General features: G+C 71.8%; 110 protein-coding genes and 1 tRNA gene (2 of these 111 running past the window's edge). 49 read left to right on the forward strand and 62 right to left on the reverse strand.

All coding sequences use genetic code 11. The features are described from left to right. Positions 1–563 precede the first annotated feature (563 nt). Both AC3RJ6_RS00005 and AC3RJ6_RS00010 read right to left on the reverse strand, forming a co-directional pair. A complete protein-coding gene (locus AC3RJ6_RS00005) occupies positions 564–1,937 on the reverse strand; it encodes an APC family permease (RefSeq protein ID WP_491426193.1) in 1,374 nt (457 codons plus the stop codon). Between the two features lie 122 nt (positions 1,938–2,059). Continuing rightward, complete coding sequence (locus AC3RJ6_RS00010) at positions 2,060–3,157, reverse strand: alcohol dehydrogenase catalytic domain-containing protein (RefSeq protein WP_491424777.1); 1,098 nt, start codon at positions 3,155–3,157, stop codon at positions 2,060–2,062. A 136-nt stretch (positions 3,158–3,293) separates the two neighbouring features. Between AC3RJ6_RS00010 and AC3RJ6_RS00015 the strand changes: the two genes are divergently transcribed. After that, on the forward strand, positions 3,294–4,730 hold the full coding sequence (locus AC3RJ6_RS00015) for a PucR family transcriptional regulator (protein WP_491424778.1): 1,437 nt from the start codon (positions 3,294–3,296) through the stop codon (positions 4,728–4,730). Between the two features lie 27 nt (positions 4,731–4,757). Here AC3RJ6_RS00015 and AC3RJ6_RS00020 read toward each other — a convergent pair whose 3' ends face one another. Continuing rightward, positions 4,758–5,684, reverse strand: a complete 927-nt coding sequence (locus tag AC3RJ6_RS00020; RefSeq protein ID WP_491424780.1) for an alpha/beta fold hydrolase — start codon at positions 5,682–5,684, stop codon at positions 4,758–4,760. Positions 5,685–5,817: 133 nt separating this feature from the next. On the opposite strand from AC3RJ6_RS00020, the gene AC3RJ6_RS00025 reads away from it, so the two are divergent. Beyond that, positions 5,818–6,540, forward strand: a complete 723-nt coding sequence (locus AC3RJ6_RS00025) for a type 1 glutamine amidotransferase domain-containing protein (RefSeq protein WP_491424781.1) — start codon at positions 5,818–5,820, stop codon at positions 6,538–6,540. Between the two features lie 25 nt (positions 6,541–6,565). Here AC3RJ6_RS00025 and AC3RJ6_RS00030 read toward each other — a convergent pair whose 3' ends face one another. Next, on the reverse strand, positions 6,566–7,459 hold the full coding sequence (locus AC3RJ6_RS00030) for a LysR family transcriptional regulator (RefSeq protein WP_491424782.1): 894 nt from the start codon (positions 7,457–7,459) through the stop codon (positions 6,566–6,568). A 77-nt stretch (positions 7,460–7,536) separates the two neighbouring features. On the opposite strand from AC3RJ6_RS00030, the gene AC3RJ6_RS00035 reads away from it, so the two are divergent. Next, positions 7,537–7,977, forward strand: coding sequence for a nitroreductase family deazaflavin-dependent oxidoreductase (locus AC3RJ6_RS00035; protein WP_491424783.1), 441 nt, complete (start codon positions 7,537–7,539; stop codon positions 7,975–7,977). Positions 7,978–7,989: 12 nt separating this feature from the next. On the opposite strand, the gene AC3RJ6_RS00040 is transcribed toward AC3RJ6_RS00035, so the two are convergent. Genes AC3RJ6_RS00040 through AC3RJ6_RS00050 form a run of 3 tightly spaced genes read right to left on the reverse strand, consistent with a single transcriptional unit; the run spans position 7,990 to position 11,093 of the window. Beyond that, entirely contained in the window at positions 7,990–9,132 is a 1,143-nt protein-coding gene (locus tag AC3RJ6_RS00040) for an FAD-dependent oxidoreductase (RefSeq protein ID WP_491424784.1), read from the reverse strand. 22 nt (positions 9,133–9,154) lie between these two features. Beyond that, positions 9,155–9,916 carry a methyltransferase domain-containing protein gene (locus tag AC3RJ6_RS00045; protein WP_491424785.1) on the reverse strand — a complete coding sequence of 254 codons (762 nt, stop codon included), beginning with the start codon at positions 9,914–9,916 and terminating at the stop codon, positions 9,155–9,157. Positions 9,917–9,950: 34 nt separating this feature from the next. After that, positions 9,951–11,093, reverse strand: a complete 1,143-nt coding sequence (locus AC3RJ6_RS00050) for a type III polyketide synthase (protein ID WP_491424786.1) — start codon at positions 11,091–11,093, stop codon at positions 9,951–9,953. A gap of 176 nt (positions 11,094–11,269) precedes the next feature. Between AC3RJ6_RS00050 and AC3RJ6_RS00055 the strand changes: the two genes are divergently transcribed. Beyond that, the gene (locus tag AC3RJ6_RS00055) at positions 11,270–12,892 is read left to right on the forward strand and encodes an MFS transporter (protein ID WP_491424787.1); all 1,623 of its coding nucleotides are present in this window, start codon (positions 11,270–11,272) and stop codon (positions 12,890–12,892) included. Positions 12,893–12,974: 82 nt separating this feature from the next. Here the strand turns inward: AC3RJ6_RS00055 and AC3RJ6_RS00060 are convergent, their stop codons facing one another. Together AC3RJ6_RS00060 and AC3RJ6_RS00065 are read right to left on the reverse strand one after the other, a co-directional pair. Next, positions 12,975–13,343 (reverse strand): SHOCT domain-containing protein, encoded by a 369-nt coding sequence (locus AC3RJ6_RS00060; RefSeq protein ID WP_491424788.1) that lies wholly within the window; start codon positions 13,341–13,343, stop codon positions 12,975–12,977. A gap of 2 nt (positions 13,344–13,345) precedes the next feature. Further along, positions 13,346–13,780: a DUF6325 family protein gene (locus tag AC3RJ6_RS00065; RefSeq protein WP_491424789.1), complete on the reverse strand. Its 435-nt coding sequence runs from the start codon at positions 13,778–13,780 to the stop codon at positions 13,346–13,348. A 229-nt stretch (positions 13,781–14,009) separates the two neighbouring features. Between AC3RJ6_RS00065 and AC3RJ6_RS00070 the strand changes: the two genes are divergently transcribed. After that, positions 14,010–16,334 (forward strand): arylsulfatase, encoded by a 2,325-nt coding sequence (locus AC3RJ6_RS00070; RefSeq protein ID WP_491424790.1) that lies wholly within the window; start codon positions 14,010–14,012, stop codon positions 16,332–16,334. 97 nt (positions 16,335–16,431) lie between these two features. Here the strand turns inward: AC3RJ6_RS00070 and AC3RJ6_RS00075 are convergent, their stop codons facing one another. The 7 genes from AC3RJ6_RS00075 to AC3RJ6_RS00105 all read right to left on the reverse strand — a co-directional run bounded on the left by AC3RJ6_RS00075 (position 16,432) and on the right by AC3RJ6_RS00105 (position 24,808). After that, positions 16,432–17,682, reverse strand: a complete 1,251-nt coding sequence (locus tag AC3RJ6_RS00075; protein ID WP_491424791.1) for an AI-2E family transporter — start codon at positions 17,680–17,682, stop codon at positions 16,432–16,434. Then, a complete protein-coding gene (locus tag AC3RJ6_RS00080; protein WP_491424792.1) occupies positions 17,660–18,844 on the reverse strand; it encodes an AI-2E family transporter in 1,185 nt (394 codons plus the stop codon). The genes AC3RJ6_RS00075 and AC3RJ6_RS00080 overlap by 23 nt, the downstream gene beginning before the upstream one ends. Continuing rightward, the gene (locus AC3RJ6_RS00085; protein WP_491424793.1) at positions 18,845–19,516 is read right to left on the reverse strand and encodes a GAP family protein; all 672 of its coding nucleotides are present in this window, start codon (positions 19,514–19,516) and stop codon (positions 18,845–18,847) included. 2 nt (positions 19,517–19,518) lie between these two features. Next, the gene (locus tag AC3RJ6_RS00090) at positions 19,519–20,949 is read right to left on the reverse strand and encodes a DUF1254 domain-containing protein (RefSeq protein ID WP_491424794.1); all 1,431 of its coding nucleotides are present in this window, start codon (positions 20,947–20,949) and stop codon (positions 19,519–19,521) included. A 20-nt stretch (positions 20,950–20,969) separates the two neighbouring features. Next, positions 20,970–22,634, reverse strand: coding sequence for a SulP family inorganic anion transporter (locus AC3RJ6_RS00095; protein WP_491424795.1), 1,665 nt, complete (start codon positions 22,632–22,634; stop codon positions 20,970–20,972). Beyond that, positions 22,631–23,905, reverse strand: coding sequence for an ion channel protein (locus AC3RJ6_RS00100; RefSeq protein ID WP_491424796.1), 1,275 nt, complete (start codon positions 23,903–23,905; stop codon positions 22,631–22,633). The genes AC3RJ6_RS00095 and AC3RJ6_RS00100 overlap by 4 nt, the downstream gene beginning before the upstream one ends. A gap of 99 nt (positions 23,906–24,004) precedes the next feature. Next, positions 24,005–24,808: a mechanosensitive ion channel family protein gene (locus AC3RJ6_RS00105; RefSeq protein WP_491424797.1), complete on the reverse strand. Its 804-nt coding sequence runs from the start codon at positions 24,806–24,808 to the stop codon at positions 24,005–24,007. 202 nt (positions 24,809–25,010) lie between these two features. On the opposite strand from AC3RJ6_RS00105, the gene AC3RJ6_RS00110 reads away from it, so the two are divergent. Further along, positions 25,011–25,403 (forward strand): SHOCT domain-containing protein, encoded by a 393-nt coding sequence (locus AC3RJ6_RS00110; protein ID WP_491424799.1) that lies wholly within the window; start codon positions 25,011–25,013, stop codon positions 25,401–25,403. 63 nt (positions 25,404–25,466) lie between these two features. Here the strand turns inward: AC3RJ6_RS00110 and AC3RJ6_RS00115 are convergent, their stop codons facing one another. The 7 genes from AC3RJ6_RS00115 to AC3RJ6_RS00145 form a co-directional block, all read right to left on the reverse strand. Beyond that, positions 25,467–26,600: a DUF998 domain-containing protein gene (locus AC3RJ6_RS00115; RefSeq protein WP_491424800.1), complete on the reverse strand. Its 1,134-nt coding sequence runs from the start codon at positions 26,598–26,600 to the stop codon at positions 25,467–25,469. Between the two features lie 106 nt (positions 26,601–26,706). Further along, positions 26,707–27,240, reverse strand: coding sequence for a DUF2017 family protein (locus tag AC3RJ6_RS00120; protein WP_491424801.1), 534 nt, complete (start codon positions 27,238–27,240; stop codon positions 26,707–26,709). After that, positions 27,237–27,527, reverse strand: coding sequence for an ATP-dependent Clp protease adapter ClpS (gene clpS, locus AC3RJ6_RS00125; RefSeq protein WP_491424802.1), 291 nt, complete (start codon positions 27,525–27,527; stop codon positions 27,237–27,239). The genes AC3RJ6_RS00120 and clpS overlap by 4 nt, the downstream gene beginning before the upstream one ends. Positions 27,528–27,593: 66 nt before the next feature. Next, positions 27,594–29,117, reverse strand: a complete 1,524-nt coding sequence (locus tag AC3RJ6_RS00130) for an amino acid permease (RefSeq protein ID WP_491424803.1) — start codon at positions 29,115–29,117, stop codon at positions 27,594–27,596. Beyond that, complete coding sequence (locus AC3RJ6_RS00135) at positions 29,114–31,801, reverse strand: beta-eliminating lyase-related protein (RefSeq protein WP_491424804.1); 2,688 nt, start codon at positions 31,799–31,801, stop codon at positions 29,114–29,116. Before AC3RJ6_RS00135 ends, AC3RJ6_RS00130 begins: the two co-directional genes overlap by 4 nt. A 186-nt stretch (positions 31,802–31,987) precedes the next feature. Next, complete coding sequence (locus AC3RJ6_RS00140; RefSeq protein WP_491426195.1) at positions 31,988–32,821, reverse strand: DUF817 domain-containing protein; 834 nt, start codon at positions 32,819–32,821, stop codon at positions 31,988–31,990. Positions 32,822–32,919: 98 nt separating this feature from the next. Next, positions 32,920–34,056 carry a class I SAM-dependent methyltransferase gene (locus AC3RJ6_RS00145; RefSeq protein ID WP_491424805.1) on the reverse strand — a complete coding sequence of 379 codons (1,137 nt, stop codon included), beginning with the start codon at positions 34,054–34,056 and terminating at the stop codon, positions 32,920–32,922. Positions 34,057–34,143: 87 nt separating this feature from the next. Between AC3RJ6_RS00145 and AC3RJ6_RS00150 the strand changes: the two genes are divergently transcribed. Together AC3RJ6_RS00150 and AC3RJ6_RS00155 are read left to right on the forward strand one after the other, a co-directional pair. Then, complete coding sequence (locus AC3RJ6_RS00150) at positions 34,144–34,827, forward strand: hypothetical protein (RefSeq protein ID WP_491424806.1); 684 nt, start codon at positions 34,144–34,146, stop codon at positions 34,825–34,827. Positions 34,828–34,993: 166 nt separating this feature from the next. Next, entirely contained in the window at positions 34,994–36,076 is a 1,083-nt protein-coding gene (locus AC3RJ6_RS00155; protein WP_491424807.1) for a ScyD/ScyE family protein, read from the forward strand. A 69-nt stretch (positions 36,077–36,145) separates the two neighbouring features. On the opposite strand, the gene AC3RJ6_RS00160 is transcribed toward AC3RJ6_RS00155, so the two are convergent. The 4 genes from AC3RJ6_RS00160 to dnaK form a co-directional block, all read right to left on the reverse strand. Beyond that, the gene (locus AC3RJ6_RS00160) at positions 36,146–36,559 is read right to left on the reverse strand and encodes a heat shock protein transcriptional repressor HspR (protein ID WP_491424808.1); all 414 of its coding nucleotides are present in this window, start codon (positions 36,557–36,559) and stop codon (positions 36,146–36,148) included. Between the two features lie 2 nt (positions 36,560–36,561). Beyond that, positions 36,562–37,551, reverse strand: coding sequence for a DnaJ C-terminal domain-containing protein (locus AC3RJ6_RS00165; protein ID WP_491424810.1), 990 nt, complete (start codon positions 37,549–37,551; stop codon positions 36,562–36,564). A 128-nt stretch (positions 37,552–37,679) separates the two neighbouring features. Next, the gene (locus tag AC3RJ6_RS00170) at positions 37,680–38,300 is read right to left on the reverse strand and encodes a nucleotide exchange factor GrpE (RefSeq protein WP_491424811.1); all 621 of its coding nucleotides are present in this window, start codon (positions 38,298–38,300) and stop codon (positions 37,680–37,682) included. A gap of 2 nt (positions 38,301–38,302) precedes the next feature. Then, the gene (gene dnaK / locus AC3RJ6_RS00175) at positions 38,303–40,174 is read right to left on the reverse strand and encodes a molecular chaperone DnaK (RefSeq protein ID WP_491424812.1); all 1,872 of its coding nucleotides are present in this window, start codon (positions 40,172–40,174) and stop codon (positions 38,303–38,305) included. A 272-nt stretch (positions 40,175–40,446) separates the two neighbouring features. Between dnaK and AC3RJ6_RS00180 the strand changes: the two genes are divergently transcribed. From AC3RJ6_RS00180 to AC3RJ6_RS00195, 4 genes are all read left to right on the forward strand, one after another. Continuing rightward, a complete protein-coding gene (locus AC3RJ6_RS00180) occupies positions 40,447–41,631 on the forward strand; it encodes a GTP pyrophosphokinase (RefSeq protein ID WP_491424813.1) in 1,185 nt (394 codons plus the stop codon). A gap of 58 nt (positions 41,632–41,689) precedes the next feature. Beyond that, positions 41,690–42,121: a pyridoxamine 5'-phosphate oxidase family protein gene (locus AC3RJ6_RS00185; protein WP_491424814.1), complete on the forward strand. Its 432-nt coding sequence runs from the start codon at positions 41,690–41,692 to the stop codon at positions 42,119–42,121. Between the two features lie 94 nt (positions 42,122–42,215). Beyond that, on the forward strand, positions 42,216–42,782 hold the full coding sequence (locus AC3RJ6_RS00190) for a hypothetical protein (protein ID WP_491424815.1): 567 nt from the start codon (positions 42,216–42,218) through the stop codon (positions 42,780–42,782). Positions 42,783–42,835: 53 nt separating this feature from the next. Further along, on the forward strand, positions 42,836–43,483 hold the full coding sequence (locus AC3RJ6_RS00195) for a hypothetical protein (protein ID WP_491424816.1): 648 nt from the start codon (positions 42,836–42,838) through the stop codon (positions 43,481–43,483). A 2-nt stretch (positions 43,484–43,485) separates the two neighbouring features. On the opposite strand, the gene AC3RJ6_RS00200 is transcribed toward AC3RJ6_RS00195, so the two are convergent. The 3 genes from AC3RJ6_RS00200 to AC3RJ6_RS00210 are packed head-to-tail and all read right to left on the reverse strand — an operon-like array spanning position 43,486 to position 45,784. Next, complete coding sequence (locus AC3RJ6_RS00200; RefSeq protein ID WP_491424817.1) at positions 43,486–45,087, reverse strand: hypothetical protein; 1,602 nt, start codon at positions 45,085–45,087, stop codon at positions 43,486–43,488. A gap of 41 nt (positions 45,088–45,128) precedes the next feature. Next, positions 45,129–45,476, reverse strand: coding sequence for a hypothetical protein (locus AC3RJ6_RS00205; protein ID WP_491424818.1), 348 nt, complete (start codon positions 45,474–45,476; stop codon positions 45,129–45,131). Positions 45,477–45,478: 2 nt separating this feature from the next. Further along, positions 45,479–45,784, reverse strand: a complete 306-nt coding sequence (locus AC3RJ6_RS00210; protein ID WP_491424819.1) for a hypothetical protein — start codon at positions 45,782–45,784, stop codon at positions 45,479–45,481. A gap of 171 nt (positions 45,785–45,955) precedes the next feature. Here AC3RJ6_RS00210 and AC3RJ6_RS00215 point away from each other — a divergent pair, with 171 nt between their 5' ends. Genes AC3RJ6_RS00215 through AC3RJ6_RS00225 form a run of 3 tightly spaced genes read left to right on the forward strand, consistent with a single transcriptional unit; the run spans position 45,956 to position 49,086 of the window. Next, a complete protein-coding gene (locus tag AC3RJ6_RS00215; RefSeq protein ID WP_491424820.1) occupies positions 45,956–46,714 on the forward strand; it encodes a sulfite exporter TauE/SafE family protein in 759 nt (252 codons plus the stop codon). Positions 46,715–46,750: 36 nt separating this feature from the next. Continuing rightward, positions 46,751–48,298, forward strand: a complete 1,548-nt coding sequence (locus AC3RJ6_RS00220; protein WP_491424821.1) for a gamma-glutamyltransferase family protein — start codon at positions 46,751–46,753, stop codon at positions 48,296–48,298. Beyond that, positions 48,295–49,086, forward strand: a complete 792-nt coding sequence (locus AC3RJ6_RS00225) for a sulfite exporter TauE/SafE family protein (protein WP_491424822.1) — start codon at positions 48,295–48,297, stop codon at positions 49,084–49,086. Before AC3RJ6_RS00220 ends, AC3RJ6_RS00225 begins: the two co-directional genes overlap by 4 nt. Positions 49,087–49,134: 48 nt before the next feature. On the opposite strand, the gene AC3RJ6_RS00230 is transcribed toward AC3RJ6_RS00225, so the two are convergent. The 8 genes from AC3RJ6_RS00230 to AC3RJ6_RS00265 form a co-directional block, all read right to left on the reverse strand. Next, a complete protein-coding gene (locus AC3RJ6_RS00230; RefSeq protein ID WP_491424823.1) occupies positions 49,135–49,719 on the reverse strand; it encodes a TOPRIM nucleotidyl transferase/hydrolase domain-containing protein in 585 nt (194 codons plus the stop codon). A gap of 116 nt (positions 49,720–49,835) precedes the next feature. Then, entirely contained in the window at positions 49,836–51,482 is a 1,647-nt protein-coding gene (locus AC3RJ6_RS00235; RefSeq protein WP_491424824.1) for an ABC transporter substrate-binding protein, read from the reverse strand. A gap of 31 nt (positions 51,483–51,513) precedes the next feature. Beyond that, the gene (locus AC3RJ6_RS00240) at positions 51,514–52,311 is read right to left on the reverse strand and encodes an ABC transporter ATP-binding protein (RefSeq protein ID WP_491424825.1); all 798 of its coding nucleotides are present in this window, start codon (positions 52,309–52,311) and stop codon (positions 51,514–51,516) included. Further along, positions 52,308–53,423 (reverse strand): ABC transporter ATP-binding protein, encoded by a 1,116-nt coding sequence (locus tag AC3RJ6_RS00245; protein ID WP_491424826.1) that lies wholly within the window; start codon positions 53,421–53,423, stop codon positions 52,308–52,310. The genes AC3RJ6_RS00240 and AC3RJ6_RS00245 overlap by 4 nt, the downstream gene beginning before the upstream one ends. Continuing rightward, positions 53,420–54,301, reverse strand: a complete 882-nt coding sequence (locus tag AC3RJ6_RS00250) for an ABC transporter permease (protein WP_491424828.1) — start codon at positions 54,299–54,301, stop codon at positions 53,420–53,422. The genes AC3RJ6_RS00245 and AC3RJ6_RS00250 overlap by 4 nt, the downstream gene beginning before the upstream one ends. Next, complete coding sequence (locus tag AC3RJ6_RS00255; protein WP_491424829.1) at positions 54,298–55,308, reverse strand: ABC transporter permease; 1,011 nt, start codon at positions 55,306–55,308, stop codon at positions 54,298–54,300. The genes AC3RJ6_RS00250 and AC3RJ6_RS00255 overlap by 4 nt, the downstream gene beginning before the upstream one ends. Next, positions 55,305–56,981, reverse strand: coding sequence for an amidohydrolase (locus AC3RJ6_RS00260; RefSeq protein ID WP_491424830.1), 1,677 nt, complete (start codon positions 56,979–56,981; stop codon positions 55,305–55,307). Before AC3RJ6_RS00260 ends, AC3RJ6_RS00255 begins: the two co-directional genes overlap by 4 nt. Further along, positions 56,981–58,054, reverse strand: a complete 1,074-nt coding sequence (locus AC3RJ6_RS00265) for a C45 family autoproteolytic acyltransferase/hydrolase (RefSeq protein ID WP_491424831.1) — start codon at positions 58,052–58,054, stop codon at positions 56,981–56,983. The genes AC3RJ6_RS00260 and AC3RJ6_RS00265 overlap by 1 nt, the downstream gene beginning before the upstream one ends. Before the next feature lie 155 nt (positions 58,055–58,209). Between AC3RJ6_RS00265 and AC3RJ6_RS00270 the strand changes: the two genes are divergently transcribed. The 3 genes from AC3RJ6_RS00270 (at position 58,210) to AC3RJ6_RS00280 (ending at position 61,951) form a co-directional block, all read left to right on the forward strand. After that, positions 58,210–59,277, forward strand: a complete 1,068-nt coding sequence (locus AC3RJ6_RS00270; RefSeq protein ID WP_491424832.1) for a LacI family DNA-binding transcriptional regulator — start codon at positions 58,210–58,212, stop codon at positions 59,275–59,277. A 207-nt stretch (positions 59,278–59,484) separates the two neighbouring features. Further along, positions 59,485–60,417, forward strand: coding sequence for a serine protein kinase RIO (locus AC3RJ6_RS00275; RefSeq protein WP_491424833.1), 933 nt, complete (start codon positions 59,485–59,487; stop codon positions 60,415–60,417). 88 nt (positions 60,418–60,505) lie between these two features. After that, a complete protein-coding gene (locus AC3RJ6_RS00280; protein ID WP_491424834.1) occupies positions 60,506–61,951 on the forward strand; it encodes an MFS transporter in 1,446 nt (481 codons plus the stop codon). Between the two features lie 3 nt (positions 61,952–61,954). On the opposite strand, the gene AC3RJ6_RS00285 is transcribed toward AC3RJ6_RS00280, so the two are convergent. Then, entirely contained in the window at positions 61,955–62,554 is a 600-nt protein-coding gene (locus tag AC3RJ6_RS00285) for a MarR family winged helix-turn-helix transcriptional regulator (RefSeq protein WP_491424835.1), read from the reverse strand. Positions 62,555–62,629: 75 nt separating this feature from the next. On the opposite strand from AC3RJ6_RS00285, the gene AC3RJ6_RS00290 reads away from it, so the two are divergent. From AC3RJ6_RS00290 to AC3RJ6_RS00305, 4 genes are all read left to right on the forward strand, one after another. Continuing rightward, positions 62,630–63,364: a hypothetical protein gene (locus AC3RJ6_RS00290; protein WP_491424836.1), complete on the forward strand. Its 735-nt coding sequence runs from the start codon at positions 62,630–62,632 to the stop codon at positions 63,362–63,364. A 145-nt stretch (positions 63,365–63,509) separates the two neighbouring features. Then, on the forward strand, positions 63,510–65,414 hold the full coding sequence (locus AC3RJ6_RS00295; protein ID WP_491424837.1) for a vWA domain-containing protein: 1,905 nt from the start codon (positions 63,510–63,512) through the stop codon (positions 65,412–65,414). A 66-nt stretch (positions 65,415–65,480) separates the two neighbouring features. Further along, a complete protein-coding gene (locus AC3RJ6_RS00300) occupies positions 65,481–66,062 on the forward strand; it encodes a hypothetical protein (RefSeq protein WP_491424838.1) in 582 nt (193 codons plus the stop codon). Positions 66,063–66,286: 224 nt separating this feature from the next. Then, positions 66,287–68,191: a vWA domain-containing protein gene (locus AC3RJ6_RS00305; protein ID WP_491424839.1), complete on the forward strand. Its 1,905-nt coding sequence runs from the start codon at positions 66,287–66,289 to the stop codon at positions 68,189–68,191. A gap of 82 nt (positions 68,192–68,273) precedes the next feature. Here the strand turns inward: AC3RJ6_RS00305 and AC3RJ6_RS00310 are convergent, their stop codons facing one another. The 4 genes from AC3RJ6_RS00310 to AC3RJ6_RS00325 all read right to left on the reverse strand — a co-directional run bounded on the left by AC3RJ6_RS00310 (position 68,274) and on the right by AC3RJ6_RS00325 (position 72,361). Next, the gene (locus AC3RJ6_RS00310) at positions 68,274–69,074 is read right to left on the reverse strand and encodes an ABC transporter permease (protein WP_491424840.1); all 801 of its coding nucleotides are present in this window, start codon (positions 69,072–69,074) and stop codon (positions 68,274–68,276) included. Between the two features lie 8 nt (positions 69,075–69,082). Further along, positions 69,083–69,985 carry an ABC transporter permease gene (locus tag AC3RJ6_RS00315; protein WP_491424841.1) on the reverse strand — a complete coding sequence of 301 codons (903 nt, stop codon included), beginning with the start codon at positions 69,983–69,985 and terminating at the stop codon, positions 69,083–69,085. Beyond that, positions 69,985–71,169, reverse strand: coding sequence for an ABC transporter substrate-binding protein (locus tag AC3RJ6_RS00320; RefSeq protein ID WP_491424842.1), 1,185 nt, complete (start codon positions 71,167–71,169; stop codon positions 69,985–69,987). The genes AC3RJ6_RS00315 and AC3RJ6_RS00320 overlap by 1 nt, the downstream gene beginning before the upstream one ends. Positions 71,170–71,266: 97 nt before the next feature. Continuing rightward, on the reverse strand, positions 71,267–72,361 hold the full coding sequence (locus AC3RJ6_RS00325) for an ABC transporter ATP-binding protein (protein ID WP_491424843.1): 1,095 nt from the start codon (positions 72,359–72,361) through the stop codon (positions 71,267–71,269). Positions 72,362–72,522: 161 nt separating this feature from the next. On the opposite strand from AC3RJ6_RS00325, the gene AC3RJ6_RS00330 reads away from it, so the two are divergent. The 3 genes from AC3RJ6_RS00330 to AC3RJ6_RS00340 all read left to right on the forward strand — a co-directional run bounded on the left by AC3RJ6_RS00330 (position 72,523) and on the right by AC3RJ6_RS00340 (position 75,025). Continuing rightward, positions 72,523–73,320 carry a FadR/GntR family transcriptional regulator gene (locus AC3RJ6_RS00330; RefSeq protein WP_491424845.1) on the forward strand — a complete coding sequence of 266 codons (798 nt, stop codon included), beginning with the start codon at positions 72,523–72,525 and terminating at the stop codon, positions 73,318–73,320. Between the two features lie 40 nt (positions 73,321–73,360). Beyond that, the gene (locus AC3RJ6_RS00335; protein ID WP_491424846.1) at positions 73,361–74,161 is read left to right on the forward strand and encodes a PDC sensor domain-containing protein; all 801 of its coding nucleotides are present in this window, start codon (positions 73,361–73,363) and stop codon (positions 74,159–74,161) included. 129 nt (positions 74,162–74,290) lie between these two features. After that, complete coding sequence (locus AC3RJ6_RS00340) at positions 74,291–75,025, forward strand: sirohydrochlorin chelatase (protein WP_491424847.1); 735 nt, start codon at positions 74,291–74,293, stop codon at positions 75,023–75,025. A 206-nt stretch (positions 75,026–75,231) separates the two neighbouring features. On the opposite strand, the gene AC3RJ6_RS00345 is transcribed toward AC3RJ6_RS00340, so the two are convergent. The 5 genes from AC3RJ6_RS00345 to AC3RJ6_RS00365 form a co-directional block, all read right to left on the reverse strand. Beyond that, positions 75,232–75,771 carry a hypothetical protein gene (locus AC3RJ6_RS00345; protein ID WP_491424848.1) on the reverse strand — a complete coding sequence of 180 codons (540 nt, stop codon included), beginning with the start codon at positions 75,769–75,771 and terminating at the stop codon, positions 75,232–75,234. 97 nt (positions 75,772–75,868) lie between these two features. Next, positions 75,869–76,513, reverse strand: coding sequence for a hypothetical protein (locus AC3RJ6_RS00350; protein ID WP_491424849.1), 645 nt, complete (start codon positions 76,511–76,513; stop codon positions 75,869–75,871). Further along, a complete protein-coding gene (locus tag AC3RJ6_RS00355) occupies positions 76,497–77,303 on the reverse strand; it encodes a prolipoprotein diacylglyceryl transferase (RefSeq protein ID WP_491424850.1) in 807 nt (268 codons plus the stop codon). Before AC3RJ6_RS00355 ends, AC3RJ6_RS00350 begins: the two co-directional genes overlap by 17 nt. Positions 77,304–77,306: 3 nt before the next feature. Further along, positions 77,307–77,663 carry a hypothetical protein gene (locus tag AC3RJ6_RS00360; protein ID WP_491424851.1) on the reverse strand — a complete coding sequence of 119 codons (357 nt, stop codon included), beginning with the start codon at positions 77,661–77,663 and terminating at the stop codon, positions 77,307–77,309. A gap of 27 nt (positions 77,664–77,690) precedes the next feature. After that, positions 77,691–79,313, reverse strand: a complete 1,623-nt coding sequence (locus tag AC3RJ6_RS00365) for a radical SAM protein (protein WP_491424852.1) — start codon at positions 79,311–79,313, stop codon at positions 77,691–77,693. A gap of 124 nt (positions 79,314–79,437) precedes the next feature. Between AC3RJ6_RS00365 and AC3RJ6_RS00370 the strand changes: the two genes are divergently transcribed. The 11 genes from AC3RJ6_RS00370 to fdxA all read left to right on the forward strand — a co-directional run bounded on the left by AC3RJ6_RS00370 (position 79,438) and on the right by fdxA (position 90,403). After that, positions 79,438–79,827: a hypothetical protein gene (locus AC3RJ6_RS00370; RefSeq protein ID WP_491424853.1), complete on the forward strand. Its 390-nt coding sequence runs from the start codon at positions 79,438–79,440 to the stop codon at positions 79,825–79,827. A 140-nt stretch (positions 79,828–79,967) separates the two neighbouring features. Then, positions 79,968–81,710, forward strand: a complete 1,743-nt coding sequence (locus tag AC3RJ6_RS00375) for a nitrite/sulfite reductase (RefSeq protein WP_491424854.1) — start codon at positions 79,968–79,970, stop codon at positions 81,708–81,710. Further along, positions 81,707–82,546: a phosphoadenylyl-sulfate reductase gene (locus tag AC3RJ6_RS00380; protein WP_491424855.1), complete on the forward strand. Its 840-nt coding sequence runs from the start codon at positions 81,707–81,709 to the stop codon at positions 82,544–82,546. Before AC3RJ6_RS00375 ends, AC3RJ6_RS00380 begins: the two co-directional genes overlap by 4 nt. After that, positions 82,543–83,463, forward strand: coding sequence for a sulfate adenylyltransferase subunit CysD (gene cysD / locus AC3RJ6_RS00385; protein WP_491424856.1), 921 nt, complete (start codon positions 82,543–82,545; stop codon positions 83,461–83,463). Before AC3RJ6_RS00380 ends, cysD begins: the two co-directional genes overlap by 4 nt. Further along, a complete protein-coding gene (locus tag AC3RJ6_RS00390; protein ID WP_491424857.1) occupies positions 83,463–84,809 on the forward strand; it encodes a sulfate adenylyltransferase subunit 1 in 1,347 nt (448 codons plus the stop codon). The genes cysD and AC3RJ6_RS00390 overlap by 1 nt, the downstream gene beginning before the upstream one ends. A gap of 13 nt (positions 84,810–84,822) precedes the next feature. Further along, positions 84,823–85,920, forward strand: coding sequence for an ABC transporter substrate-binding protein (locus tag AC3RJ6_RS00395; protein WP_491424858.1), 1,098 nt, complete (start codon positions 84,823–84,825; stop codon positions 85,918–85,920). 4 nt (positions 85,921–85,924) lie between these two features. Then, positions 85,925–86,671 (forward strand): ABC transporter ATP-binding protein, encoded by a 747-nt coding sequence (locus AC3RJ6_RS00400; RefSeq protein ID WP_491424859.1) that lies wholly within the window; start codon positions 85,925–85,927, stop codon positions 86,669–86,671. A gap of 214 nt (positions 86,672–86,885) precedes the next feature. Further along, a complete protein-coding gene (locus AC3RJ6_RS00405) occupies positions 86,886–87,797 on the forward strand; it encodes an ABC transporter permease (RefSeq protein ID WP_491424860.1) in 912 nt (303 codons plus the stop codon). Then, positions 87,794–88,618, forward strand: a complete 825-nt coding sequence (gene cobA, locus AC3RJ6_RS00410; protein ID WP_491424861.1) for a uroporphyrinogen-III C-methyltransferase — start codon at positions 87,794–87,796, stop codon at positions 88,616–88,618. The genes AC3RJ6_RS00405 and cobA overlap by 4 nt, the downstream gene beginning before the upstream one ends. 4 nt (positions 88,619–88,622) lie before the next feature. Continuing rightward, a complete protein-coding gene (locus AC3RJ6_RS00415; protein WP_491424862.1) occupies positions 88,623–90,056 on the forward strand; it encodes an FAD-dependent oxidoreductase in 1,434 nt (477 codons plus the stop codon). Then, the gene (gene fdxA / locus AC3RJ6_RS00420; protein ID WP_491424863.1) at positions 90,053–90,403 is read left to right on the forward strand and encodes a ferredoxin; all 351 of its coding nucleotides are present in this window, start codon (positions 90,053–90,055) and stop codon (positions 90,401–90,403) included. Before AC3RJ6_RS00415 ends, fdxA begins: the two co-directional genes overlap by 4 nt. A gap of 20 nt (positions 90,404–90,423) precedes the next feature. Here fdxA and AC3RJ6_RS00425 read toward each other — a convergent pair whose 3' ends face one another. Next, complete coding sequence (locus tag AC3RJ6_RS00425; protein ID WP_491424865.1) at positions 90,424–90,762, reverse strand: DMT family transporter; 339 nt, start codon at positions 90,760–90,762, stop codon at positions 90,424–90,426. Positions 90,763–90,846: 84 nt separating this feature from the next. Between AC3RJ6_RS00425 and AC3RJ6_RS00430 the strand changes: the two genes are divergently transcribed. After that, on the forward strand, positions 90,847–91,428 hold the full coding sequence (locus tag AC3RJ6_RS00430) for a TetR/AcrR family transcriptional regulator (protein WP_491424866.1): 582 nt from the start codon (positions 90,847–90,849) through the stop codon (positions 91,426–91,428). Between the two features lie 3 nt (positions 91,429–91,431). Here the strand turns inward: AC3RJ6_RS00430 and AC3RJ6_RS00435 are convergent, their stop codons facing one another. Beyond that, on the reverse strand, positions 91,432–92,103 hold the full coding sequence (locus tag AC3RJ6_RS00435) for a TetR/AcrR family transcriptional regulator (RefSeq protein ID WP_491426196.1): 672 nt from the start codon (positions 92,101–92,103) through the stop codon (positions 91,432–91,434). 117 nt (positions 92,104–92,220) lie between these two features. Between AC3RJ6_RS00435 and AC3RJ6_RS00440 the strand changes: the two genes are divergently transcribed. Next, the gene (locus AC3RJ6_RS00440; protein WP_491424868.1) at positions 92,221–93,120 is read left to right on the forward strand and encodes an alpha/beta hydrolase; all 900 of its coding nucleotides are present in this window, start codon (positions 92,221–92,223) and stop codon (positions 93,118–93,120) included. Positions 93,121–93,143: 23 nt separating this feature from the next. Here AC3RJ6_RS00440 and AC3RJ6_RS00445 read toward each other — a convergent pair whose 3' ends face one another. The 5 genes from AC3RJ6_RS00445 to AC3RJ6_RS00465 form a co-directional block, all read right to left on the reverse strand. Further along, positions 93,144–94,601, reverse strand: a complete 1,458-nt coding sequence (locus tag AC3RJ6_RS00445; RefSeq protein ID WP_491424870.1) for an HNH endonuclease signature motif containing protein — start codon at positions 94,599–94,601, stop codon at positions 93,144–93,146. Between the two features lie 226 nt (positions 94,602–94,827). Then, positions 94,828–95,643 carry a hypothetical protein gene (locus AC3RJ6_RS00450; RefSeq protein WP_491424871.1) on the reverse strand — a complete coding sequence of 272 codons (816 nt, stop codon included), beginning with the start codon at positions 95,641–95,643 and terminating at the stop codon, positions 94,828–94,830. A gap of 4 nt (positions 95,644–95,647) precedes the next feature. After that, positions 95,648–96,298: an RNA polymerase sigma factor gene (locus tag AC3RJ6_RS00455; protein ID WP_491424872.1), complete on the reverse strand. Its 651-nt coding sequence runs from the start codon at positions 96,296–96,298 to the stop codon at positions 95,648–95,650. Positions 96,299–96,418: 120 nt separating this feature from the next. After that, positions 96,419–97,024, reverse strand: a complete 606-nt coding sequence (dcd, locus tag AC3RJ6_RS00460; protein WP_491424873.1) for a dCTP deaminase — start codon at positions 97,022–97,024, stop codon at positions 96,419–96,421. A gap of 9 nt (positions 97,025–97,033) precedes the next feature. Then, positions 97,034–98,212, reverse strand: coding sequence for a low temperature requirement protein A (locus AC3RJ6_RS00465; RefSeq protein WP_491424874.1), 1,179 nt, complete (start codon positions 98,210–98,212; stop codon positions 97,034–97,036). A gap of 93 nt (positions 98,213–98,305) precedes the next feature. Between AC3RJ6_RS00465 and AC3RJ6_RS00470 the strand changes: the two genes are divergently transcribed. Beyond that, positions 98,306–98,376, forward strand: a tRNA-Gly gene (locus tag AC3RJ6_RS00470). A gap of 43 nt (positions 98,377–98,419) precedes the next feature. On the opposite strand, the gene AC3RJ6_RS00475 is transcribed toward AC3RJ6_RS00470, so the two are convergent. The 4 genes from AC3RJ6_RS00475 to AC3RJ6_RS00490 all read right to left on the reverse strand — a co-directional run bounded on the left by AC3RJ6_RS00475 (position 98,420) and on the right by AC3RJ6_RS00490 (position 101,050). Further along, positions 98,420–98,815, reverse strand: coding sequence for a VOC family protein (locus tag AC3RJ6_RS00475; RefSeq protein WP_491424875.1), 396 nt, complete (start codon positions 98,813–98,815; stop codon positions 98,420–98,422). 129 nt (positions 98,816–98,944) lie between these two features. After that, entirely contained in the window at positions 98,945–99,526 is a 582-nt protein-coding gene (locus AC3RJ6_RS00480) for a dihydrofolate reductase family protein (RefSeq protein ID WP_491426198.1), read from the reverse strand. A 62-nt stretch (positions 99,527–99,588) separates the two neighbouring features. Further along, entirely contained in the window at positions 99,589–100,428 is an 840-nt protein-coding gene (locus tag AC3RJ6_RS00485; RefSeq protein ID WP_491424876.1) for a helix-turn-helix domain-containing protein, read from the reverse strand. Between the two features lie 67 nt (positions 100,429–100,495). Next, the gene (locus AC3RJ6_RS00490) at positions 100,496–101,050 is read right to left on the reverse strand and encodes a CGNR zinc finger domain-containing protein (RefSeq protein ID WP_491424877.1); all 555 of its coding nucleotides are present in this window, start codon (positions 101,048–101,050) and stop codon (positions 100,496–100,498) included. A gap of 141 nt (positions 101,051–101,191) precedes the next feature. Here AC3RJ6_RS00490 and AC3RJ6_RS00495 point away from each other — a divergent pair, with 141 nt between their 5' ends. From AC3RJ6_RS00495 to AC3RJ6_RS00525, 7 genes are all read left to right on the forward strand, one after another. Continuing rightward, positions 101,192–101,632, forward strand: coding sequence for a VOC family protein (locus AC3RJ6_RS00495; RefSeq protein WP_491424878.1), 441 nt, complete (start codon positions 101,192–101,194; stop codon positions 101,630–101,632). A gap of 29 nt (positions 101,633–101,661) precedes the next feature. Then, positions 101,662–101,898 (forward strand): hypothetical protein, encoded by a 237-nt coding sequence (locus AC3RJ6_RS00500; protein WP_491424879.1) that lies wholly within the window; start codon positions 101,662–101,664, stop codon positions 101,896–101,898. Beyond that, a complete protein-coding gene (locus tag AC3RJ6_RS00505; protein WP_491424880.1) occupies positions 101,895–103,364 on the forward strand; it encodes a dihydrolipoyl dehydrogenase family protein in 1,470 nt (489 codons plus the stop codon). The genes AC3RJ6_RS00500 and AC3RJ6_RS00505 overlap by 4 nt, the downstream gene beginning before the upstream one ends. Further along, positions 103,364–103,873 (forward strand): hypothetical protein, encoded by a 510-nt coding sequence (locus AC3RJ6_RS00510; RefSeq protein WP_491424881.1) that lies wholly within the window; start codon positions 103,364–103,366, stop codon positions 103,871–103,873. The genes AC3RJ6_RS00505 and AC3RJ6_RS00510 overlap by 1 nt, the downstream gene beginning before the upstream one ends. 156 nt (positions 103,874–104,029) lie before the next feature. Beyond that, on the forward strand, positions 104,030–104,296 hold the full coding sequence (locus tag AC3RJ6_RS00515; RefSeq protein WP_491424882.1) for a hypothetical protein: 267 nt from the start codon (positions 104,030–104,032) through the stop codon (positions 104,294–104,296). Between the two features lie 144 nt (positions 104,297–104,440). Continuing rightward, positions 104,441–104,716: a hypothetical protein gene (locus tag AC3RJ6_RS00520; RefSeq protein ID WP_491424883.1), complete on the forward strand. Its 276-nt coding sequence runs from the start codon at positions 104,441–104,443 to the stop codon at positions 104,714–104,716. A gap of 233 nt (positions 104,717–104,949) precedes the next feature. After that, positions 104,950–105,627 (forward strand): M23 family metallopeptidase, encoded by a 678-nt coding sequence (locus tag AC3RJ6_RS00525; protein ID WP_491424884.1) that lies wholly within the window; start codon positions 104,950–104,952, stop codon positions 105,625–105,627. A gap of 3 nt (positions 105,628–105,630) precedes the next feature. On the opposite strand, the gene AC3RJ6_RS00530 is transcribed toward AC3RJ6_RS00525, so the two are convergent. Continuing rightward, a complete protein-coding gene (locus tag AC3RJ6_RS00530; protein ID WP_491424885.1) occupies positions 105,631–105,993 on the reverse strand; it encodes a metalloregulator ArsR/SmtB family transcription factor in 363 nt (120 codons plus the stop codon). 97 nt (positions 105,994–106,090) lie between these two features. Here AC3RJ6_RS00530 and AC3RJ6_RS00535 point away from each other — a divergent pair, with 97 nt between their 5' ends. Further along, positions 106,091–107,434, forward strand: coding sequence for an FAD-dependent oxidoreductase (locus AC3RJ6_RS00535; protein ID WP_491424886.1), 1,344 nt, complete (start codon positions 106,091–106,093; stop codon positions 107,432–107,434). A gap of 34 nt (positions 107,435–107,468) precedes the next feature. On the opposite strand, the gene AC3RJ6_RS00540 is transcribed toward AC3RJ6_RS00535, so the two are convergent. Continuing rightward, on the reverse strand, positions 107,469–107,879 hold the full coding sequence (locus AC3RJ6_RS00540) for an arsenate reductase ArsC (protein ID WP_491424887.1): 411 nt from the start codon (positions 107,877–107,879) through the stop codon (positions 107,469–107,471). Positions 107,880–107,966: 87 nt separating this feature from the next. Further along, positions 107,967–108,863 carry a metalloregulator ArsR/SmtB family transcription factor gene (locus AC3RJ6_RS00545; protein ID WP_491424888.1) on the reverse strand — a complete coding sequence of 299 codons (897 nt, stop codon included), beginning with the start codon at positions 108,861–108,863 and terminating at the stop codon, positions 107,967–107,969. Between the two features lie 80 nt (positions 108,864–108,943). Here AC3RJ6_RS00545 and AC3RJ6_RS00550 point away from each other — a divergent pair, with 80 nt between their 5' ends. After that, a protein-coding gene (locus AC3RJ6_RS00550) for a potassium transporter TrkG (RefSeq protein WP_491424889.1) crosses the window boundary here: on the forward strand, positions 108,944–109,222 show its 5' portion. The gene runs 3 nt beyond the window's last position; 279 of the gene's 282 nt are visible here — the first part of the coding sequence; its start codon is at positions 108,944–108,946; its stop codon lies beyond the right edge, outside the window. Further along, positions 109,218–109,222 carry the beginning of a potassium channel family protein gene (locus AC3RJ6_RS00555; RefSeq protein ID WP_491424890.1) on the forward strand. 694 nt of this gene lie beyond the right edge of the window, so the window shows 5 of its 699 coding nt (coding positions 1–5); the start codon lies at positions 109,218–109,220; its stop codon lies off the right edge, out of view. Before AC3RJ6_RS00550 ends, AC3RJ6_RS00555 begins: the two co-directional genes overlap by 8 nt.

Genomic DNA, 109,222 nt, shown 5'->3' on the forward strand with positions numbered 1-109,222 from the left:
AAGAGTGAGTCGGGGTTCAAAAAATTGGCATTGAACATAGTGCACGCTGTTGAGTTCTCAAGGAACGGACGCACCCGAGTTTCAGTCTCTTCGACCTGCCCTCAGGGCAACCTGTCTAACATACCACCTCTTCGCCGGCCTCCGATACGCGATCGGATCACATGCGTGATCGACACCAGCCAGAAGCTGTGCCATCAGTTGAGGTGGAGTTTCATCTTAGGCTTGAAATCACCGAGTCGCAATACTGCGCCTTCGAGGTTATTTGGCTAAGATCATCGTCTTCGCGGCCGGTCCGCTTCTCGCTTTCCGCTCCGCCGTGGCGACAAGAAAGAATCTACGCGGCCGACCGCCCAAGCGACAAATCGGCCGTGCATCCCGGGCGTGTCGCGCTCGTTCTCGGGCCCCGCTCGCGGCATTCCGCCGCGGCATCCACCGGCCTTCGCGGCTCGATGCGCACGCGGGCGCAGGCGCCGGGCGCCTGGCGCCTGCCGAACGGTCGCGGTAGACGCCGACGGCGCCCCTCCCGGTGGGGAGGGGCGCCGTCGGTGCGAGCGGGGCGTCGTTCAGCCGACGCCCTCGAGCGCGTCGGTCTCGGTGTTGCCGATGTTCGCGATGACCTCGGGGCGGTGCTTGGCGAGGTGCAGGTACCACGCGATCGCGGCGATCATCGTGGCGAGGAACAGGTACGGGATCACGTTGAGCGGCCAGGCCGGCACCGGCCAGACGTTCGCGAAGAACACGTAGGCCATGGCGCCCACCGAGACGACCGCGCAGAACCAGACGAGGCCGTTGCGCATCTGCTCGCGGCGCGTGTAGGCGACGCAGGCGATCGCGACGAGCGCGTAGGCGACCATGTAGCCGTAGGTGCCGTAGGTGTCGACCCACACGACGATGTCCATCGGGTTCACGCCGATCGCGAGCAGCACGAGGTCGAGCGCGATCGCCGCGGGGCCGGCGACGAGCAGCACCCGGTGCGGCGTCAGGTGCGTGTCGTGGGTGCGTCCGAAGCGCTCGGCGACGACCCTCTCCTTGCCCATGACGTAGACGATGCGGCCGACGACGTTGAGCGGGGCGACGACCACCGCGAAGAACGAGGCGCCGACGCCGAAGGTGAGGATCGGGGCGAACCAGGCGGGCATGCCGATCTGCGTCGCGATCGCCTCGAGCGGGCTCGCGACCGTGGCGAGGTCCTCGCCGAGGATCGCGATCTGCGTGTAGGCGGAGAACACGTAGAGGATGCCGACGGTCACGGCGCTCCACATGATGGCGCGAGGGATGGCGGTGTACGGGTTCTTCGCCTCGCGGCCGAGCGCGTCGGCCGACGAGAAGCCCACGAAGCCGAGGATGCCGAGCACCATGCCCGCGGCGACGCCCTGGAACGGCACGCCCTCGAGCGAGAACTGCGCCGGGTCCCAGGCGGCCGGGCCCGCCCACACGAGCGCGAGGATGAGCAGGATCAGGATGATCGTGACCGAGACGAGCTCGAGCACGAGCGACACCCGGGCCGACAGGCGGATGCCGCGGATCGTGAACAGCGTCGCGAGTCCGCCGAGCACGACGGCGAGCGCGAGCGACCATCCGAGCCCCTCGGCGGGGATGCCGATGAGCACGAGGAACTGGTTCATGTACGAGACCGCGCCGCCGAGCGAACCGGCCGCGATGCCCCAGCAGCCCACGAGGAGCGCGATGCCGGCGAGGTAGGCGCCGAACGGGCCCAGGCCCTTCGCGACGTACGTGTAGAGCGAGCCGGCCGAGGCGTGCCGCCTCGCGAAGACCGCGACGCAGTAGCCGACCGCGAGGATGACGAGCGTGGCGAGCACGAACGAGAGCATCGTGCCGTTGCCCGCGCCGATGTAGATGCCGGCGGCGGTGAACGCGATGACCGCGCTCGGGGCGATGTTGGCGATGGCCTGGGCGGCGAGCTCGGGCCCGCTCATGACGCCGCGGCGGAGGCCGGCGTCGACGGGGGCCGACGCGGGTGCGCCGGTCTGGGTGGGGGCTGACATGGGGCAACTCTCCAATGAGTCGGGTGATGCGGTGGGCGGGTGGGGGTGGGCGGTTACGGGATGAGCAACGTGCGGAGCGCCTCGCCGGACTCGAGGTCGTCGAACGCCTCGGCGGCCTCTGCGAGCGGCCGGCGGGCCGAGATGAGCGGGTCGAGCTTCAGCTGGCCGTCCATGTAGCGGTCGACGAGCGCGGGGATGTCGATCGACGGTCGCACCGAGCCGTAGTTCGAGCCGAGGATGCGCTGATCGGCCTCGGCGAGCACGAGCGGCTCGAACGAGGCCTTCGCGCCCGTCGGCGGCAGCCCCACGATGACGGCGGCGCCGCCGAGGCCGAGCATGCGGATCGCCTGCTCGGTCGTGACGGTGCGGCCGATCGCGTCGAACGCGTAGTCGACGCCGTCGGGGATGAGCTCCATGAGCTGCTCGACCGCGTCGCCCTGCGAGGCGTCGATCCGGTCGGTGGCGCCGAACTGCAGGGCGAGCTGGGTCTTCTCGGGCAGCACGTCGATCGCGACGATGCGCTCGGCGCCGGCGAGCTTCGCGCCCTGCACGACGTTGAGGCCGACGCCGCCGCAGCCGATCACGGCGACGGTCGAGCCGGGTTCGACGGCGGCCGTGTTGAGCACGGCGCCGACACCGGTCGCGACCGCGCAGCCGACGACGGCGATGACGTCGAGCGGCGCGTCGTCGCGCACCTTCACGGCGCCCGACGCGGGCACGATCACCTCCTCGGCGAACGACGAGACGCCGAGGTAGTGGTGCACCTCCTCGCCCTGGAGCGCGAGCCGCGAGGTGCCGTCGAAGAGCACCCCCTTCGGGGCGACGACCGTCGCGACCTTCTGGCAGCGCGCCTCGTGACCCGAGCGGCAGTAGCGGCACTCGCCGCACGGCGGCACCCAGCTGAGCACGACGTGGTCGCCGACGGCGAGCGACGTGACGCCCTCGCCGAGCTCGACGACGACGCCCGAGCCCTCGTGGCCCATGACGAGCGGCGCCGGCGCATCCCACTCGCCGCGCTTCACGTGCAGGTCGGAGTGGCAGACCCCGGCCGCGGCGATCTTCACGCGAACCTCGCCGGCCTTCGGGGCGGCGAGGTCGACCTCGGCGACCTCGATCGGCGTCTCCGGCTGACGGAAGACGATGGCTTTCATGATGCTCCTTCGGATCGCTCGTCCGGGCGGGATCTCGTGCCCGGGCAAGCCGATGGTAGGCAGGCCACGTCATCGCCGTCACTGCGAAGAAGTGTGAACACGACTGCCGTGCTTCGACATTTCGTACACTCGAAGCGTGGCCCGCCGACTCGACTCCATCGCCGCGCACCTCGGCGCCGCGCTCGTGGGCGGGCGCGTCGACGGCTCGGTCCCGGTCGACTCCGCGGTGCCGCTCGCCGACTTCGCGGTGGTGGGACATCCGGCCTTCGCGACCCTCGTCGTCGGGGCGCCCGACGAGCTGTCGGCCGCGATCGGCGCGGGCGACGACCGCTCCGGCGAACTCGCCGCCGCCGTGCTCGTGACGAGCGGCGACACGGCCGAGCTGCGCGCCGCGCTCGACGCCGCCGGGGCCACCGGGCTCATCGGCGCCGCACCGTCGCCGGATGCGCTGCTGCCGACCCTCGTGGCCCTGCTCGCCGCCGACCAGGCGGCCGAGGACCGGCTCGTGACCACGGGCACGAAGGTGCTCACCCAGGTCGCGCGGCGGGGCGGCGCGAAGGCCGTCATCGCCGAGCTCGCGCATCGCATCGACGGCTGGGCCGTGCTCGTCGACGTGCACGGCCAGGTGATCACGACCGCGGGCGCCGGGGGCCTGCACGTGCAGGATGCGATCGCGGTCGCGTTCAACCGACCCGTGCGGGTGCGCCACCCCGGGCTGCAGGTGCACCCGGTCGGGCCGGGCGAAGACCTCACCGCCCACCTCGTGATCGCCTCGCGCGAGGGGTCGACGAGCCGGAGTCGCGACCTCGCCTCGCAGGCGGCGGCCCTCCTCGACCTCGTGCTGCGGACGCACGACCACACCGGCACCGAGCGCCTGGGTCGGGCGGTCATAGTCGACACCCTGCTCGCGGGCGGGAGCGATGCGTCGGACCTGCTCCGCCGCTGGGGCGTGCGCGAACGCAGCCTCACCGCGTTCGCCCTGTCGAGCCGGTCGAAGGCCGTCGACCTCGAGCGGCTCGTGACCCGCTGGCTCGACGAGCTCGGCGCCGTGCACGTCGTCACCGAGGCGCACGAGCGCGTGCTCGGGTTCCTGCGCGACGACCACGTCGACGCGTTCGCCCGCCGAGCCCTGGAGTTCACCATCGACGGGCGACCGGTGCTGCGGCTCGGCCTCGGCTCGTCGGCCCCGACCGATGCGCTCGCACGCAGTGCGGGCCAGGCGCGGCAGGCGCACGAGTCCGCCGTCGCCGAGGCGCGCACGGTCGTGCGGTACCGGTCGCTGCCGACCGTCGCCTACGTGCTCGAGCACCTCGATGTCGAGACGACGGCGCGCGTCGGCGAGCTGCTCGACCCGCTGCGCGGCGCCGACGGCGCGCACGGCGAACTCGTGCAGACCCTGCGCGTCTACCTCGCCGAGCACGGCGCGCTCGGCGCCACCGCGACGGCGCTGGGCGTGCACCGCCAGACCCTCGCCTCGCGACTGCTGCGCATCGAGGAGCTCACCGGGCTGTCGATGTCGAGCCCCGACGACCGCACCGCCGCCTGGCTCGCGGTGCGCGCGCTCGAGCGCTGACGCGGGGTCGCCGATGCGCCGGACCGCTCACCGCCCGTCGAGCACCCGTCTCACGAACTCCTCGGCCGCTGCCGGGTCATCGAGCCACGGCAGGTGGCCGCCGTCGATCATCTGCAGCTCGGACCCGGCGATCAGCGAGGTCAACCGCCGGGCCGAGCGCTCGCCCCCGAAGGTGTCGTCTCGCCCCCAGAAGAAGTGCATCGGGACGTCGGCGACGGCGAGCTGATCAGGTCGGAGCGCATCGCGGGGTCGGATCCGCCCGAACAGTCGCTGATCGTTCGCCCGGGTCGGCGTCGACGTCATGAGCGCCGTGTACCAGCGCAGGAACGACGCGAGGGCTGGGCGCGACATCGCCTCCCGGTCGTGGCCCATCACGGTGAAGTTGCGCAGGGTCGAGTCCGCCGTCCAGGTGCCGAACCGCCGCAGCAGCGCGCTCACCCCCGGGATCATCGACGGCACGAACGCCGTCGGCACCCGCGACCCGGGCGACGGCGCCGGACATCCGAAGTGGAGGTAGCGCGGCACGACCCCGGGATGCGCGAGTTCGTGGGCGAGCGAGAGGTAGGAGCCGAACGAGTTCGCGACGACCGCGATCGGCGGAGCGGGCAGGGCGGCGAGCGCATCGGCGAGCAGCGCCGCCCCGTGCTCGCGCACGCTCATGCGGGCCTGCGCGGGCTCGCTCAGCCCGCAGCCGGGCCGCTCGATCAGGACGCGGCGGAACCCGGTGAGCCGGCCGACGAGCGGGGCCCAGCACGACGCGGCGCTCGGTCCGCCGTGCAGGAACAGCAGCGTCGGCCCCTCGCCGAGCTCGAGCAGTCGCACCCGGGACCGGAGCGTCGGCAGCTCCATCCACTGCGCACCGGGCTCGCGCCCCGCGTGATCGAGCCAGAGGCGACGTTCCGCCTCGAGGAAGCGCTCACGCGCCTGCTGCACCGTTGCTGCCGAGGTGGTCACGTCGACTCCGTCCCGATGCGCTCGGACCGTAACCCGTGAAATCAGGGTACTGCGCAGACGATACCCGCCATCGGTTTTCCGATGCCCGAACGGGATGCCTCGGCGCGAGACTCGCGGGGTCGAAAGGAACCCCATGACCAGCATCCTCATGATCGTCACCGCCGCCGACGCGATCGAGCTCGCCGACGGCACCCCGCATCCCACGGGCTTCTGGGCCGAAGAGCTCGTCGTGGCCCACCGCGCACTCGCCGCGGCGGGCGCCGAGATCACCCTGGCGACCCCGGGCGGTGCACCCGCCCCGGTCGATCCCGGCTCGCTGACGGTCGAGATCGTCGGCGACGCCGCCAAGGTCGACGATCTCCGCGCCTACCTCGAGACGATCGAGGCGGAACTTGCGGCGCCGAGATCCGTCGCCGACCTCGACGCCACGGCGTTCGACGCCGTCGTGCTCCCGGGCGGACACGGCCCCATGGTCGACCTCGCGCACGATGCGGGGGTCGGCGCCGCCCTCATCGCAGCCGACGCGGCCGACGTGCTCATCGCACCGTTCTGCCACGGCCCGGCCGCACTGCTCAGCGCGACGCTCGACGACGGCGCCTTCGCCTTCGCCGGGCGGTCCGTCACGGTGTTCACCGACGAGGAGGAGCGCACCGGCGGCCTCGGCGCGGGCACGCCCTGGTTGGTCGCGACGACCCTCGCCGAGCGCGGCGCGCGCGTCGAGGGCGGCGACCCGTGGTCGAGCCACGTCGTGCGCGACGGCAACCTCATCACGGGCCAGAACCCGCAGTCGAGCGAGGCCGTCGCCGCCGCCCTGCTCGCGGCCCTCGGCGAGCGGGCTCGGCACTTCGCGGCCTGACGACCCGGCGCCGCGCAGGCCGCCGTCAGCGCGGCGCCGCGAGCTCGTGGAGCGCCGCGGCCACCGCCCGCAGCGGACCGCGGCGTTCGAGCTCGCCCGTTCGCGTGACGAGGTAGAGCGTGTTGAGCGGCGCGAACTCGGGCTCGTGGAGGGCGACGAGCTCGCCCGCATCCAGCTCGTGCTGCACGAGGTAGGCCGGCAGCACCGACATGCCGGCGCCGCCGACCAGGGCCGCCCGGATCGCCCGGAGGTCGGGCACGACGGCCGCGACCGCGAGCTCGTCGGGCCGGTGCCCGAAGACCGACCGCCAGTACCGGCGCACGATCGGCAGCTCGTCGCCGTAGGCGATGAGCGGCACCGCGGCGAGCGCGGCCTCGTCGAGCGGGGGCGCGCCGTCGGGCCGGAGCACCGGCGCCCCGACGAGCACGAACTCCTCGTCGACGAGCGGGGCTGCGCTGAGCCCCTTCCGCGCGGGCCGGACGGAGCTCACGACGAGGTCGAGCCCGCCCTCGCGCAGTTCGTCGAGCAACGGCTCGGCGAGCCCGAATCGCATCCGCACGCGTACCGACGAGGCATCCGTCAGCCGTTCGAGCTGCGGGGCGACCACCTCGCCGAGGAACTCGGCCGCGCCGCCGAGCACGATCGTGACGGCCTCGCCCGAGATCGCGGGGGCGAGCACGTCGTCGAGCGCGTCGAGATGCGCGGCGATCCGCCGCCCGAGCGCGAGCGCGCGCGGCGTGGCGGCGACACCGCCGGGAGAGCGCTCGAAGAGGGTCGCACCGAGCTGCTGCTCGAGGGCCTGCACGTGGGCGCTCGCCGTCGCCTGCGAGATGCCGACGAGGCGTGCGCCCTCGCTCACCGACCCCGCCCGCAGCACGGTGAGGAAGGTGCGCAGATGCTCGAGATCGTGGGCCGCCATCGGCGCGATTCTGCCACACGGGAAGATCCGCGAACCCGGCCCGGTTGTCGAGAGGAGACGATCGTGAAGGAGCATCCATGCCACTCGAGGGCGAGTACGCACCCGGCACCGCCGACTGGGCCCGCAAGCAGGCCGAGCGGTTCGAGGCGTCCGACGGGGCGTCGGCGAACACGCTGCGCGGACGACCCATCATCGTGCTGACGACCCGCGGCGCGAAGTCGGGCAAGCTGCGCAAGACGGCGCTCATGCGGGTCGAGCACGACGGCGAGTACGCGGTCGTCGCGTCGAAGGGCGGCTCGCCCGAGCAGCCCCAGTGGTACTGGAACCTCAAGGCGCACCCCGAGGTCGAGCTGCAGGACGCAGACCGCAAGCACGACTACGTCGCCCGCGAGGTCGAGGGCGCCGAGCGCGACGAGTGGTGGGCCCGCGCGAACGAGACCTGGCCCGACTACGCGAACTACCAGACGAAGACCGACCGACTCATTCCGGTCTTCGTGCTCACGCGCGTCGTGCGCTGACGCGGGAGCACCTCAGAGACCCTGCATCGTGAAGGTGCGAGCGAGCACGGCGCGCAGCGGCGGCACGGCGAGCACGCGCACGGCCGCATTCCGCAGGGCGAGGCGGATGCCTCGTGCCGGCGCGCCCATCGCCATGTTGAACGCGGCCCGGCGGCAGGCGCGGCGCGCGGCGCGCCGGCGCGTCCGGTCGTAACCCGCGAAGGGCGAAGCGACGACGGTGCCGCGGCCCTCGGCGTCGACCGCGGCGCCGAGGGCGTCGGCGAGCGCGACCGCATCGAGGAACCCGAGCGACATGCCCTGCCCCCCGATCGGGCTGACCTCGTGCGCCGCGTCGCCGGCGAGCGCGATCCGCCCCGTCGCGAACCGGGTGGCGACGTGCTGTCGCGCGTCGAACGTGCTCGGCTCGACGGCTGACGCGTCGAGTCGCACCCCGACGCGCTGCCGCACGATCGCGACGAAGCGCTCCGCGTCGATCAGCTCGCGGCCAGGCACCCGGCCGAGGTGCGCGACCCAGCGGCACCCGCCCGGCAGCGGCAGCGCCTCGACCACCCCGCCGGGCTCGAAGTGCAGTCGCGCGACCCCGTCGCTCCGTCCCGGCACGTCCGCCATCGCGTACGCCGCCGCCCCGCGCCGACGGCGCCACCCGAGCCCGAGCCCGGCCCGCATCGGACTGCGCACGCCGTCGGCGACGACCGCCCACCGCGCATCGACCTCCGCGCCGTCGGCGAGGCGCACGGTCACCGCCGTCGTCGCATCCACCGCCGACGATCCGATCGCGACGGCCTCGGCACCGCGGCGCAGCGCCGACGGCGCGAGCTCAGCGAGGCGGCGCTCGAGCGCCGCCTCCACGAGATGCTGCGGCACCGACAACACGGTCGACGCCGACGCGAACCGCATCCGTCCGAGCGTGCGCCCGGTGCAGCCGACCTCGCCGGCGGTGATGCGCGTGCCGAGCCGCTCGAGCTCGACGGCGACGCCGGCCGTGGCGAGCGCGCGCACCCCCGGCGCGTGCACGCCGATCGCCTTCGGCCTCGTCGACCGCTCGAGCCGCCGTTCGATCACGGCGACCTCGAGGCCGCGACGGGCGGCGAGGCATCCGACCAGGAGCCCCACCGCACCGCCGCCGACGATCACGACGTCGACCGCCTCCCGCATGCGCATCCTCTCCGGCGCCGGCTCAGGCGCGCGGCCGGCCAGCCGCGTCGGCCTGCCAGATGACCTCGAGCCGCGACGGCGCGGCACGGCGCACGCGCCAACCGTCCGGCAGCACCGCTGCGAGCTCGGCCGCCGTGTGGCTGCGCCGGATCGAGGCGAGCCCGTCGGCGCGGATGTACGAGCCGCGCAGCAGGTTCGCGGCGAACGGCAGGGTGCCGGCCGCGAACGCCGCGTAGGCGAACCGGCTCCGTTCGATGTCGCCGTGCACGACCGTGCCGCCGAGCTCGGCCAGCCGCTCCGAGTCGGCGAGCAGGGCGCCGAACTCGCGGCCGTCGAGGTGGTGCAGCAGGTGGTTCGACACGACGAGGTCGAAGTGGCGGTCGGCGTCGGCGAGCTCACCGGTGGTCACGCCGAGCAGTTCGAGCCCGGGCACCGGGTCGCGCTCGACGGCGGCGCGCGCTGCGGCGAGCGCACGCGGGTCGGGGTCGATCGCGGTGACCTCGAGCCGCATGCCCTCGCCGGCGGCGCAGCGCAGCCAGCGCCTCGGCAGGTCGGCGGCGCCCGTGCCGACGTCGAGCAGACGCGTCGTCCACACGGGAGACAGCCGGGGACGGATCCAGTCGCGGTACGCCGCGCCCGCGCCCGAGACGACCGTGTTCACGAGGTGGAACTGCTCGAAGGTGCGGGCGAGCATCTCGGGGTCGCAGCCGGGGTCGTCCATCACCTCGCGGACGCGCTCGTCCCTCGAGGCGAGCGACTGCCAGATCCCGCCGCCCGGAGTCACGCCCGGCACCCGATCCCGGCCGGCCCCGGAGCGCTCACCGCGACGCCACCGTCATGAGCGCCGACTCGACCGTGAGGCCGGGCCCGAACGCCATCGCCGCGACCCGCTCGCCGTCGGCGGCCCCGCCGTCGAGGATGCGCCGCAGCACGAACAGCACGGTCGCGCTCGACATGTTGCCGTAGTCGCGCAGCGTGTCGCGGGCAGGCACGAGCTGCTCCTCGCTCAGCACGAGCCGCGACTCGACCTTGTCGAGGATGCTGCGCCCGCCGGGATGGATCGCCCAGTGCTCGATCGCCTGCCCCGAGGCATCCGTCGCGAGCGCCTCGGCGAGCGACTCGTCGTGCGCGAAGAGGGGCTCCATGGCGCCCGAGATGTGCTCGTCGATGATCGCGGGGATCGCGTTCGAGAGCACCATCTCGAAGCCGTGGTCGCCGATCTTCCACGCCATGTCGCCTTCGCCGGTCGGCGTGATGCGGGTGGCGAACCGGTCGAGCACGAGGGCCGGCTCGCCGGGTTCGGGCTCCCGCGCGGTCACGATTCCGGCCCCGGCGCCGTCGGCGAAGAGCGACGACGCGACGATCGTGTCGGGGTCGTTCGACGACCGGAGATGCAGGGTGCAGAGCTCGACCGACACGACGAGCACGACCGCCGAGGCATCGGCCTCGCAGAGCTGCTTCGCCAGGCGCAGCGCCGGGATCGCGGCGTAACAGCCCATGAAGCCGAGGTGGTAGCGCTCCACGCCCGCATCGAGGCCGAGCTCGCGCGCGATCATGAAGTCGGGGCCGGGCGCGTAGAAGCCCGTGCAGCTCACCGTGATGATGTGCGTCACGTCAGCGGGCTCGATGCCGGGCGTCGCGGCGATCGCGGCCCGGCCGGCGTCGACGTAGAGCTTCGTCGCGTGCTCGGCGTAGAGCTCGTTGCGCGCCTTCGTGCCGGGGAAGAGCAGCTCGCCCGAGCCGATGTCGAAGAACACCGGATCGTCGGGTCTCGCGTCGCGACTGAGTTCGCTGAGCACGGTGTGCCGCGTCTCGATGGCCGAGACGTCGAAGCTCGTCGTGATGATGCGCTGCGCGAGCCGGTTGAGCCCCGGCTGCGCCGCGAACACGTCGCGCACCTCGGGCTGGACGAGCACGGTCGGCGGTACGACGGTCGAGAGTCCTCGCAGTGCGACGGTCATGCCCCATCGTAGGGTCGCGGGGGGATGCCTCGGCAAGGGGTTCCGGCGGGCTCACCGCTGGTTCGCAGGCTCGCCCCGGGACCCTGCATCGCGGGGTATCCACCTGCAGGGCGGGAGCCGTATCCTGCACTCACGATCATCGGCAATCGGCCGGCGAGCGCGGAGCGGGGGGATGCATGGCTACGACGGAGAACACGGCGAGGACATCCTCTCGGGCGGTCATCCCGCTCGCGGTCGCGCAGTTCATCATGGTGCTCGACAGCTCGGTCATGAGCGTGTCGATCAGCCAACTGGTCGAGGAGTTCGACACCACGGTGTCGACGATCCAGCTCGCGATCACGCTCTACGCGCTCGTGATGGCCGCGCTCATGCTCACGGGCGGCAAGATCGGCGACCTGTTCGGGCGGCTCCGGGTGTTCCGCATCGGGCTCGTGATCTACGCGATCGGCTCGCTCATGACCGCGCTCGCGCCGACGGTCGAGGTGCTCATCGTCGGCTGGTCGTTCATCGAGGGCGCGGGCGCCGCCCTCGTGCTGCCGGCTCTCGCCGCCCTCGTCGCCGGCAGCTACGAGGGCCCGGCCCGCGCACGGGCGTACGGCATCATCGGCGGGGTCGCGGGGGCCGGCATCGCGATCGGCCCGCTCCTCGGCGGCTGGCTCACGACCGAGTACTCGTGGCGGTGGGTCTTCGCGGGCGAGGTCGTGTTCGTCATCTTCGTGCTCGCGGTGGGCAAGTGGATCACCGACGACCACGTGCGCGAGAAGTTCAAGCTCGACGTCATCGGGGCGCTCCTCTCGGCACTCGGCCTCGCGCTCGTCGTCGTCGGCGTGCTGCAGAGCGGCACGTGGGGCTGGGTGCAGCCCGTGCAGTCGCCCATCACGCCCTTCGGGTTCGCCCTCACCCCCTTCGTCATCGGCGGCGGCCTCGTCGTGCTCTGGGCGTTCTTCGCCTGGGAGCGCCATGTCGCCGGGGCGGGACGCGTGCCGCTGCTCGACGTGCGCAACCTGCGCATCCCCGCGCTCCGCTCGGGCCTCGCGAGCCTCCTCGCCCAGAACCTCGTACTGCTCGGCATCTTCTTCGCGGTGCCGCTCTATCTGCAGGTCACGCAGGGCATGGACGCCTTCCAGACCGGCCTCCGCCTGCTGCCGACCTCGATCGCGATGCTCATCGCGGCGGCGCTCGGCGCCCGCGTGGGCGCGGCCTTCGGTTCGCGCGCGATCGTGCGTGCCGGGCTGCTCACGATCACGCTCGCGTGCCTCGTGATCATCGCGACGATCGAACCGCAGCTCGCGACCGTGCCGTTCGCGATCGGCATGACGCTCGTCGGCCTCGGCACCGGCCTCCTCGCCTCGCAGCTCGGCAACGTCGTGCAGTCGTCGGTGCCCGCAGAGGCCCGCAGCGAAGCGGGCGGCCTGCAGTACACCGCCCAGAACCTCGGCTCATCGCTCGGCACGGCGCTCATCGGCTCGCTCATGATCGGTGCGCTCGCCGCATCGGTGCTCGGCCTCATCGCCGAGGACCCCGACATCGAGGCGGCCGTGCGCGACCAGGCGACCGTGCAGGTCTCGCAGGGCATCGAGTACGTCGCCCCCGCCGAGGTCGAGCAGGCGCTCATCGAGCAGGGGCTGCCGGCCGACCAGGTCGACGACCTCGTCGAGAACTACTCGGCCGCGCAGCTCTGGGGCGTCAAGGTCGGCATGCTCGCGTGCGCCGCGGCAGCGCTGCTCGCCCTGCCGGCGACCAGGCGCCTGCCCGGCAAGCGCGACGCCGCCCGCGAACCCGTTGCGGCGGCCGGCTGACGTTCGCAGCGACGACGGGTGAACGGACGGATGCCCCGGGCGGAGGTTCCGCCCGGGGCATCCGGTGTGTTCGGTCTCGGCGTCAGGCGCCGAGCAGCTTGGCCTTCGCCGCGGCGAACTCGTCGGGGGTCAGGATGCCCTGCTGCTGGAGCGCCGCGAGCTTCTGCAGCTCGGCGACGACATCGGTGCCGCCGGCGGGCGCCGCGGCGGCCTGCTGGGCCGCAGCCTGCTGCGCGGCGGCCTGCTGCGCGGCGGCCTGCTGCTGCGCGTACGCCTGCTGCTGGTCGTACTGCTGCTGCTGCTCGTAGGCCTGCGCCTCGTACTTCTGCTGCGCGCGCTCGTTCTGGCGGCGGGCGACGTTGCCGGAGACCGCGGTCGCGGTGCCGGCGACGACCGCGGTGCGCGCGGCCATGCCGATGAGACCGGGACGACCCATACGACCGAGAGGCATGATCAGTTCTCCTCACCGCTCGCCTGCGCGAGCAACTCGTTCACGACCGGCGCGGGGATGCGCTCGGTCGACAGCACCACGCCGCCGCCCGCGGCGAAGCGCGATGCGAGCTTCTTCGCCCAGAGCAGCTCGAACGCCGCGAGCGCCGCCGAGGTGCCCGGCGGGATGAGCTCGGCGAAGTCGTCGACGTCCTCCGCCCCGACCAGGCCCGACTGCTCGAGCTCGAGCACGCCGAAGCCGTACGACTCGCCCTCGTCCTCGATCTCGACGATGCGCACCGAGCCGTCGGGCTCGCGCGACACGATGACGAGGTCGAGCAGGCGCACCTCGCCGTCGCCGACCAACTCCTCGAGGGCCTCCACCGTGCCGGGATCCAGCCGGTCCCCCTCGAATCCCACCAGATACAGCTCCACCGGGCCGTACTCGAACTCCGCCATGATTCCCCTTGGGTTCGACGATCAGCCACCGGCGATCACCGGTGACTCTCGAAGACTAACCCCGGAGGCGGGCAGTCGACCATGGCGGATCATTCGCTGAGCGCGAACTGCCCGGCCCCCGTTCTGGCGACACGACCCGCAGGAGCCCTTCCCCGGCATGGCCCCTCCCGATAGCGTCGACAACGGGGCGGAACCGCCCCGTGCAGTCGACGAGGGGAAGCAGCTCCACATGTCCAAGGAATTCACGGGGACCGTCAGGCTCGACGTCCGCGACTCGGTGGCCGACTGGTCGCCGTACGAGACTCCGAAAGCCCCTGAGGGCGCACCCAACATCCTGGTGATCCTGTACGACGACACCGGCCAGGCCTCGTGGTCGCCGTACGGCGGCCGCATCGACATGCCGACGATGGACCGCCTCGCGGCGAACGGCCTCACGTACACGCAGTGGCACACCACCGCCCTGTGCTCGCCGACCCGCTCGACCTTCCTCACCGGCCGCAACCACCACGCCAACGGCATGGGCAACATCATGGAGGGCACGAACGGCTTCCCCGGCCTCTCGGGTCACATCCCCGCCGAGTGCGCGACGATCGGGCAGGTGCTGCAGCAGAACGGCTATTCGACCTTCTGGGTCGGCAAGAACCACAACGTGCCCGAAGAGGATGTCTCGGCCGGAGGGTCGAAGGCGCAGTGGCCCCTCGCGATGGGCTTCGACCGCTTCTACGGGTTCCTCGGCGGCGAGACGAACAACTGGTACCCCGACCTCACCGAGGACAACCGGTTCATCGAGCAGCCGTACTCGCCCGAAGAGGGCTACCACCTCTCGAAGGACCTCGCCGACCAGGCCATCCGCATGATCCGCGACCAGAAGGCCTCGAACCCCTCGAAGCCCTGGTACACGTGGTTCTGCCCCGGTGCGAACCACGCCCCGCACCACGCGCCCGCCGAGTACATCGAGAAGTACAAGGGCAAGTTCGACGACGGCTACGACGCCTACCGCACGTGGGTGCTCGAACGCATGGTCGAGCGCGGCGTGCTGCCGGCCGACACCGACCTCACGCCCTTCAACCCGCTGCCCGAGGACCAGGCGAACCCGGCCGACTTCGTCAAGCCGTGGGACTCGCTCTCCGGCGACGAGCAGCGCCTGTTCAGCCGTATGGCCGAGGTGTTCGCCGGGTTCAGCGAGTACACCGATGCGCAGATCGGTCGCATCGTCGACTACCTCGAGGCCTCGGGCCAGCTCGAGAACACGCTCATCTTCTACTGCGCCGACAACGGCGCCTCGGGCGAGGGGTCGCCCGACGGCTCGGTCAACGAGAACAAGTTCTTCAACGGGTTCCCCGACGACCTCGCCGAGAACCTGTCGAAGATCGACGTGCTCGGCGGACCCGAGACCTACAACCACTACCCGACCGGGTGGGCGGCCGCGTTCTCGACGCCGTACCAGATGTTCAAGCGCTACTCGCAGTTCGCGGGCGGCACGTGCGACCCGATGGTCATCCACTGGCCGGCGGGCATCTCGGCGAAGGGCGAGATCCGTCACCAGTACCACCACTCGACCGACATCGTCGCCACGATCCTCGACGTCATCGGCATCGAGTTCCCCGCCGAGTTCCGCGGCGTGAAGCAGCGCCCGCTCGACGGCGTGTCGATGAAGTACAGCTTCGACGCCGCCCCCGACGGGCCCACCGAGAAGCACGTGCAGTACTACGCGATGCTCGGCACGCGCGGCATCTGGAAGGACGGCTGGAAGGCCGCCGCGATCCACGCGCCGCTCACCGGCCACGGCCGCTTCGACGAGGACCGCTGGGAGCTGTACCACGTCGACGTCGACCGCTCGGAGTCGAAGGACCTCGCGGCCGAGCACCCCGAGAAGCTCAAGGAGCTCATCGACGCCTGGTTCGAGGAGGCGGAGAAGAACCACGTGCTGCCGCTCGACGACCGCTCGGCGCGCGACCAGCTCACGATCGAGCGCCCGCAGTCGGAGCCGCCGCGCACGCGCTACGTCTACTACCCCGACACGGGCGCGGTGGCCGAGTCGGTCGCCGTCAACGTGCGCGGCCGGTCGTTCAAGATCATCGCGGACGTCGTGCTCGAGGAGGGCGCGCAGGGCGTGCTCTTCGCCCACGGCTCGCGGTTCGGCGGCCACTCGCTGTTCATCAAGGACGGCAAGCTCGAGTACGTGTACAACTTCCTCGGCATCCCGCCCGAGCAGCGGTTCACCTCGGGTGCGCTGACGCCGGGCAAGCACGCGCTCGGCATGGAGTTCATCCGCGAGGGCGCCGGCGAGCACGGCGAGTCCGTCGGCACCTGCAAGCTCTACGTCGACGACCAGGTCGTCGCCGAGGGGCCGATGCGGGCGCAGGTCGGCAAGTTCACGCTCTGCGGCGACGGGCTCTGCGTCGGCTACGACAGCGGCGACGCCGTGAGCAGCGAATACTCCGACTCGTTCCCGTTCACGGGCGGCAAGCTGCTCGGCGTGGGGGTCGACGTCAGCGAGGAGCAGTACCTCGACCTCGAGCTCGAGGCGCTCGCGGCGCTCGCCCGCGAGTAGCCGGCTCCGTCACGAACACGGATGCCTCGGCGGGAAGATTCCCGCCGAGGCATCCGTCGTTCCGGGACCGGTGCGGCGGCGCTTGTGCCCCTGCCGGTCAGCGCTCCGCGGTCTCGTCGACCTGCTCGGCCTTCTCGGCGGCGTGCTCCGCGCGCACGGCCGCGTGCTCCTGCTTCTTCTCCACGCGGCGCTGCATGCGGGCGACCTTCGCCTCGGCATCGAGCTCGCTCATCTCGCGCTTCGCATCGTCGACCTCGCCGAGCGCCGGCAGCACCCACGCGGTCGCCGGGTTCGTGTCGACGAGCAGCATCCGCATGAGCAACGTCAGCGGCACGGCGAGGATGGCGCCCATCGGGCCGAGGATGACGGCCCAGACGAGCACGGACGCGAAGGTGAGCGACTGGCTGAGCGAGACCGCGTTGCCGACGATCCGCGGCTGGATGACCGACTGGATCACCGCGTTGATGACGCCGTACACGACGATGACGGCGACGACCATCGGCCACCCGCCGACGAGGGCGCCGAACACGAGCGGCGGGATCAGGGCGATGAAGTAGCCGATGTTCGGGATGAAGCTGCAGAGGAACGAGAGCATGCCCCAGAGGGCCGCACCGGGGATGCCGAGCAGGGCGAGCGCGATCCAGTTGACGATGCCCTGCGCGACGCCGAGCCCCGTCGTCGCGACCATGTAGCGACGCACCCCGTCGGCGAAGCGCACGAGGCCGGTCGCGACCTCGGGTCGCTTGCGCCCGATGCCCGCGACGACCGTCGGCACGTACGACGAGTCGAACGTGATGAGCATGAGCATGGTCAACAGGATCACGGCGAACGAGATGAATCCGGCCGCACCCCCGAGCAGGCCGCTCACGAAGCCGCCGATCGCACTGACGATGTCAGCCGGGTTGAACGACCCCATCATCGCGTTGATCTGCTCCTGCCCGACACCGAGGCTCGAGAGCCACGACTCGATGGAGTTGGCCCACGTCTCGAACTCGGGCAGGTAGTCGGGCAGCAGCGTTGCGAACTGCGCGAACGAGATGACGAGCAGGAACACGAAGCCGCCGAGCAGCAGCACGACCGTGACGAGCACGACCAAGGTCGAGATGCCGCGCGACACCCCGCGCCGCTCGAGGCCGCGACGCACCGGGTGCACGCAGATCACGAGCACGAGCGCGAGGAAGATCGCCGAGAAGATGTCGCGCATGGCCGCGATGCCGAACAGCGTGATGACGAGCCCGGCGAACCCCATCAGCAGGAACGCGTTGCGGTGCGGGATCACCGTGGTCGCCGCAGGGCGCGCGGGTTGCTGCGCGGGCGGCGCGTCGTCATGCTTCTTCTTCCACCACATGGCGTTCCTCCTGGCTTCGCGTTCCAGTATCGGGGTTCGGCTCGTCCGCGGCATCGTGCATCCCGCGTGATGTCTGCGTTCGCAACGAGTCCTCGCCCTCGCCGCTGAGCCGGCGCAGCGTGACGGCTCCGGGGTCGTGCTCGAACAGCAGGGCGCGCACGAGCAGCGACAGCGGCACCGACAGGATCGCCCCGATCGGTCCGATCACGAACGCCCAGAAGACGACCGAGAAGAACGTCAGCGTGAGGCTCAGCCCGACGGCGTCGCTCACGAACTTCGGCTGCACGAGCACCTGCAGCACGACGTTGATGACGCAGTAGATCGCGATGACCGTGAGCATGAGCGGCCATCCGCCGACCACGAGGGCGAGGATCGCGGGCGGGATGAGCCCGATGACGAACCCGATGTTCGGGATGAAGTTGGTGACGAAGGCGAGGATGGCCCACACGATCGGGATCGGCACGCCGACGGCCCAGAGCAGCAGCCCGTCGAGCACGGCGACGATCGCACCGAACGTCGCGTTCACGACGTAGTAGCGCCGTACGCCCGTGAAGTAGCGGCGGGCGATGCCGTCGGCCGTGGGGGTGCCGAAGATGCGGGCGGATGCCCCGGCCGCCGCCGCACGGAAGCGGGCGCCGTCGACCGTCATGAAGATGACGTAGGTGAGCACGAAGAAGAACGCCGTCGCGAAGCCGAGCACCTGGTCGGCGAGTCCGAGCGCCGCCTCGCCGATCGCGGCGGGGTCGAGCCATCCCATCGCGGTCTGGGCGGAAGGGGCCGAGAAGCCGAGGCCCTTCAGCCAGTCGACGACCCCGCCGGCCGTCGACTGCAGTTCGCCCGCGAGCTCGGGCAGCATCGCCACGAACTGGCCGACCGCGTACACGAGGAGCACCGCGAGCACGCCGAGGATGAGGTAGCCGAGCGCGATGACGGCGGTCGAGGCGAGCCAGACCGGCCAACCCGCACGCTCGAGCGGGCGACGCAGCGGGTACGCGATGATCACGACGACCGCACCGAGCGCCGCGGGGGCGAGCAGGTCGCGGGCGAACCAGACCCCGGCGAAGAGCACGACCGCCGCGGCGAGCGCGAGCAGGGTCCTCGTCGCCGGGGTGAGGCGCTGCTGAGCGGCATCCGTCTCGATCGCCATGGCCTGCTCGCCCACCTAGAAGCTCCCGATGCCCTTGCCGATCATGACGACGCCGATCACGAGGAGCAGCACGGCCATGACGGTCGCGTTGTTGTGCACGAGCCAGCCGCGCAGCGACTCGAGCGGCCCCGCCATCGCCTTGGAGGCCACGAGGTAGCCGATCACGGGGATCGCGACCGAGCACGCGGCGATGAGCACGAACACGACGATGGCGACCGTCTGCTCACCGCCGGAGAGGCCGGCCGAGCCGATCGCGACGCCCGCGCCGACGCCCATGATGAGGTTCTTCGGGTTGACCGCGGAGAGCAGGAAGCCCAGTCCGAGGCCCTTGCCGAAGTTCATCTGGTCGATGGCCGACATCCACTTCGGCATCGCCGGCTCCTCGCCCGGCTTCGGGCGCGAACGCCACTGCTTGACGGCGAGCAGCAGCAGGAGCGCCCCGAGGAGCAGCTTGATGGTGCCCGCGACCGGCTTGGAGGCATCCGAGTCGGATTCGGGGATCACGGAGGCCAGCAGGGTGAACAGCACCACCGCGACGACGATGCCGAGCACCCAGCCGATGAGGAAGCCGACGCTCGTGCCCTTCGCCTTCGGCGACAGGAGCATGAGGATGGCCGCGATGATCGGGATCGGGCTGATCGCGATACCGACGGCCAGGGGGAGGATGTCTCCGATGACGCTGCCCATTGCTACTGCTCCTTCGCCTGTTGCTGCTTGACGATCTCGGGGAGGCGCCAGCTGCCGTCGAACCAGGGCTCGAGCGGGCCGTACAGACGCAGGATCGGGAACCAGCTCTTGCCGGGGATCGTGGGGATCCAGTTCGACTCCCGCCCTGCGGGGGCCTCCGGTCCGAAGTGCAGCACGCAGCTGCCGTCGGGCTCGGCCTGCACCGTGCCCTCGAGGCTCGACAGCGCCGGGTAGGGCGCCGACTGCAGCAGCGACCGGGTCTGCGTGTCGTAGAGGTCGACCGACCAGAAGTTCTTCGCCGGCGGGTCGGCGGGAATGGTGAGGGTGTAGTCGGCCGAGCCGTCGAGCACGTGGCCGTCGGCGTCTTCGGCGGTGTAGGCGTAGGCCGACCCCGCACCGACCTGCGCGTGCGCCATCGCCGGCGTGATCACCGTCGCGAAGTAGTGGAACGCCGTGCGTGCGTCGAGCAGCCGGGCGCCGTCCCGCAGGAACTCGAAGCTGCCGCCGACGAAGGCGTTCTTCCACGAGACGCCCTCCCAGAAGTAGGCGGCCGGGTCGCGCGGCTTGTAGACGAGGGCCCGCGAGATCGCGGCGCCGAGCTTCGCGCCCGCGTCGAGGATGCGGTGCCGGCGCTCGTCGGGCGCGAAGGGGGCGCCGTGCACGATGCCGAGCGCCGCGAGCTGGCCGGCCCGCTCGACGTCGAGCGCCTCGACGGGCTCCTCCTGGATGAGCTCGTCGATCTCGACGAAGAAGTCGAAGTCGTTCGAGTGCACCGTGTTGACCTCGGCCGCCGCGATGTCGACGAACACGTTCTCGCGCGGCGCCGCAGCCTCGGCGAGCGGGTAGATGCGCGTCTGCTTCATCGCGGGCACCCCGCCGAGGGCGCGCAGCACGACCCAGTTCGTGAAGGTCGGCGACTCGTACGTGAAGTAGCCCTCGGGGCGCTCGCCGTCGTAGCCCGGCGGGAGGAACAGGTACTTGCCTCCCGCACCCCGGTCGGGGCCCGCGATGCCCATGTCGGCGACGTACCGGAACCAGAAGTCGTCGACGACGCAGAGCGACTGCGGCGGCGCCTCGATGACGGTCGGACCCCACGCCGCGAGGTCGACGAACGTCGTGCCGTAGGTCGTCTCGGTGTTCGGGGTGAGGTAGAGGCTGCCCGAGTTGGCCCTCGGGTCGGTGATGCCGATGATCTCGCCGCTCGTGAGACCCGCCTCGCGCAACCCGCGGCGGAGGGCGACGAGCGACGCGCCGGGCACCGCGTTCAGGAACGCCTCGGCGGCACGCATGAGGTCGAGGGCGTCGTAGAGCGTCTCGACGGATGCCTCGCGGGGCACGCCGTCGAAGAGCTCGAGTCGCCCGAAGGGCGTTTCGACCTCGTCGGGCGTGCTCACCCGGCGGACCGCCTCCGCGAGCGCATCGGTTGCGCTCACGCTGGTTGCCTCAGGATCGGTCATTCTTCCCCCTTCGTGAGCGACGCGAGTGCGGCGCGGTTGGTGTCGTACACGCCGCGCTCGGCGAGCAGGCCGAGGTCGGCGAGGCGTGACTGCGTGCCGGGTCGCATCCGGCTGAACGACAGGTCGACGTGCTCGCGCTCGAGCCAGGTGAGCAGCGCCTCGAAGCTCTCGGCGCCCGTCACGTCGATGTCGGTGACGGCCTCCATGTCGATCACGACGTGGTGCACGGGGCCGTTGCCCGCGGAGTTCGCGCCCGTGACGGCGCGCTTGACCGCGTCGCTGAACACCGATCCGTTCGCGAAGAACAGCGGGGCCGCGAGCCGCACGACGACGATGCCGGGAGCGGTCACGTGGCCCTTCGGGGCCTCGTCGAGCAGCGAGTCGTCGGGCTCGCCGCCCGCCTTGAGCACGTCGATCGCGGGATGCGACGCCCGCTGCGCGAGGTTGATGAGGGCGAGCACGAAGGCGACGAGGATGCCGGGGATCGAGCCGACGAACAGCGTCGTCAGGAAGCACGCGGCGCCGACGCCGAACTCGAACTTGTCGACCCGCCAGAGGCCGACGAACTCCCTGAATCCGAGCAGCGGGAGGATCGCCACGCCGACGATCGCGCCGATCGCGGGCGACGGGATGTCGGCGAGCAGCGCCGTGCCGAAGAGGAGCAGCAGCAGGGTGCCGACGGCGAGCACGAGCGACGGCAGCTGGGTGCGTGAGCCCGCCTGGTCCATCGCCGCCGTGCGGGAGGTCGAGGAGCCGACCGCGAAGCTGCCCGAGGCGCCTGCGGCGATGTTGCCGAGGCCGAATGCGAGCAGGTCGCGGTTCGGGCTCGTGGAGTAGCCGCGCTGCTCGCCGTACGACCGGGAGACGAGCAGGCCCTCGGCGGTCGTCACCATGGTGAGGGCGATCGCCGAGGGGATGAGCGCGAACCACATCGACCAGTCGATGATCGGCCAGGTGATCGTCGGCGCGCCCGCGGGCACCTCGCCGAGGACGTCGACGCCCGCGTCGTCGAGGTCGAGGAGCGCGACGAGGATCGTGGCCACGACGAGCACGACGAGCGCCCAGGGCACGGCCCGCAGGTACCGCTTGCCGAGCAGCAGCACGGCGACCGAGCCCGCCGAGATCATCAGTGCGACGACGTTCGTCGTGCCGAGCCCCTCGACGAGCGCCGTGGTCTTCTCGATGAACTCGCCGCCCGACGGGATCGAGATGCCGAGCATCTTCGCGATCTGGCTGATCAGGATGTCGAGGGCGAGGCCGCCCACGAAGCCGACGAGGATCGGCTTCGAGAGGAAGTTCGCGAGGAACCCGAGCTTGAACACCGCGAGCAGCAGGAAGAGCACGCCGCTGATGATCGCCTGCGCCATGGCGAGCGTCGCGTAATCGTCGCTGCCGGCCGCGGCGAGCCCGCCGACCGAGCTCGCGACGAGTGCGGCCGCGGCGGCGTCGGGCGAGGCCACGAGCTGCCGGCTCGAGACGACGAGCGCGTAGATGACCGTCGGCACGATGAGCGCGTACAGCCCGGCGGTCGGCGGCAGGCCGGCGATCTGCGCGTAGCCGATGTTGAGCGGGATCGCGATCGCGATGAGGGTGACGCCCGCGATGAGCTCACGGGCGAGGTTGCGGCGGTTGAGGCCGACGAGCGGCCGGGCGAACGTCACGGGGTCGCCTCCTTCACGGTGCGTCGATCGTCGTGGGCGATGAACTCGGGTGCCTTCGTCACGATGAGCCAGACCGGCAGCACGATCACGCACAGGAGCGGCAGCACCGTCGTGTCGCCCACGATCGCGGCGCCGAGGAAGATGCCGATCCAGCCGTCGCGGGTCGCGACGAGCGTGATTCCGAGCACGGCGCAGGCCACGGCGAGCGACATCGGCATGCCGGGCACGACCTGGTAGGCGAGCAGGCCGAGCGCCGTGCCGATGAACACGATCGGGAACACGCGGCCGCCCCGGAAGCCCGCTCCGGCGGCGATCACGAGCGCGACGAGCTTGACGGCGGCGAACAGGGTGAGCTCTCCGGCCGTGTAGTCGCGCGGGTTGGAGAGCAGCTCACCCGTCTCGTCGAGCCCCTTGAAGAGCGTGATCGGCCCGCCGATGATGCCGAGCACCCCGAGCAGCGCGCCGCCGATCGTGGTGTAGATGAGCGGGTTGCGCATCGCGTGGAAGGCGCGGTGCACGACCGGCAGCAGGAAGACGCCGATGAGGCCGACGAGCGCGGCCCCGCAGGCGACGACGGTGCCGGTCACGAGGTCGATCGCCTCGACGCCGCCCATGGGCTCGAGCTGGAAGGCGAGCGACGACCCGCCGAGCAGGTGCATCGTGATGGCGCCGGCGCCCGCCGCGGCGAGCGGGAGGAACAGCTTGTCCCACAGCGAGCCGCCGCCCTTGATCGCGGCGACCGCCCCGGTGAGCACGAGCGCGGCCGCGACGGGCGTTCCGAAGAGGGCGCCGATCGTCGCGGCCATCGCGAGCGTCGCCGCGAGCCTCGTCGGGATCTTGGCGGCGAAGCGGGCGAGCAGCGCGATCGTGAGCGCCGTGTTGATGCCGATGATCGGGTTCTCGGGCCCGAGGCTGACGCCGCCGGCGAGGCCGAGCGTCACGACGAGCGCGAGCGAGGGCAGCGCGATGAGCTTCGGCGGTGCGGCGTCGAGCTCGCCGAGCGCCGAGTCGGGGCCGCCGTGCCCCGGCAGCAGCCAGACCGCGGCGCCGACCGCGGCGCCGGTGAGCGTCAGCACCGTGAAGATCCAGAGCGGGGAGTCGGGGCCGACGCCGATCGCCTCGGGCACCGTCTCCCAGATGACGCCGTGCAGGCTCTCGGCCGCGAGGTCGAGCAGCCACAGCATGAGCGCCGAGCCGACCCCCACGACGATCGTCGGGATCGCGAAGACCGCCAGGTCGCGGACCCTCGGTGCCGGTGGCGTCTCAGTCACGCGCTCCCCCTCATCGTGCTGCTCGCGGATCGCCGGGCGGGCCTCCGCGTAGCCATCATGCCGCACTCGGCCGCTGCGGGCCGGGATGGATCGACCACGTCAGAGCTCCGTCGGCGCGACGAGCGGCGCGGGCGGCGGCTCGCTCGTGACCACGGCCTCGACGCCGGCGTCGGCGAGCGCCGCGGCGACCGCGTCGACGACCGCAGCGGTCACCGCGACGCCGTTGGCCGGGTGGTGCCAGAACCGCACGCGGTACACGACCCGGTCGGGGCCGATCGTGATGGGGCGCAGCTGCACGTTCTCACGACGGTGCACGCCGTGCGCGCCGCTCACCGCGTCGACGATCAGGTCGCGGGCGGTGTCGCCGGCGGCGAGCCGCACCTCGACCTCGCTGCGCCGGGCGCCGTGCTCGGAGTTGTTCGAGAACGGCTCGGTCAGCAGCTGCGAGTTCGGCAGGTGCACGGTGCGACCGTCGTAGGTGCGCACGATCACGGAACGGCCGTTCAGCTCGGTGACGACGCCGACGACGTCACCGAACTCGAGCTCGTCGCCGACGGTGATCGGATGCCGCGTCTGCAGCACCACGCTCGCCGCGAAGTTGTCGGCGATGCCGCGCAGCACGAAGACGAGCACGACCGCGACGACGAGGGCGATCGCGAGCACCGGCTGGATGGACGCCCCGAGGAAGCTGAGGGCGATGCCGATGCCGAGCAGCCAGATCGCGTAGCCGACGATGCGCTCGGCGAGCAGGCGCACGCCCTCGTCGAGGTTCGGCACCCGAGCGAGCGCCGCGCGCACGCCCTTGCGGGTGAGCCGCGCGATGATCCACGTCACCACGAGGGTGATCACGATCGCCGCGATGCTCCAGCCGTTGATGTCGAGCGTCGACCACCAGTCCGCCATGTCAGGATTCTTGCGCAAGATGGCGCCGCGGCGACGAACCCCCGCGAATCCGGGCGCGTTCGCGCTATGGTCATGTTCAGGATGGTCTTCGGTCAGGGGGAGATCGGCGCCGCGAGGGCGCTGGCCGATCTGCTGAACACGGGGCGTCCCGGCATCGCATCCGGCGATGCCTTCTCACCTCGTATCGAAAGGCACGCAGCACATGAATTTCTGGAACAACTTCTGGGACCTGATCTGGTGGTTCTTCTGGGCGTTCGCGTTCATCGCCTACCTGTTCGCCCTGTTCGCGATCATCGGTGACCTCTTCCGCGACTCGAAGCTCAACGGGTGGTGGAAGGCCGTCTGGATCATCTTCCTGATCTTCGTGCCGTTCCTCACCGCGCTGATCTACCTGATCGCCCGCGGCCGCGGCATGGCCGAGCGCTCGGCGCGCGACGCGCAGGCCGCCCAGGACGCGGCCGACGCGTACATCCGCCAGACCGCCGGCACCTCGGCCAGCGCGTCCGACGAGATCGCGAAGGCCAAGTCGCTGCTCGACGCCGGCACCATCACGCAGGCCGAGTACGACGCCCTCAAGGCCAAGGCGCTCGCGTAATCCCCTGAGCGCCGAAAGGGCCGGATGCCTCATGGCATCCGGCCCTTTCGCTTGCCCCCGGCGTCAGACGACGGCGGGCTCGGACGCCTCGGCCGGGGCATCCTCGATCGTCGTGCCGGCGTGGTCGCCGGCGGCGCCCGCCGTGCGCAGGAAGACGATGATCCAGCTGAACACGGCGACACCCGCGATGAGCTCGACCGCGGTGAGGTTGTAGTACCCGCTGAAGAAGAACACCGCCGAGACCACGATCGCGAGGCTCAGCAGGTAGCCGAACCACAGGAAGGGCTTCGGGAACGACGGCACGAACCAGCGCAGGCCGACGACGATCGCGATGAACGCGACGGCCATGCCCGTCGCCACCGTGTTGTGCACGGCGAAGAACTCGTCGACCGGGAAGATGCCGACGCACGCGAGGAAGATGCCGATGAGCACGAGCAGGGCGCGGACGATGTTGCGCTTGCGCGCGAGCTCGGGCGTGCCGGCGGGAAGCACCGCGGTCGCGTAGCGCGCGATGATCGTGACGATGGCGCCGGCCACGATGAGCGTGAGGTTGAAGGCGCGCGCCGAGAAGTCGTCGGTCATGCCGAGCGCCGAGAGGTTCTCCTTCCACCACTGCGGGTCGCTCGCCGAGAGCATCGCCGTGAGCGCACCGACCACGAGGAAGACCGCGACGACGAGCGACAGCAGCATCGGGGTGAGCCGCACCGAGGAGAGGAAGGTGATGTACGCGGTCATCGCGAGGGTGACCCCGCCGAGCACCATGGCCGGCAGGGGGTAGAGCACCGCCCCCTGGAAGCTCGCGGCGAGCACGTCGCTCAGCGCGACCCAGCCGAGCAGCGCGATGACGGCGTGCGCGACCGAGATGGCGAGGATGTCGAACCAGTGCAGCTTCGCACCGGGCACCGGCATCGCGGGCCGGACCGCCGCCGCGAGCTCGCGGCTGCGATGCGACACGGCGACGCGACCGAGCGGATAGGCGATGAGGGCGACCACCGCGGATGCGATCGCGGCGAACTGGCCGATGGACCCGGGCCCGGAGATCGGCACGTCGACCGACCAGAACGCGATCAGGGCGACGAGCACCCCGGCGACGAACGCCAGGGCGCCGACGATCAGGGCGACCGATTCGAGCGACTCCGCGCTCGCACCGGGGTTGCGAATGGCTTTCGCGATCGACAGGGATTCGCTGCGACTCATGTGTGGCCTCCGTTTCGAGTGCCACTCTATGGGCGCCGCCGACCCCGGCGGGAGAGGCCGATCGAACGAGTCGCGGCCCGCTCCGAACCGCCCCCCGCAGGCGCGCTCAGCGGTCGGTCGGGTCGAGCACCTCGAGCATCGACCCCTGCACGAAGCCCGCCCACTCGTAGGCCGCACGCAGGTAGTCGTCGCGCGTCTCGGATGCCTCGCCCTCGGCCTCCTCGTCGCCGTCGCCGTCGTCGTCGAACTCGGGGTCGTCGAGCTCATCGGCGGCGCCCACCCGCTCGGCCAGGATCAGCCGCAGGTCGGTGAGGAAGGTGAGCCAACCCCACGCCTCGGACTGGTCGAGTTCGATCTGCACGACGCCGCCGCCGGTGACCGCGGTCGCGTCGCGCACCCGCTGCGCGGCCTGGCGCTTGCCGTCGACGAGGCTGTCGCGCGTGTACCGGCCGAACTCGGCCGACGCCTCGGCGTCGTCGGGATAGGCGTTCGGCAGCAGCCGCCCGAGGGCCGGGTCGCTCGGCTCGCCGAGCAGCAGCACCGAGTCGACCTGGTCGGCGAGCTCGGAGAGCAGCATCGCCTCCTCCGACTCGAGCACGAGCCGAACGCCCTCGCCGCCGCCGAGGCCCGCGACGATCACGTGTCGCCCCTCGCGACGGTGGCCTGCAGTCCGTAGCCGTGCATCGCGTGCACGTGCTGCTCCATGGCCTCGCGGTTGCCGGTCGCGACGACGGCGCGGCCCTCGGTGTGCACGCGCAGCATGAGCCGCTCGGCCTCGTCGCGCGGGTAGCCGAAGTAGCTGCGGAAGACGTAGCTCACGTAGCTCATGAGGTTGACCGGGTCGTCCCACACGATGGCCCGCCACGGCACCGCGGCGGCGCCCTGCGCGGCCAGGTCGAGGTCGAGTCGTTCGAGGGTGTCGGTCACCCCTCCAGCCTGACACGATCCGCCCGGTCTCGCAGCCCGAGTGCGAGATCCGGACGGATCGGCGGGTCAGCCCCGGTCGCCGGGCTCGTCGTACTCCACGACGCCCGGGCCGTCGCCGACGACCGGGATCGCGGCGGTCTCGTCGACGAGCTCGACCCGCCTGCGCCCGGCGCCCCGCACGAAGACGAGATAGCCGATGCCGAGCAGGGCGAGCCACACGACGCCGACCACGAGCGCCGGCCGCGACTCGGGCATGACGCCGATGAGCACGATCACGAGGCCGATGACCCCGAGCGCCGCCCACACCGTCACGGGGAAGAACGGCACGGGGAACTCCGAGGGCAGCCACCGCTCGCGGGCGATCTCCCGCTTCATGCGCAGGTGCGACACGAGGATCATGAGCCAGACCACGACCGTCGCGAAGGTCGCGAGCGCGGCGATGAGGAAGAAGATCTGGTCGTGGAACCAGATGTTCAGCAGTACGCCCACGAGGAGCGCCGAGACCATGGCGAGCACGGTCATGAACGGCACGCCGTTGCGCGTGGTGCGCTGGAACGCCTTCGGCGCGTGGCCCTGCTCGGCGAGGCCGTGCAGCATGCGCCCGGCGCCGAAGATGTCGGCGTTGATGGCGGAGAGCGCGGCGGTGACGACGACCGCGTTGAGCACGTGGGCCGCGCCGTCGAGGCCGAGGCTGCTGAAGATCGAGACGAACGGGCTCGCCTCGCCGTCGATCGTGGTCCACGGCTGCAGCATCATGATGACGGCGAGCGTGAGCACGTAGAAGAGCAGGATGCGCACGGGCACCGAGTTGATCGCCTTCGGGAGCACCTGCTTCGGGTTCTGCGCCTCACCGGCCGTGATGCCGATCACCTCGGTGCCGCCGAACGCGAACATGACGATCGTGAGCGAGGCGAGGATGCCCCACACCCCGTTCGGCGCGAAGCCGTCGACGAAGAGGTTCTGCACCCCCGACGCGCCGTCGGACCCGTTCGCGATGCCGAACACGATGATCGCGATGCCGCCGGCGATCATCGCGATGATCGCCGTGATCTTCACGAGCGAGAACCAGAACTCGAGCTCGCCGAAGACCTTGACGCTCGCGAGGTTGACGGCGGCGATGACGAAGACGATCGCGAGGATCCACACCCAGCGCTCGACGTCGGGGAACCAGAACCCCATGTAGACCCCGAACGCGGTCACGTCGGCGAGTGCGACGACGAACATCTCGAACGTGTACGTCCATCCGGTGAGGAACCCGGCGAAGGGTCCGACGTACCGCGAGGCGTACTGGCCGAACGACCCGGCGACGGGATGGCGCACCGCCATCTCGCCGAGCGCGCGCATGACGATGAAGATCACGGCGCCGCCGATCATGTACGCGAGCAGCACCGCGGGGCCCGCAGCCTGGATCGCGGCCGACGACCCGTAGAAGAGGCCGGTGCCGATCGCCGAGCCCAGGGCGATGAACCTGATGTGGCGTGCGCTCAACCCGCGGCGCAGCGCGCCCCCGGTCTCGGCGGGGCCACCGTGTCCGGCGGTCGACGCCGGCTCCGCGGGATCCGTCTTGATCGCGCTGTCTGGGTTGCTCACGATGCTCCTTCGATTCGGGCGGTGGCTGCGGGCTCGACCAGGACGCGGTACCCGAGCCGCCGGTCGAAGCCGTGGATCTCGCGGGTGTCGAGCGCGTCCATGAAGGCGAGCGTCTGCTCGGTGATGACCTGGCCGGGCACGAGCACGGGGAAGCCCGGCGGGTACGGGGTGACGAAGCCGGCCGAGATCGCCTCGACGCCGTCGGCGATGCGTCGGCGGACGTCGGCGGCGGAGAGGTACTCGCACGCGTCGTCCGAGTAGCTCATGAAGTAGGCCGTGCGGAGGTCGCCGTCGGGCAGGTCGCCGGCGACGCGGAACCGCGCGGCGAACCGGCTGAAGTCGGGCAGCGGCGGGGTCGCGGTCCGCCCGCGGCGCTCCGTGCGGGTCTCGCGCCCACGATCACCCGAGGCGCGGGAGGCGTGCTCGAGCTCGGTCGCGATCTTCACGAGCACCTCGACGAGGTACGCGACTGCGCTGCGCGAGGTGCCGATGTTCGTCATGAGCAGCACGGTGTTGCGCGAGGTCTTGTTGACCTGGATGCCGTACCGGTCCATGAGGTGCTCGTGCTTGAACGTGTCGCCGTCGATGCCCGTGAGGCCGATGTGCAGCGTCAGCCGGCTGGGGTCGACGACGAACTCGTCGCGCTCCCACGCCTCGGCCATGTCGGCGAGTCCGTCGCGCAACGGCATCGGACGGTCGGTCTCGCGGAACCGCGGCGGCACGAGGTCGAGCGTGCTGAGGATGCGGAAGTGCTTGCGCAGCAGCGGGTGCCGGGCGACCGCGTGCCCGATGTGGACGGCGAGGTCGGCCTGGCGCTGCACGAGCGCGTAGCCCTCGAGCTCGACCTGCCGGCGGCCGACGTCGAGCGAGGCGAGGATCTGGTAGTTCGGCGAGGTCGAGGTGTGCGTCATGTACGCCTCGTGGAAGTCCTCGGCGTTCGACTCGGCGAAGTCCTCGTCGAAGATGTGGATCATCGACCCCTGGCGCAGCGCCGTCAGCGTCTTGTGCGTCGACTGCGTCGCGTACACCCGCAGCCTCGCCCGCGACGGATCGGCGACGAGCCGGCGTTCGAGCGCCGCCGCATCGGCGTCGGGTGCGGCGGCGAGCTCGCGCTGCTGGTCGTCGTGGACGCGCCGCTGCGCGGGGTCGGCGAGCCGGCGACCGAGCTCGTGGGCCGCCGCCATCGCGGTGCGCCGCCGGTAGACGGGGTGGAACGCGGCGAAGGCGAACCACGCCTCGTCCCAGAGGAAGACGAGGTCGGGCTTGATGGCGAGGCACTCCTCCATCACCCGCACCGGGTCGTAGACGATGCCGTCGAAGGTGCAGTTCGTGAGCGCGACCATCTTGACCTCGTCGAGGCGGCCGGCCCTGCGGTAGGCGAGCAGCGTCGACTTGATCGTCTCGAGCGGCACCGCGCCGTAGAACGAGTACTCGTCGAGCGGGTAGGCGTCGAGGTAGGCGACGCGGGCGCCCGCGAGCATGAGCGCGTAGTGGTGCGACTTGTGGCAGTTGCGGTCGACGAGCACGACGTCGCCGGGCTTCACGATCGACTGGTGCACGATCTTGTTCGCCGTCGACGTGCCGTTCGTGACGAACACGGTCTTGCGCGCCCCGAACGCGCGCGCTGCGGCGGTCTGCGCCCGCCGCAGCGACCCGCTCGGGTCGAGCAGCGAATCGAGCCCGCCCGAGGTCGCCGAGGTCTCGGCGAGGAAGAGGTTCATGCCGTAGAAGTCGGCGAGGTCGCCGATCCACCGAGAGTCGAGCACCGAGGCCCCGCGCGAGATGGGCAGCGCGTGGAAGGCGCCCGTCGGGCGCCGGCTGTACTCCTGCAGCGCGTTGAAGAAGGGCGCCTCGTAGCGCTCGGCGACGCCGGCGAGCAGCGTCAGGTGCAGCTCCATCGCGTCCTGCGTGCGGAAGATGCGCCGGAACCGGCTCGTGAGCGAGTGCGCGAGACGCTCGATCGACACCCCGGCGACGAGGTACAGGTCGAGCTCGGGTCGCAGCTCGGCGAGCTGTTCGGCGAGCATCGTGATGCGCTCGATCGGCCCCGAGGGGCGCTCGTCGCCGAGGCGGCCGTCGATGAACCGGCGCAGGTCCCTGCTGAGCGGTCGCGCCGTGCTCCAGCCGAAGCCCGGCCGGATCACGCACGCCTGGATCTCGGGGTTGACGAGCACCGCGGCGATCGCGTCCTCGACCGTGCGCACGACCACGAGCTCGTAGGCGAGGCGATCCGACGGCCGCCGCTGCGATCGGAGCGACGCCCGCATCGCGGCCTCGGCGGCGTCGCCGTCGTTGCCGACGACGAGCACCTGGAAGACGTGCGGTGCGGCGGCCCCGTCGACCGCGGACGGCTCGGGCTCCTCACCCGCGGGCCGCGGGAACCACGACCTCGGGGCGACCTCGTCGAGGTACGCGGCGGCCGAGCCGTACTCGCCCCGCTCGATCAGGTCGTGCAGCTCGTCGACCGCCTCGACGCCGGGCACCGCCCAGTAGCCCTCGAGCGCCTGCAGCACGGGCAGCAGCCGTGCGAACTCGCCGGCGACGTCGACCACGTCGGGTTCGGCTGGATCGCCCACCTCCGCGGGGCCGCCGGCGATCGACTGCCGCACGACGTGGCCGAGGTACTCCCACACGTCGCTGCGCAGGCGCCAGGCGCTCGATGGGATCCCGGCGGGTGCCGCCACCACCGATTCCGCGCCTGCCACTCTCGAACTCCCTCGTCCTGCGTCCGCCGCGCGTTCGCGCCGCCCTTCAACGACATCCCATGCGGCGGCGCGATGACGCCGTCGCAGGACGGCTTCTGTCTGGGTTCACAGACGCGGAGTCCGGGATCGCAGACAACGGTTGGGTCTGGACGCGGCGCCGCGCGCCTACTCGGCCGACCGGACGACCGGCGGGCGCGGCGGGTACACCCAGGTCACGAGCACGACGGAGATGATCATGAGCAGGAACCACGACACGAGCTTCGACGCCGACACGAGCTGCCAGCCGTCGACCTGGTCGGGGTAGAGCCAGGCGCCGCTCGCGGTGCCGATGTTCTCGGCGAACCAGATGAACAGCGCGACGAGCGCGAACGCCGCGAGCAGCGGCATCCGCGGCGTGCGCCGCCACACCCGGAAGTGCATGACCGTCGGCCACCACAGCACCACGACCGCGGCGAGCAGCACCCAGCGGAAGTCCACGATGAAGTGGTGCCCGAAGAAGTTGAGGTAGATCAGCACGGCCACGACCGAGGTGATCCACCGCTTCGGGTAGCGCGTGAAGGCGAGGTCGAACAGCCGGTACACCCGCACGAGGTACGACCCGACGGCCGCGTACATGAACCCGGAGAAGAGCGGCACGCCGGCGATCCGGAGCACCCCGTCACCGGCGTAGCTCCACGATCCGACGTCGGTCTTGAAGATCTCCATCGCCGTGCCGGTGAGGTGGAAGAGCACGATCACCCAGAGCTCGCGCCCCGTCTCGAGGCGCGTGGCCACCATGACGACCTGGATGAGCACGGCGGCGGTCGTGAGCGCGTCGTTGCGGGCGAGCGCTGCGTCGTCGGGGTACCAGAGCCGGGCCGCCACGATCACGGCGAGCAGCGCGGCGCCGAACACGCACGCCCACGCCTGCTTCGCGCCGAACACGAGGAACTCGACGAGCCCGGCCCGGAAGCCCCGCTCGGGCGCCCCCGCGAGCAGCCGGTGCGCGGTCCGGTCGATGGCCCGCTCGACCGCCGTGAGTCCCTGCTCGTGCGCCGACCCGGCGTCGCGGTCTCCGGGCCGCGGGGCCGTCCGCTCCTCGGGCGGGCGCTCGCGCGTCACCCGGCGCGCCTCGAGGCCGTCACCGTGAACTTGGGGTTGCGCGCGATCTGCCGCGTCGGACCGACCGTGCGCTCGAGCAGCGGCCGATAGCGCAGGTGCGAGTTCCACACGCACCAGAGCTCGCCGCCGGGCGCGAGCACGCGCGCGGCGTCGGCGAACAGGTGCGCGGCGATGCCCGTCGAGAGCGCGGCGTCGCTGTGGAAGGGCGGGTTCAGCACGACGAGCCGCTCGCTCGCGTCGGCGAGCCGCTCGAGGCCGTCGGCCTGCATGACCTCGACGCGGTCGGCGACGCCGTTCGCCGCGGCGGTCGCGCGGGCGGATGCCGCGGCGGAGGCCGAACGATCGGTCGCGACGACGCGCAGCGCGGGGCGCTCGCGCGCGAGCCACGTGGCCACGATGCCCGTGCCGCACGCGAGGTCGACCGCGGTCGCGGCATCGGGCACCGCCCCGCCCAGCTGCGCGAGCAGGAACCGGGTGCCGATGTCGACGCCGGTGCCCGCGAAGACGCCGCCGTGCGCGACGACCTCGAGGCCCGGGTCGCCGTGGCGCTCCCGACGGGGCCAGGCCGTCTCGGCCTCCGGCGAGCGGGCCCCCGAGGCGATGAGCACCCGCGACTTCTGACGGGCGCGCGACACGTCGACGCGGTCGAAGTGCGCGAGCAGCACCTCGTTCATGGCGAGCGACATGTGCTTGATGCGGCCCCCTGCGACGATGACGACGTCGGATGCCGCGTGGCCGGCGACGAGCGCGGCCACCTCGTCGAGCCGGTCGAGCGAGCGGGGCAGCCGCGCGACGACGAGCCGCGCACCGGCGACGAGCCCGGCCGACAGCGGGAGCGAGACGACCGCGCCGGTTCGGCCGAGGCGGGCGGCGTTCTCGGCGAGCGCTCGCTCGCCCGTGATGAGGTCCTGGTGCACGCGGATCGGGCGCGATGCGCCGGCCCCGGCGAGCGCGGCCGCCCCGAGGGCGAGTGCGCCGTACGCGTCGTCGATCACGGCGATCTCGCCGGGCGGGGTCGACGCGAGCCGCTCGGCGGCCTCGTCGAGGACGAGGCGGTCGGCCGCATCGGAGGCTTCGAGCCCCGGTCCCTCGACGTCGGGATGGCGGCGGAGCGCGCCGAAGTCGATGGGCATGAGGCAAGGGTACGCGGGCCCGCTGCCCGGTCGCCCGACGCCAAGCTGAGTGCGGCATCCGGTTCGGTTTGCTACCCTCGGGTCCGCATGCGGCGAGAACAGCACGGGGGCGCGACTCGCGGCGGGCGATTCGTCCGCCGCTTCGCCGGCGTACTCGGAACCGCCGCCGTCTTCGGGCTGCTCGCGACCGTCGCGCTCGCGCCGCAGGTCAATCCGGCCACGATCGAGGCGGCCGTCGCCGCGAACGACGCGTCCGACTCGTTCCGAGCGGCTGCGCAGTCGGTCAGGGTCGACGGCGAGGCATCCGCGACCGCCGTGTCGAACGAGTCCTACGTTGCCTCGACCGGCCCCGAGACGCTCGTCGCGGGCGGCACCAACCTCGACTGGGCGAAGCTCGTCATCGTCGACGGCGGCTGGCCGCTCACCGACGAGAACGTGACGTTCATGATGCGCTGGATGCGGCAGGAGAACGGCGCCGACAACTGGTGGAACCGCAACAACCCGCTCAACAACGGCATGGGCTCGGGCGGCGGATCGGGTCTCGGCAGCTACACGACCCTCGTCGACGCGGCGTACTACGCGGCCGCCAACATCAGCTCGGGCCGGTACCCCGAGGTCGAGGCCGCACTCGAGCGCGGCGACTCCGCCGACGCGACCGCGCAGGCCATCTGGGCGTCGCCGTGGGCGTCGAGCCACTACGGCTACGGCACGCACTGGAGCTCGCGTCCGTACGAGGTCGTCGAGGCCCCCGCCTCCGCCTGGGGCCGCTGAGCCGCCGAGGCGCTCGGCCACGCCCCCACCCTCACGCGAACGGGGGGTGGAGGCACCCGCGCGACGGGAGTACGTTCGGTCGCGGATCCGCCCACCCGAGGCTTTCCGCGTGCGCCGACGCGCGCGTGAAGGACGGGTCCGTGAGCCGAACAGGTCGGAGTCACCGATGCGCCGTTCAATCATCCTCACCACCGCCGCCGCCGTCGCGATCGGCGCACTGGCCGTCGTCGCCGCACCGGCGAACGCCGCGCCGAAGGCGCCGATCTCCGGTCCGCCGACCGTGCTCGCCGAGCACCTCGCGGGCCCCCTGACCTTCGATCTCTCGGCGAACGGCGTGATCACCGTCGGCCAGTCGTTCCTCGGCGAGGTCACCCGCCTCTCCGGCGGCAGCAGCGAGACCCTGTCGCAGGGTCCCGACTCGACCGGCGTCTCGGTGCTCGGACCGACCGTCACCTGGAGCGAACGCGCCGGTGACGAGCAGTCGATCCAGGGCTCGTGGCTGAAGTCGAGCGGCCCCGCCGGAGACACGTCGATCGACCTGCTCGCGTGGGAGCAGGCCAACAACCCCGACGGCGACAGCTGGTACGGGTTCGAGGAGATCTCCGACGAATGCGCCGCGACGCTGCCGCCGTTCGTGAACCCGCGCTACCAGGGGCTCGTCGACACGCACGCGTACGGCACGCTCGCACTGCCCGGCGTCACGTACGTCGCCGACTCGGGCATGAACGCCGTGCTGAAGGTGGTCGGCGACGAGGTCTCGACGGTCGCCGTGCTGCCCCCGCAGCCCCTCGTCGTGACCGATGAGATGCGCGTGGTCGGCGAGGTGGAGGGCCAGCCGATCGTGCTCGACGAGTGCGTCGTCGGCCTGACGTACGACGCCGAGCCCGTGCCGACCGATGTCGAGATGGGCACCGACGGCATGCTCTACGTGTCGACGCTGCCCGGCGCGCCCGGACTCGGGTTCCCGACGGGATCGGTGTACCGGGTCGACCCGGCGAGCGGGGAGTACGCACTGGTCGCCACCGGGTTCGCGGGCGCGACGGGGCTCGCGGTCGCACCGAACGGCACGATCTACGTGAGCGAGATGTTCGGCGGCAAGGTGTCGGCGATCACGCGCGACGGGTCGGTCTCGACCTTCGCCGAGGTCGACAGCCCGGCCGGCGTCGAGTGGCAGAGCGGCAAGGTCGTCGTCTCGGCCGGTGTGTTCGGAGACGGGCAGATCCTCTCCTACCCCGTGCGGGGCCGCTGAGCGGAGCACGAACCGCGCCGCGGGGCATCCGATCGGATGTCGCGCGGCGCGGTTCGTCGACGGCCGGCGTCAGCGCTCGAGCGGTCGCCAGACCACCACGGCGTTCTCCCGGCGAACGCGCGTGCCCGCCTTGAGCGTGACGACCTCGCCGGCGGAGCCGGCCGCGAAGACGCGCCGTCCCGGACGATTCAGCATCTCGTCGGCGAGGGCGCCCTCGAGCTCGCGCACGCGGGCGCGGAGGGACTGCACCTCGTCTTCGAGCCCGAGCACCCGGCGGATGCCCTCGAGGCTCACGCCCTCGCTCGAGAGCTGCGCGATCTCGCGCAGCCGGTTGACGTCGTGCATCGAGTAGCGGCGCGACTTGCCCGCGGTGCGCCCCGGCGACACGAGCCCCAGCCGGTCGTACTGGCGCAGCGTCTGCGGGTGCATGCCCGCGAGCTCGGCGGCGACCGAGATCACGAACAGCGGGCTCGAGGCGTCCATGGTCAGCCCCGGGCCTTCGCGAGCAGCTCGTCGCGGGGGTTCTCGTCGGGCAGCGCGGCGGCGAGCGCCTCGACGGCGGCCTGCGCGTCCTTCGAGAGGTGCGAGGGCACCGCGATCTGCACGACCGCGAGCAGGTCGCCCGTGCCCTTCTTCGTCTCGACGCCGCGGCCCTTGACGCGCAGCACGCGGCCGCTCGGGGTGCCGGGCGCGACCTTGAGCTTCACGGGGTCGCCGCCGAGCGTCGGCACCTGGATCGTCGCGCCGAGCGCCGCCTCGGCGAACGTCACCGGCACGGTGACCCGCAGGTTCAGGCCGTCGCGCTCGAAGACCGGGTGCCTGCGCACGTTGACGGTGAGGATGAGGTCACCCGCCTCGCCGCCGTCGGGCGACGGGTGACCCTTGCCGCGCAGGCGGATCTTCTGGCCGTCGGCCACCCCTGCGGGGATGCGCACCGTGATCGGCCGGCCGTCGGCCGTCTGCAGGGTGATCTGGTCGCCCTTCGTCGCGGTGATGAAGTCGAGGGTCGTCGACGCCGTGACGTCCCGGCCCTTGGTCGGGCCGCCGAAGCCGCGGTACCCGCCCGACGGCTGGCCGAACCGGCCGCTGCCGAAGAGCCCGCCGAGCAGGTCGTCGTAGTCGGCACCGCCCTGCTGGAACGTGTAGCGCTGCCCGCCGGCCTGGCCGCCGAACATGCCGCCGAAGACGTCGTCGAAGCCGCCCTGGCCCCCGGCGCCCGGCGCGGTGAAGCGCGCGCCCGAGCCCATCGCCCGGATCGCGTCGTATTCCTTGCGCTGCTCGGGGTCGGAGAGCACGGCGTTCGCCTCGCTGATCTCCTTGAACTTCGCCTCGGCGGCGGTGTCGCCCGGGTTCTGGTCGGGGTGGTACTTGCGTGCGAGCTTGCGGTAGACCTTCTTGATCTCCGCGTCGCTCGCGTCCTTGGAGACGCCGAGCACCTGGTAGAAGTCCTTGTCGAACCAGTCCTGACTGGCCATCGGCACCTCCTTTCTCTGAGTCTGTCTGAATGTGGAACGCCGGTCGAGTAGCGAAGCGCATCGAGACCTGGTGACGGGTCTCGATACGCTCCTTCGTCGCTACTCGACCGGCGGACGGATGCGGCGGGCTACGCCGGCGTCTTGACGACGACCTTCGCGGCGCGCAGCTGCACGCCGCCCAGCGTGTACCCGGTCTCGACGACGTCGGCGACCGTGTCGACCTCGACCTCGTCACTGGGCTGCTGGAAGATCGCCTCGTGGCGCTGCGGGTCGAACGGCTCGCCGACCTCGCCGAACGCGGTGAGCCCGAGCTTCTCGACGGCGCCGCGCAGCTTGGCGGCGATCGTCGCGAAGGGCGAGTCGCCCTCGAGGTCGCCGTGCTTCTCGGCCCGGTCGAGGTCGTCGAGCACCGGCAGCAGCACCGACACCGCGGCGCCGACCGCGCGCTCGCGCTCGATCTCGCGGTTCGCCTCGGTGCGCTTGCGGTAGTTCGCGTACTCCGCGGTGACCCGCTTGAGGTCGGCGAGGTGCTCGTCGCTCGGCTCCTGCACCTCGGCGTTGGCCGCGTTCAGGATGTCGTCGACCGTGAGCTCGGCCTCGTCGTCGAACGAACCGGATGCCTCGGGGGCGCCCTCCTCGGGCGCCCCGTCGGCGGCCGGCTGCCGAACCTCACCGGTCTCGGGGTCGATGCGGCGCTTGTCGCGGATCACCGGCTCCTCGTCGTGGTTCTGGTTCTGCTCGTCGGTCATGGCTACTTCTTCTCGTCCTCGTCGTCGACGACCTCGGCGTCGACCACGTCCTCGTCGGAGGAGGCGTCGCCCGCCTGGCCGGTCGCCGAGGCGTCCTCGCCGGAGGCGGAGGCATCCGCAGCCTGCGACTGCGCGTAGATGGCCTCACCGAGCTTGGTCTGCGACTGCGAGAGCTTCTCGAACGCGGTCTTGACCGCATCGTCGTCGTCGCCCGCGAGCGCCGACTTCAGCGCGTCGACGTCGCCCTGCACCTCGGACTTGACGTCGGCGGGCAGCTTGTCGTCGTTGTCCTTGATGAGCTTCTCGACCGAGTAGGCGAGCTGCTCGGCGGAGTTGCGGGTCTCGGCCGACTCGCGGCGGGCCTTGTCTTCGGCGGCGTGCTCCTCGGCCTCGCGCACCATGCGGTCGATGTCGTCCTTCGGGAGGCTCGAGCCGCCCGAGATCGTCATCGACTGCTCCTTGCCGGTGCCCTTGTCCTTCGCGGACACGTGCACGATGCCGTTGGCGTCGATGTCGAAGGTGACCTCGATCTGCGGGATGCCGCGGGGTGCGGGCGCGATGCCGGTCAGCTCGAACGTGCCGAGCGCCTTGTTGTCGCGCGTGAAGTCGCGCTCGCCCTGGAAGACCTGGATCGCGACCGACGGCTGGTTGTCGTCGGCGGTCGTGAAGGTCTCCGAGCGCTTCGTCGGGATGGCCGTGTTGCGCTCGATGAGCTTCGTCATGATGCCGCCCTTGGTCTCGATGCCGAGGCTGAGGGGGGTGACGTCGATGAGCAGCACGTCCTTGCGCTCGCCCTTGAGGACGCCCGCCTGGAGGGCCGCGCCCACGGCGACGACCTCATCGGGGTTGACGCCCTTGTTGGGCTCCTGGCCGGTCTCCTTCTTGACGAGGTCGGAGACGGCCGGCATGCGGGTCGAGCCGCCGACGAGCACGACGTGCGCGACGTCGGAGAGCTTGATGCCCGCCTCGCGGATCACGTCCTCGAAGGGCTTCTTCGTGCGGTCGAGCAGGTCGCTCGTCATGTTCTCGAACTCGGCGCGCGTGAGCTTCTCGTCGAGGTTCGCCGGGCCGTTCTCGGTGAGCGAGAGGTACGGGAGCTGGATGTTCGTCGACATGCTCGACGAGAGCTCCTTCTTGGCCTGCTCGGCGGCCTCCTTGAGGCGCTGGAGGGCGATCTTGTCGTTCGAGACGTCGACGCCCGTGGTCTCCTTGAACTTCTTGATGAGCCAGTCGACGATGCGCTGGTCCCAGTCGTCGCCGCCGAGGCGGTTGTCGCCCGAGGTCGCGCGGACCTGGATGGTCGAGAAGTCGTCGTCCTTGCCCACTTCGAGGAGCGAGACGTCGAACGTGCCGCCACCGAGGTCGAAGACGAGGATGAGCTCGTCCTCCTTGCCCTTGTCGAGGCCGTACGCGAGCGCGGCCGCCGTGGGCTCGTTGATGATGCGGAGCACGTTGAGGCCCGCGATCTCACCGGCCTCCTTCGTGGCCTGGCGCTCGGCGTCGTTGAAGTACGCCGGCACGGTGATGACCGCGTCGGTGACGGTGTCGCCGAGGTACTGCTCGGCGTCGCGCTTGAGCTTCTGGAGGATGCGCGCCGAGATCTCCTGCGGCGTGTACTTCTTGCCGTCGATCTCGGCGGTCTTCCAGTCGGTGCCCATGTGGCGCTTGACCGACGCGATGGTGCGGTCGACGTTGGTGACGGCCTGGCGCTTCGCGGTCTCGCCGACGAGCACCTCGCCGTCCTTGGTGAATGCGACGACCGACGGGGTGGTGCGGAAGCCCTCGGCGTTCGCGATGACGACCGGCTCGCCGCCCTCGAGGACGCTCACCACGGAGTTCGTGGTGCCCAGGTCGATTCCAACTGCACGTGACATGTGTGTTTCTCCTTCTGCTGTACCGGTGGCCGAGCAGCGCGCGACGGAGTCGCACCCCACCCGAGACCTCGGTGTTCCAGCGGTCGGTTCGGCCTTCCTGGCCCGCAACCGAAGTCAGATGCGTCAAGACTTGAGCCTTGACGACTCAAGCCTCGCAGCGCCGGATGAACGTGTCAAGTCGACGGAGTGAAACTTGAGTGTACTTGACTCAACTCACAGCCGGCGCCCAGTATTCCCCGCGATTCTCCGCGCGACGCAGTAGCCTGCCCATCATGGATGCGCGCGAGGACGACGAGCAGCTCGTCGCCGCCGAGCTCGCCCGGTACGACCGCGAGCTGCGGCGGTACCGTCGCCTGCGCAGCCGCATCGAGGCCGACTTCGCCCGCCGGCTCGACGCGGCCGGCTTCCGCTACTTCCAGGTCACCGCGCGCGTGAAGTCGCGCGAATCGTTCGAGCGGAAGGTGCGCCGTGCGCCCGACCGCGAGGTGCGCGACATCCTCGGCGTCCGCGTCATCGCGCACTTCGAAGGCGACCTCCCCGCGATGGAGCAGGTCGTGCGCGAGGCGCTCGTCGTCGACGACGACTCGTGGGTCGACAAGTCCGAGCTGCTCCCCATCGACGCCTTCGGGTACCGGTCGGTGCAGTTCGTCGGGCAGCTCGCCGACCAGGCCGCCGCGGAGCCGTCCGGCGACGGGCCCGACGGCGGCGCAGGGGTCGACGCGCCGCTCGTCGAGGTGCAGTTGCGCACCGCGCTCTCCGACACCTGGTCGGAGCTCGAGCACGACTTCCGCTACAAGTCCGCGCGACAGCTCCCGCGCGAGGTCGACCGCCTGTTCGCCCTGTCGGCCGCGCTCCTGGAGCAGGCCGACGAGAACCTCGACCAGATCCGCCGGCAGGTCGAGGAGGCGCGCACAGCGCCCACGACGCGGGGCGACGGCGGCGGCGAGCGCGGCTACATCGGCCGGTTCATCCAGTACGACGGCGACTCCCGCACCCTCGACCAGATCGTGACCGCCGCGCTCGACGTGCCGTTCGGCGTCGTGACCGGCGCGGGCCGGGAGCTGCGCAGCGTCGTGCGCGCGGCCGGATGGCTCAGGTACGAGGCGCTCGCCGACGGATTCGCCGAGTTCTCGGAGCTCGGCCGCCGACTCGCGATCGCCTGTGCGAGCACGAGCCACGACGTGCTCCTGGCCGACGCCGAGCCCCAGCGCCCCGCGCGTGCGTTCCGCGGGATCGGCACGTACTGGACCGCGCTCGCCGCGGCGCTGCTCGGCGGCGAGCCCATTCGCGAGAGCCGCGTACCCGACGGCCGGCTCGACGAGTACCGGGTCGTCGCGACGCACCTCTACGCCAACCCCGATGCCTCCGCCCTCGCCGTGCGCAGCCGCTACGGCGCGCTCGCCGCACCCGTCGGCACGCTCGACGACGCGGGGTACCGGCCGATCGACCTCGGCTGAGTCGGCGCCCGGCGCACCCGCTCTTCCCGCCGACCGCCGAAGCGGCGAGAATCGAGACATGGACGAGACAGCAGAGGGCCGCACGCCGACGCGATCGATGCCACCCGAGGAGTGCTGGGAGCGCATCGACGCCGCGCCCTACGGACGCATCGCGCTGGCCGCAGCCGGCGAGGTCGACATCTTCCCCGTCAACCATCGCCTCGACGCGCGCGGCGACCGGCCCGTCATCGTGTTCCGCACCTCCGCGGGCACGAAGCTGCTCGAGCTCACCATCCACCACGGCGTGGCGTTCCAGGTCGACGGCTACTCGGCGACCGAGGCCTTCAGCGTCGTCGTGAAGGGCACCGCCGAGGAGTTCGACCACGAGAGCGAGATCGCCGCCGCCGAGGAGCTCGGCGTGAAGCCCTGGGCGCCCGAGACGAAGGATCGCTGGGTGCGCATCGTGCCGACCGAGGTGCACGGGCGCTCGTTCGAGCTCTCGTCCGACTGACTCGGCGCGCGACGACGGCGCGATTCCTCGCGGGTTTCGGCCTCCGTGCTCTCCCTGATGCACACGGCGTCGGCCCGCCCATAGACTCGCGCTCATGCGCGCTTCCCTGCAAAGCCTCATCATCGCCGGCACCTCGCTGCTCGTCGCGGCCGGGCTCGCCGCCTGCACCGCCGCGGGCGCACCCGACGACTCGGCGGGACCGACCGCCGCTCCCACCGCTGAGGCGACGCCGCCGGCGGGCGCGGAGCCGACCGACTCCGCCACCCCCGCCGAGGTCACGTGCGACACCGTGCTCGTCCCCGAGGCGTACGCGCAGCTCGAGAGCGACGGGCTCACGCCTCGCGAACCGATCGTGCACACCGAGTTCATGGGCACGATGGTCGACGCCGGCGCGCTCGACTGCCGGTGGGGCAAGGAGGCGACCGACGCCACGCTCGACCTCGCGCGACTGCCCGTCGACGACGCGTCCTGGCCCGAGTGGGAGGCCGCGCTCACCGCGGCCGGCTACACGCCGACCGACGACCCCGTGACCGGCGCCTACACGGGGCCGGTCGACCCGGGCACGGGAGTGAGCCCCGTCGTGGTCAAGACCGACGACGCGATCGTCTATGTGGGCACGCCCGTCTTCGCGGAATGGATCGCGTCGGCCGAGAGCGCCTGAACGGGCCCGGCGATCCGCGGCAGCGCGAACTGCCGATCCGGTAGATTCGCAGGATGCCGCGCCGTGTCCCGTCGACCATCGTGCTGCTGGTCGCCGCCGGCGCAGTCGTCGCGGGCCTGAGCGGGTGCACCGACGCCGACGCACCGAATGACGTCGATGCCGCGCGGCTCGCCGCCCTCGAGTCGGAGGAGCCGTTCGACGCGGCCTCCTACGGCGGGCGGTGGATGTCGCGGCCGGCCCGTGCCGCGCCCGCATCGGTCAACGCCGTCGCGTCGCGCGCGCAGATCGACACCGAGCTCTCGATCGCCGGCGAAGCCGAGCCCGCCGACCCGTGGTCGCTCACGTTTCCGATCGCCCGCGACCTCGCCGGCGAACTCGAGGCGAACGGTTGGCAGACCGTCGCCGTCTCGTGCGACGCCCCCGCCGACCCGCAGTCCTTCGGCTCCTTCGGCACGGTCGAGATCGCGGCGACCAAGCCCATCGAGGACTTCGTCGCCCTGACCGTCGTGCGCGTGGGCACCGGCAGCCACGGCGACGGCGTCACGGCGGAGTCGATCGCTCCCTTCCACACCGAGCCCGCCGATCCGTGGGGCGTCGCGCCCGTGGACGATCCGACCTGCCTCGACTCGACCACGCCTCCGGCGGCGACGACGGCCACCGGCACGATGCCCGACGTCGACGACCTTCGCCACGACGACTGAGTTCAGCCGGCGGGGACCGCCGCACCGTAGATCGACGACCACCCTGCGAACGCCCCGAGCGGCTCGCCACCGCCGACGGCGTCGTCGATGGCCACCGACCGCACCTCGCCGTTCCAGGGCTCGTAGAACTGGAGTTCGTCGCCGTCGTGCCCGACGAGCAGCACGTAGTGGCGGGGAACTCCCGAGTCGTCGCCCACGAGGAACGGGACGGGTGTGCCGGAGTCGACCGCGGAGATCGCCCGGTCGACGAGGCCGTGGGCATCGCCGTTCGGCCCGAGCATGCTGTACGACATGTCGACGTCGTCCCCCGTGATGCGAGCGACCTCGTCGCCGTAGCCCCAGGGTGCCGATCCGACGACCGACCCCGGCCAGAACGTGAACTGGTTCGTCTGCCTGCGGATCTCCTCCTGGAGATACCTGAGGCGCTCGGTCGTCGTCAGCCCGGCCTCGGGCATCTTGCCGATCATCGTCACGTCGGAGAGGTACTCGGGGATGTGACCGTCGACGAACTCGCCCTCCGCGAGGAACAGCGCGAGGAACGGGTCGCGCTGCGCAGCGAGCATCAGCAACGACGAGGACCCGCACGTGGTGTCGGTCTTCTGCGTGATGATCGTGCCGTCGGGCGTCGTCAGCTCGGTCCAGTCACGTGCATCGGCGGCCGATACGCCGGTCATGCCGAGCCCCGCGATCGCCTTCACCTGGTCCGGCGACATGGTGCGCAGCCTGCGTGCGAGCCCGAGGGTGAGGGCGAGGCCCGCACCGGTGGCGAGGGCGCTCATGATGACCTGGCGTTCTTCAGGCGACTTCGAGCCGTCGAGCGCGTCGTCGAGTCGCTTGCGCTCGGCCGCGCTCAACCGGTCGCGTTCGGTGACGTAGGCCGCCCACTCCGCATCGGACAGGACCGCTCGGTCGGGATCGCCGACGCCTCTCGCGAGCGCGAGCGCCGCATCGACGAGGCTCGTGCTGCTCGACGCCGGCAGCCCCGCCAAGCGCGCGTAGCCCGCTGCGTCGGAGAATGCGTAGCCGAGTCGCTGCTCGGCCTCGACGAGCGCTTCGAAGGCCGAGCCGCCACCGGCCAGCGCGTGCTGCGCGTCGACGTACACGTCATGCATCGCCGAGATCGCGGCCCGGCACTCGGCGTCGCTCCAGTCAGCGGCGAAGTCGACGGGCGCGTCGACCGCGAACGCGTCGTCACGGGCCGATCGCACCTCGGCCGCCCGGCGGTCGAAGCGACCCTGCGCGTCGTCGAGGGCGCTCGCATAGTCGGCGAGGGCGGCCGCGATGAGCGCCGCGCCGCGCTGCTCCAGCACCACGAGGTCCCGGAACGCACGCACCTGCTCGGCCGCGGCTCGGCCGGCGTCGGCGTCCAGCGCCTCCTCGACCTCGGTCGCGCGCGTGTCGAGTCCCCTCGCTCGCGCATCGAGGGCGGTGGCGATCCGCTCGTACGATTCGGCGCTCCGCTGCACGCTCGTCGGCGACCCGCCGGGCCGTTGCAGGTGCTCGCCCGTCCACATGCCCGCCATCGCCTGCAGCGACCTCGCGGCGCTGCGCACGCCGGCCTCGGTCGGGTGCGTCGGCAGCCAGCCCGAGGCGTTCTCGGCCATCCGTGCGAGCCGATGGCACTCGTCGGCCCGCTCCTGCAGATTCACGCGTCGCCCTCCGGTCGCCTCGGGATGCTGAGTCTCCGGAGCGTGTCGGCGACGCGCTCGAGCGCGTCGGCGGCACCCGCGGGCCCGGCGAGTCCGGCGAGGTCGGCGAGCACCGCCCGCACGGCACGTCGCCCGACGTCGGGCCCCTCGACCACGGCCTCGCCCAGGCCGGCGACCGCCTCGAGGCCGGCGAGCCGCACGACGACACCGAGACGGCGCACCGTCGACCAGTCGACGCCGGCGCCACCCAGGGCGACGGCCCAGCGCGCCACGTCGACGGGCGCGGCGCGACCGGTCGCCGTCACGCGCCCCGGGGATGCCTCGAGACCCGGCTGTGCGGGCACGGTCACACCGCCTCGGGGCGCCGACCGCCGCCGCGCCGCTCGCCCGGTGTCACGAGCCCCCGATCGAGCGCCGCGAAGGCGGCGACGTCGTCGTCGACCTGCTGGGCGAGCTGCCGGAGCCCCTCCCCCGCGACGCGGAACTCCTCGGCCCAGCGCGCCGCGGCGGCGGCGCCGGCCTCCGTCACGGCAGCGCCGAGCCCGTGGATGCCCGTCTCGCCGGCGTGCGCCGTCGTCGCCGTCGCCTCGCTGCGGATCGCCGCGACGGCCGCGGCGACCGCCGCCTCGTCGATCTCGACCGAATCGGCCATCGCGCCCTCCCCGCTCCCAGCATCGTCGCCTCGACTCTCGCACGACTCCTGCTGGCTCGGAATGGGCACCCCTCCCCATCGGGCGCCGAAGGCGCGGGCGCACGTCACACGGCGCAGCCGGAGGCATCCGGCCTGATTGAATCGATGGATGCGCCGAACCGTGACCGCCCGATGAACCCCGTCGAATTCCTCGTGCTCACGGGCGGCGGCATCGTCGCCGGCATGATCAACTCGGTGGTCGGGTCGGGCTCGCTCGTCACCTTCCCCATGCTGCTCGCGTTCGGCTACCCGCCGGTGCTCGCGAACGTCACGAACAACGTCGGCGTGCTGCCCGCCTCGCTGACGGCGACGATCGTCGGTCGTTCGGCATTCGCCGGCGAGTGGCGGCGGCTCGCGCTCTACCTGTGCTTCTCGGCCGCGGGCGGCGTCACCGGCGCGCTCCTGCTGCTGCAGCTGCCGACCGAGGCGTTCGACATGATCGTGCCGGTGCTCATCGTGCTCGCCCTGCTGCTCGTGGTCTTCGGGCCGTGGATCCGGCGCTGGACCGCGCGGCTGCACGGCCAGGCCGAACACCATGATCACCCCGCCGCGACGATGGCCGTCGCCGGACTCACGGCCGTCTACGGCGGCTACTTCGGCGCCGCCCAGGGGGTGCTGCTCATCGCGCTGCTCTCGATCACCATGTCGGGCACGCTCGTGCGGGCGAACGCCTACAAGAACGCGATGGCCGCGACCGCGAACCTCGCCGCCGCCATCGTGTTCGTGCTCGTGACCCAGGTCGCGTGGCTCGCCGCCCTCGCCATCGCCATCGGGGCGTTCGTCGGTGGTGCGCTGGGCGGCCGCTACGGGCGGTACATCCCGCAGACGGCGTATCGGGTCGTGATCGTCGTCATCGGCGTCGCGGCGCTCGTGTGGTTCCTGGTGCGCTGACCGGCGCCGAAGATCCATCTGACAGGCTAGGACGAGATGATCACGCAGCCCGGCGCCGTCGCCACCTCGCACCACCTCGCCACCGAGGCGGGTGCCGCCCTGCTGCGGGCGGGCGGCAACGCGATCGACGCGGCCATCGCCGCCGCGGCGGCGCTCTGCGTGGTCTACCCGAACAACGTCGCCCTCGGCGGCGACCTCGTTGCACTCGTGCGGAACCCCGACGGCGAGATCCGCTTCGTCAACGCCACCGGCCGCGCCCCGGCCGACCAGACGATCGACGCCCTCCGCGAACGGCATGGCGACGCCCTGCCGAAGCGCGGCGTCGACACGATCACGGTGCCGGGCGGCGTGCGCGGCTGGCAGGCGCTCGCCGAGCTCGGCGGCCGGCTCGACTGGGCCGACCGGCTCGAGGCCGCCCGGCGCCACGCGCGTGACGGCGTGCCGACCGCGCTCTCGGTGAGTCGCGCCATCCGCGACGATCGCGGTGCCCTCGCGGCCGACCCGGGCTGCCGCGAGCTGTTCCTGCCCGGCGGGGCACCGCTCGACGAGGGCGCGCCGCTCGTGCAACCGGCGCTCGCCGACACGCTCGATCGCCTCGCCGAGCGCGGGCCCGACGAGTTCTACGACGGCGAGGTCGCCGCGCGCTGGATCGCCGGACTCGCCGCCCTCGGCAGCCGCATCACCGCGCGGGATGCCTCGGCCTACCGCCCGGTCGTCGAAGACCCGCTCCGCCTCGAGGCGCTCGGCGTCGAGGTGGTCACCGCCCCGCCGAACACGCAGGGCTTCTCGCTGCTCCGCACGGTGAAGGGCGTCGCCGCGCGCGGCCTCCGCGACCCGCTCGGCACGGACTCGGCTGAGCTGGCCGCACTGTTCCACGAGGCGAACCGCGTGCGCGCGGCCTGGCTCTGCGACCCCGATGTCGCACCGCTCGACGGCGTCGAGCTCATCACGGTCGATGCACCGGCCGAGTCGCCCGACAGCCGGCCCGCGCTCGGCGACACGGTCGGGCTCACGGCCGTCTCGGCCGACGGCTGGGCCGTCTCGCTCGTGCAGTCGGTGTACTGGGCCTTCGGCGCGTGCGTGCTCGAACCCGCGACCGGCATCCTGTTCCAGAACCGCGGCACCTCGTTCTCGCTCGACCCCGCGCACCCCGCCGCCTTCGCGCCCGGCCTGCGACCGCCGCACACGCTGATGCCCGTGCTCGTGCTGCGCGACGGCGAACTGCTGCAGGCGCAGGCGACGATGGGCGGCCAGGCGCAGCCGCAGATCCACGCGCACCTGCTGCTCCGCACGCTCGCGGGCGCCTCCGCGATCGAGGCGACGAGCGCCCCGCGCTGGGTGGTCGGCGTGCAGGACGACGGCGACACGGCGACCACCGTCACGACCGAGTCGGATGTCGCGGCCCCTGCCCGCGCGGCGCTCGACGCCGACGCGCGGTTCGCGGTCAAGGTCGTGCGGCCGCGCGACGAGGGCCTCGGGCACTCCAACCTGATCCGGGTGACCGCCGACGGGCTCGACGCCGCGAGCGACCCCAGGTCGGACGGCTCCGCCGTCGTCGTCGAGGTCGAGGAGGACGCACGATGACCGTCGAGCAGACCGATCGCCGCCCCCTCCTCGCGCTCATCGGCATCGGCATCGTCGCCGGGTACCTCTCCGGCCTCTTCGGCGTCGGCGGCGGAGTCGTCGTCGTGCCCCTGCTGATGCTGCTCGGCGTCGACCAGCGGCTCGCCGCTGGCACCTCGACGGCGGCCATCCTGCCGACCGCCGTCGTCGGCGCGATCAGCTACGGGGTCACCGGGCACGTCGACTGGATCGCCGCGGCGCTCATCGCGATCGGCGTCGTCGTCGGTGCGCAGCTCGGCACCTGGCTGCTCGCGCGCCTGCCCCGCGACATCCTGTTCTGGTCGTTCCTCGCCTTCCTCGCGGTCGTCGGCGTGAGCCTCTGGCTCGTCGTGCCGCAGCGCGACGCCGCGATCGAGCTCGATGTGCTCACCGGGGCCCTGCTCGTCGCGGTCGGCGTGCTCACGGGCGTGCTGTCGGGGCTCATGGGCGTCGGCGGCGGCATCATCCTCGTGCCGATCCTCATGTTCTTCTTCGGCGCGAGCGACCTCGTGGCCAAGGGCACCTCGCTCGCGATGATGGTGCCCGGATCGATCTCGGGCACGGTCGGCAACCTGCGCCGAGGCAACGTCGACCTGCGCATGGCCGCGGCGATCGGCATCGCGGCCTGCCTCGTCTCGCCGCTCGGCACGCTCACGGCGCAGGCGATCACGCCGTTCGCCTCGAACGTGGCGTTCTCGCTGCTGCTCGCGTTCGCCGCGTGGCAGCTCATCCAGAAGCACGTGAAGGCGCGGCGGGCCACCCGGGCCTGAGGCTCCTGCCCACTGCCCTGACGGCCGACCGGATGCCGCTCGCCGAGTTCAGCGGCCGCCGTCGACCGCCTCGGCGATGAGCGCCGACATCGCCGAGGGGATGCGATCGGGCAGGAGTGCGCCGACCATGATCGGCGCGAACAGGGCCTTGCGGCCCGCGTGCGTGCCCATGAACCGGTGCAGCTGCGCCTCGACGGCGCGCTCGCGCTGGAACGGCTGGTGCTGGAACGTGCGGAACCGACCGAGCTCGCCGTGTTCTGCGAGGAGCTCCTCGACGCGCTCGGCGCCGAGCGCCCGGATGAGCTCGCCCTCGAGGTCGGGCTCGCACGCGAAGAACCCCGTCGCCTCGAGCGAGGCGCCCGGCACCCCGAGTCGGGCGTCGTCGACGACACGCCGGACGTAGGCGACCTCGGCGGCGTCGAAGAGCCCGAGCACCCGGCGGGGCTCCGCCTCGAGTGCGAGCGCCGCGAGGTGGTGCCGCAGGTTCGTCACGCCGCCCATCGGCACGACGGCCGCGTCGGCGGCCGGGAGGTCGGCGTCGAGGCGCGCGGCGAGCGTCTCGAGGGCGAGCCGGTCGCTCTCACCCTCGACGAGCACCACGGTGGAGGCCTCCACGAGCACGAGATCGCGCATGTGCCGACCTTACTCGGGGTGACGCGACGGGGGTACGGCGAAGGGCCCGGCCGGGTGGCCGGGCCCTTCGCGGGGTGGTCTCGATACGGCGCTGCGCGCCTACTCGACCGACCGACTCATTCGGTGCCGCCGAGGAACGCCGCCCACGGGTAGTAGGTGTACGCGAACGCGGCGGGCGCACCGGTGATGCGCGTGTTCATGAAGACGTCGTTGTCGAGCGCGACGCCGGGGAACATCGGACCCATCTCGTCGTGGAGCGTCTCCTCGATCTGCACGACGAGGTCGGAGCGTTCGGCCTCGTCCTCGGTGGCGACCGCCTGGTAGTAGAGGTCGTCGACGCCGCTGTAGCCCGACTGGTTGAAGAGGCCGCCCGTGACCGCGGTCGCCGCGATCCAGTCGAGGGGGTTCGGCACGCCCGGCCAGAACTGCGTGTAGAGCAGGTCGGTGTCGCCGCGGGTCGCGGGGTCGTAGAGGTAGTTCGAGTAGCCGGTGGCCGGCACGACCTCGAGCTCGAAGTTCAGGCCGATCTTGTCGGCCGCGTCCTTGATCGCGACGCCGAGCTGCTGCGTCTCGGCCTGCTGGGGCACGACGAGGCTGATCGAGTCGGCCTTCACGTCGGCGGGCAGCCCGTCGACGATCTCCTTCGCGGCGTCGAGGTCGGGGGTGCCGTCGGTCGCGACGGAGTCGGCGTACTCGGTGAGCTGGTCCTTCGCGAAGCCGTAGGCCGCGGGCGGCGTCTGCAGCGCCGACGGCGTGCCGAGGCCGCCGTAGACCTGGGTGCCGATGCCCTTCCAGTCGATCGCGAGCTGCAGCGCCTTGCGCACCTCGGCGTTCGCCGCGGGGCCGTCGGGGTTCGCGAGCACGAGCGTCGTCTCGAGCGGGGCGGGGCCGGTGTAGTAGTTGCCGACGCCCGACGCCTTCAGCTGCGCGACGCCCGAAACGGGCACGCCGAAGGTGCCGTCGAGCTGCCCCGACTGCAGGCCCGACGTGATCGCCGCGTCATCGGTGAGGAAGGTGAACTCGATCTCCTTCACCTTCGGTTGGCGCTTCTCGTCCCAGTAGCCGTCGTACCGCGTCGCGGTGATCGACTGGCCCTGGGTCCACTTCTCGAACTGGAACGGTCCCGTGCACATGACGCCCGTGTCGGGGGCGCCGAACGCGTCGCCCGCCTCCTCGGCGAACTTCTGCTGCACGACGACGCCGGCGTAGTTGGCGAGCTCCTCGTTGAACAGGTAGTCGGGGTTCTTGAGGTGCACGGTGACCTGGTGGTCGCCCGTCTTCTCGATCGACTCGACGTTGAAGTAGAGGTAGTTGTAGAAGCTCGTCGGGTCGGTGAGGTTGCGGTTCAGGCTGTAGACCACGTCGTCGGCCGTCATCGGGGTGCCGTCCCAGAACGTCACGTCGTCGCGCAGCTCGTACACCCACGTCAACGGGTCGGGGTTCTCGTACGAGGTCGCGAGGTTCGGCTCGATCTCGAACTCGGGGGTCTGCGCGAGCAGGGTCTCGCACATGTTCGAGTTGATCATGTTCGGCGTGTAGTCGGCCGAGCGGTACGGGTCGATGGTCTGCGGCTCGCCCTGGAAGACGTTCCACGTGACCTTGTCGACCTCGCTCGTCGCGGCGGGGGTGAAGGTGGTCAGCTCGTCGGCGCCCTGGCTCGGCGACGTCGTCGAGCCGCCGGCGGTGCAGGCGGTCAGTGCGGCGACGGCGAGCAGGCCGACGCCGGCGGCGGCTGCGCGGGTGCGCCTCGTGGTGATGTGCATGGCGGTGCTCCTGGTTTCTCGGTGTGGGGGGTCAGGATCGGATGGTGGCGGGGTCCCAGCCGTCGCGCGGAACGCTGTCGCGCAGCAGCCGGGTGTAGGGGTGTTGCGGGTCGTCGAGCACGTCGGCCGTGCGGCCCTGCTCGACGACGGCGCCGTGACGCATGACGATCGTGTCGTCGCACACCTGGCGGATCACGGCGAGGTCGTGGCTGATGAACAGGTAGCTCACGCCGCGCTCCTCCCGGATGTCTTGGAGGAGGTTCAGGATCTGCGCCTGGATGGACACGTCCAGCGCCGAGACCGCCTCGTCGAGGATGAGGATCTCGGGTTCGGCCGCGAGGGCCCGGGCGATCGCGACGCGCTGCCGCTGGCCGCCCGAGAGCGCCTTCGGCAGCGAGTTCAGCTGGCGCTCGTCGAGGCCGACGAGGTCGCCGAGCTCGCGCACGCGGCGCTTCGTCTCATCGCGCCCGAGCCGGAAGTGCACGCCGAGCACCTCGGCGAGGCAGTCGCCGATGCGCTGCCGTCGGTCGAGCGAGGTGTACGGGTCCTGGAAGACGATCTGGATGTTCCGGCCCCGCTCGCGCAGCGCCTTCACGGATCGGGCGGGCTGGGTGCGGTCCTCGCCGCGGAAGCGGATGGTCCCGGCGCTCGGCGTCTCGAGGCCGATGACCATGCGGGCGGTGGTGGTCTTGCCCGACCCCGACTCGCCGACGATGCCGAGCGAGCCGCCCTCGGCGAGCGCGAAGCCCACCCCGTCGACCGCGGTCGTCTCGGTCGCGCCCCTGCCGAAGCGCTTGGTCAGCCCCTCGACCTGCAGCAGTGCGGTCACGAGGTCACCTCCTCGTTCTCGTCGGTCGAGTAGGCGCGCAGCGCCGTATCGAGGCCACGCCCGGTGTCGGTGATCTCGATACGCTCCTTCGTCGCTACTCGACCGACCGTGTCGCTCAGCATCCGGCCGTGCAGTTCGGGCATGCGGATGCAGCGGGTGTCGCCCTGCGGCGGTTCGCCCGGCCGGCCGATCTGCAGGAGCGGCGGCACCGCGGCACGGCACGCGTCCTGGGCGAATCGGCACCGGGGTGCGAAGGCGCAGCCGTCGGGCGCCTCGTACGCGGTCGTCGGGTGGCCGGGAATGGCGGGCAGTCGCTCGGCGCGGTGATCGATCTCGGGGCGGGTCTGCACGAGGGCGGCCGTGTACGGATGCAGCGGGTCGCGGTGGAGCCGTGACGACGCCTGCCGTTCGACGACCTGGCCGGCGTAGAGCACGACCGTCTCGTCGCAGACGGCGCCCGCGAGCTCGAGGTCGTGCGTGATGAAGAGCATCGCCATGCCGTACTCGGCCTGCATGCGGCCGAGGATCGCCATGACCTCGGCCTGCGTCGTCACGTCGAGCGCAGTGGTCGGCTCGTCGGCGAGGATGAGGCGCGGCCGCACCGCGACCGACGCGGCGATCATGACGCGCTGCAGCAGCCCGCCCGAGAGCTCGTGCGGGTACTGCCGCAGCCGCCGCTCGGGGTCGTGGATGCCCACGTCGGCGAGCAGCTGCACCGCCCTCGCGTTCGCGTCGCGCTGCGACGTCCCGCCGTTGACGATGAGCGCCTCGGTGAGGAAGTCGCCGATGCGGCGCACGGGGTTCGTGTGCGCCCGCGCGTCCTGGAAGACCATCGACACGTCGTTCGCACGGTAGCGGCGCAGCGCCTCGCCGCGCAGGTCGAACACGTCGGCGCCGTCGAAGCCGATGCGGCCACGTACGTCGGCGCCGTCGGGCAGGAGGCGCGCGATGGTGCGCACGGTCATCGACTTGCCCGAGCCCGACTCGCCGACGAGGCCGAGCGTCTTGCCCGCCTCGAGCTCGAACGAGACGTCGCGCAGCACGGTGCGCAGCTCGCCCTTCACCGGCAGGCGCACGGTGAGGTGCTCGACGCTCAGCAGGGGTGCGGTCATGCGCGGGCCTCCGATCGCTCGTTGAGCCGGTCGCCGAGCACGTTGACGGCGGCGACGGTGATGACGATGAGGGCCGACGCGTACAGCGCCTCCTGCGGGTGGCCCTGCAGGATGCCGGCCATGCCGGCGCCGACCATGGCGCCCCAGTCGGCGGTGGGCGGCTGCACGCCGAGCCCGATGAACGACAGCCCCGCGAGGTCCATCAGTGCGAAGCCGAAGGCGAGGGTGCCGTTCGCGACGATGAGCCCGGCGACGTTCGGCAGGATGTGCCGCGTCGAGATCCAGAAGCCGCGAACGCCCTGCACGCGCAGCGCCGCCACGTACGGCAGGTTGCGCTCGCGCAGGGCCGCGCTGCGCACGATGCGCGCGATGTAGGGGATGTACGCGATCGAGAGGGCGGCGACCGCGGCCGGCAGGCCCGCGCCGAACAGGGCCGTCGCGAGGATCGCGAGCAGCAGGCCCGGGAAGGCGAAGATGGCGTCGATCACGCGCACCACGGCCGAGTCGAACCAGCCGCCGAACCACACCGCGGCGAGCGCGATCGCGACGCCCAGCACGGTCGAGGCGGCGACGACGAGGAACGGGCCGACGAGCGCGGTGCGCGAGCCCATCACGAGCCGGGCGAGCAGGTCGCGCCCGCTCGCGTCGGTGCCGAGCGGGTGCGCGGCGCTCGAGCCCTGGTACGCGGCCGAGAGGTCGACCGCATTCGGGTCGGCGGTGATGAGGAACGGGCCGACGATCGCCATCAACACGATCGCGACGAGGGCGGCGACTGCGGTCCAGCCCGAGGCGCCGAGCGCGCCGGCGTGGCGCAGGCGGCGCGCGTTGCGCCGGACGATGCGGGCCTCGACGGCGACGTTGTCGGCGACGGCGCTCATGAGTTCGTCCTTCCGGGGGTCACGCGCGGATCGAGCAGCGCGTAGGCGAGGTCGATGAGGGTGTTGAGCACGATGAACGCGGCGACGTACACGAGGCAGATCGCCTGCACCACGGGGAAGTCCTTCTGCTGCACGCTCGAGACGAGGAGCTGGCCGAGCCCGCCGAGCTGGAACACCTGCTCGATGACGACGCTGCCCGCGATGAGGCCGGCGATCGTGAGGCCGGCGACGGTGAGCACGGGCATGGCCGCGTTGCGCACGACGTGCTTGCGCACGATGATGCGCCGGGGCATGCCGCGGCTGATCGCGGTCTGCACGTGGTCGGCCGAGAGCTCCTGACGGAGGGCCTGCTGGGTGAGCCGGGCGACGAACGCGACCGACGCGAGGGCCAGCGCGATGGCCGGCAGCACCGTGTGGTAGACCGCGTCGATGCCGGGGATGCCGCTGCCGAACACTGGGAACCAGCCCAGCTGCACCGCGAAGACGAGGATCAGCACGACCGCGGCGACGAACGTCGGCACCGCCATCACGGCCGTCGCGCCGGCCATCGTCGACCGCGACAGGATGCCGGGCTTCAGGCCGGCGAACGCCCCGATCGCGAGACCCGCGACGAGCACGACGGCGGCCGCCATGACGATCAGCAGGATCGACGCGGGCGCCCGGGCCGCGAGCACCGACGACACGGGCTGGTTGAAGATGATCGAGGTGCCGAAGTCGCCGTGCAGCGCGCCGCCGAGCCACAGCAGGTACTGCTGCCAGATCGGGTCGTTCAGGTGGTACTGCTCCTCGATGATGGCGACCGCCTCGGGGCTCATCGAGCGCCCCTGGGTGAGGAACGTCAGCGGGTTGCCCGGCGCCGCGTAGAGGGCGCCGAACACGACGAGGCTCGCAACGAACAGGGTCGCGAGGAGGCCGACGACACGGCCTCCGATGAATCGGGCGGTGCCCCACCCGGCGCCGCGCTTGCGCGCGACGGCCTGCGCGGCGACCGCGGTCGTCTCGCTCATGCCGAATCCTGTCGGTTCACGGCGACCTCCTCGTCGCTCGGGTGGCCGGCCACGGCGGCCGGCGCGAGTTCATGGACGGTGCGGCCGCCGACGACGGTGCGCACGACGCGGGCCTCGAGCAGCTCGTCGACCGGCGTCGCGAACACGTCGCGGTCGAGCACGATGAAGTCGGCGTGGAGCCCTGCGGCCAGCCGGCCGTACTCGTGCTCGGCACGGCAGGCCCACGCGGCATCCCGCGTGCCGTGCTCGATCGCCGTGGCGAGGGGCACCGCGTACCGGGGCAGGTTGGGCGGCAGCGTCGGGTCGAGCGCCGAGCGGCGCGTCGCGGCGACGAACATGTTCGGGAGCGGGGGGTGCGGCGAGGTCGGCGAGTCGGTGCCGAACGCGAGCGGGGCGCCGGCGTCGGTCATCTCGGGCCACGGGTAGCCGCGGTCGACGCGGTCGTCGCCGAGCATGGCCCGCCAGTTGTCCTGGATCGACGCGTCGGCGTGCACGGGCTGCATGCTGGCGGTGATGCCGATGGCGGCGAGCCGTGCGATCTCGTCGGGGCCGACGACCTCGAGGTGCTCGATGCGGTGGCGCCGCTCGCGCGGCCCGTTGGCCGTGATCGCCTGCTCGACGGCGGAGATGGCGATGCGGATCGCCTCGTCGCCGATCGCGTGCATCGCGACTTGGAGGTCCGCGGCGTCGGCCGCGATCACGACGGGCGTGAGCTCGGCGAGGCTCCAGATGGGGTCGGCGCTCGACCCGTCGGCGTAGGGCAGGCCGACCGCGGCGGTGCAGCCGTCGACCGTGCCGTCGATGAGCACCTTGATGCCGGTGATCCGCAGGAACTCCCCGCGGTGGAGGCCCGCGAGCTCCGCCGCCCGGGCCACCTGCGCGAGGTTCTGCGCCTCGTCGCCCGTGGGCTGCACCCGCCAGTGCGCGACGATGCGGGTCGTCAGCGTGCCCGTGACGTCGGCGCGCACCATGGCGGCGAGATCGCCCTCGTCGAGGGCCATGTCGGTCGTCGCGGTCACGCCCGTCTCGGCGTAGCCGCCGAGCGCGGCGGCGAGCGCCTCGTCGCGGTCGAGGTCGGTCACGAGCGCGTCGAGCACGGGCCACACGAGCCGGTGCATGGCGGTCTCGTCGACGTATCCGGTGGCGTGCCCGTCGGCGTCGCGGTGCACCGCGCCGCCCGGAGGCGAGACGGTGTCGTCGTCGATGCCGGCCTCGGCGAGCGCAGCGCTGTTGAGCCAGATCGAGTGGAAGTCGTAGGCCTGCGCGTAGACGGGCCGGTCGGCGACGACGGCGTCGAGCATGCCCCGGTCGGGCACGCCGCCCGGCAGCATGCCGTGGTTCCACCCCTGCGCGCGGATGCGGGGCGCCTCGGGGTGCGCCTCGGCCCAGGCGGTGACCCGGCGCTGGATCTCGCCGAGATCGTCGGCACCCCAGAGGTCGACCTGCGCGGCGGCCTCGCCGGTGCCGACGACGTGCGCGTGCCCGTCGACGAAGCCGGGCAGCACGGTCGCGCCCTCCAGGTCGGTCACCCGGGCGTCGGCTCCCGCGATACGGCGGGCGGATGCCTCGTCGCCGACGTAGGCGAACCGGCCGTCGACCACGACGAAGGCCTCGGCGCTGCGGCGCTCGTCGGCGGTGAAGGCGCGCGCGTTCAGGTAGAGCTCGGCGGTCATCAGAATCGCTCCAGTCCGCTCGCGGCGACCTCGTCGGGGGTGCCGGCGTGCACGGCGAGCTCGAACGCGGGCAGGTCGAGGGCGATCGTGAGCAGGGTGCCCCACTGCTCGTGCAGCGGCTTCGACGTGTCGGGGCGCATGCAGATCGGGGCGGACGCGCCGTCGGCCCCGCAGAACGCGGCGGCCCGGCGCTCGGACCCGAGACCCGCCATCGCGGCGCCGGCGGCGACCGTGTGGGCGTAGCGCTCGCGCGTGGTCGACTCCTCGCGCATCGTGTCGCCCGCGGCGAGCACGGGGTCGAGGAAGTGGTTGGTGTGCACGAGCCAGCCCTCGGCGTTCGGGCGCACGACGCCCACGCCCGCGGGCGTCACCTCGATGCTCGCGGCCTCGCCGGCGCCGTCGCGGTACGCGACGACGGTGAAGACCGTCGACGCGCTCACCTCGGCGGAGGCCGCGATCGCGCGCGCCTCGTCGACCGTCGTCGCCTCCTCGAGGATGCGCCGCGCGATGGCGTGCACCGGCACCCCGCCCGCGTCGCTGTCGCTCCGGTGGGCGAGGATGTTGAAGTGCAGTCCGAGGCCAGCGTCGTTGACGCCGATCTTCGCGGCCGTGCCGAACTCGGTGAAGAGCTTCACCTCGCGGCCCGATTCGGTCGCGAAGCGGTGCAGGAGGCCGTCGGTCGCGAGCTCGTCGTGCCAGTCCCAGGTCTGGATCGTCTCGGGAGCGCCGCTCGCCGGCACGCGGACGGCCGTCGAGCACTCGCCCTCGCCCGCCGACGGGGCGACGGCGAGCACCTCGGTGCGGGCACCGACCGCGAACGCCTGCCACGGCTCGAGGCCCGCGGCCGCTGCGGTGGCATCGGACTCGATCACGAGCGCCGGGGCCCACGCCTCGAGCGCCGCACGACTGCGGTCGACGATGGCGCGCACCTGCTCGTCGGGCACTCCGAGCACGGCGAAGTGCTCGAGGTAGCGTTCGCTCGACTGCCGGATGAACCCGCCGTAGAGGCGTCCGATGGCGCGGCCGCGCTCGGCCGGGTCGGTCGTCTGGGTGGTCAGGTGATGCAGCTTCATCGCGTGTTCTCGGTCTCCGTTGATTGCTTCACGCCGGGCACTTCGACGTGGCGCGGATCACGCTAGGCGCGTAAAACGTTTTATACAATCGGTGCGGCGGAAATCTCCGTCACGATCTCGAACGAGGCGGCAACGGGCCGGATCGGAGGGCGGCGATGGCCAGGGCCGGCGGGGTGACCATCCGCGACGTCGCACGGAAGGCCGGGGTGTCGATCGCGGCCGTGTCGATGGCGCTCAACGGCACGGGCACGCTCAGCGCCGCCACCCGGGCGCGGGTGCGCGCGGTGGCCGACGAGATGGAGTACCAGGCCGACGCGCTCGCGCGGGGCCTGCGGCGTTCGTCGGTCGGCGCGATCGGGCTCGTCATCCGTTCGCTCGACCTGCTCGGCGACTACGCGCCCGAGGGCGTCGACATCTTCGCGCGCTTCATCGGCGAGACGAGCTCGCAGGCGATGACCCGCGGCCTCAGCGTGATGCTCGTGCCCGACCTCACCAAGCCCCCGATCCCGCCCCTCGCCCTCGGGCTCGACGGCTACATCATCGACCTGCCACACGTCGACGACCCGGTCGTCGCCCTGCTCGAGCGCCGCGGCATCCCCTATGTCACCCTCGGCCGCGACCCCGACCGGCCCGAGTTCACCGATTGGGCCGCCGAGGACGGCCCGGCCGCGACGCGGCGGGCACTCGACCACATGCTGGCGGCCGGCGGCCGCACCTTCGCCCTCGTGCGCGGCACCGGCGAGAACTCGTGGAACATCGACGCCGAGCTCACCTACCTCGAGTGGTGCACCGAGCACGGGCTCGACGCACTCGTCGACCGGGTGCCCGAGCGCGACGGCGAGCCGGGCGGCCGCGTCGCCGCCGATCGCCTGCTCGAGGCCGCGGCGCACGGACGGCCGCTGCCCGACGCCGTGCTGTGCGGCACCGGCCGGCATGCGGCCGGCCTCGTCGCCCGCCTCGGCGAAGCCGGGCTGCACGTGCCCGACGACGTCATGGTCGTCGCGGCCTCCGACTCCGAGCACGCGAGGCACAGCCGGCCCGCGGTCTCGGCCTTCGAGCTCAGCTCGCGCGCGACCTCGGCGGCCCTGCTCGACCTGCTCGAAGCCCGCATCGCCGGGCGCCCGAGCGCGGGCCCGGTGCTCGCGTCGGCGAAGTTCCATCCGCGCGCGTCGACGCGGCGCCGAATCGAACGGACTCTGGACGCGGAGCCCGATCGGCCCTAGACTGCCGAAGTTGCGTCGATCACGCGGCGACGCCCCGGAGCATCCGGGTGAAGGAGAGGAGAGATGACCATGGCTGTCTTCACCATGCCCCTCGAGATCCCTTCATCCAGCGAGGCCGCCCGCTAGCCGCAGACCGCGGCGGTGGCCTCCGCGTTCTTCGGAGAAACCACCTTGCATCTGACGTCGTCACTCGACGAGACCACCGTCGTGCGTTCCATCGTGAACTCGCGCGCGAATTCCCAGCCCCTCACGGCGCGCCCCTTCTCGGCGCGCCCGGCCACGACACCGCGCCCCGCCGCGACCCCGCGTTTCGACGCGGGCGACCTCGCCTTCCAGGAGGTCGAACCCGGCGAAGACCAGCGCTGGTCGACCTGGCCGGCCACCACCCCGTCGGAGCGCGGCCCCGAGCCGCGACCCGACTGGCTCGTCACCTCCGCCGCCGCGATCGACACCGAACTCGGCGTCGTGAAGAGCGGCAAGGAGGCCGACCTGTTCCTCATCGAACGCGCCGTGCCCGGCGCCGACCCGAGTGCGCCCGGCAACGCCGTGCTGCTCGCGGCCAAGCGCTACCGCGGTGCCGAGCACAGCGACTTCCACCGGTCGCAGATCTACACCGAGGGCCGCGGCACCCGCCGCAGTCGCGACGCCCGCGCCGTCGCGAAGGGCACGACCTTCGGCCGCGAGGTCGCGAAGGTGCAGTGGGCGTACGCCGAGTTCGAGGCGCTGTCGCGCCTCACCGAGCTCGGCGCCTCGGTGCCCTACCCCGTGCAGGTCGCCGGCACCGAGGTGCTCATGGAGTTCATCGGCGACGACCGCGGTGTCGCCGCGCCCCGGCTCGCCCAGGTGCGCGCGACGCCCGACGAGCTGCGCGAGCTGTTCCACCAGATCGTCGACTTCATGCACGTGCTCGCCGCCGGCGGGCTCGCGCACGGCGACCTCTCGCCCTACAACCTGCTCGTGCACGACGGGCGCGTCGTCGTCATCGACCTGCCGCAGGTCGTCGACCTCATCGCGAACCCGCAGGGCTTCGACCTGCTGCACCGCGACTGCGTCAACGTGTGCTCGTGGTTCACGAGGCAGCGCCTCGAGTGCGACCCCGAGGAGCTGTTCGGCGAACTCGTCGGCATGGTGGCGTTCTGAGGCGGTACAGTGCACTCGATCGACGCGGATCGGCCCGACCGGTGCGCGCCGACACCACCCGTTCACCGGACGCCGGGAGACTGCCCACATGACCGACCCGAACCACGCCCCTGCCGCCGGCGCCTCGCCCGAGGCATCCGTGCCCGTGCCCCCGGCCACCGCGCAGAGCGGCGCCATTCGCGTGATGGGCCTGCAGATGCAGGAGGGGCGCCGCATCCCGCGCCGCCAGGTGTTCTCGTGGGCGCTGTGGGACTGGGCGACGCAGCCGTTCAACTCGGTCATCCTCACGTTCGTGTTCACGGCGCTGTACCTCACGAGCAGCACGTTCCTCGAGCCCGCGGTCGCGGAGCTCGGCGAGGGCGACCCGGTCTACGAGCGCGGGCTCGCCGAGCTCGCCTCGGGCCTCGGCTGGGCGATCACGATCGCGGGCATCCTGATCGCGGTGCTCGCCCCGGTGCTCGGCCAGCGCGCCGACGTCGCCGGCCGGCGCAAGCTCTGGCTCGGCGGCGCGACCGCCCTCCTCGTCGCGTGCATGGTCGGGCTGTTCTTCGTGCAGGGCCAGCCCGCGTTCTTCCTGCTCGGGGTCTCGCTCATCGCCGCGGGCACCGTGTTCAGCGAGATCGCCGGCGTCAACTACAACGCGATGCTCGTGCAGGTCTCGACGCCGAAGACCGTCGGCAAGGTCTCGGGGCTCGGCTGGGGCCTGGGCTACATCGGCGGCATCATCGCGCTCGTGCTCGTCGTCGTCGCGACGCAGTTCGACTGGTGGGGCATGCCGACCGACGACGGCCTCGCGTTCCGCGTGATCGCGCTCGGGTGCGCGGTGTGGACCCTGCTCTTCGCGTGGCCCGTGCTCGTCTACGTGCCCGAGGCGCCGCCCGCCCCGCGCGGCGAGCGCGTCGGCTTCTGGCGCAGCTACGTCGTGCTCGTGAAGGACATCGGGGCGCTGTGGCGCGACTCGCGGCCGACGTTCTGGTTCCTGCTCGCGAGCGCGGTGTTCCGCGACGGGCTCGCCGGGGTGTTCGCATTCGGTGCGGTCATCGCGGCGGTCGCGTTCCACTTCTCGTCGAACGAGGTGCTGATCTTCGGCATCGCCGCGAACCTGCTCGCGGGACTCTCGACCATCCTCGCGGGCCGCTTCGATGATCGGTTCGGCCCGCGCGCCGTCATCCTCACCGCGCTCGGCGGCATCATCGTCGCCGGGTCGCTCGTGTTCTTCCTGCACGACGCGGGCAAGGTCGTCTTCTGGGTGTTCGGGCTCGCGCTCACGCTCTTCGTCGGCCCGGCGCAGGCGGCGTCGCGATCGTTCCTCGCGCGGGTCACCCCCGCCGGCCGCGAGAGCGAGATCTTCGGCCTCTACGCGACGACCGGCCGGGCCGCGAGCTTCCTCTCGCCGATGCTGTGGTCGCTGTTCATCGCGCTGTTCGGCGCGACGTACTGGGGCATCCTCGGCATCATCATCGTCGTCGCGGCGGGCTTCGTGCTCATGCTCTACGTGAAGGTGCCCGAGTCGGCCACCGCATCGGTGCGCTGAGGCTCAGTCGCGCGGCCAGGCCGCGACGAAGCGCGTCAGCAGCCGGGCGAACTCGGCGGCCTCGTCGGGCGTGAAGCCCGCGAGGGCGGTCTCGACCGCGCCACGACGGGTGTCGCGGGCACCCTCGAGCACCCGCCGGCCTGACGCGGTCAGCACGATCGCACTGCGCCGCGCGTCCGACGGATCGACCTCGCGCCGCGCGTGGCCGGCCTCGACGGCCGCCTGCACGAGCCGGCTCGCACGGGGCTGGTCGACCCCGATCGCGTCGGCGAGCTCGCTCACCGACGGCGGCTGCGGCGCCGCCTCCAGCGCGTCGAGCAGGCGGAACCGCGCCGCCTGCGCGAGCCCCGGACCCCCTCGACCGCGTCGCTGCGGCGCGCCGGGGGCGTCCCGGTCGTGCAGGCCGTGATGGTCGTGATCGTGCGGGGCGTGCCCGTGGTGATGGCCGCCGTTCGCGGCCCGGTGCTGGAGGCGACGCCGGCCCTGGTCGCGTCGCATCGCCACGAGGGCGGCCTCGACGGCCTCGACCGGGTCGGATGCCTCGAGCTCGCGCCCGCCCGCCCCTGGACGTTCGCCGGGAGGGACTTGACTCGCCGCGTTCATGTATGTCATTGTACATATACATGTCATGCGACATGCAAATGACTTCGGCGCTGCCGCGCCACGAAAGGAACCACCATGACCACCCCTGAGAACCTGCAGATCCCCGACCCCGCACGTCGGCCCATCGGCTACTGGCTGCGGGTCGTCGACCGCAAGCTCGACGACGCCATGCTCGAGCTCTTCGCCGACGAGGGCATCACCCGTCGCGACTGGCGACGGCTCAACGTCATCGCCGGCACCGTCGACGACGACCGCCTTCTCGCGAAGCTCGCCGCGCACCCCGAGCGCCTCACGCCGCTCGTCGAGCGCGGCTGGGTCACCGACGAACCGGGTGCACCCCGGCTCACCGAGGAGGGCGAGGCGTCGTACGCCGCGCTCCTCGAGCGCGTGACCGCGCTGCGATCGCGCGTGGCCGGCGCCGTTCCGGCCGACGACTTCGAGACGACGCTCTCGACGCTCGAGGCCGTCGCGCGCGAGCTCGGCTGGCAGGAGGGCGAGCGCATGCCCCGCCGCCGCCCCGAGTCGCACCGCGGACACCGGGGCCGCGGCCATCACGGCCGGGCCCACCACGGTCACGACCACCACGGTCACGACCACGGCCACCAGGGCCACGCGCCGCACGACCACCACGAGCGCGCATCGCACGATCACCGTGGCCACCACGGTCACGACGACTCGTGCGGCGGCCGCGGACGCACCCACGACGGTCACCCCCACGGTCACCACGGCCGCCCCGACCGGCACGTCCACGTGCACGTGCACCTCGACGACCACCGTCCCGTCGGCCCGCACGGCGAACGCCGGTCGTGACCGACCCGCTCGATTCCACGAACCGACGGGGATGCCGCGGCGAACATCTCGCCGCGGCATCCCCGTTGGCCGCACGACTGGTGCAGGATAGTATCGCCTGACCCCTACCCGCCCCCACGCCCGTTCCCACCCCCAGGACGCAACGATGCCCGACGCTGCCACCGACCTGCGCGACCGCTCGAAACGGCAGAACCGGCAGCGACGCCGCCGCCGCGTGTGGATGATCGCGGGCGCGAGCCTCGCGCTCGTACTCGTCGGCGGCGGAGTCGCGACCGCGGTCGTGCTCACCGCCCGGAACAACGACACGTCGGGGCCGACGCCGTTCGCGTCGACCACCGCCGAGCCCGGGGTCTTCCCCGACGACCAGCCCTCGGCCGAAGACGGCAAGAAGCCGTGCATCTCGCTCACGGTGCTCTCGTCGAGCGAGAACTCCGAGCTCGTGACGCGTCTCGTCGAGGGTTACAACGCGCAACCGAGAAGCGTCGACGGGCGCTGCGTCGACGCGGTCGTCACGGAGGAGAACTCGGGCGCCGCGGCGACGGCGGCGGCCGGCGGCTTCCCGGGCGTCGCCGCCGACGACAAGCCGACCGTGTGGTTGCCCGACGCGAGCTCCTGGCTCGCCGTCGCGCAGGACTCCGGCGGCGCGGCGAACGTGCCGACCGAGGGCACGAGCGTCGCGTCATCGGCGATCGTGCTCGCGATGCCCGAGCCGCTCGCCGAGGCGATCGGCTGGAGCGAGACCCGGCCCACCTGGAACGACGTGTTCAACGCCGCGCGCGACGACGCCACGTGGAGCTGGCTCAGCCACCCCGAGTGGGGCACGTTCAAGCTCGGCAAGACGAGCCCGCTGATGGCGAGCTCTGGCCAGGCCGCGATGCTGGCCGAGTTCGGCGCCGAGGCCGGCTCGGTACCCGAGCTCACGACGAGCCAGATCCGCAAGACCGACGTCATGAACGAGGTCAGAAAAGACGAGCTCGCGACCAGCCACTACATGGCGACGCCCGAGCGCTTCCTCGCACAGGCGCGGCTGTCCGAACAGGAGGGGTCGATCGCCGACTTCCTCTCGGCGGTCATCCTCGACGAGAAGACCGTGTGGGACTACAACCGCGGCATCACGAGCCCCGACGGCGTCGCGCGCGCCGAGTCGACGCCGCCCGACGAGCAGCTCGTACCCATCTACCCGAGCGACGGCTACTACGTCGCCGACAACCCCCTCACCGTGCTGACCGGCCCCTGGGTCGACGCCTCCGAGAAGGAGGCGGGCGCCGACCTGCTGCGGTTCGCGAGCACGAAGCAGGGGCAGCAGATCGTGCGCGCCTCGGGCTACCACGACCTGAACGGCGAGCTCGACCCGGTCGTCAGCGAGGTCGGGCGCCTGCCCGAGCGCCCCGAGGGCGCCCTCGCCTTCCCCGGTCGCGAGATGATCGCCGCGATCGACAGCACCTTCCCCGACGTGCGCAAGCGCGCCGAGGTGCTCTTCCTCGTCGACGTGTCGGGCTCGATGGAGGAGAAGATCGCGACCGGCGACACCAAGCTGAAGGCCGCGAAGGCCGCGATCGAGAAGGCGCTCGGTCACTTCTCGAAGGGCGACAACGTCGGCCTCGCCGGGTTCAGCGCGATCGACGCCGGCCCGATCACGCCCGGCCTCGTGAGCCCGATCGCCGATGCGCGCACCGATCGCACGAAGTTCCTCGACGCGCTCGGCGCGCTCAAGCCCATCGAGTTCACGCCGCTGTACTCCGCGGTCGACACGTTCGCGAAGCAGCGCGCCGACGAGTGGGACCCCGAACGCATCAACGCGATCGTGCTGCTGAGCGACGGCAAGAACGAGACGCTCGGGCCGAGCCCGACCTCGAAGAAGCAGATGCTCGCGAACCTCGAGAAGCTCCAAGACGACAGCCCGGTGCTCGTGTTCACCCTGGCGTACGGCGCCAACGCCGACACCGAGACACTGCGCGAGATCTCGACCGCGACGGGCGCGCAGTTCTACGACGCGACCGACCCGACGAAGATCACCTCGGTGCTCGGCGAACTGGTCACGAGCTTCTGATCCCGCCGACGGGTCGGGCGGGGGTATTCTGATCCCCGCCCGAACCCGAGGGCGAGAGCGAGCGCCATGTCTGAGCAACCGGTGGTCATCCCCGTTCGGATGACGCTTCGGGAGAAGCAGCGCCGCCGGCGCATCCGGCGGGCACTCGCCTACACGGGCGTGGTCGTGGCGTGGGCGCTCAGCATCTGGGTCAGCACGTTCGTCGACCTGCCCGAGGGCTTCCACACCGCCGTGCTCTTCGTGCACCTCGCGTCGCTCATCGTCGGCTTCGGCGCCGTGCTCATGATCGACTGGCACGGCCTGCTCTGGATGACCGAGTGGAGCGACGTGCGCGAGCTCCGCCAGGCCGACCGCACCCTCGTGCTGCCGGTGTGGGTCGGCCTCGCCGGACTGCTCGCGAGCGGCGCGCTGCTCGAACCGAACCTGCAGAGCCCGATGACGCAGGTGAAGCTCGTCGCCGTGCTCGTGCTGAGCCTCAACGGGGTCGCGCTCACCCGCTGGACGTTCGAGCTCGCACGGCTGCCCGCTCGCACCCGGTTCCGCGCACTCGGCCCGCGCGTGCGCTTCGCGTTCATCGCGAGCGCGGTCGTCTCGCAGGTCGCGTGGTGGACGGCGGTGCTCGTCGGCATGCTCAATTCGACGGGCTGACCGGATGCCCGCCCGCGCACCGACGGGATGCCCCGGCGGTGCGCCGCACGGAGTCATCTCGTTGGCGCTCGCGGGGGCGCGGGATAATATCGCCTGACCCCCCCCGACCCAGCCCCAGGACGCATGATGCCCGACGCATTCGTCACCTGCGATTCGAAGACCGACCCCCACGACGCTTGGCGCACCGCCCCGGTGCGCCGCTCCGTCGCGCACGGACGACGGCCATGAGCGGCGACGGCGCACCCCGCCGCGACCGATCGCAGCGGCAGCAGCGCAAGCGACGCCAGCGACGCGTCTGGATGGTCGCGGGCGGGGCGCTCGTACTGCTGCTCGTGGGCGGCGGAGTCGCGACCGCGCTCCTGCTGACCGCGCAGGCCCCGTCCGACGACCCGGCGCCCGGCGCCGCATCGGACGCACCGGCCGAACCCATCGTCTTCCCCGCCGACGAACCCGCCGAAGCCGCCGGCGACGAGCCCTGCATCGAGCTCGCGGTGCTCTCGTCGTTCGAGAACGCCGAGATGGTCGCGCAGCTCGTCGACGGCTACAACGCACAGCCGCGCAGCGTCGACGGCCGCTGCGTCGAGGCCGTCGCCACGAAGGACAAGTCGGGCATCTCGGCGACCGATGCCGCCGCGGGCTTCCCCGATCTCGCCGCCGACGACAAGCCGACCGTGTGGCTGCCCGACGCGAGCTCGTGGCTCTCGGTCGCGCAGGACTCGGGCGGCGCGGCGAACGTGCCCGCCGAGGGCACGAGCGTCGGCTCGTCGGCGATCGTGCTCGCGATGCCCGAGCAGCTCGCCGACGCCATCGGCTGGAACGACTCCCGCCCGACGTGGACCGACATCTGGGACGCCGCCGGCGACGAGAACACGTGGAGCGATCTCGACCACCCCGAGTGGGGCTCGTTCAAGCTCGGCAAGACGAGCCCGCTCATCGCGAGCTCGGGCCAGGCCGCGATGCTGACCGAGTTCGGCTCGGAGGCGGGGTCGGTCGCCGACCTGACCGTGACCGAGATCCACAACCCTACGGTCGTGAAGCAGGTGCGCGAGGACGAGCTCGCGACGAGCCACTACATGGCGACCCCCGAGCACTTCCTGTGGCACGCGCGCCAGTCGGAGGAGAAGGGTTCGGTCGCCGACTTCCTCTCCGCGGTGATCGTCGACGAGAAATCGGTGTGGGACTACAACCGCGGCATCACGAGCCGTGACGGGGTCACCCGCACCGAGTCGACCCCGCCCGAGGAGCAGCTCGTGCCGATCTACCCGAGCGACGGCTACTACCTCGCCGACAACCCCTTCACCGTGCTGACGGGCCCCTGGGTCGACGACGCCGAGGCGGCCGCCGCGGCCGATCTGCTGCGGTTCGCGGGCACCGAGGAGGGGCAGCAGATCGTGCGGGCCGCCGGGTACCACGACCTCAACGGCGAGCTCGACCCGGTGGTCAGCGAGGTGGGACGCCTGCCCGAGTCGCCGTCGGGTGCGCTCGCCTTCCCCGGCCGCGAGGTGATCGCGGCGATCGACAGCGCGTTCCCCGACGTGCGCAAGCGCGCCGAGGTGCTGTTCCTGCTCGACGTCTCGGGCTCGATGAGCGAGAAGATCGCGACCGGCGAGACCAAGCTCGCGGCGGCGAAGGAGGCGATCGAGAAGGCGCTCGGCCACTTCACCGCGGGCGACAACGTCGGCCTGGCCGCGTTCAGCGCCGTCGACGACGGACCGATCACGCCGGGTCTCGTGAACCCCGTCGCCGACGCCCGCACCGAGCGCGCCAAGTTCCTCGACGCGCTCGGCGCGCTCAAGCCGATCGAGTTCACGCCCCTCTACGCCGCGGTCGACACCTTCGCGAAGGAGCAGGGCGAGGCCTGGGACCCCGAGCGCATCAACGCGATCGTGCTGCTGAGCGACGGCAAGAACGAGACGCTCGGGCCGTCGACGACGAAGAAGCAGATGCTCGAGACCCTCGAGCACCTGCACCACGAGTCCCCGGTGCTCGTCTTCACGCTCGCCTACGGCGCCGACGCCGACGTGAAGACCCTGCAGGAGATCTCGACCGCGACGGGCGCGCACTTCTACGACGCCACCGACCCCACCAAGGTCACCGACGTGCTGGGCGACCTCGTCACGAGCTTCTGATCGGCGCGGATGCCTCGGGGCCGGCGTCGGCCCCGAGGCATCCCGCTCGTGCCCTGCCCGCGATCGGGAGCACCGGGATGCCTCAGCGCCGGCGTTCCTCCGCGCCCGAGAGCCGCTGGGCGATGTAGATCGGGATGATCGACACGACGACGAGCACGACCGCGATGACCGACACGATCGGGGCCTGGGCCGGGCGGAACATGTTGTTGAGGATGAAGATCGGCAGCGTCGTCACGCCCGAGCCGGCCGTGAACGTGGTCACGATGATCTCGTCGAAACTCAGTGCGAAGGCGAGCAGGCCGCCCGCGAGCAGCGCCGAGCGCAGCTGCGGGAAGGTGACGAGCCGGAACGTCGTCCAGATGCCGGCGCCGAGGTCGGCCGACGCCTCCTCGAGGTTCGTGCCGAGGCGGCGCAGCCGCGCGATCACGTTATTGAACACCGTCACGATGCAGAACGTGGCATGGGCGATCACGACCGTCCAGATCGAGAGCGGCACCCCCATGATCGTGCGGAAGAAATTGTTGAGCGCGATACCGGTGATGATGCCGGGCAGGGCGATCGGCAGGATCACGAGCAGGCTGATCGCCTCGCGCCCGAAGAACGAGAAGCGCTGCAGCGCGAGCGAGATGAGCGTGCCGAGCAGGAGCGACACGGCCGTCGCGACGAGCGCGATGGCGACGCTCGTGCCGACCGCCTCGAGCGCGCCCTCGCTCTGGAACGCCTTGCCCCACCACTCGAGCGTGAACCCGGGCGGCGGCCAGGTGAGCGACGTCGAGGTTGAGAACGAGTTCACGAGCACGACGAAGAGCGGCACGTAGACGACGAGCAGGATCAGCCCGGTGACGACACCGAGCACCGTCCGAGACAGACGAGACAGACGCATCCGAGCCCCTAGAGGTTGTCGAGCGCGCCGGTGCGGCGCACGAGGAAGAGGTAGCCGAAGATGATCACGATCGGGATGAGCGCGATCGCCGCGGCGAGCGGCAGGTTGTTCGCGGCGCCGACGTTCGTGTAGACGAGGTTTCCGAGCATCTGGCTCGTGCCGCCCACGATGTTGACGGTGATGTAGTCGCCGAGCGAGAGCGAGAAGCTGAAGATCGTTCCGGCGATGATGGCGGGCAGCGCGAGCGGAAGCACGACGAGCCGCAGCGTCGACCACGTCTTGCCGCCGAGGTCACCCGACGCCTCGAGCAGCGAGTCGGGCACGCGCTCGAGCCCCGCGTAGATCGGCAGGATCACGTACGGCAGCCAGAGGTAGCTCAGCGTGATGATCGTCGCGGGCAGGCCGTAGCCGGGGGTGCTGCCGCCGAACGGGGCGACGAGCCACTCGAGGATGCCGTCCTGCGAGAGCACCGACCGCCACGCGTACGCCTTCACGAGGTACGACGCCCAGAGCGGGGTGAGCACCATGATGAGCAGCACCCGCTGCATGCGCGGCGTCGCCACCTTGGCCATGAAGAACGCGATCGGCAGGGCGAGGGCGACGTCGATCACGGTGACGGCGAGCGCGACGCCGATCGTGCGCAGCGTGACCGTCTGGTACAGCGAACCGGTCACGACCTCGATGATGTTGTCGAGCGTGAACTCGGTCGTGATCTCGCCCGTGAAGCTGTCGACCGACCAGAAGGCCGTGACGAGCAGCAGCACGAGGGCGACGATGTAGACGACGCCGAGCCAGAACAGGGGCGCACTCAGCAGCAGCGCGAGCCGCGCACGGGGGTGCGCGCTGAGGAAGGCGGAGCCCGCCCGCGCCGCACTGCGACGCGGGGCGGGCACCGCACGGGTGGCCGTCATCAGCCCTTGATCTCCTGCCAGGCCGAGGTCCAGGCGGCGTAGTCGGTGCACTTCACGTCGGTGCGACCGTCGACGCAGTCCTCGATCGGGGTGGTCCAGTACCAGATCTGCGACGCGTAGTCGGCGTCGCCGGCGTGGTACGCCTCGCAGTCCTCGCGGAACTCGCAGGCCGCGTCGCTCGACGGCGCCTCACCGAAGTACGACGTCGCCGCCGCATTCGCCTCGGGGCTCGAGATGTAGTCGAGCCACGCGTACGCGCAGTTCGGGTTCTTCGCCTGCGACGAGATCATCCAGGTGTCCGACCAGCCGGTCGCACCCTCCTCCGCGGGGAGCGTGACGGCGGTCTTGCCGCCTTCGCCCTCGAGCACGTTCTGGATGACCTGCCAGCTCGTGCCGACGACGGTGTCGCCGGTCTGGAACGACTGCACCTCCTTGAGGTAGTCGCTCCAGTACTCGCCGATGTTCTCGCGCTGCTGCTTCAGCAGGTCGACGGCGGCGGCGAGCTGCTCCTCGTCGAGGGCGTACGGGTTCTCGATGCCGAGGTCGGGCTGGTGCTTCATGAGGTAGAGCGCCGCGTCGGCGATGTAGATCGGCGAGTCGTAGGCGGTCACCTTGCCGGCGTAGTCGCCCGACTTGTCGAACACCACGTCCCACGAGGTGGGCTCCTCGGTGATGACGTCGGTGTTGTACATGAGCAGGTTCGCACCGTACCCGTGGGGCACGCCGTAGTTGACGCCGTCGACGGTGTTCCACGCCTGGTCCTTGAGGAAGTCGTAGATGCCGTCGTAGTTCTCGAGCAGGTCGGTGTTCACCGGCGCGACGTCGCCGCCCGCGACGAGTCGCAGCGAGGCGTCGCCCGAGGCCGAGACGACGTCGTAGTCGCCCGTCTTCATGAGGTTGAGCGCCTCGTCGCTCGTGCCGAAGGTCTTCGTGGTGACCATGCAGCCCGTCTGCTCCTCGAAGGGGGTGACCCAGTCGACGGCCGGGTCGTTCGAGCCGTCCTCGACGTAGCCGGGCCACGCGAGGATCGAGATCTGGCCCTCGGTCTCGCCGAGCTCGGTCGCGGCCTCGTTGTCGCCGCCGCCCCCGCCGCCGCCCGACGTGCCGCAGGCGGTCAGCAGTGCGACCGAGGCGAGCGCGAGTCCGACGGTCGCGCCTCGTCGCGCGTTCCGCATCCGCATCATGGTTCTCTCCTGTTTCTCTTGGTGGTTCGTTCGTGCCGGTCGGTTCTGCTCCGTCGGTCGATTCGGCGCGAAGCGCCGTATCGAGACCACGGATGCCTCAGCCCGAGATCCCCGGATAGACCGAGCCGACCGCGGCGGTCGGTGTCGGGTTCTGCGGGCCGATCGCGGCGCCGTCGACGGAGACGACGTCGTCGTCGTGCCACGAGACGACGACGCGGTCGCCGTGCTCGTCGTCGTGCATGCGGCCGCGCACGTTCTGCTCGAGCACGCTCACGCGCGGACCGGCGTCGAGGTCGACGACGAGCCGCACGCCGCTGCCGAGGTAGATCGCCTCGACGACTGTGCCGGCGGCGTTGCGCACGCCCTCGCCGGTCTGGCCGTCGGCCGAGACGGTCATCTTCTCGGGCCGCAGCGAGTGGTGCCCCTCCCGTTCGAGCAGCGCGAGCGAGTGCTCGGGCCCGAAGAGGTTCGACGTGCCGACGAAGTCGGCGACGAAACGCGAGACGGGCTGCTCGTAGAGCTCGGCCGGGGTGCCGAGCTGTTCGATGCGGCCGGCGTTGAACACGGCGATCCGGTCGGAGAGGGTCAGGGCCTCCTCCTGGTCGTGCGTCACGAAGATGAAGGTGATGCCGAGCTCGCGCTGGATCTGCTTGAGCTCGACCTGCATCTGCTCGCGGAGCTTGAGGTCGAGGGCGCCGAGCGGCTCGTCGAGCAGCAGCACCTTCGGCTCGACGACGGTCGCGCGGGCGAGGGCGACGCGCTGCCGCTGCCCGCCCGAGAGCTGCGACGGCTTGCGGTCGGCCATCTGCTCGAGCCGCACGCTCGCGAGCGCGCGGCGGGCGCGCTCGTTGCGCTCCTTCTTGCCGAGGCCGCGCACGCGCAGCCCGTAGGCGACGTTGTCGAGCACGCTCATATGCGGGAAGAGCGCGTAGTCCTGGAACACCGTGTTCACGTCGCGGTCGAACGGGGCGCGCTTCGTCACCTCTTCGCCGAAGAGCTCGATGCTGCCGCCGGTGGGCTGCTCGAACCCGGCGATGAGCCGCAGCACCGTGGTCTTGCCCGAGCCCGAGGGGCCGAGCATCGAGAAGAACTCGCCGGCGGCGATCTCGAGGTCGATGTGATCGACCGCGGTGACGGCGCCGAACTCCTTCGTGAGGCCGGTGAGCCGGATCGCCGGCTGTGCTGCAGTCATGCCATCTCCTTCGATGAACACGGTCGTTCGATGCTGTCGCGAGCAAACATCTGGAACCAGATGTTCGTCGGTATCAAATCATATGACTCCAGATGTAAATGTCCACCCCCTCGTGTTACGGTCGTGTCACAGATCTGGTCGACGGCGAACGGGAGGGTCGGATGCCCCAGGCCACCGGCCGCGCCGACGCCACGCACGCGGTCGTCTTCTCTCCGCTCGACGGCGCCGGCCGTGCCGAGCTCGTCGAGCAGCGCCTCACCGACGCGATCGTGGCGGGCGTGCTGCGCGACGGCGAGCGGCTGCCGAGCGAGTCCGAGCTCGCGAAGCGCCTCGGCGTCGCCGTCGTGACCGCGCGCGAGGCGCTCGTCGCCCTGCGCGACAAGGGCCTCGTGCTCACCCGTCGCGGCCGCGACGGCGGCAGCTTCGTCACGCACGACCGCGACGCCGCCGCCCGCATGCTCGACTCGCGGGTGCGGGCGCTCAGCCGCATCGAGCTGCGCGACCTGTCGCTGCATTATGCGGCGATCGCCGGCATGGCGGCCGAGGTCGCCGCCGACCGCGCGAGCGACGACGACCTCGCGAGCCTCGCCGACATCGACGCGCGCGCCGACCTCACGAGCGCGGGCGGTGCGCGCCGGGCGATCGGGCGGTTCCAGCTCGAGATCGCCGCGGTCAGCCAGTCGCCCCGGCTCGTGCACGAAGAGCTGCGGCTGCAGGCGGAGGCCGGCCCGCTGCTCTGGCTGTGCATGCGCGAACAGGCGTATCGTGACCGCAGCAGGCAGGCGCGCCTCGAGGTGATCGAGGCGATCCGCGCGGTCGATCCCGCCGAGGCCCGCCGTGCGACGACCGACCACATCGCCTCGGCCGTCGAATGGCTCATCGACGAGAAGGCCCGCCTCGAGGCATCCCCCCGGCCGTTGGCCGAGCCGACCACCGTGGTCGAGCGCCGGATCGAGTAGGCGCACCGAGACCCCATCCCCCACAGAAAGGACCGAGGCCATGACCGTCACCGTCGACGTCGCCGCCCTCCGCATCGCGGAGCGCATCGCCTCGACCATCGACCCCGTCTTCGCGATGATCGACGACTGGCGGGCCCGCCTCGAGGCGAGCCTCGCCACCCTGCCCGCACCGAGTGCCGCCGCATTCGACCCCGTCGTCGCCGAGCTCGTCGGCGACGCGCTCGAACGCCCCGGCAGCCTCATCACGGGCGCGGGCTTCGTCGCCGCGCCCGGCTACCTCGCCGACGCCCCGTGGCACCTCGAGTGGTGGCTGAGCGGCGCGAACACCTTCGGCTCGGGCGCCGGCCTGCGGCGGCTCGACGCGGTGAGCGACCCCGATTCCGAGCAGTTCCGCGACTACACCGGCCTCGAGTGGTGGCGCGTGCCCGCCCGCACCGGCGCCCGGCACCTGACCGGCCCGTACGTCGACTACCTGTGCACCGACGACTACACCGTCACGATCACGGTGCCCGTCGAGGTCGGCGGTGCGATGGTGGGCCTCGTCGGCACCGACCTGTACGTGGCGAGCCTCGAGCGCGAGCTCCTGCCCGTGCTGCGCGAGTCGGGGCATCCGTGCACCCTCGTGAACGCGTCGGGACGCATCGTCACCTCCACCGACGCGCGCCGTGCGACGGGGGCACTGCTGCGCCTCGACGGCCTCGCCGACGCACTGGCCCCGCTGCGCGAGCGCGAGGGCGGTGCGGATGCCTCGGACGCGGCATCCTCGTCGACCGAGCTGCCCGGCGGCGCGATCGTCGTGCCGTGCGGCGACACCTCGCTCGCGCTCGTGCTCGAGGGGTAGGCGACGGTGACTGCGACCGCACGAATGTAGGAATCCCTCCCGACCCGCCGAGGCCGGCGCCCCGCCCGCTTCCGGTCGCACGGCGCAATACGAAACACCGATGCAACGACCCTCTGCGACGATGTCACGATGACGGCGCCCGTTCCCGCACTGGTCGGCATCTCGCACGGCACCTCGTCGCCCGAGGGCCGACGGGCGGTGCGCGCGCTGCACGATGCGGTCACGACGGCGCTCGGCACGCGGCATCCGGATGCCGCGGCGTCGACCCGCCTCGGACACGTCGACGTCGAGCAGCCCGACGTGCCCGCGACGCTCGCATCGCTCGAACCGGGCGAGCCGGCGGTCGTCGTGCCGCTCCTGCTGTCGGCCGGGTACCACGTGCACGTCGACCTGACCGAGGCCGTCGAGGCGACCGCCGAACGGCGCGTCGCGCTGGCCGGTGCGCTCGGACCCGACGACCGGCTCGCGACGGTGCTCGCGCGGCGGCTCCACGAGGCGGGCGTGCGCGACGACGACACGGTCGTGCTCTCGGTCGCGGGCTCGAGCGACGCGCGCGCCGTGCGCGACTGCCACGACATGCGCGCCCGCCTCGAAACGGCGACGGGACGCGGCGTCCGACTCGGGTTCCTGTCGGCGGCGGCGCCCCTGCTCCCCGAGGCGATCGCGCAGGCGAGGGCGGATGCCCCGGGCTCGCGCGTCGTCGTCGCGAGCTACCTGCTCGCGCCCGGGTACTTCCAGGACCTCGCCGAGTCAGCCGGCGCCGACGTCGTCACCGAGCCCCTGCTCGTGGCCGATGCCCCGCCGCCGGCCGAGCTCGTCGGCATCGTGCTCGATCGCTACGACGCTGCACGCACTGCACGCTAGGCGCGTTCGAGCGTGCACTGGTCGCCCACTGCGAGGGCGGGTACTGCACTCTGGGCTGTCTCGACGGGTCCGGCGACCGCCGCACCCATCGCCGAGCGTGCACTCGTCGCCCACTGCGAGGGCGGGTACTGCACTCTGGACGAGGCGCGGGAGGGCGCCGGAGGCGAGCACGGCGAGCGCCGAGATCGTCGGCGCGCACCGACCGCTCAGCCGCCCTGCCCGGGCAGCGCCGCGACCTCGATCACGGAACCGGCCTCGGTGCAGGCCACCGCGAGATTCTCGAACGCCGACGCGAACTCGGCGTTCTCGGGTCCGGCACCGCCCTCGGCGACCGCGCGCTGCACGGACTTGATCGCGGGGGCGACCTCGGCGTCGCCGGCGATGAACTGCGTCCAGGCGTCGTCGAGCGAGGCGAGCCTCGACGCGTACTCGACGTCGTCGATCGCACCCTGCTCGTGCTGCCAGTCGGAGCGGAACCGGATGCCCTCGAGGGCGCTCGCCTGGCCGCAGAGGTGTGCGGTGTCGGCCTCGACGAGCAGGCCCGGGTCGACCTCGGCGGCCGGCGTCGTGGCCGGCGCGGGGTGCGCCTCCTGATGGTCGCTCGCGGCCGGCGTGCACGCGGTCAGCGCGAACGCGGCGGCGGCGAGCAGCACGGCGGGCAGCGCCGCGCGGCGGGCCCGCGCGCGCTGAGGGCGGCCGCTCGATCGGATGTCGGCGTCGGGTGATGCGAAGTCGTTCGGGTGCATGGCGTCTCGTCTCGGGCGTCGTCGGCGGGCGGAACGGCAGGGCGTTCGGGCAGGGCGTAGCCGCACGCTACACCACCCGGTGCGGGTCGTCGACGGTTCAGACAAACGCCATGCCGAGGCACGGTCCGAGCACGACGATCCACGCGGCCGCCGCCACGATGAGCATGCCGATCGCGATGCCGCGCGTCTTCCTGAAGAACAGCATCACGATCGCGGCGAGCGCGACGAGCACGAACGGCCAGACGATGCCGATCACCGACGGTCCGCTGGTGCTCGCGACGGTGAAGATCGTCGCGAGCATGAGCACGATCGCGATCACGTGCGCGCCGCAGCCGATGCCGACCCCGATGCCGATTCCCGCGCCCATGCTGAGGCCGGTGCGGGGCGACGGGGCCGCGGGGTCGTACGGTGCCGACCCGGGCGTCGAGGCGGCGCCCGGCGCACCGTACGCCGGCGGCTCGGCTGCCCATCCCGGCTTCGCGACCGGTGGCGGCGGGCCGTATGCCGGCAGCCCGGGCGGCGGCGTGGATGCCTCGGCCGACGGCTCCTCGGCCGCCGACGACGCCGGCTCGTCCGCGCCGGGCCCGGGTGATGCGAACGGCGGCGCGGGCTCTCCCGGCGCGACCGCCCCCGGTTCCGGCTCCCCCGGTGCGGGCCCGGTGGGCGTGGGCTCCGCCGGCGTGGCGGCGGGCTCGGCCGGCGTGGGCTCGTCGGGCGTGGGCTCTTCAGGATCCGGCACCATTGACGGCCATCCTCTCTCGGTTCGCGGTGAGCCGACCGCGCGACGCCTTCCAGGCGAGGCGGGCCAGCAGGAGTGGAATCGTGACCAGCAGGAACATCTGCGGACGGGTGAGCCCCATCCACGCGACCTCGTTGCCGCGCACGAACTCGACGAAGAAGCGGAAGATCGCGTAGGCCGCGATGTAGATCGTGAGCGTCTCGCCGGCCGCGATGGGCCGGTGCCGCAGCCAGAACCACAGCGCGATGAACGCGACCGCCTGGAAGACGATCTCGTACACGAAGCTCGGGTGCAGCGGCACCCCGGCCGGTCCGCCGACCCGGGCGGCGGCCGCCTCGTCGAGCACGATGCCCCAGTCGGCACCCGTCGGCGTTCCGGGCAGCTCGGTGAAGAGGCATCCGAACCGGCCGATCGCCATGGCGAGCGCGACCGCGGGCGCGAACAGGTCGCCCGTGCGCAGCGGGTACTTCACCAGCCGCTTCGCGACGTGCACGCCGAGCCACGCGCCGACGAGGGCGCTCAGCACCGAGGCGTTGCCCTGCGTGAGTTGCGTGACGAGGTCGAGGTTCTGCGAGGGGTCGAGATGCCGCACCCAGGTGCCGAGGCGCGAGAAGATCGCCGCCCCGGCGAGCGCGCCGAGCACGAGCGCCGCCACCCGTGCGTCGGTCTGGCCGCGGCGGCGCGACTCGACGACGAAGACGAGGCCGGCCGCGAGCATCGCGAGCGACACGAAGAACGAATGGGTGTCGATCGGCGGGCCCCAGCCGAAGAGATCGGGCAGCGTCGGATACACGGGTCAGGCCCCGATCCCCGCGAGCGCATTGGCCCAGAGCAGCACCCAGAACGGCACGGCGACGAGCGCGAGCACCTCGACCACGATGAGGTAGGCGAGCACGTTGCGGGTGTCGCCGAGCTTGCACTTCGAACGCAGCAGGCCCGCCCGGCGCGCCTTCGCGTAGCCGGCGATCGCGATGCCCGCGAACACCGCGAGCGAGATCGGGCCGAGCACGCACGTGATGAGCGCGATCGTCGTGAAGACGCACAGGCGCAGCGGGTCGTACGGGGCCGGGGCCGGAGGCGCACCGACGGTCTCGTCGAAGCGGTTCAGCCCCGAGGCATCCCAGGTGCCGAACTCGCCGCCCTCGCTCGTCATGCCCGCTCCCCCCTTCGGCCCATCAGCTCACGCGACCGTGACCGGCAGCTGCCGCCGGCCGCCCGCTGCCGACGAGGATGCCGCGGCCGAACCCGTCGCCGTCGAGATCCTCGTGCGCCCGAGCGGCGCCCACGCCTGCACCGCGCAGAACGGCGCGCACTGGTGGGCCGAGGTCTCGGCGTTGACCGTCGCGACGTGCACGCAGCACTGCGTGAGCCGCTCTTCGATCATCGTGTTGATGTCCATGAAGGGCTTCACCGTGATGCGCTTGACCCGCTCGCCGAGGAACCGCCGCAGCCGCTTGTGCTGCCCCGGCAGCGCCGAGCTCGCGAGCTGCGTGAGCGTGCCGATGCCGAGGTCGCAGCCCGTGCAGATGTCCTTCCACAACGAGCCGATCGACGGATGCGAGAGCGACGACTGCTCGCTCAGCAGGTCGAGCAGCGACTGCTTCACGCTGTCTTTCAGCGCCTGGTTGATGTTGCTGTCGGCGATGCGGTTCGCGATGAGGTCAGGGTTCAGGTCGAGGAACTCCTTGAGGCGGTCGTGGCCGACGAGCGAGGTGAGCGAGTTCCAGGTGCCCGAGTCGTCTTTCAGCAGGTAGCCGACCGAGCAGCAGTGCGGATGGCTGCACGGCAGCGCCGTGAGGTCGCGCCAGGTGACCTCGCCGTCGGTCTGCGCCTCGAGCCGCGCGAGCACGCCCGTGTGCGTGAGCCGGTCGTTCGGGTCGATGCCGGCCGAGCGGCCCGAGCCGAACACGGGCTGGATGGTCACGCCGCCGACGTACGGCGTGGTCATCGCGCGGCGGATCACCGCCCCGATCTCGCCGTCGTTGACGCCGAGCGCCGCCGTCATCGTGAGGGTCGTGAAGACGCCCGCCTCCGAGAGGCGCTCGAGCGCGCGGTCCTTGAAGCGACGGATGTCGGCACCGCGGTGGTAGGCCGACGCCTCGGCGCTCTCGCCGTCGAACTGGAGGTACACCTCGACGCGCTCCCGGTGCTTCTTAAGGGTCTCGACGAGGGCGTCGTCCTGCGCGATGCGCAGGCCGTTCGAATTGAGCAGGATGCGCACGACCGGCCGCGCGACGAGATGGTCGAGCAGCTGCTCGAGCCACGGGTAGAGCGTGGGCTCTCCGCCCGAGAGCATGAGCACGTCGATGCGGTCGTTCTCGCGCGCGAGCTTCGCGTCGACCGAGGCGAGCACCTCGGCGAGCGGCGCGACCGCGGTCGCCGCGGGGCCCGACTCGGCGAAGCACGTCGGGCAGCGCAGGTTGCAGTGGTCGGTGAGGTCTTCGAGCAGGATGCACGTGTGCTGCGTCTGCATCTCGGGCAGACCGTCTTCGTAGGCCGACGGGACCGGCTTGAAGTTGCCGGCGAGGTCGGGCGTGTGCACCTTCGTCGGGGCGGTCCACTGCTCGAGGTACTGCAGGATCTCGGGCGACTCGTCGTACATGGTCGAGATGAGCCCGTGCGTCGGGCAGCCGCGCTCGAGCCACACCCGGTCGTCGCGGATCGCGAGCCACCCCGAGAGCCGGGCGACCTCGGCGAGCGGACGCTCGGGATCTTCCTCGTGGCACCGCGGGCAGAACGCGTTCACGTAGCGATGCACGCGGTAGTCCCGCAGCGGCATCCCGGTCCCAGCGGTGGTCGGCATGCGCTCACGATAGCGGGCGGTAACCGGCCGGTCGAGTAGCGACGCAGGAGCGTATCGAGACCCGGAGGGTGCGCAGCGCCCGTCTCGAAACGGGCCCGCACGCACCGCTCCGTATGCTGGGCGAGTGGCCCGGAATCGTTCCGACACCGCCCGCACCGTGATCCTCGTCGTCTGGATCGCGGGGTTCCTCATCGGCACGACGACGCACGTCATCGACCTGGTCGTCGGCGGCGCAGACGCCTACGCCGGCTTCCCGCTCCCGGCACGGGTCTTCTGGATGTCGCTGACCCTGCTCGACCCGATCACGGTCGTGCTGCTCGCGCTGCGCCGCCGCGCCGGTATCGTGCTCGCGCTCGTCGTGATCGTGCTCGACATCGCGGTGAACTGGACCGTGTTCGCAACGTTCGGCATCCCGCTGTTCGGGGTCGTGAACCAGACGCTCTTCGCGATCCTCCTGGTCTCCACCGCGCCGCTGCTCTGGAGCTGGTTCGGGCCTCGCATGTCAAGCATGTGACGCAATGCGGCGCTGTGCGACGGGTCGTGACAGAACGTGACGGGGGCCTCCGTCACGAAGGTGCCGCCCGAGGATGCCTCGCCTAGCGTCGGCTCATCGGCGGGGCATCCGCCGTGAAATTCGACCCTCAGGAGGCCCTCGTGACGTTGAGCGAGACGGTGCGACCGGCACGGCCGGAGCGCCCGGCGCGCCCCGAGGGCCGACCCGCCCGCCCCGGCGCCAACCGCCCCAACGGCCAGTGGAAGGTCGACGGCACCGAGCCCCTGAACGCCAACGAGCAGTGGAAGCAGGAGGACGGCGGCCTCGCGGTGCGCGAGCGCATCGAGACGATCTATGCGGCCGGAGGGTTCCAGAGCATCGACGGCACCGACCTGCACGGCCGCTTCCGCTGGTGGGGGCTGTACACGCAGCGCAAGCCCGGCATCGACGGCGGCAAGACCGCGACCCTCGAGCCGCACGAGCTCGAGGACGAGTTCTTCATGCTGCGGGTGCGCATCGACGGCGGCCAGCTCACGACCGGGCAGCTGCGCGTGATCGGCGAGATCTCGACCGAGTTCGCGCGCGACACCGCCGACCTGACCGACCGCCAGAACATCCAACTGCACTGGATCCGCGTCGAGGACGTGCCCGAGATCTGGCGTCGCCTCGAGTCGGTCGGCCTGAGCACCACCGAGGCGTGCGGCGACGTGCCCCGCGTCATCCTCGGCTCGCCCGTCGCGGGCATCGCCGCCGACGAGCTCATCGACCCGACGCCGCAGATCTTCGAGATCCAGGAGCGCTACATCGGCGACCCCGAGCTCGCCAACCTGCCGCGCAAGTTCAAGTCGGCGATCACGGGCCACCCCAGCCAGGACGTCGTGCACGAGATCAACGACGTCGCGTTCGTCGCCGTCGACCACCCCGAGCTCGGCATCGGCTACGACCTCTGGGTCGGCGGCGGCCTCTCGACCAATGCGCACCTCGCCGTGCGGCTCGGCGCCTTCGTCGCGCCCGAGCGCGTCGCCGAGGTGTGGCTCGGGGTCACCTCGATCTTCCGCGACTACGGCTACCGGCGCCTGCGCAACCGCGCCCGGCTCAAGTACCTCGTCGCCGACTGGGGCGCCGAGAAGTTCCGCGAGGTGCTCGAGACCGAGTACCTCGCCACGCCGCTGCCCGACGGCCCCGCCGCCCCGAAGCCCCTCGCCCAGGGCGACCACGTCGGCGTGCACCGCCAGAAGGACGGCCGCTTCTACATCGGCGCGACCCCCTTCGTGGGCCGCATCTCGGGCACCGTGCTCACCCGCCTCGCCGACCTGCTCGACGAGGTGGGCTCGGGCCGCCTGCGCACGACGCCGCACCAGAAGATCGTGCTGCTCGACATCGACGAGCAGCACGTCGAGCGGGTGGTCGCCGGGCTCGACGAGCTCGGGCTGCAGGCCCGGCCGAGCCTCATCCGCCGCGGCACGATCGCGTGCACGGGCATCGAGTTCTGCAAGCTCGCGATCGTCGAGACGAAGCAGACCGCGACCGACGCCGTGCTCGCCCTCGAGGAGCGCCTCGCCGGCATCGACCTGCCGCACCCCATCAGCCTGCACGTCAACGGCTGCCCGAACTCGTGCGCCCGCATCCAGACCGCCGACATCGGCCTGAAGGGGCAGCTGCTGCCCGACGGCGACGGCGGCCAGACCCCCGGCTTCCAGGTGCACCTCGGCGGCGGGCTCGCGTCGACCACGCGCGAGGAGGCCGGCACCGGCCGCACCGTGCGCGGCCTCAAGGTCACCGCCGACGGGCTCGCCGACTACGTCGAGAAGGTCGTGCTGCGGTTCATCGAGCAGCGGGATGCCGCCGCCGACGAGACGTTCGCCGAGTGGGCCCACCGCGCCGACGAGGAGGAACTGCGATGAGCGCGCGCAACCTCGGCTCCACCACGGGCGGGTTGAGGAGCGACGAAGGAGCGTCTCGAAACCGCGACGCCGCGCAATCGGGTTTCGAGACGCTCGCTGGCGCTCGCTCCTCAACCCGCGGGGTGAAGCGCTCGCACGACGAGCTGCGCGCGCTCGCCGAGGCGGGGAACGCCGAACTCCGGAGCCTCGCCGACGGCGAGGCATCCGCCTACGAGGTCGTCGCCTGGGTGGCGCGCGAGTTCGACGTGGATGCCGCGGCCGTCGCCTGCTCGATGGCCGACGCCGTGCTGCCTCACGTGGTCGCGCAGTCGCTGCCGGGCGTCGACGTGCTCTTCCTCGAGACGGGCTACCACTTCGCGAAGACGATCGAGACGCGCGACCGGGTGGCCGCACAGCTCGACGTGCGCATCGTCGACGTGCTGCCCGAGCTCACGGTCGCCGAGCAGGACGCGAAGTACGGCAAGGACCTCTTCGCCCGCGACCCCGGGTCGTGCTGCGCGATGCGCAAGGTGGCCCCGCTGCAGCACGCGCTCTCGGGCTACGAGCTCTGGTTCACGGGCGTGCGCCGCGACGAGGCGCCGACCCGCACGAACACGCCGCTCGTCACCTGGGACGAGCGCAACGGCCTCGTGAAGGTCAACCCGCTCGCCGCGTGGAGCTTCGACGACCTCATCGACTACGCCGGCGCGTTCGGCGTGACGGTGAACCCGCTGCTCACCGAGGGCTACCCCTCGATCGGCTGCGAGCCGTGCACGAAGCCCGTCGCCGCGGGCGAAGACCCCCGGTCCGGCCGCTGGGCCGGCCTCGACAAGACCGAATGCGGGTTGCACCTATGACCGATGTACTGACCGCCCCGGCGGCCAAGCTCGACACGCTCGACCTGCTCGAGGCCGAGGCGATCCACATCATCCGCGAGGTCGTCGCCGAGTTCGAGCGCCCCGTGCTGCTCTTCTCGGGCGGCAAGGACTCGGTCGTCGTGCTGCACCTCGCCGCGAAGGCGTTCTGGCCGGGCCGCGTGCCGTTCCCGGTGCTGCACGTCGACACGGGGCACAACTTCCCCGAGGTGCTCGCGTTCCGCGACGCCACGGTCGAGCGGCTCGGCCTCCGGCTCGAGGTCGCCCTCGTGCAGGACTACCTCGACGACGGCCGGCTGCAGGAGCGCGCCGACGGCACCCGCAATCCGCTGCAGACGCAGCCGCTGCTCGACGCGATCGCCGCGGGCAAGCACGACGCGGTCTTCGGCGGCGCGCGCCGCGACGAGGACAAGGCCCGGGCCAAGGAGCGCATCATCTCGCTGCGCGACGAGTTCGGCCAGTGGGACCCGCGCAACCAGCGCCCCGAGCTGTGGAGCCTCTACAACGGCCGGCACACCCCCGGCCAGCACGTGCGCGCCTTCCCGATCTCGAACTGGACCGAGCTCGACGTGTGGAGCTACATCGAGCGCGAGGGCATCGAGCTGCCGCCGCTCTACTACGCGCACGAGCGCGAGGTGTTCCGCCGCGACGGCATGTGGCGCGCGGTCGGCGAGGTCTCGCAGCCGCGGCCCGACGAGCACGTCGAACGGCGCACCGTGCGGTACCGCACGGTCGGCGACATGAGCTGCACGGGCGCCGTCGAATCGGATGCGGCGGACGTGTCGGCCGTCGTGCGGGAGGTCGCGCAGTCGACGCTCACCGAACGCGGCGCGACGCGGGCCGACGACCGCATCTCGGAGGCCGCCATGGAGGACCGCAAGAAGGACGGGTACTTCTGATGAGCACTGGTTTCGATACGCGTCCGACTCCGTCGGGCGCTACTCAACCGGCGACGTTGTTCCGCTTCGCGACCGCGGGCTCGGTCGACGACGGCAAGTCGACCCTCGTCGGCCGGCTGCTGCACGACTCGAAGGCGATCCTCGCCGACCAGCTCGAGGCGGTCGCCCGCACGTCGGCCGAACGCGGCTTCGGCGCCGGCACGGGCTTCGACTTCGCCCTCCTCACCGACGGGCTTCGCGCCGAGCGCGAGCAGGGCATCACGATCGACGTCGCGTACCGGTACTTCTCGACGGGGGCGCGCAGCTTCATCCTCGCCGACTGCCCCGGCCACGTGCAGTACACGCGCAATATGGTCACGGGCGCGACGACCGCCGACGCCGTCGTCGTGCTCATCGACGCCCGCAAGGGCGTGCTCGAGCAGACCCGCCGTCACCTCTCGGTCGTCGCGCTGCTGCGCGTGCCGCACGTCATCGTCGCGGTCAACAAGATCGACCTGCTCGGCTACGACGAGCAGGCGTTCGCCGAGGTCGCCGCCGACGTGCGACGCGTCACGGGCGAACTCGGGCTCGGCGAGGTGCACGTGCTCCCCGTCTCGGCGCTCGAGGGCGACAACATCGTCGAGCGGTCGCCGAACACACCCTGGTACGAGGGTCCGGCCCTCCTCGAGCTGCTCGAGTCGCTGCCCTCGCAGGACGAGCTCGACACCGAGTTCGACCCGTTCCGCCTCGCCGTGCAGCTCGTGCTGCGCCCGCAGGGCGGTCTCTCGCCCGAGCTCGCCGCCGATGCCGAGCAGGCCGAGGAGTACCGCGACTACCGCGCCTTCGCCGGTCGCATCGGCTCGGGCCGAGTGCGGGTCGGCGACCGGGTCACGGTCTTCCCCTCGGGCATCGAGACGACGGTCACCGCGATCGATCAGGCCGGAGCATCCCTCACCGAGGCGGTGGCGCCGCAGTCGGTGGCCCTGCGCCTCGCCGACGACGTCGACGCCGCCCGCGGCGCCGTGATCGCGGCGGCGGGCACCCTGCCCGCACCGCGGCGCGAGATCGAGGCCGAGCTCTTCCAGCTCGACCCGCGGGCGCTCGTGCCCGGCACCCGGGTGCTCGTGAAGCACGGCACGTCGACCGTGCAGGGGCTCGTCGCCTCGATCGAGTCCAAGCGCGACCTCGACACCCTCGCGCACGTGCCAGCCGAGTCGCTCGACGTGAACGACATCGGCCGGGCCACGCTCCGCATCGCCGCGGAGCTGCCCCTCGAGAGGTACGAGGCGAACCGGCACGCCGGCTCGTTCCTCGTCATCCACCCCGCCGACGGCCGCACCCTGGCCGCCGGCATCACCGAACAGTAAGGAGGCGACAACCGTGAACAGCACCACCCGCACCATCCGCACGACCCTGACGATCACCGCTCTTGGAGTGGCGGCCATGATGCTGAGCGGTTGCGCCGCCTCGGCCGCGGGCGCACCGCCGGCCGGCTCCGACGAGGCCCTCGGCGGCACGCCCGCCGAGGAGCTGCGCCTCGGGTACTTCGCGAACGTCACCCACGCGCCGGCCCTCGTCGGCCTGCAGGAGGGGCTGCTGCAGGACGCGCTCGGCGACACGAAGCTCTCGACCGAGGTCTTCAACGCCGGCCCGGCCGCCGTCGAGGCGCTCTCGGCCGGCGCGATCGACGCGGCCTACATCGGCCCGAACCCGGCGATCAACACCTTCGTCAAGAGCGGCGGCGAGTCGGCCGTCGTCGTGTCGGGCGTCGCCTCGGGCGGCGCAGCACTCGTCGTCGCCGACGGCATCGACGACCCGGCCGACCTGCAGGGCACGACGCTCGCGAGCCCCCAGCTCGGCAACACCCAGGACGTCGCGCTGCGCACCTGGCTTGCCGACGAGGGGTACACGACCGACACCCAGGGCGGCGGCGACGTGCACATCACCCCGACCGAGAACTCGCAGACGCTCACGCTCTTCCAGCAGGGCGAGCTCGACGGCGCGTGGCTGCCCGAGCCGTGGGTGTCGCGACTCATCATCGACGGCGGCGCGCACGTGCTCGTCGACGAGGCCGACCTGTGGGACGACGGCGACTTCCCGACGACGGTGCTGCTCGTCTCCAAGCAGTTCCTCGCGGAGCACCCGACCACGGTGGAGGCGCTCGTCGAGGGCCACGCCGACGCCGTGCAGTTCATCGAGGACGAGCCCGCCCAGGCCGCCGAGGACATCAACGCGCAGCTCGAGGCCGACACGGGCAAGCCGCTCGGCGACGAGGTGCTCGCCCGGTCGCTCGAGCACGTGCGATTCACGGTCGACCCGGTCGCCGACACCTTCGAAGAGGTGCTCGCGAACGGCGTCGCCGCCGGCACCGCGAAGGACGGCTCGATCGACGGTCTCTTCGACCTGGCGATCCTGAACCGCGTGCTCGAGGCTCGCGGCGAGGAGCCGGTCTCAGCCGCGGGCCTCGGCACGGAGTGAGCGCATGAGCAGGCAGACGATCATCCGCATCGACGGGCTCGGCAAGCGCTTCGGCGATCGCGCCCCGCTCGTGCTCGACGACGTGACGCTGCACGTCGCGGAGGGCGAGTTCGTCTGCCTGCTCGGCGCCTCGGGCTGCGGCAAGTCGACGCTCCTCAACCTCATCGCCGGTCTCGACCGCCCGTCGACGGGCACCATCGAGGTGCCCGCCGACGGCGCGGCCGTCATGTTCCAGGAGTCGGCGCTCATGCCGTGGCTGAGCGCCCGCCGCAATGTCGAGCTCGCACTGAAGCTGCGCGGGGTGCCGCGGGGCGAGCGCCGTGCGAAGGCGCTCGAACTGCTCGACGTCGTCAATCTCGCCGACGCGGCCGAGAAGCGGCCGCACGAGCTCTCGGGCGGCATGCGGCAGCGCGTCGCCCTCGCCCGCGCGCTCGCGCAGGACCGCAAGGTGCTGCTCATGGACGAGCCGTTCGCCGCCCTCGACGCGATCACCCGCGACCTGCTCCATGAGGAGCTCGAGCGGGTCTGGCGCGAGACGGGCCGCACGATCGTGTTCGTCACCCACAACGTGCGCGAAGCCGCCCGCCTCGGCGAGCGCGTCGTGCTGCTCTCGAGCCGGCCCGGCCGCGTGGCCGGCGAATGGCGGTTGGATGCCTCGGGCCCGCGCCGTATCGAGAGCCCCGAGGTCTCGGCCGTCTCGATCGAGATCACCGAGCGCCTGCGGAAGGAGATCGCCCGCAATGCCGCATGACACCACGATCGAGACCCCGTCCCAGAGCGGGTTGAGGAGCGAGCGCAGCGAGCGTCTCGAAACCGCGACCCCTGAGACCGCAGGCCCCGAGACCGGCTCACCCGGTTTCGAGACGCGTCCTCCTTCGTCGGGCGCTCCTCAACCGGCGGAAAGTCCGACTTCGCCGGGCGCTCCCCAGCCAACGGGTGGATCGTCAGACCTCCCCGCGGGCTCCATGCCCTCCCCCGAGCTCGTCGAGCGCGCGGCATCCCCCGCGCATGACGAGGCCGAGCTGCGCGAGCTGGCCGCCGGGCTCGACCGCCTGCAGACCGACGAGACGCGGCGCGAGTCGCGCTGGCGCCGGTTCGCGTCGAGCGTGCTGCCGCCCGTCATCCTGTTCGGCGCACTGCTCGTCGTCTGGCAGGTCTACACCGTCGTCGCGAGCCCGCGCCCCGACCTCTACCCCGGGCCCGTCGACGTGTTCACCGCGATCGGCGCCGCGTGGGAGAGCGGCCGGCTGCAGCTCGCCGTCGTGACGAGCCTCGAGCGGGGCATCATCGGCTTCCTCATCGCCGTCGTCATCGGCACGCCGATCGGCCTGCTGCTCGCCGAGGTCGACTGGCTGCGCCGTGCGCTCGGTCCGTTCATCTCGGGCCTGCAGGTGCTGCCGTCGGTGGCCTGGGTGCCGGCCGCGATCATCTGGTTCCAGCTCTCCGACGCGACGGTCTACTTCGTCATCCTCATGGGCGCCGTGCCCTCGATCATCAACGGCCTCATCTCGGGCGTGAACCAGGTGCCGCCGCAGCTGCGTCGCGTCGGCCGCGTGCTCGGTGCGAACCGCGCGCAGCTCGCGACCCTCGTCGTGCTGCCCGCCGCCCTGCCCGGGTACGTCGGCGGGCTCAAGCAGGGCTGGGCGTTCTCGTGGCGCTCGCTCATGGCCGCCGAGATCATCGCGACGGGCGGCTCGATCGGCTTCGGCCTCGGCGCGCTGCTCGACCAGGGCCGCCAGCTCGCCGACCTCTCGGCGGTGTTCGTCGCGATCCTCGTCATCCTGTTCGTCGGCATCCTCGTCGAACTGTGCGTCTTCGCCCCGATCGAGCGCGCGATCCTGCGCCGTCGCGGCCTGCTCCAGGGAGGTACCCGATGAGCGGGTCTCGATACGGCGCGGGCGCGCCGACTCGACCGGCCGGACACGTGACCCTCGTCGGCGCCGGCCCGGGCGACGCCGGGCTGCTGACCATCCGCGGGCTGCGCGCGCTCGAGCGCGCCGACGTCGTCGTCGCCGACCGGCTCGGCGCCCGCGGCGTGCTCGACGGGCTCGCGGCCGAGGGCGTCGAACTGCGCGCCGAGGTCGTCGACGTCGGCAAGCTGCCCGGCCACCACGCGGTGCCGCAGGACGCGATCAACGCCCTGCTCGTCGCGCTCGCCCGCGAGGGCAAGCAGGTCGTGCGGCTGAAGGGCGGCGACCCGTTCATCTTCGGACGCGGCGGCGAGGAGCTCGCGTACTGCCGCGACCACGGCGTCGACGTCGAGGTCGTGCCCGGCATCACGAGCGCGATCTCGGTGCCGGCGATCGCGGGCATCCCGCTCACGCACCGCGGCCTCGCGACGACGTTCACCGTCGTCACGGGCCACGACCAGATCCAGGCGCTCGGCGGCGGCCGCGACCACACGGTCGTGCTGCTCATGGGCATCGGCACGCTCGCGAACTCGGCGATCACCCTCGCCCGCGGCGAGCGCGGCGGCGAATGCCCGGTCGCGATCGTCGAAGATGGATACGGCGAGCACCAGCGCGTCACGATCGGCACGCTCGACTCGATCGCCCTGCAGGCGGCCCGCCGAGGCGTGCGTTCGCCCGCGGTCGTCGTGGTCGGCGACGTCGTGACGCTCAGCCCGTACGCCGCAGGTTTCGAGCCGCTCGCTGCGCTCGCTCCTCAACCCGCTCAGTTCCCCCACGAAAGGCCATGACCCCATGACCATCTCCCTCCGCGTCGCGATCGTGGGCGCCGGCCCCGCCGGCATCTACGCCGGCAACATCCTCCGCCGCCAGGTCGCCGAACAGGGCGGCGAAGTCGCGATCGACCTGTTCGAGTCGCTGCCCGCGCCCTACGGCCTGATCCGCTACGGCGTCGCGCCCGACCACCCCCGCATCAAGGGCATCGTCAACTCCCTGCACGAGATGCTCGATGCGGGCGACATCCGCCTCATCGGCAACGTCGAGGTGGGTCGCGACGTCGAGGTCGGTGAACTGCAGGAGCGCTACGACGCGGTCATCTTCGCCACGGGCGCCCTGCGCGACGCCCCGCTCGACATCCCCGGCATCGACCTGCCCGGCTCGTACGGCGCGGCCGACTTCGTCGCCTGGTACGACGGGCACCCCGACGTGCCGCGCAGCTGGCCGCTCGAGGCGCGCGAGGTCGCCGTCATCGGCAACGGCAACGTCGCGCTCGACGTCGCGCGCGTGCTCGCGAAGCACCCGAAGGACATCCTCTCGACCGACATCCCCGCCAACGTGCTCGCCGGCCTCGAGGCATCCCCCGTCACCGATGTGCACGTGTTCGGCCGTCGCGGACCGGGGCACGTGAAGTTCACGCCGATCGAGCTGCGCGAGCTCGGCGAGGTGCCCGACGTCGACATCGTCGTGTACGACGACGACTTCGTGCGCGCGGAGGGCGACGCGCACGCCGAGGCGCTGCATGCGTCGAACAACCAGGTCAAGGTCATGACTCGCACGCTCAACGGCTGGCGCACCTCGCCGGGCTCGACTGGCACCGGCACGGCCTCGCGCCGCCTGCACCTGCACTTCCTGCACTCCCCCGCCGAGATCACGGGCGACGGGCGCGTCGAGGCGATCCGCTTCGAACGCACCCGGCCCGTCGGCGACGGCTCGGTCGAGGGCACCGGCGAGTTCGTCGAGTACCCGGTTCAGGGGGTGTACCGCGCCGTCGGCTATGCGAGCTCGCCGATCCGCGATGTGCCGTTCGACGAGCGGGCCGCGGTCATCCCCAACGAGGGCGGGCGGGTCGTGGATGCCGCGGGGTCGCCGATCCCGGGCGTCTACGCGACCGGCTGGATCAAGCGCGGCCCGGTCGGCCTCATCGGCCACACGAAGGGCGACGCACTCGAGACGATCACCAACCTCGTCGAGGATGCCGCGGCCGGCGTGCTCACGGCGCCCGTGGTGGACGCGGCCGACGGCGCCGAGATCCTCGAACTGCTCGACGCCCGCGGCGTGGAGCACACGAGCTGGCAGGGCTGGCTCGCCCTCGACGCGCACGAGCGTGCGCTGGGCGACGCCTTCGAGGCGCCGGCGCAGTACGCGGGCGTCGTGCGCGAGCGCGTCAAGGTCGTGCCCCGCGAGGAGCAGGTGTCGATCTCGCGCGACGACGTGCTGGCGCTGTCGTGACGTACGTCATCGCGCTGCCGTGCGTCGACGTCAAGGACAAGGCGTGCATCGACGAGTGCCCGGTCGACTGCATCTACGAGGGTGAGCGCTCGCTCTACATCCACCCCGACGAGTGCGTCGACTGCGGGGCGTGCGAGCCGGTGTGCCCGGTCGAGGCGATCTACTACGAAGACGACCTGCCCGACGAATGGGCCGACTACTACAAGGCCAACGTCGAGTTCTTCGAGATCACCCCGGCCGGCGCGTCGGGCGGGGCCCCGCTCGGCTCGCCCGGCGGGGCGGCGAAGACGGGTTCGCTCGCATTCGACCACCCGATCGTCGCCGCGCTCGCGCCGCAGGGCGAATAGCCTGCGGGCCGGCGTCGGCGTCAGGCGGCCGTCGAAGCGACGTCGGTCAGCCGCAGCAGCACCACGCCGCCGACGATGAGCGCGAGGGCGAGCCCGCGGAGCACGCTCATGGGCTCGTGGAGCCAGATCATTCCGACGAGGGCGGTGCCGATCGCGCCGATCCCGACGAACACGGCGTAGGCGGTTCCGACGGGCACCGTCTTCATCGCGATCTCGAGCAGCGCCAGCACGGCCACGGTCAGCACGCCGCACACGATCGTCGGGACGAGCCTCGTGAAGCCCTCCGTCAGGCGGATGCTGTGCGCCCACGCGATCTCGAGCAACCCGGCTCCGACGAGGGCGATCCATCCTGCGCTCATCGAGTTGACTCCTCCCGAAACGGACATCGTGTCCAGTTCAGTCTGCCACAGAAATCGGACACGTCGTCCACTTATACTCGGGGGATGGATCCGATGAGCGAGCCGCCGACCGAGCGCGCCGATGCCGCCGCGAACCGGCGACGCATCCTGGTCGCCGCAGAGCGACTCTTCGCCGAGCGCGGACCCGATCTCACGATGTCCGAACTCGCCGCGGCCGCCGGCGTCGGCCGAGGCACCCTCTACCGCCGATACCCCGACGTGGCCGCGGTCGCGGTCGCCCTGCTCGACGAGCACGAGCGCGCGCTGCAGCAGCGACTCTTCGACGGCCCGCCGCCCCTCGGCCCGGGCGCATCACCTGCCGAGCGCCTCCGAGCGTTCTACGGCGCCATGGTCGACCTCCTCGAGCGGCACCTGCCGCTCGCACTCGGCGCCGAGCAGGGCGCCACCCGGTACACGACCGGCGCCTACGGGTTCTGGCGCAGCTTCGTCGCGGCGCAGGTCCGGGCGGCGGGCGTCGACGACACGGCACTGCCCGACGTCCTGCTCGCTCCGCTCGCACCCGACGCGTACGCCCACCTCCGCCGAGCACGACGACAGAGCCCCGAGCAGATCGTCGCCGCACTCGTTCGCCTCTCGGCCGTGCTCGACGATCCGGCGCGCGGGTAGCGGTCAGCGCATCGCGGCGCCGGGCTCGAGCACGAGGTCGGCGACCGCGGGGTCGGCCCCGATCGCGACGAGCCGGGCGCGGAAGCCGCGACGCGCGCGCACGTACGGCTCGTCGGAGTCGCGGATCACGGCGAGCTGGTTCATCCACTCGAAGACGCCCTGCACCTCGAACGCGAACTGGTCGGCGTCGTCGGGCCCCGTGATGCCGTCGATCTCGCCGGCCTCGGCGGCGTAGCGCACCTGCACGGCGAGGTAGCCGAGCCAGTCGTCGAGCTGGGCGATGATCGCGTCGCGCACGACGCCGGGCTTCGCGTGGAAGTCGGCAGCCGCTGCCGAGAAGAAGCATCCGCCGGGAAACACCCGGTCCTGCGAGTACGCGACGACCCGGTCGAGAAGGGCGACGACGCGCGACAGGCCGCGCGGCTTCGCGCGGGCTGGCGCGATGACGGTCTCGAAGTAGCGTTCGCGGGCGGCTTCGACCGACGCGAGCTGCAGCCGCTCCTTGCTGCCGAAGAGCGTCGCGATGCTCGACTTGCTGACGTTCGCGGCGATCGCGATGCGGCCGATCGAGAGCTGGTCGAGCCCCTCGACCGAGGCGAGGTCGACGGCGTGGCCCAGCACGGCGCGCCGCGAGGCATCCCCTCGCGCCCTTCGCCCGTCGACGGCGACCGTCATCTCGCTCACGCTCTCGATTTTACGCACGATTGTGCGTATAGTGGGCGTACGATCGTTCGTATTCATTGTTGGTGTCTGTTTGACGCGGAGGCCACCCCCGATGCCCAGGAGGAACCGATGCCCGCTCTCCTCGCCGCCCAGGTGGCCTCCATCCGCGCCGCCGATCGCGTCTCGCCGGGGCTCGGCGCCCGGGCCGCGCTGCCGCTGTTCCGCCGGGTCCGACCGGCGCTCACCGTGCGCGACCACGACCGGGCCGTCCACGAGCACGCCGAACGGGGCCATGTTCGCGTACGCGGTCGCGACGTCGTCACGTACTCGTGGGGGCACGGCGCAGAGACCGTGCTGCTCGTGCACGGCTGGCGCGGGCGCGCGTCGCAGTTCGCGCCGATCGTGCGCGAGCTCCGCGCCGAGGGAATGCGCCTCGTCGCGTTCGATGCGCCCGCGAACGGCGACTCGAGGGGGCGGCGCACCGACATCCGCGACTACCTCGCCACGATCGAGGCGCTGCAGCAGCAGCACGGGCGGTTCCGGCTGATCGTCGGCCACTCGTTCGGGGCGCTCGCCGCGATCTCGGCGGTGCGCGAGGGCACCGCGGCGAGCGGCGTCGCCGCGATCGCCGGCATGGCCGATGCCCGCTACCTGGTCGACTCGTTCTCGTCGCGGCTCGGCTTGCGGCCGGCCACGGCCGATGCGCTCGCGCGCGGGTTCGCGCGTCGCGTGCTGCCCGAGGTGCCGGATACGTACGGCCGTTTCGACTCCGTCGGCTCGCCGCTGCCCGACGGGGTTCCACTGCTCATCGCCCACGACCGCGGCGATCGCGAGGTGGCGTCGAGCGAGTCGGTTCGCCTGCACGCGGCCCACGGCGATCGCTCACGACTGCTCCTGACCGAGGGCTACGGGCACGTGCGGGTGCTCGGTGCCGACCCCGTGCTCGACGCGGTCACCGCGTTCGCGACGGGCGGGCTCGCGGGGGTCGACGAGGTCGTTCCCCGGACCGGTGCCGCCGCGACGATCTGACGGCCGCCGCCTCGACGAGACGCTCAGGCGGCAGCCGCCGTAAGGAGTGTGGTGATGTCGGGTGATGGTGGTGCGATCGTGGGCCGTCGTCGGTTGCCGGGGCGCGGCCTTCGGGTGGGGTCGAGGTGCACGGGCGGCACGAACCACGTGAATCCGTGCTCGACGACGATGATCCATCCGTCGTCGTGGATGCGATGGTGGTGATGACTGCAGAGCATGATGCCGTTGTCGAGGTCGGTGCGACCGTGGTGTCGATCCCACCACCTGATGTGGTGCGCCTGCGTGTGCGAGGGAGGCCTCGTGCAGCCGGGCCAGGCGCAGCCGCCGTCGCGTTCGATGAGGACGAGTTTCTGGGCTTGGGAGAACAGCCGGCGGGATCGGCCGAACTGGACCCGCTCGCACCCGTCGCCGACGTAGAGGGGTGCGATCCCGGCCGTCATCGCGAGCTCTTCGATCGAGGGGATCGAGACCGGCTGGTCGATGCCATCGATCGTGCCGTATCCGCGCCCGGTCTGGAGTGCGTCGGCGTCGATGCGGGCGACGACGGTCGCCTGTCGCAGCGGTGCCGGCCCGTCGGCGGCGGCGAGGGAGTGGCGGGCGAGGTCGGCGAGGGCGTCGAGGTTCATCTGCGCGATCGTGCGCTGCTCGGCGACCGCGTCGTCGGCGTCGCTGCCCGCGGCCGAAGCAGGTCGCTTCGCATCGCGCGCCGTGTGGAGCTCGGCACCGACGAGGGTCTCGATCGCGAGCTTGATCGGGGCACCGTTGACGGGGTCGGCGGCACCCTTGAACCGGATCATGCCGTGCTCGTCCTCCCACATGCGGAACTCACGGGCCGCCCGCAACTCGTCCTCCCGGGGCTTCACCCCGTCGGGGTCGAGTCGCGCCTGCAGCAGCTTCACGAGGCGGTGCAACCCGTCGGCCCCGACGATCGGGGCGCGCTCGACGAGGAACTGCTCGGCTTCGCCGAGCTCGGCTCGATCGGCGCGGGGCGCGATGCCGTCGAGGAACCGGCGGATCACCTCCGCCGCGTCGACGCACACGGCACCCGCCGTGACCGCGGCCGCGAGATGCGGATGCCGCGGCGGCAGCAGCTCACCGGTGAACGCCGCCCGCGGCGCCGTGGCAGCGCCCACCGCGACGAGTTTCACCGCCTCCTGGTACCGGCCGCCGGTCGTGGATGCGATCAGCCGTTCGGCCGAGGAGAACCCGTGCTTGCGCGCGACGTCGTCACCCCCGCCGGATCGGGAGCGGGCCGCGAGTTCGGCCGCGACGGGCGCCTGCAACGCCTGCACGCGGCGGAACAACTCGCCCAGCGCCTCGGTCACCCGGACCAGCCCGTCGTCACTCATCAGGCGCACATCACCGGCCGCATCGGGCGAACCCGCAGCGCCTGCCATGAGCGCACCGAGCCACGCCTCGCCGAGCCCGATGATCAGGTCTGAAATCCCGGTCAGAGCGGGTATTTCAGCGGGTCCGGGCATGGCTCGAGTCTAGCCGAAACACACCGTTATTCGAAGAAATATTCGAAGCCTGTGGAGAACTTTCCCCGACCCGAAACCGGGGCGCGGTCTCGATACGCGCCCTCCTTTGTCGGGCGCTCCTCGACCGACTTCACCCGACCGACAGGAGAAACACGAAACGGGCTCCCAGCCGGTCGGGAGCCCGTTTCGCGGGTCGCGTCGTGACGAGTGCGAGAACGTCAGAGGTTCATCGCTCGGGGGTGGGGGCGCCGTCACGCGCGTCGTCAGCGGTCGACTGACCGTCACCGCTGCGTTCGTCACCGGTCGAGGTCGCGTCGTCGGCGACCTCCTGCCCGGTCTGGCTGTTCTCGTCGCCGTTGGCGGCACCGTCTTCGGCGGCCTGCTGGCCGGTCTCGGATGCCTCGCCGCCGGGCGCCGCGCCGTTCTGCCGGTGCTCGTCGGCCGTGTCGAGGCCCGCCTGGCGCCTCTCCTCGGCGTTCTCGTGCGCGGCGTCGCGCTTCTCCTCGCCATTCTGGCGAGCGTCTTCGGCGGTCTGCTGGCCGAACTCGCGGTGCTCGGCACCCGAGTCGCTGATGTGCTCGCCGCCCGGCTCCTCCTGGCCGCCCGCGTGCTGGCCGGTGACGCCGTCGAAGACCTCCTGCGCGGGGGCCGGAAGCACGCCCGCGGCGCCCGCCGCGCCGACGCCCGTGACGCCCGCCGCGGTCGCGGCGACCGCTCCGATCGTGATCTTCGCGGCCAGGCCGAGCCCGGCGATTCCCGTGAATGCCACTCTTCTTCTCCGTATCTTCGGCGACGAGCCACTGGGGGTCTGGCTCGTCGCCGCAGTCGTTGCGTTCGGGTCGAATGAGATCGAGCCCGCCGCGACGCGCTCGGCGTCGAGCCGCGCCAGCAGCTCGGCCGACGGACGCGGTGCCACCGGCGCCGATGCGCGCCGGAGGCCGGCCACGGCGTCGGCCACGGCCGCGAGGTCGGCGCGCTGCGGCGGCACTTCGCCGCGCAGCAGGGCTGCGGCCTCGTCGTCGTGAATGCGGTGGTTGCTCATCTCACTACCTGCTATCGACGGAGCGGCCTGCAGGGGTACGCCCTGCGGGGAATTTCTTTCGAAGAGCCGTGAGCGCCCGTCGCTGCAGGGCCTTCACGGCGCCCGCTCGCTTGCCGAGCACCTCGGCGACCTGCTCGACGGTGAGGTCGCCGACGATGCGCAGCACCATCACGTCGCGCTGGTCGGGCGGCAGGTCATCGAGCATGGCCCTGGCCGCGGCATCCCCGATTCGGCCCATGGCCTGTTCCTCGGCGCTGGCGGCCCGCCGCGGATCGGCCTCGTCGGCCCACTCCTCGGTCGACGGCTGCCGTGCCCGGCGGCGCAGCTCGTCGACGAGCCGCCGGTACGCGATCGTGAACACGAACGTGCGGAACTCCGTCGCGCCGCCCTCGAAGCGGTCGAGCCCGTCGAAGACGGCGAGGAACACCTCGCTCGTGAGGTCGTCGGGCTCGGACGAGCCCCGTGCCCGGAGGAACCCGGCCACCGCGCCCGCATGGGCGTTCCACAGTTCGGCCGACGCCCACGGGGCGCCCGCCTTCGCCGCGAGCAGCACCGTCTCGAACCCGTCGGCCGCCTCAGCGCCGCCGCTCGCGGCCCGCGGCGCCGCCCAGCCCCGGGATGCCGCGTGTGCGAGCACACCGTCGAAATCGCCCATGGTCGCAAGAGTGTAGGGCAGTCGGCTGCGCGGCGCACTCGTGCGCTCGTGCGACTCGGGCGCGAGGCATCCGCGCCCGCCGCCCTGCAGCGCCCTCGACGCGATGACCCGTCGAGCCGGTTACTCGCCCTTCGCGCCGGCGTCGGTGACGCCCACGTCGGTGCGGTGGAAGTTCTGGAACGAGCGCGACGCGGTCGGCCCGCGCTGGCCGAGGTAGCGGCTCGCGTACGCGGCCGAACCGTAGGGCTGCTCGGCGGGCGACGACAGGCGGAAGAAGCAGAGCTGCCCGATCTTCATGCCCGGCCAGAGCTTGATCGGCAGGGTCGCGACGTTCGAGAGCTCGAGGGTCACGTGGCCCGTGAAGCCCGGGTCGATGAAGCCCGCGGTCGAGTGCGTGAGCAGGCCCAGGCGACCGAGCGAGCTCTTGCCCTCGAGGCGCGCCGCGACGTCGTCGGGCAGGGTGACCTGCTCGTACGTCGAACCGAGCACGAACTCGCCCGGGTGCAGGATGAACGGCTCGTCGGGCTTCACCTCGATGAGGTGCGTGAGCTCGGGCTGGTCTTCGGCCGGGTCGATGTAGGGGTACTTGTGGTTGTCGAACAGCCGGAAGTACCGGTCGAGCCGTACGTCGACCGACGACGGCTGCAGCATCGACGGGTCGCTCGGCTCGAGCGCGATGCGCCCCAGCTCGAGCTCGGAACGGATGTCGCGGTCGGAGAGCAGCACGCGCCAAGCCTACCGAGCGGGCAACGATGCGCGGCGCGTCGTGACGGCTTCGCCGACCGCGAGGGTGGCGAGCAGCACCAACTCGATGCCGAGCGCCGCCATCGGCGGCACGTATGCGATGAGCGGTATGGATGTCGCGAGCGCGACGGAGCCGGAGATGCGCCAGCCGACCGCCCCGGCCTCGAAGAGCCGGCCGATGAGCGCCGTCGACCCGACGTACAGCGCGAGCCCCGCACCGAGCGCCGAGGCGCCGAACCAGCCGAGCGCCTCGGTCTCGTGGATGTGGGCCATCGCATCCTCGACGCCGAGCGCGGCGAGGATGACTCCCCCGATCAGCGGCAGGTGCGCGTACGTGTGCGCACGCATCGCGAGGTCGACCCGGGCAGCGTCGGCGCGCCGCTCGAGCGCCGCCTCGGCGGCCGCCGGGATCCGGGCGAAGTACGACCACCACAGCATGATCGAGATGCCGACGGCGAGCACGGTCCCCGCGGTGATCGCCGCGTCGATCGGCTCCTGGGCGACCCCGACGCCGACCGCCACGATCGATTCGCCGAGGGCGAGGATCACGACGAGACTGTGCCGTTCGACCCAGTGCTCGAGCGAGTGGATGCGCCAGGCACCGCCGCCTCGCGAGCTCAACCACGTCGCCCCGGAGTCCCAGACGACGGCGACGAGCCAGATCCAGGTCTGCGCTTCGCCGCCGACGAGCGCTCCGACGATGAGCACCGTGCAGGCCGGCACGAGGCCCACGGCCTGCGTGCGCAGGACCTGCAGGCGAAGAGCGCGATCGTCACCCGCGATGACCACGTAGACCGCCGCATGGATCAGGCGCACCACCGTGTACGCGAGCGCGAGCACGAGCGGCCCGCTGAAGCCGCCGGGCAAGTCGTGGTACGCCTCGGGAATCGTGAGGGCGGCGATGAACACCGTCACCATCGCGAGCGCCATCGCCACCTGGACCGGGCCGCGATCCGCCGCGGCCTGATTGCCGAGCCAGGCGTAGGCGCACCACACCCAGAGCAGCGCGAGCACGATGAACGCCTGCAGGATGCCGAGCGGGCTGTGCATCTCGGCCATGAGCCTGCTGACCTGGGTGAATGCGAACACGAAGACGAGGTCGAAGAACAACTCGAAGGTCGTGACCCGGGTGGAGGTCGCGAAACGGTGGAGCGATGCATCCGGTCGCATGGCAACCATCATGAGGGAGACGGCGGTGCAGCGGGGATGCGGCGAATCACGTCGGCGTTGTTAGGATGAGTTCCACGTCGCCGAGCGGCGTGCGCCGATGTAGTTCAATGGTAGAACTTCTGCTTCCCAAGCAGACAGCGCGGGTTCGATTCCCGTCATCGGCTCTCTCAGGTGTCTTGGCACGAGCAGCCCGAGGCCGCCGTGACCTCATCGCCCGCCGGCGGCGACCTCCTCGGCGCTGCGCTGCACGCAGAACTCGTTGCCGTCGACGTCGCTCATGGTGACGTAGCCGCTGCCGTTCTCGCGACGCCGGTCGGCGACGATCGTCGCACCCAGCTGCTCGAGCCGCTCGACCTCGGCATCCCGCGTGGTGCCGACCGGCGAGAGGTCGAGGTGGATTCGCGGCGCGAACTCCTTGCCCTCGTCGACGGGCTGGATGTAGATGCGGATCGCCACCGGCTCGGTGAGATACACCGTCACGGGGTCGCCGGGATTGTTCGGATCGTTCGGGTCCTCCTTCAGGCCGAGCAGCGCCTGCCAGAAGGCGCCGAGCGACTCGTGGTCGCGTGCGGTGATGTTGATCGCATCGATCTGCGAGGGCATCGTTCTCCTTCGTCGGTCGTCCCCGCCCGGACGGCGCGAGGACACCCCGCCGACGTTACCGACGGGCGTGGCCGCGCACCAGAGTCTCCACGAGCACGATCAACGCGTGCCGCTCCGCGGGAAGCCGAGTCAGCGGCGCACCCGAAAGCGCAGGTGGAGCACCCGATCGCCCCGGACGACGATGTCGGGGTCTTCCAGCAGGTGCTGCGCGTCGACGGAGCCGAAGTAGCGCTTGCCGGATCCGAGCACGACGGGCGCGACATCCATGCGCACCTCGTCGACCAGACCCGCTGCGAGTGCCTGGCCGCCGACGTCGCCGGCGGCGATCTCCACCGTGCGGTCACCCGCGAGCTCCTTCGCCTTGGCCACCGCAGCCTCGATGCCGTCGACGAAATGGAACGGCGCCCCGGGATCCCACCCCTCGGGTGCCGGTCGGTGCGTGACGACGACGACGTGGTCGACCCCGCTCGGAGGCGTCCCGTCCCAGCCGTCCGTGAGGTCGAAGACGTGGCGGCCGGCGATGGTCACCCCGATCTCGTCCCAGTACGGCCGGATGTGGTCGTATGACGCTTGCGACACGTTCAGCGCGCCGCTGTCGTCCAGCGGCACGTCACCGCTCACCAACCACTCGAAGAGCGGGCCGGGGTCGTCGTTCTCAGCCGCGATGAAGCCGTCCACCGAGACCGATGCGTTCATGACCACTTTCCCCATGGGTTCCTCCTCCGTCCGGTTCCCGAGTCTCGTGCGCGGCGGACGCGCCCGCTTGTAGGAAATCACTCGGCCGGCAGCGGCCAGCCGTCGAGCGCGTGATCAGGATGCTCGCGGAGGAAGCGCTGCCGGACTTCGACGTACCTGGTCGGTGTGAGACCCGTGAACTCCCGGAACTCGTGCACGAAGTGAGCCTGGTCGTAGTAGCCGGCGCGAGCGGCGACGTCGGCCCAGTCGATCGGCCCAGCGACGTCGATCGCCAGCATGGTGAGGGTGAACCGGTAGCTGCGTGCCAGCCGCTTCGGGGTGATGCCGACGATCTCCTTGAACCGCTTCGCCACGTACGTGCCGCCGGCGCGGACCGCGACCCCGAGGTCGCTGATCGGCACCGCTCCGCCGGTCTCCGCGATGGTGCGGCTCATCCGGCGGACGAGTTCCAGGCCGTCGATCGGCCGCAGCCGTCGCACCAGTTCCTCCTCGAGCAGCCGCAGCATCTCGTGCGGTGCGTCCGCCGAGACGAGTCGGTTCCGCAGCTCGGAGACAGCGGGCTCGCCCCAGATCTGCTCCACGGTCGCCGGTCGGTCGCACAGTTCGGCCGCGGGCATCGGAAGGAACGGTGCCAGCCCCCACGGCTTGAAGTGGACGCCCACCGACCGGGTCGGATCGGGGTAGGCGAACTCCCACGCGCGGGTGGGCGTGGTGACCGCGCAACCGTCGGCGTACTCCACGGCTTCCGCTGAACCGCCGGCGCGGATGCGGAACGGCGCCCCGAGGTCGACGATGAGCAGCGGCGCGGGCGCGGCCGGCAGCAACAGCCGGGAGTACGGCGGCACGCCCTCCAGGTAGTAGAGGTCGTCGACCAGCCCGTCCAGTGGCGGGCCGGGCACCCTCGACACGTACTCCACGCCGTCATTATCGCCGACGGCCGATCCGGCTCGACGGGAACTCCGGCCTCGACCGAACTGAACGGCGTCAGGCGGATGCCGCGACGGCACGCTTGCGCGCCCGGTACGCCGCGGCCTTCATGCGGCTGCCGCACGTGTCCATCGAGCACCATTCACGGCGCCCGCCGCGCGAGTCGTCGAGGTACACCTGCGTGCACACGGGACGACCGCACTCCTTGATCTTCGAGGTCTCGGGCCCCGCGATGAGCTCGATCGCCTGACGCGCGAGGGTCGACAGCGCCTGAGCCGGCGTCGCCTCGATGGTGACGCCGGCCTCGCCGAGCCGCAGCGTCGCGGGCCGGGCCGAGGCGATGCGGTTCAGCTCGTCGCACGCCTCGTCGTCGAGCGGGCGCCCGTTCATGCGCTCGCGCACGAGCAGGTAGATCGCCTCCCGCAGGGCGATGGCGTGCTCGCGGTCGCGGGCGCTGAAGCCCGGTGCCCCCTCGGTGACCCCGGACTCGACGAACCAGGTGTCGACGTCGGCCGACGTCTCGAAGCGCTCGACCGGAGCCGGATCACGCCGCGCCTGCAGGGTGCCGACGAAGTCGAGCGCCGGATGACCGCACGGGAACGCGAATTGCATGTCACCAGTCTGACCGGTGAGCACCGATTCTGCAAGTTCATGATTCCGATGCGTCACCTTCTTGACAGGTGACGATAGACGTGCCAGCATCGTCACCAGTTCAACCAGTGACGCACCAGTCGCACAGATCAAGGAGCACCCATGGAACTCAAACTCGAAGTCGTCGTCCTCCCCGTCTCCGACGTCGACCGCAGCATCGCCTTCTACCGTCGGCTCGACTTCCGCCTCGACGCGGACTTCGCGTTCGACGACGGCTTCCGGGTCGTGCAGCTCACACCTCCCGGCTCGTCCGCGTCGATCATCTTCGGCTCGGGCATCACCGATCAGGCCCCGGGCACCGTGCAGGAGCTGCACCTCGTGGTCCCCGACATCGTCGCCGCCCACGACGAGATCGCTGCCAAGGGCGTCGCCATCAGTGAGGTCTGGCACAGCGCCGGAGCCTTCCATCGTGCCGGCGGTGTCGGCCGCATCAGCGGTCCGCACCCGGGGCGTGCGTCGTACGGCTCGTTCGCCTCCTTCGAGGACCCCGACGGCAACGGGTGGGTGCTGCAGGAGATCGTGACCCGCGCGCCGGGTCGCTGATCGGCGCGCACGAGCGGAGGATGAGCGAGATGACCGCATCGACCGCCATCGACGCCGAGCGCCTGCTGCACGGGCTGCTCATCGAGACCGCGGCGGCCCACGGCGTCTACGAGGCCGAGCAGCTCGGCGGTGCGTACGACGAGGCGTGGCCCGCGTGGTACGCCCGGCACCTGGCCGAAGCGCTCGATGCCCGAGGCATCCGACTCGGAACGAACCCGAACGACGCGCCGGCGCAGGCCGGCGCACCAGAAGGAGATGAAGCATGAACCGCCGCACCGTCGACGTCATCGTGATCGGAGCCGGCCCGGTCGGCGAGAACATCGCCGACCGCACCGCACAGGCAGGGCTCGACACCCTCATCGTCGAGCGCGAGCTCGTCGGCGGCGAGTGCTCGTACTGGGCGTGCATCCCGTCGAAGGCGATGCTGCGTTCGGGCCACGTGCTGCGCCTCGCCCGGGCCGTCCCCGGCGCTGCTGAAGCCGTGACCGGTGAGCTCGACGTCGCCGCCGTGTTGGCGCGGCGCGACCGATTCACCGGTCACCGTTCGGACGACGGGCAGGTCGCCTGGCTCGAGAGTGCCGGCATCGGCCTGCTGCGGGGCAGCGGCCGGCTCAGCGGCCCGCGCGAAGTCACCGTGGTCGGCGACGACGGCGTCACGACCGTCGTCACCGCGCGGCACGCGGTCGCGCTCGCCACGGGGTCGGTGCCCGTGCTGCCCGAGGTGCCCGGGCTCGCCGACGCGCAGCCCTGGACGACTCGCGACGCGACGAGCGCGACGAGCGCGCCCGAACAGCTCGCCATCCTGGGCGGCGGAGTCAGCGCGGTCGAGATCGCCACGGCGTTCGCGGGGTTCGGCAGCGAGGTCACCGTCATCGCCCGCAGCGGGCTGCTCGGCGCCTTCGAGCCGTTCGCCGGCGAGCACGTCGCCGCGGGGCTCCGCGCGCTCGGCGTGACCGTGCTCGAGCACACCGCGGTCGAGCGGGTCGAGCGGGTGGGCGACCGCGTCTCGATCACGACCGATCGGGGTGCCGTCGAGGCATCCGAGGTGCTCGTGGCGACCGGCCGCCGTGCGGCCGTCGACGGGCTCGGCCTCGAGACCGCCGGGCTCGACCCGGCGCGGCGCATCGAGGTCGACGACACCCTGCGGGTGGCGGGCAGTGAGTGGCTGTACGCCGTCGGCGACGTGAACGGGCGCGCCCTGCTCACGCACCAGGGCAAGTACCAGGCCCGCGCCGCGGGCGACGCGATCTCGGCCCGCGCCCTCGGATACCCGGTCGACGACGCGCCGTGGGGCGCGCACGTCGCCACCGCCGATCACGTCGCGGTGCCGAGCGTCGTGTTCACCGACCCCGAGGTCGCCGCCGTCGGGCTCACGGCGGCCGCCGCACGCGACGCGGGACTCGACGTGCGCGTCGTCGACTCCGAGATCGGGCACGTCTCGGGCGCGTCGATCTCGCGCGACGGGTTCTCGGGCACGGCCCGCATGGTCGTCGACGAGGCCCGCGGCGTGATCGTCGGTGCGACGTTCACCGGGCAGGAGGTCGCCGAGCTCGTGCAGACCGCGACGACGGCGATCGTCGGCGAGGTTCCGATCAGCCGGCTCTGGCATGCCGTGCCCGCGTTCCCGACCGTGAGCGAGATCTGGCTGCGCCTGCTCGAGGCCTACGGACGGCCGGCGCTCGGCGACGGCGGCAGCGAGGACGCGGTCCACGACGACGAGGAGGCGGCCTGATGACCGCCCTCGGCGAGGCCGATCGACGTGCCGTCGCACGCTACTTGCACGCGCTCGACGACAACGGCGGCCGCCTCGACGAGCGCCTCGCGTCGGAGTTCGACCGGCTGAGCCCCGCGCAGTTCGACGTGCTGGTCGCGGCGATGCTCGACGGCGAGACCGGCCGGTCGGATGCCGCACCCGATGCAGCACCCTCGCGCTCGCAGGCTCGCGCTCGAGGACCCGTCGAACGGACGCCGCCACTCGGGTCTCCCGCACGACAGCCCGGCCGGTTCGAGGGCCTCTTCGGCCCGGCCGCCGACGAGATCCGCACGGTGCTCAGGGTGGGCGGCGCCATGCTCACCGCCGCAGCCGTGATCACCGGATTCGCCCTGGCCGCGGTCGGCGGCACCGCCCCGGCGCAGATGATGGCCGACCCGGGCGTCTCGGACCAGCCGTCGGTCGGGGAGACCGTCGACGGCCGCCTGCTCGACGACCTGTGGGAGACCGGCGCCGACGACTGGTACTGAGGCCCCGCGGCCGCCGCGGTCGCCGCGAACCCGGCGCCGGTGAACGATTCCCCGGCCCGCCCCGTTCTCAGGGTGGGGAGCCGACGCGCGTCCCCGCGACGCACGGCTCGATGCTCACGAGCCGACGGCGTCGCCACTCGAAGAGGAGAGGGACTCATGTCACACCTGCGCATCCTGATCGGCACCGGCGTCGCCGCGGCCGTGCTCGTGCTCGCACCGGTCGCCGCCGCGTCGGCGCACACCCACGGCATCACCCCGCTGCGGTGCACGTCGGCGCCCGCGAACGCCGGCGCGAACCAGACCAACTCCACGCCGGCCACCGCGACCGAGGGCGGGCCGCTCTCGGGCGTCATCCCCATCACCATGGGCGGCAACGTGCCGCTCAACGGCGGCGGTTTCGACGCCGCCGTCTGCGACCACTGATCGCGTCGAACGAACTGCCTCGTTCCGGGGGTGCATTCCCGCCATCGTCACGGCGTGTCGCCGGAGGATGAGTCGGGATCGCACCCCCGGAGCACGGGCCGCCCGACGACGCGGGCCGGCCGACCCGCTCGATAGGGTGGCGCCATGCAGCGCATCCACCCGGCGACCCTCGTCGCACTCATCGTCTCGGGCGCACTCGTCGTCGGCGGTGCGGTGCTCCTCGTCGTCTCGAACCGGGCGCCCGCGTCGTTCGGGTGGTTCGCCTACCAGCCGATGTCGGGTTCGTTGTTCCTGCCGGGTTCGCTCGTCGTGCTGACCCCGTCGGCCGTCGCCGGCGGGGTCGTCGCCGTCATCGGACTGATGGGAGTGGCCGCCACTGCCGGCTACCTGCTCGGGCGGCGCCGCCGCGACAGAAGGTAGACGACGACTGCGAGCTCGCCGTCAGCCCGCAGTCCGGGCGAGGACGGTGCGCTCGAGGGCCGCAGCCCAGGCGGGGTCCGCCCCACCCTGATCGGGGCCTGCCCCGCTGCAAGATCAGGGTTGGCCCGCTGTCGGGACCGCAGGAATCCGGCGTAGCGTTCACGCCGGAATACATCTCGGACGACGCGTTCGAGGCGAAGTGGTTCGTCCCGCGCGCAGGTCGGGGAGGAATCATGTTGACTGCACCCTTCACGAAGAACACGCTCTCGGATCCCTTCGGGGACTGGCCGCAATGGCGCAAGGACCACGGCCTGGGCCCCCACCGAGGCCAGGACTGGAACGGTCTCGACGAGGGAACCCGCATTCCCGCGTCCGGCGCGGGGACCGTCGTCTGGTCGAACTGGAACGACGCGCTCGGCTGGGAGATCGTCGTCGAGTACCCCTCCGACGAGGTCTTCATCGGCTACTGCCACCTCTTCGAGCAGGGGCCCGCCGTCGGCACGGCCGTACGACGCGGCGAGATGGTCGGCAAGATCGGCGAGACCGGCGGCTCGGCCTTCGGCGCGCACCTGCACATGACGGCGTCGCGCGAGAACGGCGACCCCGGCACCGTGCCCGTCATCGACCCGATGCGATTCATGTCGTTCGGCGCTCTCCCTGCAGGCGACGACGAAGCCACCTCCGAGGAGGACACCATGCAACTCCTATTCGTCACCGACAGCGTCGACGGCAACAACATCGCCGGGTGGGCGCTCCTCAACGTGCGCACGGGTAAGGTGCTCACGCTCCGCGCCGACGATCCGGCGAACCAGGAGCGCGCGAACCGCTGGGCGCGCATCTGGGGAAACGCCCGCCGTTGCACCCGCCAGGACCTCGCCGACGCGCAGGACGCGATCCGCGAGACCGCCTGAATCTCAGGCCGGTGCGAGCAGCCCCGCGATGCGTTCGAGGCTGCCGGGCACGATGCGGTAGTACGCCCACGTTCCACGCTTCGACCGCGAGAGGAACCCGGCCTCGCTCAGGATCTTGAGGTGGTGCGACACCGTCGGCTGGCTGAGGCCGACCGGCTCGATGAGGTCGCACACGCAGGCCTCCTGCCCGTCGTGCGCGGCCACGATGGAGAGCAGGCGCAACCGCGCGGGGTCGGCGAGCGCCTTCATGGTCTGAGCGAGCTGCTCGGCGTCGGACGCGGCGAGCGGCTCGCGCACGAGCGGTGCGCAGCACAGCTCGGTGCCGGCGTTCGACGAGACGTCTCTGACTTCGAGCATCGTGACCATGCATCGATACTACTCGATATTGACATCCATCGATATATCGATCCATACTGATCGCATCGCAGTTCATCGATATCCGTCGATATCCAAGGAGGACGCAGTGACGCTGCTCGACGTGACCGCCCGGCCCGTGACGAACGACCGGCTCTCCACGCTGCCCGTGGTGATCATCGGCGCCGGCCCGATCGGGCTCGCCGCTGCGGCGAACCTCGTGGAACGCGGCATCGACTTCGTCGTCCTCGAGGCGGGCTCCGACATCGCCGACAGCGTCCGGGCCTGGGGCCACACCCGCCTCTTCTCGCCGTGGAAGCATCTCGTCGACCCGGCGTCGCAGCGACTCCTCGAGGCGACCGGCTGGGTGCTGCCGAGCCCCGAGCGCGCCCCATCGGGTCGCGAGCTCGTCGACGAGTACCTCGTTCCGCTGAGCCGGCTCGAGTCGATCGCCTCCCGCGTCCGTACGGGTGCCGAGGTGCTCGCCGTCAGCCGCGAGGGCATGGATCGCACGCGGACGACGAACCGCTCGGCGACGCCGTTCCTCGTGCGGCTCCGCACGACGGCGGGGGTCGAGGAGCTCACGGCCCGCGCCGTGATCGACGCCTCCGGCACCTATCGCACGCCGAACTCGCTGAGCTCGAGCGGGCTGGGCCTGCTCGGCCTCGACGAGGTCGCCGACCGCGTGCACCCCGCCCTGCCCGACGTGCTCGGCCGCGACCGCGACGCCTTCGCGGGTCGGCACACCACCGTCGTCGGCGCCGGGCACTCCGCCGCGAACACGCTGCTCGGACTCGTGCAGCTCGCCCGCGAGGTGCCGGGCACCAGGGTCACGTGGCTCATCCGCAACGCGCAGGCCGTGCGCGTGTCGTCGTCGGCCGACGACGAGCTGGCCGACCGGGCGAAGCTCGGCGGTCGGGTCGCGGCGGCCGTGCGCCGCGGTGACATCGAGCTCGTCGACGGGTTCGAGATCCTCCGCGCGCGTCGCGCCGCCGACGGGGACGCGGGCGCAGACGGCATCGAGCTCGTCGGCCAGCGGCGCGGCGAACTCGTGGTGCACGAGACCGACCTGGTGGTGAACGCGACCGGCTTCCGCCCGAACCTCGACCTGCTGCGGGAGATCCGTCTCGACCTCGACGAGATCGTCGAGGCCCCGAAGCGGCTCGCACCGCTCATCGACCCGAACGTGCACTCGTGCGGCACCGTCGAGCCGCACGGCTTCGCCGAGCTCACCCACCCAGAGAGCGGCTTCTTCATCGTCGGCATGAAGTCGTACGGCCGCGCCCCGACGTTCCTGCTCGCGACGGGCTACGAGCAGGTGCGCTCGGTCACCGCGTGGCTCGCGGGCGACCTCGCGTCGGCGATGAACGTCGAGCTCGTGCTGCCGGCGACCGGTGTCTGCTCGACCGACCTCGGAGGGTCGTCGAGCTGCTGTTCGACCTCGGGCTGCTGAGCCTGCCCTTCGCCGCTCGACCGCAGGGGCGCGCCTAGCGCCCCTGCGGCAGGAGCTCGGCGAGCAGTTGCTCGACGCGGCCGCGGATCTCGTCGCGGATGGGGCGCACGGCCTCGATGCCCTGGCCGGCGGGGTCGTCGAGCTTCCAGTCCTCGTAGCGCTTGCCGGGGAAGATCGGGCACGCGTCGCCGCACCCCATCGTGATCACGACGTCGGAGTCGCGGACCGCTTCGGTGGTCAGTACCTTCGGCACGTTGTTCGCGATGTCGATGCCCTGCTCGGCCATCGCCTGCACCGCGACCGGGTTGACCTGGTCCGCAGGCGTGGAACCGGCCGAGAACACCTCGACGCGATCGCCACCGAGCTCGCGCAGGAAGCCGGCTGCCATCTGCGAGCGACCGGCGTTGTGCACGCACACGAACAGGACGGTGGGCTTCTCGGACATGGCTGGACCTCTCTCCGGCTCGAACCCCTTAACCATAGATGATGATCTATGGATGCCGCAGGCCGCCGCCGTCCGTTCAGCAGGAGTTCACGCGGCCGAGTCCGCGAGCGACGCGATGAGGCCGCGCACGCGGCGCTCGATGTCGTCGCGGATCTCGCGCACGCGCTCGACCGGCTGACCCACGGGATCGTCGAGCTCCCAGTCGAGGTACCGGGTCCCCGGGTAGACGGGGCAGGCATCGCCGCAGCCCATCGTGACCACGACATCGGCGGCGCGCACGACCTCGTCGGTCAGCGGCTTCGGAAACTCGCCCGCGATCGAGACCCCGACCTCCTCGAGCACGCTCGCCACCGCGGGCGCGACCGCCGACGCCGGCTCCGAGCCCGCGGTGCGCACACGCACCCGGTCGCCCGCGAGCCGCCGCAGCAGCGCGGCGGCCATCTGCGACCGTCCCGCGTTCTGCACGCAGACGAACAGCACCTCGGGCACGGCCTCGCGCGGCGCGTTGCGCGAGGCGACGGCGGCGAGGCGCTGCGCCGCGAACTCCGCCGTCCGCGACGCGAGCCGGGTGTCGGCGCCCGCGCCCTCGAGCAGCCGCCGGCTCTCGTCGACGAACCGCTCGACCGTCTCGCGGTTGAAGGTGCCGGCGAAGCGATCGGTGAGGTCGTCGGCGATGCGCGCGAACACGGCATCGCCGGGCGGTGGGGCCTCGGCGCCGAGCAGCCCGATGACCCGGTCGCGCTGCTCGGGCGCGATCGAGTACCAGACCCGCCGGCCGTCGGGGCGGCGCTCGAGCACGCCCGCCTCGGCCAGGAGCTTCGCGTGGTGCGTCACCGTCGGCTGCCGCAGCCCGAGCCGTTCGGCGAGGCGCGTCACGGTCGATCGTCCGTCGGCGAGCACGAGCCGCAGCAGGCGGGCGCGCGTCGGTTCGGCGATCAGCGCGGCGATCGCCGCGGCGTCGGCAGTCGGCTCGACCGAATCCATAGATCGAAGTCTATGGACTGGCGGCGGACATACGGGCGGATACGCCCCGGAAGCGCGTCGTCCACCGCCAGGCGATCACCGTGGTGCTCATCGCCGTCGCGGCGGTCGTCGCCGGCACCGCGGTGCTGCTGCTCCTGACCGGCCTCGACCTCGACCGCGTGCTGTTCGAGGCGGTCTCCGCCTTCGGCACCGTGGGCCTCTCGACGGGCATCACCGCCGATCTGCCGGATGCCGCGAAGATCGTGCTCGTGCTGCTGATGTTCCTCGGCCGAATCGGGCCGCTCACGCTCGGCAGCGCCATCGCGCTGCGCGAGCGACGCCTCCTCTACGAACTCCCCAAGGAAAGGCCGGCCATTGGT

This window comes from Agromyces cucurbitae (assembly GCF_058349945.1).

What these genes read in the sequence shown, in the direction of transcription:
- AC3RJ6_RS00005 (WP_491426193.1), bottom strand. Translation starts at nt 1,937, where the DNA reads ATGAGCGGGCCCGAGCTCGCCGCCCAGGCCATCGCCAACATCGCCCCG.
- AC3RJ6_RS00010 (WP_491424777.1), bottom strand. Translation starts at nt 3,157, where the DNA reads ATGAAAGCCATCGTCTTCCGTCAGCCGGAGACGCCGATCGAGGTCGCC.
- AC3RJ6_RS00025 (WP_491424781.1), top strand. Translation starts at nt 5,818, where the DNA reads ATGACCAGCATCCTCATGATCGTCACCGCCGCCGACGCGATCGAGCTC.
- AC3RJ6_RS00030 (WP_491424782.1), bottom strand. Translation starts at nt 7,459, where the DNA reads ATGGCGGCCCACGATCTCGAGCATCTGCGCACCTTCCTCACCGTGCTG.
- AC3RJ6_RS00035 (WP_491424783.1), top strand. Translation starts at nt 7,537, where the DNA reads ATGCCACTCGAGGGCGAGTACGCACCCGGCACCGCCGACTGGGCCCGC.
- AC3RJ6_RS00040 (WP_491424784.1), bottom strand. Translation starts at nt 9,132, where the DNA reads ATGCGGGAGGCGGTCGACGTCGTGATCGTCGGCGGCGGTGCGGTGGGG.
- AC3RJ6_RS00050 (WP_491424786.1), bottom strand. Translation starts at nt 11,093, where the DNA reads ATGACCGTCGCACTGCGAGGACTCTCGACCGTCGTACCGCCGACCGTG.
- AC3RJ6_RS00055 (WP_491424787.1), top strand. Translation starts at nt 11,270, where the DNA reads ATGGCTACGACGGAGAACACGGCGAGGACATCCTCTCGGGCGGTCATC.
- AC3RJ6_RS00060 (WP_491424788.1), bottom strand. Translation starts at nt 13,343, where the DNA reads ATGCCTCTCGGTCGTATGGGTCGTCCCGGTCTCATCGGCATGGCCGCG.
- AC3RJ6_RS00065 (WP_491424789.1), bottom strand. Translation starts at nt 13,780, where the DNA reads ATGGCGGAGTTCGAGTACGGCCCGGTGGAGCTGTATCTGGTGGGATTC.
- AC3RJ6_RS00070 (WP_491424790.1), top strand. Translation starts at nt 14,010, where the DNA reads ATGTCCAAGGAATTCACGGGGACCGTCAGGCTCGACGTCCGCGACTCG.
- AC3RJ6_RS00075 (WP_491424791.1), bottom strand. Translation starts at nt 17,682, where the DNA reads ATGTGGTGGAAGAAGAAGCATGACGACGCGCCGCCCGCGCAGCAACCC.
- AC3RJ6_RS00085 (WP_491424793.1), bottom strand. Translation starts at nt 19,516, where the DNA reads ATGGGCAGCGTCATCGGAGACATCCTCCCCCTGGCCGTCGGTATCGCG.
- AC3RJ6_RS00105 (WP_491424797.1), bottom strand. Translation starts at nt 24,808, where the DNA reads ATGGCGGACTGGTGGTCGACGCTCGACATCAACGGCTGGAGCATCGCG.
- AC3RJ6_RS00110 (WP_491424799.1), top strand. Translation starts at nt 25,011, where the DNA reads ATGAATTTCTGGAACAACTTCTGGGACCTGATCTGGTGGTTCTTCTGG.
- AC3RJ6_RS00115 (WP_491424800.1), bottom strand. Translation starts at nt 26,600, where the DNA reads ATGAGTCGCAGCGAATCCCTGTCGATCGCGAAAGCCATTCGCAACCCC.
- AC3RJ6_RS00145 (WP_491424805.1), bottom strand. Translation starts at nt 34,056, where the DNA reads ATGCCCATCGACTTCGGCGCGCTCCGCCGCCATCCCGACGTCGAGGGA.
- AC3RJ6_RS00150 (WP_491424806.1), top strand. Translation starts at nt 34,144, where the DNA reads ATGCGGCGAGAACAGCACGGGGGCGCGACTCGCGGCGGGCGATTCGTC.
- AC3RJ6_RS00155 (WP_491424807.1), top strand. Translation starts at nt 34,994, where the DNA reads ATGCGCCGTTCAATCATCCTCACCACCGCCGCCGCCGTCGCGATCGGC.
- AC3RJ6_RS00160 (WP_491424808.1), bottom strand. Translation starts at nt 36,559, where the DNA reads ATGGACGCCTCGAGCCCGCTGTTCGTGATCTCGGTCGCCGCCGAGCTC.
- AC3RJ6_RS00165 (WP_491424810.1), bottom strand. Translation starts at nt 37,551, where the DNA reads ATGGCCAGTCAGGACTGGTTCGACAAGGACTTCTACCAGGTGCTCGGC.
- AC3RJ6_RS00170 (WP_491424811.1), bottom strand. Translation starts at nt 38,300, where the DNA reads ATGACCGACGAGCAGAACCAGAACCACGACGAGGAGCCGGTGATCCGC.
- dnaK (WP_491424812.1), bottom strand. Translation starts at nt 40,174, where the DNA reads ATGTCACGTGCAGTTGGAATCGACCTGGGCACCACGAACTCCGTGGTG.
- AC3RJ6_RS00180 (WP_491424813.1), top strand. Translation starts at nt 40,447, where the DNA reads ATGGATGCGCGCGAGGACGACGAGCAGCTCGTCGCCGCCGAGCTCGCC.
- AC3RJ6_RS00185 (WP_491424814.1), top strand. Translation starts at nt 41,690, where the DNA reads ATGGACGAGACAGCAGAGGGCCGCACGCCGACGCGATCGATGCCACCC.
- AC3RJ6_RS00190 (WP_491424815.1), top strand. Translation starts at nt 42,216, where the DNA reads ATGCGCGCTTCCCTGCAAAGCCTCATCATCGCCGGCACCTCGCTGCTC.
- AC3RJ6_RS00195 (WP_491424816.1), top strand. Translation starts at nt 42,836, where the DNA reads ATGCCGCGCCGTGTCCCGTCGACCATCGTGCTGCTGGTCGCCGCCGGC.
- AC3RJ6_RS00200 (WP_491424817.1), bottom strand. Translation starts at nt 45,087, where the DNA reads ATGGCCGAGAACGCCTCGGGCTGGCTGCCGACGCACCCGACCGAGGCC.
- AC3RJ6_RS00210 (WP_491424819.1), bottom strand. Translation starts at nt 45,784, where the DNA reads ATGGCCGATTCGGTCGAGATCGACGAGGCGGCGGTCGCCGCGGCCGTC.
- AC3RJ6_RS00215 (WP_491424820.1), top strand. Translation starts at nt 45,956, where the DNA reads ATGAACCCCGTCGAATTCCTCGTGCTCACGGGCGGCGGCATCGTCGCC.
- AC3RJ6_RS00220 (WP_491424821.1), top strand. Translation starts at nt 46,751, where the DNA reads ATGATCACGCAGCCCGGCGCCGTCGCCACCTCGCACCACCTCGCCACC.
- AC3RJ6_RS00225 (WP_491424822.1), top strand. Translation starts at nt 48,295, where the DNA reads ATGACCGTCGAGCAGACCGATCGCCGCCCCCTCCTCGCGCTCATCGGC.
- AC3RJ6_RS00230 (WP_491424823.1), bottom strand. Translation starts at nt 49,719, where the DNA reads ATGCGCGATCTCGTGCTCGTGGAGGCCTCCACCGTGGTGCTCGTCGAG.
- AC3RJ6_RS00235 (WP_491424824.1), bottom strand. Translation starts at nt 51,482, where the DNA reads ATGCACATCACCACGAGGCGCACCCGCGCAGCCGCCGCCGGCGTCGGC.
- AC3RJ6_RS00245 (WP_491424826.1), bottom strand. Translation starts at nt 53,423, where the DNA reads ATGACCGCACCCCTGCTGAGCGTCGAGCACCTCACCGTGCGCCTGCCG.
- AC3RJ6_RS00250 (WP_491424828.1), bottom strand. Translation starts at nt 54,301, where the DNA reads ATGAGCGCCGTCGCCGACAACGTCGCCGTCGAGGCCCGCATCGTCCGG.
- AC3RJ6_RS00255 (WP_491424829.1), bottom strand. Translation starts at nt 55,308, where the DNA reads ATGAGCGAGACGACCGCGGTCGCCGCGCAGGCCGTCGCGCGCAAGCGC.
- AC3RJ6_RS00260 (WP_491424830.1), bottom strand. Translation starts at nt 56,981, where the DNA reads ATGACCGCCGAGCTCTACCTGAACGCGCGCGCCTTCACCGCCGACGAG.
- AC3RJ6_RS00265 (WP_491424831.1), bottom strand. Translation starts at nt 58,054, where the DNA reads ATGAAGCTGCATCACCTGACCACCCAGACGACCGACCCGGCCGAGCGC.
- AC3RJ6_RS00270 (WP_491424832.1), top strand. Translation starts at nt 58,210, where the DNA reads ATGGCCAGGGCCGGCGGGGTGACCATCCGCGACGTCGCACGGAAGGCC.
- AC3RJ6_RS00280 (WP_491424834.1), top strand. Translation starts at nt 60,506, where the DNA reads ATGACCGACCCGAACCACGCCCCTGCCGCCGGCGCCTCGCCCGAGGCA.
- AC3RJ6_RS00285 (WP_491424835.1), bottom strand. Translation starts at nt 62,554, where the DNA reads ATGAACGCGGCGAGTCAAGTCCCTCCCGGCGAACGTCCAGGGGCGGGC.
- AC3RJ6_RS00290 (WP_491424836.1), top strand. Translation starts at nt 62,630, where the DNA reads ATGACCACCCCTGAGAACCTGCAGATCCCCGACCCCGCACGTCGGCCC.
- AC3RJ6_RS00295 (WP_491424837.1), top strand. Translation starts at nt 63,510, where the DNA reads ATGCCCGACGCTGCCACCGACCTGCGCGACCGCTCGAAACGGCAGAAC.
- AC3RJ6_RS00300 (WP_491424838.1), top strand. Translation starts at nt 65,481, where the DNA reads ATGTCTGAGCAACCGGTGGTCATCCCCGTTCGGATGACGCTTCGGGAG.
- AC3RJ6_RS00305 (WP_491424839.1), top strand. Translation starts at nt 66,287, where the DNA reads ATGAGCGGCGACGGCGCACCCCGCCGCGACCGATCGCAGCGGCAGCAG.
- AC3RJ6_RS00310 (WP_491424840.1), bottom strand. Translation starts at nt 69,074, where the DNA reads ATGCGTCTGTCTCGTCTGTCTCGGACGGTGCTCGGTGTCGTCACCGGG.
- AC3RJ6_RS00315 (WP_491424841.1), bottom strand. Translation starts at nt 69,985, where the DNA reads ATGACGGCCACCCGTGCGGTGCCCGCCCCGCGTCGCAGTGCGGCGCGG.
- AC3RJ6_RS00320 (WP_491424842.1), bottom strand. Translation starts at nt 71,169, where the DNA reads ATGATGCGGATGCGGAACGCGCGACGAGGCGCGACCGTCGGACTCGCG.
- AC3RJ6_RS00325 (WP_491424843.1), bottom strand. Translation starts at nt 72,361, where the DNA reads ATGACTGCAGCACAGCCGGCGATCCGGCTCACCGGCCTCACGAAGGAG.
- AC3RJ6_RS00330 (WP_491424845.1), top strand. Translation starts at nt 72,523, where the DNA reads ATGCCCCAGGCCACCGGCCGCGCCGACGCCACGCACGCGGTCGTCTTC.
- AC3RJ6_RS00335 (WP_491424846.1), top strand. Translation starts at nt 73,361, where the DNA reads ATGACCGTCACCGTCGACGTCGCCGCCCTCCGCATCGCGGAGCGCATC.
- AC3RJ6_RS00340 (WP_491424847.1), top strand. Translation starts at nt 74,291, where the DNA reads ATGACGGCGCCCGTTCCCGCACTGGTCGGCATCTCGCACGGCACCTCG.
- AC3RJ6_RS00345 (WP_491424848.1), bottom strand. Translation starts at nt 75,771, where the DNA reads ATGCACCCGAACGACTTCGCATCACCCGACGCCGACATCCGATCGAGC.
- AC3RJ6_RS00350 (WP_491424849.1), bottom strand. Translation starts at nt 76,513, where the DNA reads ATGGTGCCGGATCCTGAAGAGCCCACGCCCGACGAGCCCACGCCGGCC.
- AC3RJ6_RS00360 (WP_491424851.1), bottom strand. Translation starts at nt 77,663, where the DNA reads ATGACGAGCGAGGGCGGCGAGTTCGGCACCTGGGATGCCTCGGGGCTG.
- AC3RJ6_RS00365 (WP_491424852.1), bottom strand. Translation starts at nt 79,313, where the DNA reads ATGCCGACCACCGCTGGGACCGGGATGCCGCTGCGGGACTACCGCGTG.
- AC3RJ6_RS00380 (WP_491424855.1), top strand. Translation starts at nt 81,707, where the DNA reads ATGAGCGCGCGCAACCTCGGCTCCACCACGGGCGGGTTGAGGAGCGAC.
- cysD (WP_491424856.1), top strand. Translation starts at nt 82,543, where the DNA reads ATGACCGATGTACTGACCGCCCCGGCGGCCAAGCTCGACACGCTCGAC.
- AC3RJ6_RS00390 (WP_491424857.1), top strand. Translation starts at nt 83,463, where the DNA reads ATGAGCACTGGTTTCGATACGCGTCCGACTCCGTCGGGCGCTACTCAA.
- AC3RJ6_RS00400 (WP_491424859.1), top strand. Translation starts at nt 85,925, where the DNA reads ATGAGCAGGCAGACGATCATCCGCATCGACGGGCTCGGCAAGCGCTTC.
- AC3RJ6_RS00405 (WP_491424860.1), top strand. Translation starts at nt 86,886, where the DNA reads ATGCCCTCCCCCGAGCTCGTCGAGCGCGCGGCATCCCCCGCGCATGAC.
- cobA (WP_491424861.1), top strand. Translation starts at nt 87,794, where the DNA reads ATGAGCGGGTCTCGATACGGCGCGGGCGCGCCGACTCGACCGGCCGGA.
- AC3RJ6_RS00415 (WP_491424862.1), top strand. Translation starts at nt 88,623, where the DNA reads ATGACCATCTCCCTCCGCGTCGCGATCGTGGGCGCCGGCCCCGCCGGC.
- AC3RJ6_RS00425 (WP_491424865.1), bottom strand. Translation starts at nt 90,762, where the DNA reads ATGAGCGCAGGATGGATCGCCCTCGTCGGAGCCGGGTTGCTCGAGATC.
- AC3RJ6_RS00430 (WP_491424866.1), top strand. Translation starts at nt 90,847, where the DNA reads ATGGATCCGATGAGCGAGCCGCCGACCGAGCGCGCCGATGCCGCCGCG.
- AC3RJ6_RS00435 (WP_491426196.1), bottom strand. Translation starts at nt 92,103, where the DNA reads ATGACGGTCGCCGTCGACGGGCGAAGGGCGCGAGGGGATGCCTCGCGG.
- AC3RJ6_RS00440 (WP_491424868.1), top strand. Translation starts at nt 92,221, where the DNA reads ATGCCCGCTCTCCTCGCCGCCCAGGTGGCCTCCATCCGCGCCGCCGAT.
- AC3RJ6_RS00445 (WP_491424870.1), bottom strand. Translation starts at nt 94,601, where the DNA reads ATGCCCGGACCCGCTGAAATACCCGCTCTGACCGGGATTTCAGACCTG.
- AC3RJ6_RS00450 (WP_491424871.1), bottom strand. Translation starts at nt 95,643, where the DNA reads ATGAGCAACCACCGCATTCACGACGACGAGGCCGCAGCCCTGCTGCGC.
- AC3RJ6_RS00455 (WP_491424872.1), bottom strand. Translation starts at nt 96,298, where the DNA reads ATGGGCGATTTCGACGGTGTGCTCGCACACGCGGCATCCCGGGGCTGG.
- AC3RJ6_RS00465 (WP_491424874.1), bottom strand. Translation starts at nt 98,212, where the DNA reads ATGCGACCGGATGCATCGCTCCACCGTTTCGCGACCTCCACCCGGGTC.
- AC3RJ6_RS00475 (WP_491424875.1), bottom strand. Translation starts at nt 98,815, where the DNA reads ATGCCCTCGCAGATCGATGCGATCAACATCACCGCACGCGACCACGAG.
- AC3RJ6_RS00480 (WP_491426198.1), bottom strand. Translation starts at nt 99,526, where the DNA reads ATGGGGAAAGTGGTCATGAACGCATCGGTCTCGGTGGACGGCTTCATC.
- AC3RJ6_RS00490 (WP_491424877.1), bottom strand. Translation starts at nt 101,050, where the DNA reads ATGCAATTCGCGTTCCCGTGCGGTCATCCGGCGCTCGACTTCGTCGGC.
- AC3RJ6_RS00495 (WP_491424878.1), top strand. Translation starts at nt 101,192, where the DNA reads ATGGAACTCAAACTCGAAGTCGTCGTCCTCCCCGTCTCCGACGTCGAC.
- AC3RJ6_RS00500 (WP_491424879.1), top strand. Translation starts at nt 101,662, where the DNA reads ATGACCGCATCGACCGCCATCGACGCCGAGCGCCTGCTGCACGGGCTG.
- AC3RJ6_RS00505 (WP_491424880.1), top strand. Translation starts at nt 101,895, where the DNA reads ATGAACCGCCGCACCGTCGACGTCATCGTGATCGGAGCCGGCCCGGTC.
- AC3RJ6_RS00510 (WP_491424881.1), top strand. Translation starts at nt 103,364, where the DNA reads ATGACCGCCCTCGGCGAGGCCGATCGACGTGCCGTCGCACGCTACTTG.
- AC3RJ6_RS00515 (WP_491424882.1), top strand. Translation starts at nt 104,030, where the DNA reads ATGTCACACCTGCGCATCCTGATCGGCACCGGCGTCGCCGCGGCCGTG.
- AC3RJ6_RS00520 (WP_491424883.1), top strand. Translation starts at nt 104,441, where the DNA reads ATGCAGCGCATCCACCCGGCGACCCTCGTCGCACTCATCGTCTCGGGC.
- AC3RJ6_RS00525 (WP_491424884.1), top strand. Translation starts at nt 104,950, where the DNA reads ATGTTGACTGCACCCTTCACGAAGAACACGCTCTCGGATCCCTTCGGG.
- AC3RJ6_RS00530 (WP_491424885.1), bottom strand. Translation starts at nt 105,993, where the DNA reads ATGGTCACGATGCTCGAAGTCAGAGACGTCTCGTCGAACGCCGGCACC.
- AC3RJ6_RS00540 (WP_491424887.1), bottom strand. Translation starts at nt 107,879, where the DNA reads ATGTCCGAGAAGCCCACCGTCCTGTTCGTGTGCGTGCACAACGCCGGT.
- AC3RJ6_RS00545 (WP_491424888.1), bottom strand. Translation starts at nt 108,863, where the DNA reads ATGGATTCGGTCGAGCCGACTGCCGACGCCGCGGCGATCGCCGCGCTG.